This window comes from Cohnella boryungensis, from assembly GCF_042651945.1.
Taxonomy (GTDB): domain Bacteria; phylum Bacillota; class Bacilli; order Paenibacillales; family Paenibacillaceae; genus Cohnella; species Cohnella boryungensis.
Genome location: NZ_JBHSED010000001.1, coordinates 1 through 115,343 on the forward strand (window position 1 = coordinate 1; position 115,343 = coordinate 115,343).

Here is a 115,343-nt window from a genome sequence, read left to right on the forward strand (position 1 = left end):
AAACTTGCCGCAGCTATAGTTTCAGAAATCGGGGATGCCAAGCAGTTTGAGGATCCGAAGCAACTCGTAGCTTTTGCGGGGTTAGATCCTGGGGTCTTTAGTTCTGGACAATTTGTGGCCACTAGCAACCGAATAACCAAGCGAGGATCTAAACGATTGCGCAGAGCTTTGTATTTGGCTGTCCAATGTGGAATCAGGCGCAGCACGAACCAGAAACTTAGGGCATACTACGACAAGAAAAGAGAAGAGGGCAAACCCTACAAGGTGACGGTGATTGCTTGCGCCAACAAGCTATTGCATCACATTTACGCCATCTTGAAAAAGAGTCAGCCCTACCACGTATAAACCATATTTAACCAACACCCTCCACTGCTATGGAGGTTATTTGGTGTGCAATGAGAATTATATCAACATCATGTTATCAAGCCAAGACACCAATGCTTGACAAACATTAGCTGGTTTTTATGGGGAAACAAAAATGTCCCTGAAAATGATGTTGCTCGCAAAAGTCGTGAAAGTGCTATTCGACATGTCGTCTAACCGTTAGTCCGGCTAGGCGCGAATGGATATGATTATCATGAGAAAGCATTAATAGCGAGGAGGAGCTGTATGTTGAATCAGGAGTCGCAAGGGAAGAACCATCTGCTACTGGATAAAGGAAAACCGTTCATTATGCTTGCGGGCGAGGTCCATAATTCCAATTCGTCATCCGCAGAATATATGGAATCGATCTGGGAGAAGGCAGTCAAGCTTGGCATGAACAGCTTATTGCTACCGGTGACATGGGAGATGGTCGAACCCGAAGAAGACGTGTTCGACTTCCGATTGGTGGACGAACTGATTGGCCAGGCTAGAAGGCACGGGATGAAGATCGGCTTCTTGTGGTTCGGCGCCTGGAAAAACGCACAGTGCTATTATGCGCCATCGTGGGTCAAGACGGATTTGGAGCGCTTCAGAAGGGCGGAAGTCGAGAAGGGCAAAAATAAGATCAACATGAAGGATTTCTATGATTTGCCCTATACGACGTTATCCTATCTTTGCGAAGCAACCAATGCGGCCGATGCCAAAGCGTTTCGCGAATTGATGCGTCACATTAAAGAAGTGGATGAACAAGAGCGCACGGTATTGCTTGTCCAGGTAGAGAACGAGCCCGGTCTGCAAGGCGCGGCGAGAGAACATTCCGATATAGCGGACACTGTGTTCGAGGCGGATGTCCCGCAACCGTTCGTGGATTATATGAAATCGCAAACGGGAACTATGGCCGAGGATGTCCGCGATGCCGTCGAGAAAGGCGCGCAGAGCGGCAATTGGAAAGCGGTGTTCGGAGAAGCGTCGGAGGAAGTGTTCAGCGCGTATCACATTGCAAGTTATATCGATAAAGTTGCTGCCGCCGGCAAGGAGGTCTATTCTCTGCCGATGATGGCCAACTGCTGGCTGGATAAAGGCCAAAAGCCCGGGATCTTTCCGAGCGGCGGGCCTGTATCCCGGATGATGGAGGTGTGGAAGTACTGCGCGCCTCATGTAGACGTACTTGCGCCGGATATTTATGTTCCGAATTTTTGCGAAGTGTGCGACGAGTACGTCAAGATGGACAACCCTCTCTTTATTCCCGAGACGGCGACTCACGGCTATGCAGGTCCGAGGCTGGTCTACGTGGTGGGGCATCATCATGCGTTGGGATTTGCTCCGTTCGCTTTCGAAGACATGGGGAAACCTTTTACGGCCATCCAAAGCTATCTCTTCGGCATGGACATCGACGATCCCATGTTGAAGACGCCGCAGAACATCGATGAATATGCGTGGTATAATCGAACGCTTCACAGTATGATGCCGTTATTGACGGACAAATACGGCACATCGGATTTGCAGGCAACGATCGTCGAGCGTCCGGAGCAAGATACGATGGTGTTCGGGGAGTATGGCTTCAAGGCGTTGATGAATCTGCCCATATTGACACGGAAAGACGGAGTATGCCTTGTGTTGAAAAGGACGGCCGAGGAGTTCTACATCATTGTAAACGGCTGTGCCGTTATTCCGTTCTCCGCAAACCCGAACAAGCCCAACGTGGATATATTATCCTTGGAAGAAGGGTGCTTCGAGCAAGGGATGTGGAAGATGAGCCGGCGGCTGAATGGGGACGAGGCTGCGAGCATGCGGTTCGAAACCCCAACGTTGCTGAAAATCAAGTTATTCGGATACCGATAAAGAAAGTTCAAAAGTCGTGAAAGTGTTATTCGACATATCGTCTAACCGTTAGTCCGTCGAAGGGCAAAAAGCTATGATTAATTCCGTAAGATACACTTGAAGGGAAGTGAACACGGATATGAAATTCGATCAAAATTCCAAGCTGGGCGACTTGTTAGGGAACGCTGCGGCAAAAGCCGTACTGGACAAGCATCTTCCGGGATTCTCGAACAACCCGATGACCGGAATGGCTAGCGGGTTTACGCTGGGCCAATTGGCGGCGTTTCCGCAAGCTAACGTCTCTTCGGAAGTACTGGCATCCATCGTTTCCGATTTAGCTGCTATCGAATAGAAGAGCCGGTTATTCCAAACAATTGAAGCAAGGAGGTTGAGCAGATGAAGCTTCATGGTAAAGTAGCGGTTGTCACGGGAGCGGCATCGGGGATGGGCAAAGCGATCGCGGAGCTCTTCGCTCAAGAAGGCGCTAAAGTGGTCGTATCGGATCTTAATGTCGACAACGCGGGCAAAGTGGTTGAGGGAATCGAAGCTGCTGGCGGAACGGCGATCGCGGTGGCAACCAATGTCGCAGTCGAAGAAGACGTTCAGCGCTTGATCGATATCGCGGTTCAAACGTACGGCACCGTGGACATTCTCGTCAACAATGCCGGCATCATGGACAATTTCGTGCCTGCCGGTGACTTGACGGACGAGCTATGGGACAAGGTATTTGCCGTGAACACGACCGGACCGATGCGGACGACAAGGAAGGTTCTTCCTCTCTTCATCGGCCAGAAGAAAGGCGTAATCGTGAATATCGCTTCGGCTGGCGGCTTATTCGGTTCCCGGGCGGGAGCCGCTTATACCGCTTCGAAGCATGCTGTCGTCGGATTTACGAAGAACGTCGGCTTTCAATACGCGACACACGGCATTCGCTGCAACGCGATTGCGCCAGGCGCGGTCGCAACGAATATCGCCATGTCCATAACGGCACCGAATCCGTTTGGCGCGGAACGTGCGCAGATCGGCATGGGCATCAATCCCGGCCTAGGTCAACCCGAAGACATCGCGAAGGTCGCATTGTTCCTGGCGTCCGATGATTCCGGCTTTGTCAACGGCACGACGATTACCGCGGATGCAGGCTGGACGGCTTATTGATTAAGAATTCCCTTACGATAGGGGGCGGAAGCCGCTCCTGCATCGTAAGGTTTTTTTCTATCCTCCAGAAGTCGTCAAACCGTTAGTAGAGAAGTCGTGAGAGTGTTAGTGGCGAGGATTTATTCGTCTTATCATAGGAAGATGAGATATATCCTTAGGAGGAGAGAAGAACATGAGAAAACGCATTCAGTTGAATAATGCTTGGCGCTTTATTCGTCATAATGAAGAGTTGGCCGAAACCGTAACGTATCGAGACGACCGCTGGAGCGAAGTTAATCTTCCCCACACCTGGAATGCGGTAGACGGGGCGAACGGTTATGAATATTACCAAGGCGCATGCTGGTACAGAAAAGAGTTCACTCTAAGCGCTTCCGATCAGGGAAGGAAAGTGTACATCGAATTCAACGGCTCCAATAGTGTTACCGATGTATACGTCAACGCTCGGCATGTTGGTCAGCACAAAGGCGGTTACTCCACCTTCAGGTTTGACATTACGGCCGACGTAGCCTTCGGAACGACAAACGTGATCGCCGTCAAAGTCGATAATACCGTAGTAGACGATGTATATCCTCAGAAGGCGGACTTTACTTTCTACGGCGGCATTTACCGCGACGTATATCTGCTTGTTACGAATGAAGTTCATTTCGACGCGATGGATTACGGTTCTAACGGCGTATATATCGTTCAGGAAGAGGTTTCGAAAGAAAAGGCTCACCTAAAAATCGAATCCAGACTCGTAAATGACAGCGGCGAGGAGAAAAAAGTCAGACTGTGGGCGGATATTACCGATGCCGACAATCGTTCCGTCACTTACGCCGCGAAGGAGGTCGTTCTGGCCGCAGGCGAAGTTAGAACAGAAACGCTCGATTGCGTCATAGACGATCCGATTCTCTGGCAAGGCAGAAAAAATCCCTACATGTATCAAGCAACTGTCTCCATGACCAGCTTCAACGACACGATCGATCAGATTAAAGCTCTATTCGGAGTCAGGTACTTCCATGTCGACCCAGAGAAAGGCTTCTTCTTAAACGGCGAGCATTTGCCGTTGTTCGGCGTATCGAGACACCAGGACAGAAAAGATATGGGTTGGGCCGTTACGGAACATGAGCATATCGAAGACATGGAATTGATTAAAGAAATCGGCGCGACGTCCCTTCGCCTCGCCCACTACCAGCATAGCCAAACTTTTTACGATCTGTGCGACAAAGAAGGCATGGTGGTATGGGCGGAAATTCCTTTTATCTCGATCATGTCTCAGAACGAGCTGGAAGGAATTAACGCAAAGCAACAGATGCTTGAGCTAATCAAACAGAATTACAATCACCCCTCTATCGTATTCTGGGGCGTGCAAAATGAAATTCAAATCGGCGGGGAACGACCGGAAGTCCGAAAACTCGTTAGAGAATTAAGCGAGTTGACCAAAAAAGAAGATCCTACCCGACTCACGACGATGGCCAACGTTCTATTCGTCGACGAGAAGGACGAATATAATCGGATGACGGACGTGATCGGTTACAATAAGTATTACGGATGGTATCACGGTAAGACTGAAGATTTCGATCCCTGGTTGGACAAGTTTCATCGGATCAATCCCGATAGACCGCTTTGTATTTCCGAATACGGCGTTGAAGGGATCGTCCAATATCACAGCGCTGAGCCGAAGGTAAAAGACTATACCGAAGAATACCATGCGCTTTATCATGAGATCGCTTGGAAAATATTCGAGAAAAAGCCGTTCCTTTGGGCTACGTACGTATGGAATATGTTCGATTTCGGAGCCAATATCCGAGACGAGGGCGGAGTTAAAGGAAGGAACAATAAGGGGCTGGTCACCTACGATAGAAAGATTAAGAAGGACGCTTTCTATATGTATAAAGCCCATTGTTCCGACGAAAAGTTCGTCCATATTACAAGCAAGCGCTTCGTGGATCGGGCTGAGGACAGCATTCAAGTGAAAGTCTATTCGAATTGCGAAGAGGTCACGCTGTATTTAAACGGCGAACAAATTCAATCTAAATCCAGCAAAGAGAAAATCTTCGTCTTCGACAATGTCGTACTGGCGGAGGACATGAATGAAATCCGTGCGGTGGCCTGCGAAAGTAACGTGAACTATCAAGATATAGCCCGATTCAATAGAGTAGAAGCGCCGAATGCAAGCTATGAAGCGCCGCCGGTTGCGGATGAAGGAAAAGAAGTTAAAAACTGGTTCGAGCTGCCCGATACGAGCGCGGAAGAGTTAGCGGAGTTGCAAATTACGGACGACGCGTATTCCACCCGTTGCACATTTAAAGAGCTGTTCGAGAACAAAGATGCGGAGACTGTGCTGAATAAATATTTCGGAGAAAATTTCAGGGACAGGCCGCAATACCCTATGATGCAAGGATTTACAATCGACATGCTGGCAGGAATGTCGCCGGAAAATTTCCCTGAGAAACTGATTTTCGCAATCAATAAAGAACTTACTAAAATTAATAAAGTTTAGACATTTGGCTTGGACCCTCAATCTGGTTCAAGCCTAATTATTTGCCGGCATGCATAGATGAATCGCAATCCCACATAAACGCATACTTATGCACCGATCTAATCTTAGCTATACCCCGTTCGCGAACAAAACCTGTCAGTAACCTAGCAACCGCTGACAGGCTTTGTTCATTTAAGGCGCGGAGGCCCAGACCGTCTGAACGTCGGTTTGGCGGATTTCCCTGATACCCATATCCATAAACTCCGGCACCTGCCGATGATCGCTGACGCGGAGCAGCGTCTCGACGATGGTACGGCCCCATTCCTGCTCGTTCTGGGAGATCACGGCGGTTAGCTGGCCATTCTGCAAGGTCTCGATGCTGGAGGGGTTATTGCCCATGGACAGAGAAATTCGATCCAAGCCTTTGGCCTTCCAGATTAGGGTGGAGACGGCAGCCGACACGATATCGAGACTGACCATCGCGCTGAAGTGAGGGTGCTCGTCAATCATGCTCTCGATGTCGCTCATGGCGCGATCTTCGCTTCCTTGGTTATAGCGCACATCAAGCACCTCAATCGAGGACTCCTCGTTCAAATAATCCAGAAGCCCTTCGAGCCGTTGGTGGAGACCGATCATCTCCTGCATACCGGTCTCGACAATAATCATTCCCTTGTTATCCAGCAGGTCGCTGATGGTCATGGCGAACTGCCTCCCGGTCGCATAATTGTCGGCGCCGACGTAAGCGACGCGGTTGCTGTCGGGAGCGTCCCATTCAAAGGTAATAACGGGTATGCCGGCCGCCTGGGCCTTATCGATGACAGGAGTCAGAGCTTGCGTATCGACCGGAGAGATGGCGATTCCGTCTACCTTCTGCTTGATCATCATTTCCATAATGCGAATTTGCTGCTCCGTATTGGCTTCGTCGGGAGCGTTGACGAGCAGCGTGACATTTCGGCTCTCCGCCGTCGCTTTTGCGTCCTGCGTGATCGATTCGTAGGTGGCGTAAGTCATGGGATAAATAATGCCGAACTTTTTCGGAGGAGCTTGAGCGACGGAGCTGGAGGCGACATCCGCAGCCGTCTCGGCCAGCGACACTTTTCCGATCCCCATACAGCCGTTTAAAGCCAATAGGAAGAGTAGGCTTATCACCAAGACGCGGGACAAGGCGCGAGATGCCTGCCTAACTTCCATCATTCATCACCCTCGGACGGTCGGCTCTAAGCTCTGTCATGTCCTGATTTCGATATTCCTTGGGCGTCATGCCCGTAAGTCTCTTAAAGAGATTCGAGAAATAATGCGGATCGCTGTATCCGACCTCGTAGGCGATCTCGAAGGTTTTGTTGGGAGTCGACCTCAGCAATTCCATCGCCCGCCGGATTCGAACCTGCGTCAGGTGCTCGGTTAACGTGTGGCCCATCTCCTGGCTGCATATTTTGCTGAGATGACTGGGACTGATTCGGACGTGCGCGGCAATATCCTTCAGCGACAATTGGTCATTCGCATAGTGAGCCTGAATGTAAGACTTTACCTTATCGATAATTTCCCCGTACTTGTCGGACGATTCTACGCGCCATTGCCACAGCTGCTGCAGCAATGCGTTCAGGTAGAGGAGGCTGTCCTCCCAGGATGACACCTGTCGCAGCGTTTGTTGCAGACGTTCAAGGCTTGCTGTCGGCTCCTCCGGAGAACGGAACCATTGCTTGGCGACGCGGAAGGCTTCCAGCGTCAGGTCGTTCAAGAGATAAAATCCGTACAGGGAGGACTGCCAATCGATCTGCTTCAAGGCCTCCGCGAATTCCCGAACGAAAGCCTCCCGCTTGGCGGGGGTGCCCACCTTCAAAAAGTCGAGAAAGCCGGCCCGATCGAGCAGAATATCCAGCTTCTCCCGATAGGTGGTTTCACGAAGAGATATTTTGTTCTGACGAGTCAGACGGGTAATATACTGATCCTCCTGGGCCTCCAGATAGGAGACATGAATGCCTTGAATACGCTCCTGCAGGCTCCCGACGCCTACCGTAATCTCGCAGGGGTACTGCTCCTCAAGCTCCGAGCGAATTCGGTTCCCGACCTGCTCCAAGCGTTCCGAGAGGTTTTCCGAGAAGCTACTCTTGAAGATGCGAACCAGCTCTGTCCGTCCGCGAACGAACGTCAATCCGTCCGCATCCGGCGTTACCCACTGCTCGATGCTTCCCTGAATGCCATTCAGCAAGACGTCATTCTGCGAGCGTGCGAAATCAGGGATGCGAATGTCCAGCACGGCAACCCGATAGAAGCGGGAGGCGAGCGGCAGCGAGAGCTTCTTGGCGGATTCAATCGCCTCATGGGTGCCGATCAGGCCGCCGCAGAGGTCGGATAGCAGCTTTTCCTTCGTCATGCCCTGATTGCGCTTCAGCTGCTGTTCCTCATCGATCTTGCGGCTGACCTTGCGAAGCAATTGAATGAACTCCGAGGCGCTGATCGGCTTCAGGCAGTAATCCTCGACTCCGAGACGGATGGCCGCTTGGGCGTATCGAAATTCATCATGCCCGCTCATCACGATGATCTTGATGTCCGGCATTTCTTTATGAACGATAGAGGCAAGCTCCAATCCGTCCATGAACGGCATCTTGATATCCGTAATGAGGATGTCCGGCTTTTGCTCCTCGATGATCGGCAAGGCGAGCTCGCCGTCCGACGCATCCCCGCAGTAGAGGAAGCCCTCTTTCTCCCAATCTACGCATCGGCGTATCGTCTCCCGAATGAGAATCTCGTCATCCACGATCATGACCTTTTTCACGAACAAACCCCCTTTATCTTTTTGGAATCCGTATGGACACCTTGCTTCCTTCCTTATGGATGCTGTCCAGCTCAATTCCGTATTGAGCGCCAAAATAGAGCCGAATCCGATGGTGCACGTTGAGCAGACCGAAGCCCCCCTCATGGTCGTCATCCGAAGGAAGATGGGCATCGGCCGGTTGCTCTAATTGTTCCCGCAGAACGGCAAGCTTCTCGGGTACAATTCCGATTCCGTTGTCCTCGACGGTCAGCACCATAAAATGGCCGTCGATGTAGCCGCCTATTCGAATCATGCCTTGGCCTCGTTTATTTTTGATCCCATGGTAGATGGCATTCTCGACGAGAGGCTGCAGCGACATTTTCATGATGGGATAGATCTGGAGCGCCGGGTCGACGTTGATTTCGTATTGCAGAATATCCCGGTATCTCATTTGCTGAATGACCAGATAATTCTCGACATGCTCCAGCTCGGTCTTGATCGAGATCCAGTCGCGCCCTTTGTTCAGACTTAGCCGGAAAAACCTTGATAACGCTTTCACCATCTTGATGACGCTTTGTTTATTTTCGTCCTCGGCCATCCATAGAATCGAATCCAGGGTGTTGTACAGAAAATGAGGATTGATCTGCGCTTGAAGCGTACGCAAATCGGCCAGCTGCACCCGTTCTTGCTCGCGTCTGCTTTTTTCGATCAGGCTCTTGATTTTTTCCAGCATAATGTTGAAGCTTTTCCCCAGATCGGCAATCTCGTCATCCCCGTTGGGCTTCACCTTGGCGTCCAGATAGCCGCTTGCGGCTTTGCGCATCTTGTTCATCAGAATCTGAATCGGCTGCGTGATGCGCTTGGTGAGGAAGAAATACAGCGTCAAGGCAAATACCGCGCTAAGCAGGACGCTTAGGAATATGAGCTGGCGAATGCTGTAAGCCTCCGCGACAACCTCCTTGAGCGGAGCGACGCCGACGACGGTCCAACCTGTCTGTCTCGCGGTTCCGTACGCGACGAACTGCTTCGGACTCGGGTTCTGAAGCACATAGCTGTTACTGTTGGCGGTCATCGGCTGAACGGAGATCCGCTCGAGAATCTCCCGGTTGGTCTGGTTGGACGGAGGCGGGAATAGCGTCGAGCCGTATCCGTCAATGAGATAGAAGAAGCCCGTTCGACCGATCATGGCGCTGGACAAGTATTCCTTAATGATTGAATCGTCGAGATCAATGACGATAAAGCCGATGACTTCATGAGTAATGCGCTGCTTAACCGCCGCCATGATCGAGAACGCGTTCCTGGCGGGATAGGAGAAGCCGTCCAGACGATCGCTGTCCGTGGTCGCGGAATAGGGCAGCCGGAGAATCGCATCGGGATATTGCGTCAAGTATTGAAAGTGGGGGTTGCGAAGCGGGTTTCGTTCCAGTTGGAATACCCCTCTTCGCTCGCTGATGCCCTTGCCGTAGAAGTTGACCATCGAGATGTTAAGCATGTTGTCGAATTTGTACGTCTCCCGATACAACTGGAACGTCTGCAGAATCGTCTTGGCCTCCTCGTACGTCTCCGACTGGGAGTAGAGGAATTGGAGCACTTGCGGGTTGTTGCCCAATTCCAGAAGACGCTCCGTGTCCTCGAATAAAGTATCGATGTTGCGGGCCAACTGCTCTGCGGTCAACTGGGCCGAGGCTTTGCTGTGATTTGAGACCGTGGTGTAGGATTTCTGGTAGGATACGAGCCCCACAGCAAGAAGCGGGAAGGCGGTGAGGAAGATGAACATGCTGAGGAGCTTGGCTCTTAGACTCGAAGTAATCCACTTGAATAGATTCATAAGTCATTCCTCGTCCAAGGGAGTTTTCACGATTTGTTCCTAATTATAGCGCATCAGGCTCGGGGAATGAGAGAAACGCAAAATAATACACGTTTTACATAAAAAATCACATCTTTACAGCTTGCTGCATGGCGATATCCGCAAGAAATCCCAGCAAACCCGAAACGGACTCCATATAAGGGGCGCAGTCACCGGTTCTATAATGGGGACACACCGAGGCCGGTGAACTTTAAGGGAGGATATGCTAAATGAAGAGCAACAAAAAATGGGGTGCAGGTCTGTTGCTTGCCATGCTGATCGCCATCGTGACGGCTTGCGGCAGCAACGGCAACAACCAAGCGAGCAATACCGGAGGAGCGTCTTCGCCGGAACCGTCTCCATCCGCCACAACCAGCGCAAGCGCAAGCGAGAAGCCGTCCGGCAGCAAAATTACGCTCGGGTTCTCCCAAGTCGGCGCAGAGAGCGGCTGGAGAACGGCCAATACGAAATCGATCCAGGACTCGGCGAAGAGCGCAGGCTACGATCTGAAGTTCTCGGACGCTCAGCAGAAGCAGGAAAATCAAATCAAGGCCATTCGCTCCTTCATTCAACAGAAGGTCGATGTCATCGCGTTCTCTCCAGTCGTCGAATCCGGCTGGGACACGGTTCTGAAGGAGGCTAAGGATGCGGGGATTCCGGTTATTCTCACGGACCGCGCCGTCGATTCGGAGGATAAGACGCTGTACAGGACGTTCATCGGCTCCGACTTCGTGGAAGAGGGCCGGAAAGCCGGTCAGTGGGTGGTCGACAAGTTCAAGGATTCCCAGGAAGCCGTCAACATCGTTGAGCTGCAAGGCACGACGGGCTCCGCTCCGGCGAACGATCGCAAGTCCGGCTTCCAGGAAATGATTGCCTCCAATCCGAATCTGAAGGTCATTGCATCCCAGACGGGAGACTTCACGCGCGCCAAGGGGAAGGAAGTCATGCAAGCGTTCCTGAAAGCGCACAAGGACATCGACGTGCTGTATGCCCATAATGACGACATGGCGCTTGGCGCGATTCAAGCCATCGAAGCTGCCGGTCTGAAGCCGGGCGAGGACATCATCATCATCTCGGTCGACGCGGTTAAGGATGGAATGACGGCCGCGGCGGCAGGCAAGATCAACTTCATCGTAGAGTGCAACCCGCTGCTCGGACCGCAATTGATGGAGGCCGTTCAAGCTGTCGTTGACGGCAAGGAAATCGAGCCTCGAATCGTGACGAACGAGACGACCTTTACCTCCGAGCAAGCGAAGGAAGCTCTTCCGTCCCGCGAATATTAATAGCGACAAGCAGAGGATAATGCCGGGAAAGTCACTCCAATGGGCTAACAGCCGCCGAGTGGCTTTTCTCGCTTTACAAAAAGGAGAGGATGAAATGGCCGTCCCAACGCCGATTCTGAAGATGACGGGCATTACCAAGCAATTTCCGGGCGTCAAGGCTCTGTCCAACGTAAACTTCAGGCTGTTTCCCGGAGAGGTTCACGCGCTTATGGGCGAGAACGGCGCGGGCAAATCTACGCTGATCAAGGTGCTGACGGGCGTGTACTCCATCGACGAAGGCGCGGTGGAGATGGAGGACAAGAGAGTTTCGATCACGGGACCGCTGGAGGCGCGGAGGGTGGGCATCAGCACGGTCTATCAGGAGGTGAATCTATGCCCGAATTTGTCTGTCGCCGAGAACATCTCAATCGGCCGAGAGCCGCGCAAGCTCGGCAGAATTCAATGGAAGAAGCTGAATCGCGACGCTGACAAGCTGCTGAAGGAGCGGCTTAACCTCTCGATCGACGTCACGCTCCCGCTGCAGTCGTATTCGGTGGCTATTCAGCAACTGATAGCCATCGCGCGCGCGCTGAGCATCTCGGCCAAGGTGCTCATTCTGGATGAGCCGACATCAAGCCTCGATCAGAACGAAGTTCAGCAGCTGTTTGCAGTTATGCGGAAGCTTAAAAGCGAAGGCATGGCCATCTTGTTCGTGACGCACTTCCTGGATCAGGTCTACGAAATGTCGGATCGATTGACGATTCTGCGCAACGGAGAGCTGGAAGGCGAATACCTGGCGGCGGAGCTGCCCAAATTCGAGCTCGTCCTGAAGATGATCGGCAAGGAGCTTAAGCTGCTGGATGAGCTTCCAATGCTGTCCGAGGAACACAAGGAGAAGACGGGCGGCACCATGCTTACCGCTTCCGGATTAGGAAGAAAGGGGGCGATACGGCCATTCGATCTGGCGATTCGCAAGGGAGAGGTCGTCGGACTGGCCGGACTTCTCGGCTCCGGCCGGACGGAGATGGCCAGACTCCTCTTCGGAGCGGATCGCCCGGATGAGGGCAAGCTCGCCGTCGCGACCGCCGGCAGACCGGTCAAGTCGCCGAGAAGCGCGATTCGTCAAGGTCTTGCCTTCTGCTCGGAGAACCGCAAGACGGAAGGCATCATTGACGATCTGACCGTACGGGAAAACATTATTTTGGCTCTCCAGGCGACGCGAGGCTGGTTTAAGCCGATCTCGCGCAAGAAGCAGGAAGAGATCGCGGAAAGCTATATTCAAATGCTGAATATCAATCCGAAAAATGCGGAGCACTTAATCAAAAACCTCAGCGGGGGCAACCAACAGAAGGTGCTGCTGGCGCGTTGGCTTCTTACGCAGCCGGAGCTGCTCATCTTGGACGAACCGACTCGCGGGATCGATGTCGGCGCCAAAGCCGAGATTCAGAAGCTGGTTCTCTCCTTGGCTAAGCAAGGGATGGCTGTGCTGTTCATCTCCTCCGAGCTGGAAGAGGTCATTCGGGTCAGCGACCGGGTCGCTGTGCTCCGGGATCGCAGCATCGTGAAGGAACTCGCAGGAGAACAAATCAATCAGCAGCAAATCATGCAAGCGATGGCAGGAGGTTGACACAATGGCTGGCAGGCTCGTTCGGCACCCTATGTTTTGGCCATTATGCGTATTGGCCTCTCTCTTAATCTTTAACTTGCTTTATTCGCCCGATTTCTTCTCGCTTGTCGTTCGCAACGGGAACCTGTATGGCAGCCTGATCGACATTCTGAACTTCGGAGCTCCGCTCATGCTGGTATCCATCGGAATGACGCTCGTCATCGCGACCGGCGGGATCGACCTGTCCGTCGGTTCTATCGTCGCGATCTCGGGCGCGATCTCATGTCTTGCGATCAGCAAGGGCGCGGATCAGGGCTCGTTGCCTCTCGTTATAGGGGCCGTGTTGGCTTCTATGGCTCTATCCCTCGTGCTCGGACTATGGAATGGCGCCCTCGTCTCCGCCGCACGCATACAGCCGATTATCGCCACGCTGATTCTGATGGTAGCGGGCCGGGGAATCGCGCAGCTGATTACGGGCGGCCAGATCATCACCGTCTCAAGCTCGCCCTATGCCTATATCGGCGCGGGCTCGTTGGCGGCATTGCCCTTTTCGATCTTTATCGTAGCGGCCGTTCTGCTGGCGGCTTTCCTTCTGACTCGCAAGACGGCTCTGGGCTTATTCATCGAGTCGGTCGGCAGCAACGCCCGAGCGAGTCGGCTGGCGGGGCTGCGCGCGAACACGGTCATCTTGTCTGTTTACGTCTTCGGCGGATTGTGCGCCGGCATCGCGGGATTAATCCTCAGCTCCAACGTATCGAGCGCGGACGGCAACAATGCGGGCCTCTGGTATGAGCTTGACGCCATCCTTGCGGTGGTCATCGGAGGGACGTCGCTGAACGGCGGACGATTCTATCTGATGGGAACCGTCGTCGGCGCCCTGATCATTCAAACCCTTACGACCACGATCTATATGGTCGGCGTTCCGCCCGAGATTACGCTCGTCGTTAAGGCGGTAGTCGTCCTTGCCGTTTGTCTGATCCAATCCGAAGCCTTCCGCAAGACGCTCGCGATTCGTTGGAAGAAACGGAATTATCCCATCGAACAGGAGGCGACGCGCCATGTTACTTAATCGCAAATACGTTCCCGTCGCGGTGACCTTTGGATTGCTGGCCACGATGTTCGCTGCGGGAGCTTTCCGCTATACCGGATTTTTCTCTATGCAGGTTTTCTATAATCTCCTGATTGATAATTCGTTTCTGCTGATTACGGCCGTAGGGATGACCTTTGTCATTCTATCTGGAGGAATCGATCTGTCCGTCGGCTCCGTCATTGCTCTGACGACGATGGTCAGCGCAAGTCTGGTGGAGCAGCACGGATGGCCGCCGGCCGTCGTTATTCCGCTCGTGCTCGTCATGGGTTCCTTGTTCGGCGCGACGATGGGCGCGATTATTCATTACTTCCGAATCCAGCCTTTTATCGTCACGCTGGCCGGGATGTTCCTGGCTCGCGGATTATGCTATCTCATCAGCATTGATACGATCACGATTAAGAACGCCTCCTATACCTGGGTTGCGCAGACGAAGGTGTCTCTTCCGGGAGGTTACGTCTCCATCAACGTGATGATTGCGCTTGTCGTCGTGCTGCTTGCCTTATATCTGGCCCACTACACGCGCTTCGGAAGAAATGTGTACGCCATCGGAGGCAGCGAGCAATCCGCTCTCTTGATGGGACTTCCCGTGGCGCAATCCAAAGTGCTCGTGTACACGCTGAGCGGTTTCTGTTCCGCTCTAGCGGGCGTCGTGTTCACGTTCTACATGCTGTCCGGGTACGGGCTTCACGCCATGGGCCTTGAGCTGGATACGATAGCTGCGGTAGTGATCGGCGGAACGCTGTTGACCGGAGGCGTCGGCTATATCGTGGGAACCTTCCTCGGCGTATTGATCCAGGGGGTTATCCAAACTATAATCAGCTTTGAAGGAACGCTCAGCTCCTGGTGGACGAAGATTGTGATCGGATTGCTGTTGTTTGTGTTTATTTTGTTTCAGAAAGTGCTTAGCGAGCGAAGGATTACTGTCAAATCGTAAAAGGCCGATGCCGGAATACAGGGGGCGGAGTCGTGAAGCCGTACGTATATGGAGCCTTTCTTCTGATCGTGCTAATGGTGTTTCAAGGATGCGCGAACGGTACCTCCGCTCCGTCCATTGCTTCGATGCCTGCGAATAAATTTCCGTCCTTGAAGGAATGGATGAGCACTGCGAAGTCGGACGATATGCCGGAGCAGCCGATTGTGCTTGGCTTTTCCCAGCTCGGAACCGAAAGCGCCTGGCGGATGGCGAATACTTCGTCCGTGCGGGAGGCCGCGAAGGAATCCGGCATCTCGCTCGTGTTTAAGAATGCGGAGCAGTCGCAAGAAAAGCAATTCGAGGCCGTACGGGAATTCATCCGTATGAAGGTAGATGTGATCGCCATTGCGCCCGTGGTGGAATCCGGGTGGGAGGATACTCTTCGAGAGGCCAAGCTCGCCGGTATCCCGATTGTGATTCTGGATCGGTTCGTGAACGTAGAGGACACGTCGCTGTTCGTGACGACAATCGGTTCGGACTTCCATGAGGAAGGCGTCAAAGCCGGCAAATATTTGCTGGACAAGATGCGCAATCGGCCTGGCCCTATTCGGATCGCCGAGCTGCAGGGAACCGCCGGTTCAACCCCGTCTATTCGGCGCGGGGAAGGCTTCCGCAGCATGATCGGGGAGAACGGGGATATGATCATCACCCAGAGCGCTCCGGCGGATTTCACGGAAAGCAAAGGAAAGGAAGTCATGAAGGAGTTCCTGAAGGCTCCCGCTGAGAAGCGCCCGCATGTGCTGTTCGCGCACAACGACGAGATGGCGATCGGGGCCATTGAGGCGATAGAAGAGGCAGGGCTTACGCCGGGCAAGGATATTGCGATCTTGTCCGTGGACGGCTCCCGAAGGGCGCTGCAGCTGCTGGCCGAGGGAAAGCTTGACGCGGTGGTCGAATGCAATCCGCTGCAAGGACCGCTCCTCATGCAAGCCGCCAAAGAGATTATGGCCGGACGAACGCTTCCGAAGAGGATGGTGCCGCCGGAAGATATCTTCACGCAGGAAAGAGCGGCCAAAGAAGTGGGACGACGAAAGTTTTAGGGAAATATCTCGGGAATGACATTCCTTGACGTGCCTAGCATCAGGGGTACGGCGAAGTGAGCTGCGGCTTAGGAGGTCAAGCACCGCCTCTTTTTTATATTGACGCTCTCTCGTTCCTTCTGTCATGATCGGCTTATCGTTCATTTCACTGGACAAATCCGTTAACGGGATAGGAGAGATCGACTTGACTCAGCAAGGCAAGGTTTATTTGTTCCAAGGGGATTCGATTACGGACGGAAATCGCGGACGCTCTGAGGACCCGAACCATATTCTCGGCCATGGCTATCCGTATCTCATCGCCGCCGAGCTGGGGGCAAAGCTGGCGGAAAGCGCCCCGTTGTTCATCAATCGCGGGATTAGCGGCAATCGGGTATCGGATCTGTACGCCCGCTGGAATGAGGATGCCATCGTGCTCAAGCCGGACACGATCAGCATCCTGATCGGCGTCAACGACGCTTGGCGAATTATGAACGGGGAGCCGACCGGTGCGACGGATCGTTTCGAGAGAGCCTATCGGCATCTGCTGGAGGAAACGAGAGAAGTGCTGCCGGATACCGGGTTGGTTCTGTGCGAGCCGTTTATTCTGAATGTCGGAGCGACGGCAGCGGACTGGCCGCGCTGGCAGGCGCAGATTGCCAAATATCAAGAGGCGACAAGGCGACTGTCCGAGGACTTCGGCGCCGTGTTCGTTCCGCTGCAGCGGACGTTCGACGAAGCCTGCGAAAGAGCCGAAGCCGCTTATTGGATATGGGACGGCGTGCATCCGACGACGGCGGGTCACCGGTTGATCGCGGACGCTTGGCTGAACACCGTGCAAGGAAGCGCGCTGGCGATTAAGGAGTAGCCGAGGGCGGCGACTATAGCGAGAAGACGAGAATCGTCGGTCCTGGACAGCAGGCCCGGCGATTTTTCTATCGACAAAACTGCAACCGTTTACAATAATAGACGTATTGGATTTCACTCGTCTGGCTCGGGCCGAAGGAAGGGACGATACGACGATGCACCGGATTTACCGGAACTACGTGAGGAACAACTGGTTCGTCAAATTAATTCTCGTCTATGCGGGCATCGCGGTGCTGACCATCGCGACGTTGTCCTATTTTGCCTACGTCTCTCTGGCCAAATCCATCGTGGACAACAAGCTGGACGATCAAAAAAACGCGATGAAAAGCGTCGACCAGTTTATCGAGAGCAAGTACGATGCGGTTCAGCTCATGCTGCAAAGCATATACCGGGATCAGCAGCTGTCCGACAACGTCAGCTATTTGCTCAAAAACTCTTACGAGAACTATGTATCCTACCGTCTGGACAAATTCGTCAACAGCGCCAACGGAGTGTCGAAGGGGCTGGATTTCTTCAAGGACAGGCTGGAGGACGACCCGGATATCGAGAACATCATTTTGTACAGCGCCGAAAAGCAATTCCTGTTCGTGAACGACCAGCATAACCTGTCCAAGCTGGTCGAGACGAAGGCGGCGCGATCCTATGTGCCGGATGCGATGATTCTGCCGAATATGGACATCTCCACCCCCAACGAGTGGGTGCGCAAGGCGATTGGACAGTGGAAGCCGGAGCTGATTGCCGTTCAGAGCGTCATCAACGATATGGCGACGTACAAGATGGCCGGCCAATTAATCGTCTATTACAACTCCGAGGCCGTGACGCGGGCGCTGGCGAACTACGGGGAATCGCTGCCGGGCTATATCCTTGCACTGACGCCCGATGGCAAGGTGCTGTTCGATTCCTCGGGACAATATTACGGCGATCTCTACCCGTATGCGAGTCGAATCTATGGCGCGGACGGGTCCGCTGCGCTCGACCAAGACGCGTATGTCTCCATGCTGAACGCCAAGCATCCGGGCTATGTCGTCGTCGGTATTGTTCCGAAGGCCGAATTGGCGGCGTATACGCAGGATTTAATGCGGCTGATTATTCTGATCGCAATCGCGGGCATCTTCGTCGCGATTCTTATCCCGTCCATCTTCGTGCTGAATTTCGCGAAGCGTGTGAACCGGATTATCCGTTCCATGAGGAAGGTGGAGACCGGGGATATGACCGTTCGCATTCAGGACGCGCGCGAGGACGAGCTGGGGCAAATTTCTCGCGGCTTCAACGACATGCTCGATGAGCTGACCCGTTATATCGAGAGGGTCTACAAGGCGGAGATCAGCCAGAAGCAGACCGAATTGTCCGCGCTGCAAGCGCGGATTCATCCGCATTTTCTGTACAATACGCTGGAAGTGATTCGAATGCGCGCCGTTTCCCAGGGCGTTCACGATGTCGGCGATATGATCTACAGCCTGGCCGGACTGTTCAAGAGCTTCGTGCAAAGTCAGGCCGTCGTCACGCTGCAGGAGGAATTGGATAATTGCCGCAAGTATTTGGAGCTATTCCGCATTCGCTATAAGGACAAATTCCAATACGCCTTCCACGCGGATTCCGAATTGCATGGGCTAGAGGTCGCCAAGATGTCGCTCCAGCCGCTCATCGAGAACTATATCGTTCACGGGCTGCGGACCGATCGGGACGACAACCGGATCGAGATCAGCATTGTCCGGGAAGAGGACAGAGTTCGGATCGACGTGAGGGATAACGGGAACGGCATTGCCAAAAGCCGGCTGGAGGAAATCCGTCAGGTGCTGCGTTTCCCGGAGATTGTGAACGAGAAGGCTTCATTTGGCCTTCGCAGCGTGAACGAGAGGCTTCAGCTGATGCACGGCAAGCCATTTGGAGTGGAAATCGACAGCGAGCCGGGTCAAGGAACAAGCGTAACCGTCTGGTTCCCGGCGAAGGAATGGAGAGAGAATACGAATGTATCGCGTCTTTCTGGTTGACGACGAGCCGTTTATCGTCGAAGGGTTAAGCGACGGCGTGGACTGGTCCCATTACGGTCTGGAAATTTGCGGGACGGCCGGTGATGGGAGGCAGGCGCTGGAGAGGCTGCGCGAGGTGCCCGCAGACATTCTGGTCACGGATATCACGATGCCGTTCATGAACGGTCTTGATCTTATTCGGCAGGTTCGGGCTTTCCGTCCGGAGATCAAGGTCATTATCCTGAGCGGCTACAACGAGTTCGACTACCTGAAGGAAGGCATGAGACTGGGGATTGAGAATTATCTGCTTAAGCCGATTCATTTCGAGGAGCTGTACGCTACGCTGGGAAACACGGTCGAGAAGCTGAACGCCGATCTGCAGCCCGCCGGATACAATGAGGAAGTCATGGACATTTTGAAGGACAACGTCCTCTATCGTTGGATCACGGAGCGAATCGACGCAGAGCAGTTGAACGAACGCGCGCGTATGCTGGGCTTCGAGCTGGAAGGGCAGTTCGTGCAGGCGGGAATCGTGCGGCACAAGGAGGCGGACAAGGCTCTTGGCAGCATGCGCAGGCTGGCGAAAAGCCGGGCGACGATTCATTGCTTTCGGGACAACGAAGGCGACAGCGTCGCGGTATTTCTCGGCGAGAGTGCGGAGCAATGCCGGGAGAGCGGTCTTGCTTTCATGCAGGCCGTGCAGCAAACGTTCGTCTCATCCGGGGGATTTATTTCTCTGGGCTCCATAGAAAAGCGGGGAAGCGAGCGCCTGGCTTATCGGAACGCCCAGCAGGCGATGGAGTCTCTTCTCATGCTTGGCCGCTCTGAGATTGGGCGCTACGAGCTGCTGAGCTTCGCGCCGGAGAACGGGACGCAAGCTTTCGAGCTGGACTGGGAGAGCTACAGACCGCTGCTGCTGTCGAACGACAGCCAGCGGCTAGAGGCCCGCATCGACGCCGATTTCCGCGCCATGCAAGCCTCCGAAGGCATTACGCCGGATCACGTTCGAGGCGCGGTTATCGAAGCGGTCGTGCGCATGAAGATGGAATTGCGCAAGCTGAAGCAGAGCGAATCGTCGTTCGAGGAGCGGTACCGCACGCTATTCCGGCAAGCCTATCACGCCCCCGATTCGGAGCGGTTGCTTCAAGCGCTGCAAGAAGTGGCGCGATTGTCCTCCGAGGAGCTGGTCCGTGCGGATACGAGCCCGATTATCAAGCAGGTCCTGAAGCACGTACAGACCCATTACGCCGAGGATTTGTCGCTGAAGTCGCTCGGCTCCAGGTTCAATGCGCACCCGGTTTATCTTGGCCGACTGTTCCAGCGAGAGACCAACGAAGCCTTCACGGAATACTTGAACAAGATTCGCATCGAGAAAGCGAAGGAGCTGCTCGGCCGGACGACGCTTAAGGTTCACGAGGTATCCAAGGAGGTCGGCTACTGGGAGCCGAGCTATTTTCACAAGCAGTTCAAGAAGCACGTCGGCATCACCCCGACTGAATTCAAAGCGCTTCTGTAAGCCTCTCGCCCGAGAGGCTATCTTTATTTTGAACAGGATATGTTTAGTTTCTTTTCTATATGAAAGTGCTTTCATCGCGTACAGTTGAATTAAGCCTTAGACGCAGGAATAAGGTCAATCCATCTCGGAGGGGTAGAAAACATGAAACAGAAAAGGAATTTTCCAGCTCTCTCGCTCGCCGTTCTGCTTGGGTTCGCGCTTGCGCTCAGCGCTTGCGGAGGCAGCAATGACAAATCTAAGCCTTCGGCGCAGGCTTCGTCCTCCAGCTCGCCTTCGGCCGCGACGGAAGCGTCCGCAAGCAAGGAGGAGCCCGTCGAGCTGATCTGGTACACGATCGGAACGCCGCAGAAAGACGTAAGCCGGGTTATGGAAGAAGTGAGCAAATACACCTCCGAAAAGATCGGAGTCACCGTTAAGATGACCCAGCTCGACTGGGGCGATTACAGCGAAAAAATGAAAGTGCTTACAGCCTCGGGAACGCCGATGGACATTCTGTTTACTTCCTCTTGGGCGTTCGACTACGTGCAGAATGCGCGGAAGGGCGCATTCCTTGAAATCGACGAGCTGCTGAAAACGAACGGCCAAGGCATTCAACAGGCGTTGAATCCGGCATTCCTGGAGGGCTCCAAGGTGGACGGCCACAATTACGGCATTCCGGCCAACAAGGAATTGCCCGCTCTGGAGGTATGGAGGTTCAACAAGACGCTCGCGGACAAATACGGCATCGACATCACGGGCGCTTCGACGCTGGAAAGCCTGGAGCCGATGCTCCAGAAAATAAAAGAAAGCGAGCCGGGCGTCGTTCCGTTCGCAATGAACAAGGACTACGTGCCGGTCGTTCCGTACGATTACCTGATTTCCAATCTGCCGATGGCCGTGAGGCTGGGCTCGGAGGATTACAAGGTGGTCAACGTACTGGAGATGCCGGAGATGAAGCAAGCGCTCCAAACGATGCGCAAATATTATAAGGCCGGATATGTATCCCCTGAAGCGGCTACGGCGACATCGCTTGACGACGTGCAGAAGTCCGGCAAGTGGTTCCTCGACCGCGCGGCGACGACGCCGTTCGCCGACAATCTGTGGTCGTCGAGCTACGGCTACCCTGTCGTGTCCACGCCGGCCAGCGATTCGGTCGTCTTCAACTGGTCGGTCATGGGGTCCATGCAAGCGATCTCCGCCAACTCCAAGCATCCCGACAAGGCGATGGATTTCCTGAATCTGCTGAATACCGATCCTTATCTTCGCAATATGGTAGATTCCGGCATGGAGGGCGTGCACTACAAGAAAACGGGCGACAATCGCATGGAGAACCTGGACGATTCCAAGAACTACGATATGCCGACCTTCTCGCTGGGCAATATCATGCTTACGTATTTGAATCCGGGCGATCCGGACAACAAATGGGACGAATACAAAACCTTCAACAGCGCGGGCAAGCCGGCTCCGACGCTCGGTTTCAACTTCGACACGTCCAACGTCACCTCCGAGCTGGCGGCGGTTCAGAATGTCAAAGGCGAGTTCTGGTCCGCTCTGATGACCGGCACGGTCGATCCGGAGGATTACCTGCCGAAGGCGATCGAGAAGTTCAAGGCGGCGGGGCTGGATGTCATTATCGCCGAAGCGCAAAAACAACTGGACGAATGGAAGGCTGCGAAGTAGCAAGCTGAGGAGGGGCCGGATGCGAGCGTCCGGTCCCTTCCCATTCAAGCGAAAGGGGAATTCACATGCTGGCGCGATCCTTGAAGCGATTGAACCGAAATAAGATGCTGCTGCTCATGGTGCTTCCCGCCACGATCTGGTTCGTCGTCTTTTCCTACTTGCCCATGGCCGGCACGATTATTGCATTCAAGGAATACCGCTACGATTCGGGCGGATTTCTGGCAAGCATCGTCAACAGCCAATGGGTCGGCATGAAAAACTTCGACTTCCTGTTCCGAACGGACGACGCTTTCATCATTACGCGCAATACGGTGCTGTACAACGCGGCCTTTATCGTGCTCGGCCTGATCGTCGCGGTGGCGATGGCGATCGTTCTGGTGGAATTGAGCAGCAAGCGCTTGTCCAAGACGTACCAGACGGCGATGTTCATGCCGTACTTCCTGTCCTGGGTCATTGTCGGCTACTTTGTATTCAGCTTTCTGAGCTCCTCCAAGGGGCTGCTTAATCAGATTACCTCCTTGTTCGGAATGGAGCCGATCAACTGGTATGCCGATCCGAAATATTGGCCGTACATCCTCGTTCTGATCTATTTATGGAAATTCGTCGGCTATAACAGCGTCATGTACCTGGCGGCGATCATGGGAATCGATCGTTCCCTCTACGAGGCCGCGATGATTGATGGAGCGGGCAAGTGGAAGCAGATTCGCCATATTACGCTGCCGCAGCTCTCGGCTCTGATGACGATTCTGACGCTGCTGGCGGTCGGTAAAATATTCTACGCCGATTTCGGGCTGTTCTATCAGGTGCCCCGGGATTCGGGTCTGCTCTACGCCACGACGAACGTAATCGACACATATGTGTACAGAGGCTTAAAAACGACGGGGGAGATCGGCATGACGACAGCCGCAGGCTTGTATCAGTCATTCGTCGGCTTCGTTCTTGTCGTCTCCACGAATTTCATTGTAAGGAAAATAAACAAAGACAACGCGCTGTTTTGAAGTCGGAGGGATGAAAGTGGCATTCACGCGAACGCGCAAACGCAATTTCCATCAAGTATCGCCGGCGACGAACATCGCTTTGAACGTGCTCACCGGCTTATTCGCCATTGCCTGCGTCTTCCCGTTCCTGTTCGTGGTACTCATTTCCTTTACGGACGAGTATACGCTCGCACGGGATGGCTACCGAATCATACCGCAGGCTTGGAGCCTGGACGCTTATCGCTTCATCTTCAAGACCGGCGAAGCGCTGCTCCGCTCCTACGGCGTAACGATTACGATCACCATTCTGGGAACGCTGGTCAGCCTGGCGCTCATTACGCTATATGCTTACGCGATCTCCCGCAAGAGCTTCGAGTATAGACGCTTCTTCGGCTTCTTCGCGGTGTTTACTCTCTTGTTCAACGGAGGCATGGTGCCGACGTTTATCGTCGTCACGCAGCTGCTCCATCTGCAGAATACGCTCGGCGCGCTCATCTGGCCGATGGCGGTTAACGCGTTCTACATCATGATTATGAGAACGTATTTCAGCACTATGGTTCCCGATGCGATTATCGAGTCGGGCAAAATCGACGGGGCGGGGGAATTTCAGACGCTGTTCAGGCTCGTGCTGCCGTTATCACTGCCGGGACTGGCGACCGTCGGGCTGTTCAGCACCCTCGGCTATTGGAACGATTGGTTTAACGCGCTGCTGTACATCGACGTGCCGAATCGCGTTCCGCTCCAATCGATGCTGATGCGCCTGGAAACGAGCATGCAGTTTTTGATGCAAAATACGACGAACTCCTCGATCAGCACGACGATCTTGCAGGATATGCCGCAGGAAACCTCCCGAATGGCGATGGTTGTGCTCGCCACAGGGCCGATTGTGCTCGCCTATCCGTTTTTCCAACGCTATTTCGTGCAAGGGCTGACCGTTGGAGCCGTGAAAGAGTAGGGGAGAGTGCAACGATGAGATCAGCTATCGTATTCTATGACGAACGTTTGCCCTTTGCGGGAGCCAGGCCGGGCGATACCGCTCTGGCCTCCTTTCCTCCGGGCTTCAGGATTGCAGGCTTGGACGAATTGCCGTCTGCCTTGGAGAAGGCCGATTGCCTGATCAACCTGCACGGTCCGTACTTTCCTAAGGGGGCATGGGCGGCAATATTGCATTTCTTGGAGGAAGGGGGAGCCCTGCTTCATCTTGGCGGAAAGCCGTTCCGAATTCCGGTTCGGGAAGCGGAAGGAGCTGTTGTCGCGGAGCGGAAACAGACGGCCTATCATCAGCAATTGCGCATACACGAGATTCTTCGCGTGGACCCTGCCCCGATCGCGCGCTATGCGGCCAGCGAGGAGTATCCTCTGCTGCGGGGACGGGAGGAGCTGTTTTCCGTGCAGGAGACGGACGGCTTCGTGCTGCATGCGACACGGGCCGACGACCGCGTCGGCGAAGGCGGCACCAGCGGTCCGATGGATGCGCACATCCATGCCCTGCTTAAGGGGATATCGCCGGAAGGGCGAGAAGTCGCCGCGCCGATCGTCTTGATCGAGAACGTGAAGGGCGCCTTCGCCGGAGGCAGATGGGTATTCGCGAATTTGCTCCCGGAGGCGCGCTTCTGGGAGCAAGGCGGCGTTGAAGCTCTCGTCGAATGGGCCGCTTTCGCGCGCCAAGGCGTTACGGAGCTCTGGCTCAAGCCGGGAGCCGCCGTGTACGAGCCCGGTGAACAAGCCCGGCTGATGCTTCAGGGGCAACGGTTGGCCAGACGAGGGGAAACGGCCGGAAAGCCGGAGATTCGCTGGGAATTCCGGCTGCAGCTCTTCCGTCATAGCGGAACGACGCGTGAGCAGATCGGGGAGGAGCGGTTCGCTCTTCCGATAACCCGGGAGCTGTCAATCGTACGCATCCCCGCGCCTTCGGCCGTTGAAGCGGGGCAATATACCCTCGAATGCCGCGCCGAATCGGAGAAGGGTGAAACGAGACTTCTGCTTCAGGGCTACTGGGGGATGGATAAAGCGCTGCTGGAGCAAGGAGAGCCGTTGCGCTGCGGACGCGATTATTTTCGAAAGAACGGAAGGCCGATGCCGGTTGTCGGCATGACTTACATGGGCTCCGACGTGGGGCGCAAATTTCTGTTCCTGCCCAATGTGGCGCTCTGGGACAGAGACATGGCCCGAATGAAGGAGGCGGGCGTCAACCTTATCCGCACGGGCATCTGGACGGCCTGGCGGCAGGTCATGTTCGTGGACGGCCATCCTTACGAGGAGGTGCTGCGCGCGATCGACGCCTTTATTCTGACGGCCGTCAAGCACGGAATGGAGGTTACGTTTACGTTCTTCTCCTTCGTGCCGGAGGCGTGGGAGGGCGTCAATCCTTATCTCGATCCTCGCAGCGTCGAGGCGCAGAAGCGGTTTGTCGCCGCAATCGTGTCGCGGCATGCGACCACCGCGAACGTTCATTGGGATCTCATTAACGAGCCGTCCCTGTTCGATCCCGCCAGGATTTTCTCGGGGCCGGCTACGGCGGGGGACGAGTTCGAGAGGACACGGTTCGCCGAATGGCTGGAGAAGCGGCATGGCACGATAGCTGCGCTGCAGGAGCGCTGGGACATGACGCCTCGACAATTGCCCGATTTCCGGTCCGCCCGGCTGCCTGACATCACGGACGTGAATTTTCGTACGACCCCGATCCTTCCGAAAAAAAGCGGGCCATGGCTCGATTACGCCTTGTTTACGATGGACATGCACAATCGCTGGATTGAGGAGATGACCTCTGCGATTCGGGCATGCGGTGGCCGCCAGCCCGTTACGGTGGGGCAGGACGAGGCATTGTCCGCACAGCGTCCGTCCCCTCATTTCTATGCGGAAGCGGTCGATTACACGACGATGCATTCCTGGTGGCTGATGGATCACCTCGTCTGGGACGGCATCTTCGCGAAGACGCCGGATAAGCCCTGCCTCGTGCAAGAAACCGGCATCATGTACGTCGAGACGGGCAACGGCTTTGCCAAGAGAACGGAAAAGGAGCTGCGCAGCATTCTCGAACGCAAGTACGCGTACGCGTTCGCGACCGGCGGGGCGGGGGCCGTTCAATGGATCTGGAATACGAACAGCTACATGAACAATGTGAACGAGTCCAACATCGGCGCGCTGCGGGCGGACGGCTCGGAGAAGCCGGAAGCCGATGTTTCGTATCGATTCGGGCAATTCATGGCGAGCATCGGCGATTTGTTCGAGGATCGGGAGCCAGAGGAAATCTGTGTCGTCTATCCGTATGCAAACGACTTTTCCACCCGCAAGCTGGCCTTCGATGCGACGGCGAAGCTGACGAGAACGCTCGCGTACGAGATGAAGACGGCGTTCAGAGCCGCAGGAGAGTATCATCTTGAACAATTGGCGGGCGATCCGGCCAAGCTGATCATTGTGCCGGGGGCTCATCAGTTTTCGGACGGGGCGATGGACAAGCTCGTCCGATGGATGGAGCGGCAAGGAGGAACGCTGCTCGTTACGGGCGCGCTGGGACTGGACGAATACGGCGCGCCGACCAGCCGCCTGCAGGAGCTGACCGGGGCGCGCCGTATTCGCAACGCGCTGCGGGAAGAGGCGCTGTCGCTGAACGGCCGTCTCTACCCGGTCTCGTTCGGCGGAGAGCGGATCGCCCAATTAAGCCTGGAGACGCCTCCCACTGCGGGAGAAGGCGCGGCGGGCGTACATGTAATCCCAGTCGGCCGGGGGCGGCTAATCTGGTGTCCGCTTCCTGTGGAATTGAACGACAGGACCGAGCCGATCGCGGCCCTGTACCGATATGCTCTGGACGCGGCGGGGGTACGGCCGGAGCTGCTCTGGCTGCAGGGCGGCGACGAGCCGGGCGTATACGGAAGGAAGCTTGCCTTCCCCCGAGGAGTCTTGTTCGTCTTCGTCTCCGAAAGCTCCCGCCGCATTCCGGTCAAGGTCGAGGACCCTGCGAACGGCGCGGTCTATTCCTTCGAGCTGGACAGCGAGCGCGCGGTCTTGTTCGCCGTCGACGGGAACGGCGCGATTCGGAGCGTCTATCGGCCCGACGAGGTTGCCGTTCTCTCATCGACTTAGCTTTAATACTGACACTTCAAGTATAGTTTGTTCACTAGAGGGTCCGGTATCGGCGTGATATATTCGGTCTTGGAAAGGCAAATTCAATGTGAAGGGGATAAAATGATGAGGAAAAAGCCGCAAGGCCGCAAAAAACTTGTCTGGTTGCCCGCTTTATTGTTGAGTATTACGCTTCTTCTGCCCGGAACCGCAAGCGCAGGCGATACCTGGCCCTTTACGGGCAGCAGCGCTCACGGCGTCAACGAGCCCAGCGTACATGGCTATACGAGCGGCCAGATCGCGAGATGGAGCCCGGCGATCGATCCCGATGCGGCAAGCTTGAGATCGCGCGTGCCCTTGCAGCTGCGAATCGCTTCGTTCGCCGCGACGCAGGCCAACCCGAGCTTAAGCGCAAACGCGAAAATGATCACGGTCGCGGGCGATTATGGAAACGCCTTCATCGAGAATGCGCCGTATACGAACAAATTCGCGCAATATCATTTCAGCTTCTGGCAATACGCGGACTACTACTCCTATTGGCACGGCACGGCGACGGCCTATACGCCTCCAAGCTACTACGACGCGTTGGCCCAGCAGAACTGGCAGCAAAAATGGTTCGAGTTCGGCATGCTGAACATCCCGAATCCGGCCTATACGGATGCGGCTCACAAGAACGGCGTACTGTCGCTGGCCTGTATTTTTTTCTCCAACAACGACCGGGGCCAGCAGACGTATAAGCAGATGCTCGCGAAGGATGCGGCCGGCAATTTTCCGGTGGCGCTCAAGCTGATCGAGATGGCGCAGTATTTCGGCTACGACGGCTATTTCATCAATCAGGAGGAGCTGTCTCCCAACGTCGCCACCGCGGATATCGCCAATTACAAAGCTTTCGTGAAGGCGCTGAGAAATGCGGGTTTGTACGTGCAGTGGTACGACTCGCTGAATACGAGCAACGGCTCCAATTCGTTCGCCAGAACCTTCAACGCAACGAACGCTTCCATGCTGCATGACAGCGTCTCCGGACGGGTGTCCGATTCCTTCTTCTTCGATTACGGCATGAGCGGCACGCAGATCTCCAATGCCGTCAGCTACTTGAATACGATCAACAGCGCTTACGGCACGAGCTACAACATTTTCGACACGGGCTTCGCCGGCATCGAGGCGGGAGGCAACCGCTGGAGCGCGACGAACGGAACCCAACTGAGCAGCAAGCTGTCCGGCAGCTCGTTAAGGCTGAGCCTGGCCACGCTGGGCGCGGATTTCGTGCACGCCGGGCTCGACGAGGATATGGGGCTGGCTTATCCGAGCAATCGGCGCGCGGACAACGATTACCAGTGGATGACGCATCTGAGGGAGCAGCTCTGGTGGTCGGGACCTAACGTCAACCCGAAAAATACGGCGAAGCCGACGACGAACACGGTCAGCGACGTATACGCGGATAATCGCAACTGGCCCGGCATCGCGTCCGTCATCGCCGAGCGCTCGGTCATCGGCGGCGCCAACTTCTATACGAACTTCAATACGGGGCATGGCCTGAACTATTATGCGAACGGGGCCGTGTCCAACCCGGACGAATGGTCCAACATGAGCCTGCAGGACATTCCCGTCACTTGGCAATGGTGGCAGGATACGACGGGCAACCGGCTTACGGTCGATTTCGACTACGGCCCGGAATACAACCTCGCCTCCACGAGCAGGTTCAATTACGAGCAGCTTGGCGGATATCATGGAGGCAGCTCGCTTGTCGTGAACGGCAGCCTGAACGCCGAAAACTTTTTGCGTCTGTACAAGACGAATTTGAGCGTTAACGCGAATTCGAAGGTTTCGATCACGTACAGAAAGCCTTCGGCTTCCGATCTGTCGACGATGCACGTTGGCCTTGTCTTCGCGGACAATCCGGGGGCGACGGTCAAGGTGCAGGTGCCTAATTCCGGCGCCCAGACAAGCGGCTGGGTGACGCAGGAGCTGAGCCTGGGCGCGTATGCGGGCAAGACGATTGCCGCGTTCGGCCTTGCGTTTAATCCCGGCACGGGCACGGTTAACAACTACCAGATGAATATCGGTCAAATTCGCATCTTCGACGGCTCGGCGGCTTCGCCTGCAGCGCCTTCCGGTCTGGCCATCGCCCAAGCGTACAAGGATTCGAACGAAATGGTCGTTAAGTGGAACATGAATACGAATTATGCGCAAGTCAAGCAGTATAACGTTTATGTCAACGACGTGTTTGTCGGCGGGAAGTATGACGACACGTTCTATATCAAGAAGCTGCCGGCCTTGTCGGGAACGATTAATGTCGCTGCCGTCGGCGCGGACGGAACGGAAGGTACCGCCGCTATGCTGCCGTTTGATCTGACAACCGCCGTCTCCGGCCTCAATGTCGCTTCGAGCGCGAACGGCCAGGTCGTCGTCAGCTGGACGAATCCGCCGTCGGGAACGGGTACGACGACCGTAAGTCTGCAGTCGCTCAACTGGATTACGACGGCAACGCCGATCAGCGTGCAGACGCAAGTGTCGCCCGGAGCGAATTCGGCGACATTCACCGGAATGCCCGTCAACGGCGACGATTACCTCGTAACGGTGACGAAGGGAAGCGCCGCGCCCGTCTCGAAGAGCGGGAACTTCATCGACGCCGTCTCCGAGCCTTACGCGGAAGCCTGGTCGTGGAGCGGCAACACGCTGAACCTGCCGATGCCGAATGCGAGAGACTGGCGCTATATGTATATTTACGAGAACGGAGTCGCCAGATCGTTCCCGACGACCTACAGCACGGGCAATCAGGCGAAAATCATACGCGGCCGCACGACCAAAGCCGCCCTGAGCTTCACCTCGACCGCGACTACCGTAACGGTGGTCATGGAGGATTACGCCGGCAATCTATCGACCCCGGTCTATTTGCGAGGCCAGTAACGGAGAGGGAGGAGAGCCGGAGGCTCTCCTCCCTTGCGAATAAGCACTTCAACTGACGACAAGAGAGGTTTGGACCCCATGGAAAAATTCAAGCTGCCATCGATTCATGTGCCGCCCTTAACCCTGCCGGACTCCGTTCGCAGCGTCATGACCCGCGCGGAGGAGAAGCTTGCCCATAGGCCGAGGCTGCTCCGCCAATTTTTGAATTGCTACCCGAATACGCTGGAGACGGCGACAAAGCTGACGGACGACGGAACGACATTCGTCCTGACGGGCGACATTCCGGCAATGTGGCTGAGAGATTCGGTCGAGCAGATGATCCATTACGTACCGCTGGCTGCCGAAGACCCCGGCTTGCAGCGGATTCTAAGCGGGCTGATTCGCAGACATGTGCGCTGCATCTTGATCGACCCCTATGCGAATGCGTATAACGAGTCGCCCAACGATTGGCATTGGGACGCTTCGGATGTGACAGAGATGGGGCCCTGGGCCTGGGAAAGAAAATTCGAGCTGGATTCGATCTGCTTCTCGATGCGGCTGGCTTACAAGTACTGGAGAGCTACGAAGCGCTCCGATATTTTCGACGACAGCTTTAAGGAAGCGATTCGGACGATTCTGGCCCTGTGGAGGACGGAGCAGCGTCATATGGAGCGTTCGCCCTACCGGTTCGAGCGGGATTGCGGAATGCTGACGGAAACGCTGCTGAACGAAGGACGGGGCTTGCCGGTGAACTTCACGGGCATGATCTGGTCGGGATTCCGGCCCAGCGACGACGCCTGCGAATTTCACTACAACATTCCCGGGAACATGTTTGCGGCCGTCGTACTCGGCTACATGCGCGAGATGGCCATGGAGGCTTACCGCGACGAGAAGCTGGCATCGCAGCTTGCGCGGCTGGAGGAAGAAATCAAACACGGCATTCGTCTGTACGGCACGTATCTTCATCCCGAGTTCGGACGCATCTACGCTTACGAAACGGACGGCTTCGGCAATTATTGCCTGATGGACGATGCAGGCACGCCGGGGCTGATGTCCATTCCCTATCTCGGCTTTACGGCTTGCGACGATCCGATTTACTTGAATACGCGAAGGTTTGCGCTCAGCACGGGCAACCCTTACTACTTTGAAGGCGTTGCCGCCAAAGGCATCGGTAGTCCCCATACGCCGCTGCGATATGTGTGGCCGATGGCGCTCTCCATGCAGGGCCTTACCGCCGTCTCGGCGGACGAGAAACGACGAATGGTCGACATGCTGGAGGCAACCGACGCCGATACCGGTTTTATGCACGAAGGCTTTCACGCGGACGATCCCGCTCAATATACGAGAAGCTGGTTCTGCTGGTCAAACAGCCTGTTCGCCCAGCTTGTGTACGACGGGATGGAGAAGCAATGGCTGTGACTGGAGATAACGACCAACGGAAACGGAGAGACGGAATGAAAAGCATCGATACAGGCACAACAGGTACGGCGACGGAGGAACGCGTTCACGCCCTTATTCGGATCATGACTTTGGAGGAGAAGATCGGCCAACTTCTGCAGCCCTTCGGCTGGCAGGTCTACCGCAAGGAGAGCGGCGGCATCGTGTTGACGGAACAGTTCAAGCGGAAGGTCGGCGAGGAAGGCGGAATCGGGGCTTTGTACGGAGTTCTGCGCGCGGACCCGTGGTCCGGCGTAACACTGCTGGACGGGTTGTCGCCCGAAGCGGGGGCCGAGGCGCTTAACGAAATCCAGCGGTACGCCGTCGAGCATTCGCGGCTCGGAATACCGATTCTGTTCGGGGAAGAATGCTCGCACGGGCATATGGCCATAGGAGCAACGGTATTTCCGGTGCCGCTGCTGCTGGGCAGCACCTGGAATGCGGATTTGTACCGGGATATCTGCAGGGCGATCGCGCGCGAGACCCGCAGCCAAGGAGGGGCGGCCGCCTATTCACCCGTGCTGGACGTCGTGAGAGATCCCCGATGGGGGAGAACGGAGGAATGCTTCGGAGAGGACCCGTATTTGATCGGGGAGTTCGCCGTCGCCGCCGTTGAAGGGCTGCAGGGACCGGGACTCGATTCCAAGGACAGCCTGATCGCGACGCTGAAGCACTTTGCCGGCTATGGAAGCCCGGAAGGCGGACGGAACGCAGGCCCCGCGCATATGGGGCCGCGCGAGCTGCACGAGGTCGATCTTCATCCGTTCCGGAAGGCAGTCGCCGCAGGCGCGGGCTCCGTCATGGCGGCCTATAACGAGATCGACGGCATTCCTTGCACATCCAGCGCGGAGCTGCTCACAGAGACGCTTCGGCAGGAATGGGGCTTCGACGGCTTCGTGACGACGGATTGCGGAGCGATCGAAATGCTGATCTCGGGACACGACGTGGCACAGGACGGTCCTCATGCCGCAGCTATGGCGCTGAAAGCCGGCATTGATATGGAAATGTCGGGGGAGATGTTCGGCCGACATTTGCAGGAGGCGCTGCACCGGGGGCTGATCGACGAGGCGCATATCGACGAAGCGGTCGGACGCGTGCTGACGGCCAAATTCCGTCTCGGCTTGTTCGATTCGCCGTACATCGATCCCGCGCATGCGAAGAGGGTCAACGGCTGCTCGGAGCATCTGGCTCTAGCGCGGGAAGCGGCTCAACAAGGCATCATCTTGCTTAAGAACGAGGACGAGGCGCTTCCTTTGTCGCCGAGCATCGGCAAAGTCGCGGTGATCGGTCCCAATGCGAACCGGATTTATAACCAACTGGGCGATTATACGTCGCCGCAAGCGCGCGAAGGCGTCGTTACGCTGCTGGACGGCATCCTGGCCAAGCTGGGCAGGCAACAAGGAGAGCGCGTCCTCTATGCGCCGGGCTGCGGCATTCGGGACGAATCCCGCAGCGGGCTGGATTATGCCGTGGAGAAAGCCTCGCTTGCGGACGCGATCGTGCTGGCCCTCGGCGGATCGAGCGCCAGGGATTTCGGAGAAGGCTCGATCGATTTGCGAACGGGAGCCTCTGTGGTGAACGGTCAGGCGGAAAGCGAGATGGAGTGCGGCGAAGGCATCGACAGAACCGATCTTCGCCTTCTCGGCGCGCAGCTTGAGCTCGCGCAGCGGCTTCGCGCGCTGGGCAAGCCGCTGATCGTCGTCTACATGAACGGTCGGCCCGTCGTCGAGCCCTGGATCGACGAGCATGCGGATGCCTTGCTGGAGGCGTGGTATCCGGGGCAGCTGGGCGGCGCGGCGTTGGCCGATATTCTGTTCGGAGACGTCAATCCGTCCGGGAGGCTTACGATTTCCGTTCCGCGGCATGTGGGCCAATTGCCGATTTATTACAACGGGAAGAGAAGCCGGGGCAAGCGTTATCTGGAGATGGACCTGACACCCCTGTACCCGTTCGGCTACGGCTTAAGCTATACCGAATTCGAATACGGACAGGCGACGGTTCAGCCGCAGCGGATTACGAAGGAGGGAACCGCTACGGCCAGCGTGACGATTACGAATGTCGGAACGAGGGCCGGCATGGAGGTCGTCCAGCTGTACGTCACGGACGAGGTCGCTTCGGTCGCGCGTCCCGCAATCGAGCTGAAGGGCTTCAAGAAAGTGAGCCTTCAGCCCGGCGAATCCCGCGAGGTCAGCTTCCCGATCTCGCGGGAGCAGCTGCAGATGCTGAACGGGCGCATGGAATGGACAGTCGAGGCCGGAGAGTTCCAGATCAAGATCGGTCCGAATTGCGAGCGGTGGACGAGCGATAAGCTTATCGTCGTTCCGGATGAGGAGGGGTAGCGCATGGATCGCATCGAGCGTTGGATTCGCGTGCTGGCGGATCGACAATGGAGGGAAAGCCACCCGCTAAGGGACTGGCGGATGAGAAAGACGCGTTATGTCCGGCCGGGCCATTACGAGGAGTTGCCCGGCGGAGCCGGACGCTTCCAGGACGATCGGCTGGACGGCGTGCACGGCATCACTTATTTTCTGACGCGCAGCGTTGCCGTTCCCCGCGAATGGGAGCCGGCAACGGCCGGGCTGCTTGTCCAAGGGGGAGGCGAAGGGCTGCTGAGGATCAACGGCGCTTCGTATCACGGCATCGACCGCAATCACTCCTTCATCCCGCTGTACTTATCGGGAGCCGATCAGGGGCGGGAGCTGTCTCTGGAGATCGAGCTGTACGATCCGATCCCGGAGCCGGTTGACCCGCTTAATCGACAGGCGACGATTCATCCCCCGGTGGAGCGCTTTCGCATTCTCCTCGTTCGGGTGGATAGGGCGGCACAGCAATTGCTGTACACCGTGCAATCGATCTATGAAGCGATGGCTCTGCTGCCCGGGACCAGCGCGGTTCGCCGTACCCTGAACGAGGCTCTTCATCGGGCCATGCGGGAAGAGGAGCATCTTCGCACGCAACAAGGAGGCGATATGGAGGGGCTGACCGCCATTGAACGAACGCTTGCGGAGGAGACAGGAAGCCTGGCGGCCCGGTCCACGGCTGGAGGCAAGATGCATATGATCGGCCAATCGCATATCGATATTGCTTGGCTGTGGCCCGTAAGGGAAACCGTCCGCAAGGCGAGCCGCACGTTCTCTACGATGCTCGCGCTGATGGAGGAATATCCGGATTTCGTCTATACCCAGAGTCAGCCCCTTCTGTACGCTTTTGCCAAGGAGCATGATCCGCAATTGTACGCTGCGATCAAGCAACGCGTCGCCGAGGGACGATGGGAGCTCGTCGGAGGCATGTGGGTCGAGCCGGATTTGAATATTCCGAGCGGCGAATCCCTCGTCCGTCAGATGCTGCACGGGCAGCTCTTCTATCAGGAGGAGTTCGATCGCAAGTCGCACATCGAATGGCTGCCGGATACGTTCGGCTACTGCGCTTCGTTGCCGCAGCTGCTTAAGCTTGCGGGCGTCGAATATTTCATGACCACCAAGCTGAATTGGAACGACACGAACAAGTTCCCTTACGAGCTGTTTCATTGGGTCGGAATCGACGGAACCTCCATCCTATCGTATTTGAATCACGGCCTCAACGAGCATACGCGGCCGGCGGACGTAGAGGAGCATTGGCGGGAATATCGGCAGCAGGATAAGCTGGATGAGCTGATGCTTCTATACGGCCATGGCGACGGGGGAGGCGGCGTTACCCGCCAAATGCTGGAATTCGTTCGCCGGTCTCCCCTGCTGCCGGGCTTGCCGGAGGCGAGAATGGGCCGGGCGGCCGCCTTCTTCGAACGGGTCGAAGAGGTGTCGGACACGCTGCCTCGCTGGCATGGGGATCTCTACCTGGAGCTTCATCGTGGGACGTACACGACACATGCGCGCAATAAAAGAAGCAATCGGCTTGCAGAGGTTTTGTACCGCGACGCCGAAGTCTGGAGCGAGCTGTCGCGATCGCTGGGGAGAGGGGCTGCCGGGCCACCGGAAGCGCTGAAGGAAGGCTGGCGGCTGATGCTGCTCAATCAGTTCCACGATATTATTCCGGGAACCGCGATTACCGAAGCTTATGAAACGTCAAGGGAGCAATACGAACAAATTTTTGCCGCAGGGACACAGGAAAGAGATCGTGCTCTGCGCGATATCGCGCTGCGAGTAGCTGTCGATAGCGGACAGGGAACGCCATACGTGCTGTTCAACAGTCTCGGATGGGAACGGACGGACACCGTCATTCTCCGAGGCGGACCGGAGCTGCGGAACACGGCCGCTTACGGGGCAAAGGGAGAGCGGCTGGAGAGCGATTATGTGCCGGGAGGCGGCGTTGGCGGCGAGAGCGAGCTGCGCGTGACCGTTCCGGCGATCCCGGCGTTCGGCTATGCCGCGATATGGCTGCGGGAGCGGCCTCAGGAGGAAGAGACGCAGCAGCGGGCGGAAGCTCCTGACGCGCTGGGCTCTTCCTGGGAGACGGCCTCCTATCTTCTGGAGTTCAACGAGCGCGGAGAAATTACGCGCTGGCTGGACAAGGCGAACGAACGCGAGCTGCTGCGGCCCGGAGCCGTGGCGAACGAGCTGCAGCTATTCCACGACCGACCGCTGCTCTGGGACGCATGGGATATTGACCCGCGCTATGAAGAGCAGCGCGCGGAGCGAGTCGAATTGCTCGCCGCGAGAACGGTATTGGCCGGGGACACGGCGGATATTCTCCGGTTTGAATGGCGGCTTAACGAGTCCCGGATCGAGCAGGAGCTCATCCTGCATCATCGGGACAGACGAGTGGATTTCCGGACTCGCGTCGATTGGCGGGAGCGCCATAAGCTGCTTAAGGCGGCATTCCCCTTCGAGCTAGTCTCGCAGAAAGCGACGTATGAGATTCCGTTCGGCGCTCTGGAAAGGGCGACCCATCGCAACACGAGCTGGGAGCAAGCCCAATACGAGGTGTGCGGCCATCGCTGGGCGGATGTATCGGAGGGGGACTACGGCATCAGTCTGTTGAACGATTGCAAGTACGGGTACGATATCCGCGGCGGGACGATGAGGCTGTCTTTGCTGAGAGCGTCAACGTGGCCGGACGAATTCGCGGATATAGGAGAGCATGAGTTTACGTATTCGCTGTATCCGCACGACGGCGACTGGCGAGCCGCTCAGGTCGTCCGCAAGGCATGCGAGCTGAATCATCCGGTCGTCGCGCTTGCGGCAAGCGATTCCCCCGCGCATACGGTACATCCGAGATCGCTGCCGACGGAAGGCTCTCTGATGAGATACAGCAGCCAATCGGTTATTCTGGATACGATCAAGCCGGCGGAGCGCGGGAAAGGTACAGTCGTCAGGCTGTATGAATCGTGCGGCAGCCGCGACAAGGCCATTATTGCCCTGCCTCCTACCGCGAAGCGCGCGCTGCTCGTCAACCTGCTGGAGGAAGCGCTCGAAGAGCTGGATGTGTCGCCGGAAGGAACGCTTGAGCTGTCGTTCAAGCCTTACGAGATCAGAACCATTCGAATGGAAGGCTAGTTGGCGGACTCGAAGCCCGCTGCTTGCCGGAGAGATTGCATTCTCCATACCTCAATCGCGAGCCCCTTCGTCGGAGTCCACTGCCGATATGAAGGGGTTTGTCGTCGTTCCGCGAGGCCGTATGGATTTTCATAACGGTCGACTGTATATTTAGGCATAGGCCGTTTTTGCAGCTTGCGGGAAGGCCGGCCATTTATCAGATCGTCTAAGGAGACCGTCCGAATGACCAAATTGCAACCTTTCGGCGAATGGTTCCGGGATCGCAGAATCCGGACCAAAATTATGCTCGTCTATCTTCCGCTGTTGCTGATCCCTTTTCTCGTGCTCGGCTACGTAGGCAATGCGGTCTATTCGAACGTTGTGGTGGACAAAACCGCGAAGAGCTTCGCGGACAACTCCTCCCTGATCATTAACCGAATGAGCGGGATGATGGAGAACGTGGAGAGCAGCGCGAATATGCTTTCCTTGAATTTGAATCGGGCCATCGCCGCTACGCCGGACAAGGGGGATGACTTCGATCTGACCCGCTATACGGCGATTACGACCCAGATCAGTCTGGCGCTGCTCGTCTTCCCCGACGTGGAATCGGCGGTGTTCATCGACACGAAAGGCAGAGCCTACGGCTCCAATCGGTTCGTCGAGGAGCATCGTCCTCCGGAAATCCGGGAGGCGCTGTACGAGGCCGTGGACGCTACAAACGGAATTACGATCTGGATGCCGATGCAGCGGCGCTCCTACTGGGTTACCGATACGCAAGCCCCGGTGCTTACCGCAGGCAAGAAAATCGTCGAGATCAACTCCGGCTCTACGCTCGGCATTCTGCTGCTGAACTTAAGGGAAAGCCAGTTTTCCGCCGTGTTGAATACCATGAACGCAGAGCCTTCGGCCCAATATCGAATTGCGGACGCTTCAGGAAACGTCGTGTCGGCGAGCAGGCAGGAGGAGGTCCTGCGGCCAATCGGGGATACGGATCTGCTGACCTGGGTGACGGGGCACGCGAAAGAGACCGACATACGGACGATCGACGGCGAACAAACGCTGTTAACGCTGGAAAGCTTCCAGAAGCTGGGATGGAAGCTGGTCAGCGTTACGCCGCTCAAGGCGCTGACCACCGATCTGGCGCAGATCAAGATTACGCTGGCGATCGTCGCCGGATTGTGCTTGCTGTTCGCGGCTGCAGGCGTCGCTTATCTATCGAAGTGGATCGCCAATCCGATCGTCAGGCTGGCCAAGAGCATGAAGGGCTTCCAGGCCGGAGACCTGGACGTCAAGCTTGCCGTCGATTCGAAGGACGAGCTGGGGCTGTTCGCCTCCGGCTTTAACGAGATGACCAGAAGAATCAAGCTGCTGCTCGCCAACGTGAGGTTCGAGCAGAAGAAGAAGCAGGAGTATGAGCTGGCGCTGATTCAGGCGCAGATCAAGCCGCATTTCTTATACAATACGCTCGATGTGATCTACGCTCTGTCGGAGATGGGCAGAATCAAGGACGTGCAGCGGACGACCAAAGCGCTGGCGGACTTCTACCGCCATACGTTAAACCAAGGCCGGGAGCTCATAACGATCGAACAGGAGATTCGCATCGCGAGGGATTACCTGGCTATTCAGCATATCCGGTATTCGGACGTGTTCACGTATACGATCGAGATCGACCAGAACATTCTGGACCGGCCGATTCTCAAGCTCACGATTCAGCCTCTGATCGAGAACGCGATCTATCACGGGCTGAAGCTGCGCAAGGAGAAGGGCCATCTCCGCATCCGCGGAAGCCGCGAGCCGGGCGCAATCGTCCTGACGGTGGAGGATAACGGAGTCGGCATTCCGCCGGACAAGCTTCGCCGGCTTCTTCGCTATTCTTCGGAGGAGCCAGACGGGAATATGGTGCCGGAGGAGCGGCCGGCTTCGTTCGGCCTGCGCAACGTGAACGAAAGAATCCGGCTTTCGTTCGGAGAACCTTACGGACTGAAAATCGACAGCAACCCGGAGGAGGGCACGGTCGTCACCGTTACGCTCCCTCTCGAACGAAACGGAGGAACCGAGCTTGATTCAATTGATGATCGTGGACGATGAGTCCATCTTCAGGGATTACCTCAGAATGGTGCTGCCCTGGGAGGAATACGGGTTTGAGATTGCGGGAGAGGCGCGCAACGGGGAAGAAGCGCTGGAATTGGCCCGGCGCATTCGCCCGGATATTGCGTTGATCGATATCAATATGCCCTTCATGGACGGCCTGGAGCTGACCGGGAGGCTTAAGGAGATTTATCCGGAGACCGGCATTATTCTCATTACAGGCCATAATGAATTCGAGTACGCGAGGCGAGCGATTAAGCTTGGCGTCGAGGATTACGTCCTGAAGCCTTTCACGAAGGAGGAGCTGCTGCTTACGCTGCTCAAGCTCCAGTCCGAGATTCGCCGGACGCGGGACAAGCAGCTGACCCTCAAGGCCAATGAAGCGATGTTGAGAGAGAGCTTCCTTAACCTTCTAATCGAGAGCGAGCATCTGAGAGAGGAGGAGACGCGCGCGCGTCTGGAGGGCTTCGGATACCCGGCCGCGTCGAACCGCTTCCAGGTCGCTTGCATCGAGATCGATCATATGGACGACAAATGGCGCGAGGTAAGCGATCGGGAGCTATGGAAATTCGCCGTGGCGAATATATTGTCCGAGACGCTTCGGTTCGAAGGCAATCCGATGATTTTCAACGGCCCGGAAGGCCGCATTCTATGCGTCTGCGAGCCGGACGGCAGAAGCGTTCAATCGGGCGACTTCAACGATGCGTACGAGCAGCTTTGCTTCATGATCAAGAAGTATCTGAAATTCGCCGTAACGATCGGGCTCGGAACGTTCCACGAGGGCGTAGGCGGCATTCGCCGATCTTACCTGGAGGCAAGGCGCGCGCTCCAGTACAAATTCGTGATCGGAAGCGACCGCGTCATTGCCTATGACGACAAGATCGAAGGCGTTCGCGGGTTTGCCAGCGGCTTTATCTCCTCCCAGACGAACGAGGAGCTGCTGATCGCTCTGCGCCTGGGCGACGCGGACAGCGTCAACCGCAAGCTCAACGATATTTTTCAAGGGATTGTCGCGGACAGGCTCTCCCTCGATTACGTATATACGATCTGCATGGGGCTAGTGTCGATCTGCCTGTCCTGCGTGTCGGAGAGCGGGCATCCGATCGAGGATTGCTTCGGAGAGCAATTTTACCCCTACAGCGATATCATGCAGCGCCATTCCATCGAGGAGGTTCGGCATTGGATCGTCGGGATGTACGGTACAGCTATGGATTACATGAGGCTCCATCGCCAGACCAAGTCCGGGAAGGTGGCGGAGACGGCCAAGCAGCTGATCGACGAGCAGTACCGGGATTCGGAATTGAAGGTCGAGACGATCGCGCAGCAGGTCTATATCAATCCGAGCTATCTGCGGGGCGTATTCAAAAAAATGCACGGCCTTACCGTCGGCGATTACATTACGCAGAAGCGGATGGAGCAGGCGAGGGCGCTGCTCGCGGAAGGCGCCTTCAAGCTGGCGGATATCGCGGAACGGGTCGGCTACAACGATCCGGCTTACTTCAGCCGCGCCTTCAAGAAATATTACGGCTACTCGCCCAGAGACTACGAGAACATGCGCGGATAATCCTAATGAGGTGCGTTTAGTCCATATAGAATGATCTTCCCGCAGGCTATACTGAATTTGTCTTTAGAGCAATCGTGTGGTTGCAGGCGAGAAGGTTATTTTGTGACGGGGGGTACATCCAATGAAAAAAATGAAAAAGGGCTTATCGATCGGGCTTGTGCTATCGCTTGCCTTTGCGCTGGCTGCATGCGGCGGCAAATCGGACACTCAGTCCGGAAGCTCGGCAAGCTCGTCCCAGGAAGGCAAAACGAAGCTGAGAATCTATGCGCAATACTCTGACGAGGACACGAAAGGCTACTACGATTACGCCGTAGCCGAGCTCGCCAAGGAGATGCCTAACGTAGAGCTTGAGCTGGAAATCCAGGCGCAGGACGACGGCCAGAAGCTGAAAACCTACGCGGCGACAGGCAACCTGCCGGATATCATCAACGTCGGATTGGATCAGATCAACGTGTTCCGCAAGTCCAACAACATTCTGGAGCTGGACGAGTACGTCGACAAGCTCGGCTTCAAGGACAAGATGCATCAGAACGCGCTGAACACGCTGTACACGGACGACAACCACGTCTACGCGTTCCCGTATGCGGGGAACGAATTGATACTGCTGTATTACAATAAGGAGCTGTTCGAGCAGAACGGAGTCAAGGTTCCGACGACCTTCGAAGAGCTTCGGACGGCAATCGACGCCTTCGCTGCCAAGGGGATTACGCCTCTGTCGATCTTCGCCAAGGAGAAGTGGCCGGACGTCGCCTTCTTCGATATGTTCGCCACGCGGTATCGCCCGGGAGGCATCAGCGATCTCGACAAGGGCATCGCCCAGCCGTCGGACGAGGCTTACCTGAAAGCCGCGCAAGACATTGTCGATCTGGTGAAGGCGGGATTGCTGCCTAAGGGAGCGACCAACCTCAACTACGATCAGGCTGCGGCTCTGTTCCACGAAGGCAAGGCGGCCATGTTCGTCAACGGACAATGGGAGATCGAGGCCTCGACCAAGGCGCTGGGCGACATGGTCGGCTACATGTACTACCCGGCGCCGGATGCTGCCTCTTACGAGAGCGCCAAGTATGCCTTCAGCGGCGGCGGAACGCCGGGCGGATACGCGGTGTCGGCCAATACGAAGGACAAGGAGCTTGCGGCCAAGGTGGCCAGCTTCATCGCCCTGAAATACGCGGAATTCAAATATACGCAGAAGGGCAGTCCGATCGTATCGACGAAGGTCGACAAGCCGGTCGAGAAGCCGTTCGATCCGATGATGGAGCAATTGTCCAAGGATATTCCGAGCATTACGAGCACGACGGCGTTCGCTTGGGGATTGTCCAACACGAAGTTCAAGGCGGCCATCGAGGACGCGTCCCAGGCGCTGCTTAGCGGCTCCTACACCGCCGAACAGTTCATCTCCGATCTGGAGAGCGCACTGAAATAACCGATTACAGATAAATCCTAATAAGAGCCATGTTATGCCAAGGTATACATGGCTCTTTTTAGCGACCGGCAAGGAGGAGTAGAGATGAACAAGTACCTGGGCAACAGGGGGGCCATCCTTCTGTTTACGCTGCCGACCGTTCTGCTGTTTACGGTTATCGTATTTTGGCCTACGCTGCAGGTTTTCTACAGAAGTTTCTTCGATTGGGACGGGCTGAACGAGGGCACGTTTATTGGATTGGACAATTTCATCCGGTTGTTCGAGGACCGGCTGTTCTATACTTCGCTATACAACGGCCTTATTTTCGCCGCTGTGCTGGCGGTTCTTCAGATCGGGATCGGCACGATCCTTGCCCTGACGATCTCCGGCAAAGGGACGAAGGGGCGGAAATTTCTGCGGATCAGCTACTTTATTCCAGTCGTGCTTTCGGTGACGGTCGTGTGCCAATTGTGGCTGGCGATCTACAACGGAGAATACGGATTGATTAACAAGCTGTTCGAGATGGCGGGCATCGAATACCGTCAGGACTGGTTGTCCGACGGGAAGACGGCGATTTACGCCATTGCCCTCGTGAATGCCTGGCAGTACATGGGCTATCACTTCGCTCTGCTGCTCGCGGCGGCAAACTCCATTCCCGAGCAGTATTTGGAAGCCGCGCGCATCGACGGCGCCGAGAAGTGGAAGGCCCACTGGAAGGTGACCATTCCGCTGATGGCGGAAACGTACAAGTTCTGTTTCGTTCTAGCGATTACAGGGGGACTGAACGCCTTCGCCAACATGTATATTATGACGGGCGGAGGTCCGGGCACCGATACCTATACGCTTACGTACATGATGTACCGTTCCGCATTCCGGGTAGGCGAGTTCGGTTACGGCAGCGCTTCGGCGGCGTTCCTCGTCATCGAGTGTCTCATCGTCACGTTCGCGATCAACAAGCTGATTGCGCGCGACCGAATTGTCTACTAGGAAGGAGAGATGGCGAATGCTTGCAAGGCTAAGAAAAAAACAGCCGTTGTTCCAGTTGTTTCTGTGGCTGTATGCGATCATATCCGTATATCCGCTTGTATGGATGGTATTCTATTCTCTAAAGGACAACAACGAGATTTTCGTTACGAATCCGTTCGGGTTCCCGACCTCGCTTCGTTTCGAAAATTATACGGCTGCGCTCTCGCAGTTTAACGTGCCTCAATATTTCCTCAACAGCGTTCTCGTCACGTCGATTACGGTCGTCGGGACGATCGCGCTAGCGATCATGTTCGCGTATTCCGTGGCCCGGCTGCGCTGGCGGGGCAAAACGATTGCGCAGATGTACATCGTCATCGGGATGTTCGTGCCGGTTCAGGTCATTATGATTCCGCTGGCTATTCTGGTCCGCGACTTCCATCTGACCAATACGTACTCCTCGCTTATTTTGCCTTATATCGCGTTTAATGTATCCTTCTCCTCTATGGTGTTCTATGGCTTCTTCCGCACGATCCCCAACGATCTGGAGGAATCGGCTTGCATCGACGGGGCCAATATTTATCAAACCTTCTGGAAGATCATGCTTCCGCTGGTCAAGCCGTCGATTGCGACGATGGTCATCTTCGTCTTCCTGGCGGCCTGGAACGAATTCCCGATTGCATTGATGCTCATCTCCGACGAATCGCTCAAGACGCTGCCGCTCGGGCTGCAATTTTTTCAAGGGATGTTCACGACCGATTGGGGGGCTATGGGCGCAGCGATGACTATCGCTTCGCTGCCGACCGTGCTCGTCTATATCCTGTTCAGCGAACAGGTGGAGAAGGCCATGACGGTCGGCGCGGCAGTCAAGGGCTAGAAGCTTGCGCCACTGTTGGCGGCTGAGGCCGTCTATAGCGAAACGGCTGTCCCGCGGAGCTTACGGAGCTCCGGTGACAGCCGTTTCGTCAGGTTTGGGAAGCGTCAGGTTGAGGAAGGACACTCTGCCTTCGAAGCGCGGATCGAAGACGCGAATCTCGTCTCCGAGGTCCTGCGTGACCACGAACGGGGCGAACAGCAGCAGATCCCTTGCGGGTCGATGAGCCTTCAGCAGCTCGAGATCGATGGGATCGTTGCGATACGTTTTGACGATCTGCGGAGACTTCCCGATTTCATGCCGGCCTTCGATCGCTTGCTCTTCCTTGATCCCGTAGTAGGAAAGTCCGCCGGGCATGCGATCGGCTCGAATGGCGACCTGCTCATGCCCGTCCCGCTGTAATTCAACATAGACATAAGCGGTATGAGCAATCTGGAAGCAGGCGTAAAGCGCTCCGACGGCCCAGAACATGCGGAAGAGGCGCTGTCGGTGCTTCTGGCTGCGGTAGAGAAACAGGAAGGGCAGTATGGCGGCCGCCATGATCCAGAACACATAACCCTTGTTTGGAATAATGCCGATGGCGTACCTTCGGGAAGTGAACGGCTCTAGCAGTCCCGTGCCCCAGGCGTTCGTCCAATCGCTTACGATGTGAAGGAGCACGCCGCCTGCGGCTGTCGCGAAGAGGCGCCAGTCCCTGACGCGAAACACCGCCCATGACAGCAAATAAAACATAGCCGCCCATACGGGCACCATCGCGAAGGAATGAGTAATGCCTCTATGGGACATCAGATAGCTCGCGCCATCGCGAGCCCATTGCAGATCGATGTCGGGAATGACGCTCGATCCGACCGCCGTCCCCAGCAACGCCCATTTGGTCCGTGCGTTCATGTCAATTTTATTAAGCGCTCCATAGATGGCCACTCCGAACAGGGTATGGGTAATATAATCCATGCTCTAGCCCCTTCTTTCGCCGCGAATCTTCTTCCTCTATCATCGCCGACATCGGCTTAAGAAGCAACGTCCAACTGTCGAGCGCGGCAGCAGCCGGGGAAAACCGGGAGAAGTTCTAAAAACGTCCATTGACTCTCCCTAATGATATGTCTATAATTACTTATTGTCTTGAGAATGATTATCAATAACAAACGGTGAAAGCCGAAACGGCAAGGGGGCGTCAACGTGTCGGTCATAAGTCGACCGAAGCTGAGGGTTATAGGTGCGGCAGTGCCGCTGCTGCTTGCGTGTGCGCTGCTGTTGCCTGCGTTGGGCTTCGCCTCCTCGGTATATGCAGCGGTTGTCTCCGATGCGGATATCGGTTCGGCGGTCGCCCACGCCGACGAAATGATCGCCGAGCTGGAGTCGGGCAATAGGGATCAGGCTGCCGCATCGTTCGGGTTGATCAAGAAATGGTGGAACGCGAACAAGAAGACGGTCAAGGAGCAGTCGCTGGACATGTCGCTGGAGATCGACCGTCAGATGGCGAGTCTGTCCCTGGCGTTCCTGAATAAGGAAACGCGTCAAGCGGAGGAAGAAGCGGGCGCTCTGCGGATTTCCCTGCAGAATTATGCGGACGGCGCCTTCAAGGACAACGCCGGCAAGCAGCGGATGACGCTGGGCACGTATGTGATGAAGCTTCGTCGCGCCGCAGACCTGATGACTGCAGAGCGCTGGCAAGAAGCGCAAGTCGAAGTCAAGCTGCTTCAACGCCAATGGTTGTCGGTGGAGGGCGATGTCGTCAGTCAATCGCAGACGGTTTACAACAATGCCGAGCGCGATCTCGTGCTGATGGACGCCTATCTGTCCGGAGAGGAGAAGCGGGATCAGGCGCGCCCGATTGCCGAGCGTATGATCCAATCCCTGACCCCGCTGATCGATGCCCAATACTCCTGGTGGGACGCGGCGCTCATTCCGCTGCGGGAGGGCATTGAAGCGCTTCTGGTCGTCGGAACGCTTCTCATGTACGCCGGCAAATCGGCCTCGAAGGCGGCGAAGCGCTGGGTCGTCGGAGGCACTTCGGCCGGCGTGCTGCTGTGTATCGTCGTCGGCTTCATCGTGGCGTTTCTGCTCTCCTCCAGCGCCTTCGGGCAGAACAATTCGCTGATCAACGGCTGGACGGGGGTGCTGGCGAGCTTGCTTCTGCTGTACGTCAGCTACTGGCTCCACCGTAACGCCGATGTGCAGCGCTGGACGAAGTTTCTGCGCTCGAAGAGCAATCAGGCGCTGACCAGCGGGAAGATGGTGTCGCTCGCTCTGCTGGCCTTCTTCGCAATCGTTCGGGAAGGGCTGGAGACGGTGATCTTCTTGATCGGCATGGCCGGAAAAATGTCCGTCGGAGAGCTGACCGGAGGCATTGCCGCCGGATTCGGGATTCTGGGCATCTGCGCGGTCGTAATGATCAAGCTGGGGAACCGTCTTCCGATCCGCCCGGTCTTTCTTGTGTCCAGCGCAATCGTATTCTATCTGTGCTTCAAGTTTATGGGCTCGGGCATTCATAGCCTGCAGATGGCAGGCATCGTTCCGTCCGCTGTACACGAATATTTGCCGGAATACGGCGCTTTAAGCCTGTACCCGTCCTGGTACAGCACCTTGCCGCAATTGTTGTTCGTTCTGATTGCTGTCGGCGTTCTCGTCCGGCAGAGATTTACGGCCAAAACCTAAGCGAATTAATGGAGGAAATCGGAAATGAAGAAAACGATTCAATGGACCGGCATGATTCTTGCCGCAGCTCTGGTGCTCGCCGCCTGCGGACAAAATAACGAAGAAAAGACCTCCGCAACGCCTTCCCAGGCCGCAGCGTCGCCGTCCTCATCCCAGACTGCGTCCGCATCGCCTGAACTGAGCCCGATTCAGGAGGGGACGATAAAGCTGCAGGAGGAAACGAAGAAGCTTCAGGAGGCGATCGAGAAGCAGGATGCGGCCGAAGTGAAGCGGCTCGGCAAGGCGATCAACGACGCATGGCTCGCATACGAGAATTCCGTGCGCCAGACGTTCCCGCTGGAATATACCGAGGTCGAGAAATACGAAATGCCGATTTTCTCAGCTTCCGCTTACGATAAGGTGGATTTCGATTCGTTGAAGGTGACGGCGGAGAAGCTGCAAGGCGCGCTCGCGGCTCTGCTGAACGCCAAGGAAACGACGGGAACGACGTCCGAGCTGCTGGAGAAGGCGGTAGCGAATTATAAAACCTATGTCGAAGAGCAAGCCGAGCAATTGGTCAGCCAGACGAAAGTCTTCGTGGAGGCCGTCAAGGCCGGTGACGCGGAGAAGGCGAAGCTGGAATATCCGAAGGCGCGGGTGTTCTTCGAGAACATCGAGCCGATTGCCGAAAGCTTCGGGGATCTCGACCCGAGAATCGACGCCCGGCTGGCCGACGTCGAGGACGAAAACACGTGGAGCGGCTTCCATCGGATTGAAAAAGCGCTCTGGCTCGACAACTCGATGGAGGGCATGGACGCCTACGCCGATCTTCTCGTGAAGGATACCGAGGAATTGCTTGCGAAGGTCAAGACGCTTGAGCTGGAGCCTAAGGCGATGGTCGCCGGCGCAATGGAGCTGCTGAACGAAGCGGCAATCTCCAAAATCACGGGGGAAGAGGAAATCTACTCGCATACGGACCTGGTCGATTTCGCGGCGAACGTGGATGGCTCGAAGAGCGTCTATCTGGCCATTATTCCCGCGCTGAACGAGAAGAACACGGACCTGGCCGATCAGCTTGACAAGCAGTTCCAGCTGCTGGAGAAGACGCTGGGCGAGCATCAGACGGATGGCGTGTTCGTGTCCTACGACAAGCTGACAACGGAGCAGATTCGAGCAATCAGCGATCAGATCAGCCAGCTGTCGAATTTGATGTCGCAGACGGCCAGCATCCTCTAGCCAACGATAGAAGGAGAGAGGCGAATGGATCACGAAAACAAGCGTCAGGGAATGTCGCGCCGGGACTTTCTGAAAATATCGGCTTCCGTAGGCGTCGGGCTTGCTCTCGGCGCTTCCGGGATGGCGGCGGTCGAGAAGGTCGTGTCCCCTTCCAAGCCGGCGACCGGGGAAGCCCCATCAGGGAGCTCGGCGCCGGATGCGACGATTCCGCTGTATGGCGAGCATCAGGCGGGAATCATTACGCCCCAGCAATCGTACATGTATTTGGCAAGCTTTCGATTGACGGCTTCGGACCGAGCTTCCGTCGTTCGCCTGCTCCGCGACTGGACGAGGTTCGCCGATCTGAGCAGCGCGGGAGGGACAATGAGGACAGGGGACAATCCTTTGCTGCCGCCAAGCGACACCGGAGAAACGCTGGATCTGCCCGCAGCGAGGCTGACGGCGACGTTCGGCTTCGGACCGACCTTTTTCCGTCAGGATGGGAAGGACCGCTACGGAATCGCGGGGAAAATGCCGTTGTACCTTAAGGATATTCCCCGCATGCCCCGCGATAACCTGGATTCGCTGCTGTCCGGAGGGGACGTATGCGTGCAGGTGTGCGCGGAGGATCAGCAGGTGGCGTTCCACGCCGTGCGCAATTTCATTCGTCTCTCGACCGGTCTGGCGACGGTCAATTGGCTGCAAGAGGGCTTCATCAGCGGCGGACCGGCGGGACAAACCCCGCGCAATCTGTTCGGCTTCAAGGACGGCACGGCCAACGCCTTGCACCAGTCGGCGGAAGGGTATCGGGATGTCGTCTGGGCGGGAGCGAGCGAACCGGAATGGATGCGCGGCGGAACCTACATGGCCTATCGCAAAATCCGGATGCTTCTGGAGGTGTGGGATCGCTCCTCGCTGGCCGACCAGGAGGACACGTTCGGGAGATATAAGGAGTCGGGAGCCGCTTATGGCAAAAAAGGCGAGTTCGATACCGCCGATCCCGCCCAGATGCCGATCGACGCCCATGTGCGGCTGGCGAAGGAGTCGAAGCGGCTCATCCATCGCAGAGGCTATTCCTATACGGACGGCGTAGACCAGCGAACCGGCAACGTCAACGCAGGCTTGCTGTTCGTCAGCTTTCAGCGAAATCCGGAAGAGCAATTGATTCCGATGCTGAAGCTGATGCAGAGCCGAGACGCGCTGAACGAATACGCCGTTCACATTGCCAGCGGAATGTTTGCATGTCCCGGCGGCTTGCGGGAAGGCCAGTACATCGGACAGAGCTTGTTGGAAGCGTAAGATCAGAAGGCGATAGCGCGAGCTATTCGCCTTTTTGTCAATGCGAGAAAGGATAGGATACCGCTTCCTATCCTTTCTCGCATTGCTCGTTACATAACGTGTGCCGCCGTCCCCAAGGACGGGGGAGCCAATTTACTTGTCGTGTCGCAGAGTAAACAAGGAAAGCTCGGGCACGGAGCCCAGGCGCAGCGGGAGCCGGGTCGTGCCGATCCCTCTGTTGACGTAAAGCACGTAAGGCCGATTTTTCCTCGAACGTTCTCCGATTAGGTGCATTCCCTTGATGTATTTGCGGCCGAGAGGAGTTGTAACGAGAGGACCGATGAAGGGCAGGGACACTTGACCGCCGTGACTATGCCCCGACAATTGGAGATCGATCGGATAACGGATCAACCGGTCGGCAACGTCGGGCTCATGGGCCAGCAGGATATGAAATCGCTCACCCTGCAGCCCGGACAGCGTATTGGCGGCATCGGGCCTGCCGAGCACGTAATCGTCGAGCCCGGCGATGGCTATGGATTCTCCTCCGGGCAGAGAGACTAGGGCAACCGAGTTAAGAAGGACGCTGAACCCTCCTCTTGCGAGGAAGGAGCCGGAGGAGCGCAGATTTCTGGCGAAGCCGAAATCGTGGTTGCCGTAGACGGCATACTTGCCCAGTCTGGCTTCAATTTCGGCGAGAATGGGCGCAGGATCGTAACGCCCGAGCGTGTCGCGGCGGCCGGCATCGTGCAGATCTCCGGTGAATACGACGATGTCCGGCTCCAGAGCATTGATCTCGACTGTTAGCCGCTTGAGTCTGTCAAGCGAATAATAGGGTCCGATGTGGGTGTCGCTGAACTGCAGGATCGTTCTGCCGTCGAAGGCTTCAGGTATGCGGGGAGAACGAATTTCGTGCCGGGTAACACCGATTCTGCCTCGCTCGCCGAAGAGCCCGTATGCGCTCAATGAAGCGGCGGCCAGCAAGGCCAGCGCCATCCACGCGATTTCCACAGAAGCCATCCCCTTTCCTATTATAATGTACCATGGTGCGCAGAGAGGATAAAGCGGCCAAGAGCTGCCGACACAATGTGACAATGATCACAGCTACGATCCTCAGGGCATGCTTCAATGAAAATGACATTCAGAGGGTTACGGAGGGAAGAACCGCATGAGTACGCAATTCGGCATCGTGAAGAAAATGGTGGTCGGCATAACGGTTGCTTCTTCAGTAACCTACGGCACGAGCGCTTTTTTTCTGCTGGTATTAAAGGATATGTTCGATTTTATGCCGGGATGGCTGTTCGTCGTCCTGACTTTGGCGTTTGGCATATTTTGGACCGGGCTGTTCGGATATTTCGCCGCCAAGTGGCTGCTCAAGCCGCTGCTGTCGCTGACCCAAGCCGCGCAGGAAGCGGCGACCGGCAACCTTCGCGTCAAAGTCGCCGAGCATTCCTCCGGCGACGAGATGCAGGCGCTGGGCCAGGCATTCGAGCAAATGCTGGAGCAGATTAGAACGATTATCGACGGCATCAAGGATAATACGCGATTGACGGACGCCCATGTGAAGGAACTGCAAGGGGCGATCGGACAGGCTGCAGGTCAGATCGAACAAATGACGAACGAATCGGAAGCGATTACTTCCGGGACGCAAGCGCAGTCCGAATCGGCCGATCGCTTGCGGGAGGATGCAGAGGCGCTGTCGGCCGCGGCCGACCGGATGAGCGAGGAAGCCGCAGGGGCGCGTGCGCGGGCGGGAGAGATGAATCGCGCGGCGAAGCAGAGCGAGGAAGTATTCCGCTCTCTCATCGGCGGAATGCGCCAGCTGTCGGCGTTGAACAAGGAAGCGATGGACGTGGTGGCCAAGCTCAGCGGTCATGCGCATGAGATCGGCAAGATTTCGGACGTTGTCGGCGATATCGCAGATCAGACCCACTTGCTCGCCTTGAACGCTTCGATTGAAGCGGCAAGGGCGGGGGAAGAGGGCAGAGGCTTCGAGGTGGTTGCGCAAGCGGTTAAGGCGTTGGCGGACGAGAGCGCCGCATCGGTTCAGACGATTCGCGGGCTTATCAAGCAAATCCAGGAAGAGGTGGGCCGCGCTGTCGGCCATATCCGTTCACAGTACGAGGTATCCGAGCAGGAAGCGGAGAAGGGCGAACGGTTCGCCGTCGCTTTCAGCGTGGTGAACGAGGAAGCTCAGCTTGTCGTCGATATCGTGGAGACGATGGCCAACGATCTGTCCCGGCAGGCGATGCAAGCGACCGAGCAATTCAATGAAGCGCGGCAGGTTGCCGCGGTGGCTGATCGAATCCGCGTCGGCGCCCAGCAGGTATTTTCCGCTTCCCAGGAGCAAACCTCGGTCATGCAGGAAATCGCCGCATCCACGGATGCCCTTCGTTCGAAATCGCTTGAACTGAGAAGCAAGGCCGATTATTTTCGCTCTTGATGGGGAAGAGCCTTGACTTTTCCCTTCAATAAGTTCATATTGATAATATCAAATCGAAATTATGAGAGAGGCAGGCGAGCGACATGAACCAAGAGAGGGAGAACGCATCGAACTATTCATCCGGCCGATATCGGACGCCCGACGGCGCGCCTGCCGACATCGTTATTTTCACCATCGCTTCCGAAGAGCGCAAATCCGCCAAGAAATCTCTCCCGCATCGGGAATTGCAGGTGCTGTTGATTAGACGGAAAAACTGGCCGTTCGAAGGCATGTGGGCATTGCCGGGCGGCTTCTGCTCCGAGTCCGAGACGTTACGCGAATGCGCGCAAAGGGAGCTTCTGGAGGAGACGGGCGTGGAGGATATCCATCTGGAGTACTTCAACGCTTACAGCGAGCCGGGACGAGACCCGCGAGGGTGGATGATATCCCATGCCTTCTTCGCGCTCGTGAACGAGACGAGGCTGGCAAGACGAAGAGCGAACGACGACGCCGCTGACGTGAAGCTGTTTCCGGTGGCGCAGGCACTGGAGATGTCCCTCAGCTTCGACCACGGCGCCATTCTTCGCGACGCGCTGGCGCGAATTCAGGAGCAGATGCTGACGACGACGATCGCCAAGCAGTTTCTTCCGGAGGAGTTCACGATCAGCGAATTGTACCAGGTGATCGAGACGGTCGTGCCCGAATTCGAGGAGAAAAATTTTATCCGCAAAATTACGTCGACGCAAAGCCGCAAGGGTATACTGGAAGAAGCGAGGGATTCGGACGGAGACCTGAAGCTGTCCAATCGCTATTCCCAGCGGGCGGCGCAGCTGTACCGGTTTACGAATTATCGCCCGAAGCTGTCCATTTACAGCTAAGAGGTTTTTATGGCTTTTGATATTGTCTAATTAATATTATTAACATAAAGATATGAGGTGTTCACATGAAGGCATTAATTGTGATTGATTACACGGTCGATTTCGTCGTCGGCAAGCTGCCCGTCGGTCAGCCGGGCATCGACATCGAGCGGAGAGTGGTCGAACTGGCGCGCCGGTTCGGCGAACGGGGAGATTGGGTCGTGCTGGCCGTCGATCTGCACGAGGAGGGCGATCCGTATCACCCCGAGACGCGGCTGTTTCCGGCGCACAACGTTCGGGGAACCGAGGGTAGACGTCTGTATGGACAGCTTGACGCCTGGTACGCCGCAGAAGGACGACAGGCCTATTGGATGGACAAGACAAGATACAGCGCATTCTGCGGAACCGACCTGGAGCTTAAGCTGCGGGAGCGGGGCATCGAGGAGCTGCATCTGATCGGGGTATGCACCGACATTTGCGTGCTGCACACGGCGGTGGACGCCTACAACAAAGGCTTTCGCGTTATCGTGCACAGAGATGCCGTCGCCAGCTTCAACGCGGTCGGTCACGAGTGGGCATTGACACATTTCGAGGGCGTTCTGGGAGCCACGGTCGTCGCGGATTACGCAGAATAAGGCGAAAGGAGAACGACAGCATGAGCAGCGAGAGCCTGACGCTTCATACCGATAAATATCAGATCAATATGATGTACGCGCATTGGAAGAGAGGCACTCTGAACGAGAAAGCGGTGTTCGAGGCGTATTTCCGCAAGCTGCCTTTCGGCAACGGCTACGCGGTGTTCGCGGGGCTGGAGCGAATCGTGGAATACGTGCGAGGATTGGCCTTCGGCGAAGAGGAGATTCGTTACTTGCGCACTCAGGAGGAGAACTACGAGGAGCGGTTTCTGGAGGAGCTGCGCAGCTTCGCCTTTACGGGCAGCATTCATGCGGTGCCGGAAGGCACGCTGGTCTTTCCGAACGTGCCGCTGGTGCGGGTGGAAGCCCGCGTATTCGAAGCGCAGCTGATCGAGACGGCGCTGTTGAATTTCATGAACTACCAGACGCTGATCGCGACGAAGGCGTCGAGAATCAAGCAGGTCGCTCCGCAGGATAAGCTGCTGGAGTTCGGCACCAGACGCGCCCAGGAAGCGGATGCCGCAATCTGGGGGGCGAGGGCGACGTATATCGCCGGCTTCCACGCCACCTCGAATATGCGGGCGGGCATGCGCTTCGGCATCCCGACATCGGGAACGCACGCGCATGCGTGGGTGCAGGGTCACGACAGCGAGGAGGACGCTTTTCGGGAGTACGCGAGAGCGATGCCGGATCACGTAACCTTGCTGGTCGATACGTACGACACCTTAAAGAGCGGCGTTCCCAACGCGATACGGATTGCGCGCGAGCTTGCCGGACAGGGAAAGCGATTGCGCGGCATCCGGCTGGACAGCGGCGACTTGGCGTATCTGTCGAAGCGCGCCCGGGCGATGCTGGACGAGGCGGGCTTTCCCGAGGCGAGCATCGTGGCGTCGAACGATCTCGACGAGAATATCATTGCGGAATTGAAGGCGCAAGGAGCGAAGATCGATGCATGGGGCGTAGGCACCCAGCTCATTACCGCATTCGACCAGCCGTCGCTTGGCGGCGTCTACAAGCTGGTAGCCCGGGAGAAGAACGGCAAGCTCGAACCGGTGATCAAAATTTCGGGTAATCCGGAGAAAATCTCGAATCCGGGCATGAAAGAGGCATACCGGATCGTAAACCGCGAGACGGGCATGGCGGAAGCGGACTATATGACGTTGCCCGACGATGAGGACATCTGCGCAGGAAAGCCCGTCGAGCTGGTAGACCCGCTGCATCGCCATCGGTTCAAGCGCGTCGACAACTATGAGGCGCTGCCGCTGCTGACTCCGATTTTTCGGGAAGGAGAGCTGGTGTACGCCTTGCCGAAGCTTGAGGAGATCCGCAGCTATCACGAGCAGCAGCTGACCCAGTTCTGGCCCGAGCATCTGCGCAAGCTGAATCCGGAGCAATATCGCGTGAATTTCAGTCCGGCCTTCCTCGAACTGAAGGACAGGCTCATTCGCCAGCATATATAAAAATTCAGTCGCTGAGGGGAGCGAGGGCCGGGGGCCCCGCTTCTCTGAGCGGCGTTTGCGGTCGTGCTGCCGGGAATGGTAGACTACTAGAATAGCGAGTCTTACATCCTTAGAATCGGAAAGCAGGAAAACCCGTTGAGCAGGATCAAAGTGGTGACGGATTCGACCGTCGACTTGTCGGATGAGATATTACGAGAGTACGGCGTGGAGATCGTCCCGTTGTCTTTATGCATCGATAATCAGGTTTATCTAGACAGGGTGGACATTACGCCCACGGAATTTATCGATATGATGCAGGCGGCCAAGGAGCTTCCCAGAAGCTCGCAGCCGTCCGCAGGCGCTTTTCTGGAGGTGTATGACCGCCTTGGAAGCGACGGAAGCGAGGTTCTGTCCATCCATATGACCGGAGAGATGAGCGGCACGGTGAGGTCTGCGGAGATGGCCGCCGGGATGACGGATACGAAGGTTACCGTTGTCGATTCGAGGTACATCACGAAAGCTTTAGGCTTCCAGGTGCTGGAGGCGGCCGCGATGGCGAAGGCGGGCAAGAGCATGGCTGAAATCATCGCGAGATTGGAGCAAATCCGCAAGAACACGCAGCTGTTCGTCGTCGTGGAATCGCTGGACAACCTGGTCAAGGGCGGTCGGATCGGCAAGGGCAGAGCGTGGATCGGCTCATTGCTGAAAATCAAAATCATCGCTTCCCTCGACGGGGGAGAATACACGCCCGTTGCTAAGGTGCGCACCCGCGCGCAGATTGTCGACTATCTGGCCAAGGCATTCGCGGAGGACATCAAAGGCAAGGCGATCAAAGGCGTAGGGCTCGTCCACGCCGCCGGCTACGAGCTGGCGGACAAGCTGAAGGACGCGGTCCGGGCGCTCACCGGGTACGACGACTTCGACATCGAGCATACGACGCCGATCATCAGCACGCATACAGGCGTCGGCGCGATCGGATTTACGTATTACAGCGAGTGAGTCGCCGTCTACAGTCCGCTTCAGACAGGATCAGCCCCTGCGCCGAGCGGAGTGCGGTGACGGAAACTGTTGCAATACCCGGCCCCGAGGGCTATAATTCCAAGTGATTGGCAGCTTGCGGCAATTGAATAGACTTCTAATATCTTAAGGTGCCTTGACGCTTGCGGGCGTGAAGGTTAAAAGGGAAGCCGGTGCAAGTCCGGCACGGTCCCGCCACTGTGAAATAGGGATCGCCTCGCGCCCCGTCCGTCGGGACAGGGCGCGAGGCGCATCGTCAGCCTATCAGTCAGGATACCTGCCTTGGGATGCAGCAGACGAACTCCTTCGCGGATAAGGATACGGCTCAATCGGGAATGCTTCGGTTTCGATTCGAAGGCATGCTTTTTCCTGTCAGCCAACCCTCTCTCCGACGAACGCGGAGAGAGGGTTTCTCGTATCGGTCGTTCAATCGGTCAAGCTCCTCTCAAGAAGAAATCAGTAATGCAGAGGAGAGATGGATCGTTATGAAAAATACACGTCTATGGAGCAGAATAGGGGCTTGGGCGCTCGTTGCGCTGCTCGCGCTCGGCCTCGCGGCCTGCGGCGGCAACAACAATGCGGCTACGCCAAGCGCCAGCCCTTCCGCGCCGGCGGCGACTCAGGCTTCGCCGAGCGCCTCGCCGTCCGCGTCCGGCGCCGCGGAGGAATCGCCCGCGCCAGAGAAAACCGTCTATCCCCTGACGCTGAAGGACAGCACCGGCACCGACGTCGTGTTCGAGCAAGCGCCGGAGAGAATCGTGGCCATCGCTCCGAGCGAGACGGAAACGCTGTTCGCGATCGGCGCAGGAGCCAAGGTTGTCGGCGTCGACAATTACAGCGATTACCCCGAGGAAGCGAAGGCCATCGAGAAGGTTGGCGATCTGAAGACGAATACGGAGGCGCTGCTGGCTGCTAAGCCCGATGTGGTGTTCGCCAACGGCGGCATACAATCCCAGGTAGTCGAGGAGCTGCGCAAGCTGAACGTGAAGGTGTTCGCCAGCGATCCGAAGACGCTGGAGCAAGTGATGGAGAAGATCGAGACGGTCGGACAGATTCTGGACCTTCAGTCCGGCGCGGCCGAAGTCACCGCCACGATGCGCGAGGAGCTCAAGCAAGTAACTGACGCCCTTCAAGGCGTAACCCCGAAGAAGGTGTACATGGAGTTCTCCCCGGGCTGGACGGTCGGCAGCGGCGAATATATGGACGAGGTGCTTACGCTCGCGGGCGGAGACAACATCTCGAAGGAGAAGTCCGGCTGGTTCGAAGTCGATCCGGAGGCGGTCATTAAAGCCAACCCGGCAGTCATTATTTATGCGAGCAACGATGAGTTCGATCTTGGCATTCTGAAGGCGATTCAGGAGCGTCCGGGTTTCGACCGCATCGATGCGATGAAGAACAAGCAGCTGTTCCCGGTGGACGACAACTCGATCAGCCGGGTCGGTCCGCGTCTGACCAAAGTACTGCATGAAATGGCGAAAGCGATCCATCCCGATAAGGTGAAATAAGGATGCGCGGCAAATTAACGATGTATATGGGAGGAGCCTTAGCGCTCCTCCTTTGTTCGATTATCGTGAGTCTTTCCCTTGGCGGAGCGAACGTACCCATCGGCAAAGTATGGAACATCCTGCTTCATCAGGTGCCTTACGCCGATACGCTGTTCAATCTGCATCCGGCCACGGATGGCATAGACGACCCGGACGAGACGATTATTACGAAGGTGCGCTTGTCCCGGGTCGTGCTTGCCGTTCTGGTAGGCGCGGCGCTGGCGCTGGCGGGCGCCGGATTTCAAGCGGTGCTGCGCAATCCGCTTGCGGACCCGTATACGCTGGGGGTGGCGACAGGCTCCTCGGTCGGGGCGGCCTTCGTCATTCTGTTCGGTCTGCAGATGTGGATCGGACAATTGACCATACCGGCCGTGTCGTTCGCGACGGGGCTGATTACGCTGTTTCTCGTTCTGCGGCTGGCTTATCATAAGGGCAGGATGGAACTGGAGACGCTGATTCTTTCCGGGGTCGTGATTCAAGCCTTTTTCGGCTCGTTGGTTTCCTTCATGGTCTCCCTCTCCAATAACGTCGTCAACGAAATCGTCTACTGGCTCATGGGCAGCCTTTCCATGCGGGGCTGGAATTATTCGCTTATCGTACTTCCTTACATGCTGCTCGGCGCAGTCGTGCTGATTGCAATGAGCCGCGAATTGAATCTGTTCGCCTTGGGCGAGCGTCAAGCGATGCATCTGGGAGTCAACGTACAGAGGACGAAGCTGATCGTGCTTGTCGTCTCGACGCTGATGACCGCTGCGGCCGTCTCCGTCTCCGGCGTAATCGGGTTTGTCGGGCTGGTCGTTCCGCATCTCGTGCGGTTGGTGACGGGCCCGGACAACCGGATCGTCATCCCGGTATCCGCCGTAGTCGGGGGCATCTACGTGCTGGCTTCGGATACGATTGCCCGAATGGCGCTTAACCCGAAGGAAATTCCGCTGGGCGTCGTGACCGCGTTTATCGGCGCGCCCTTTTTCGCCTATTTGTTATGGAAAAGAAAAACGAGAGGCGGGGAGGCAAGGACATGATCGAAGCGCGGCGGTTAAGCTATCGAATCGGGGGAAGAGAGGTATTGCGCCAGATCGATCTTCGGGTGGAGGCCGGCGATTTCTTCGGCATCATCGGTCCGAACGGAAGCGGCAAGTCGACCCTGCTCAAGCTGCTGTCCGGAATCGAGTCTCCCGCATCCGGCGAGGTGCTGCTGGAAGGCAAAGCGATCCGCGAGTACAGCCGCAAGGAAACGGCGCGACGGATTGCGGTGCTGCAGCAGGAGGCGCTGCCGGCCGTGGGCTATACGGTTCGGGAAGTTGTCGAGATGGGGCGATTCCCCTACCAGCGCTGGCTTGGCGGAGAGGCAAGCGACCCTGAGCCCGTCATTCGCAGAGTGATGGAGCAGTTGGAGCTGCAAGGGCTGGCGTCTCGGCTGGTCGGCGAGCTGAGCGGAGGCGAACGCCAGCGGGTCGCGCTCGCCAAGACGATGGTGCAGGAGCCTCGCGTGCTGATGCTGGACGAGCCTACGACCTACCTGGATATCGGGTTCCAGGTACAGATGATGGATTACGTTCAAAGCTGGAGGCGCGAATACGGATTAACCGTCGTGGCGGTGCTGCATGATCTCAATCTGGCAGCCCAATATTGCGACCGGCTGCTCGTGCTTCACGAAGGCCAGGCGACCGCCTCGGGCGCGCCGGGAGAGGTGTTGACCTCCGGCCTCGTGCAGCAGGTGTACGGTACGGAGCCGATCGTGCTGGATCATCCGGACAGCGGAGTTCCGCAAATCTTGTTGAGAGGAAGGCGAACGAACGATGGCAATAGCTCCGAACGGGATTAAAGAAATAAGGGATCGGATTCAACCGTTGGACCTTCGGGCGATGGAGGAGGCGCAGGCGCGTCTGGACAGCTTGACCAAGCCTCCGGGGAGTCTGGGCAAGCTGGAGGCGGTGGCTAGGCAAGCGGCGGGCATTACCGGCGAGCCGCTTCCCGACCTGTCGCGGAAGGCCGTGATCGTCATGGCCGGAGACCATGGCGTATGCGAAGAGGGAATCAGCGCGTTTCCCGCCGAGGTTACGCCGCAGATGGTGCTTAATTTTCTGAACGGCGGCGCAGCGGTTAACGTGCTTGCCAGACATGCGGGCGCAGAGGTCGTCTGCGTAGATATCGGCGTAAACGCGGATCTAAGCCACCCGGGCCTCGTCTCCAAGAAGATTCGCCGGGGAACGGGAAATATCGCCCGGGGGCCGGCGATGAGCCGGGAGGAGGCCGAGGCGGCGATTGCCGTCGGCTACGAGGTTGTCGCCGAGCTTGCGGCCGGGGGAACCCGAGTGTTCGCTACCGGAGAAATGGGCATCGGCAACACGACGCCGAGCGCGGCGCTGCTTGTCGCGCTTGGCGGGCTGAAGACGGAGGAAGCGGTCGGGCGCGGCACCGGCATCGACGATGCGAGGCTGCTGCATAAGCGGAGCGTCGTCGAACGCGCTTTGGAAGCGAACCGGGCGGATCCGAACGACGCGCTCGACGTTCTGGCGAAGCTCGGCGGTCTGGAGATTGCCGGACTGGTCGGCGTCATTCTGGGCGCGGCAGCCCATCGCTCGTTAGTCGTGATCGACGGCTTCATTTCTTCGGCCGCCGCGTTGGTTGCCGGCCGCCTTGCGCCCGAGTGCCTGCCGTATATGATCGCTTCCCACAGGTCGCTGGAGCAAGGTCACGGCGGGATGCTGGAGACGATCGGCCTGGCGCCGATGATTCATATGGACATGCGCCTCGGAGAAGGAACAGGGGCGGTGCTGTGCTTTCATTTCCTGGATGCCGCAGGCAGAATCATGCGGGAGATGGCGACCTTCGAAAGCGCGGGGGTGTCGCAGGCATGACGGCCCTCCGTCAAGGAAGAGCAGGAGACACCGCACAAGGCGTGAGGCTTGCGCGAGCGCTCATGCTGCAAGGCACCGCGTCGGATGTCGGCAAGAGCGTGCTTACCGCCGCCCTCTGCCGCATTTTCGTTCAGGACGGCTGGGCAGTCGCTCCGTTCAAATCGCAGAATATGTCCCTCAACAGCTATGTCACGCCGGACGGCAAGGAAATCGGCCGCGCGCAGGGGATGCAGGCCGATGCCTGCGGCATTGCGGCGACGACGGACATGAATCCGATTCTGCTGAAGCCTTCCTCGGACAGAGCCTCGCAGGTAGTCGTGCACGGCAAGCCGTACAAAACGATGGATGCGTTTCGATACCGCAATGAATATTTGACGGAGGCGGGCGAAATCGTGCGCGAAGCCTTCCGGAGACTGCGCGGAGCATACGATATCGTCGTGCTGGAAGGGGCGGGAAGTCCCGCCGAGATCAACCTGAAGGATCGGGATATCGTGAACATGCGGATGGCCGCCTGGGCCGAATCTCCGGTCGTTCTGGTCGCGGATATCGATCGGGGAGGCGTATTCGCGTCCATCGTCGGCACGCTGGAGCTGCTGGAGCAGGAGGAGCGGGATCGCATCGGGGGATTCATCATTAATAAGTTCAGAGGCGACCTTGCGCTGCTTCAGCCCGGTCTGGACTGGCTGGAGAAGCGCACGGGCAAGCCGGTTATCGGCGTTGTTCCCCATATCGAAGGGCTGCAGCTGGAGTCGGAGGACTCGCTCTCGTTCCGCAGGGCGTCCCCGAACCGGGAGGAGGGGCAGCTCGATGTGGCGGTCGTACGTTTTCCCCGCTGGGCGAACTTCACCGACATCGACCCCTTGTTCGCCGAGAAGGACACGGCCGTGCGCTACGTGACCCGAGGCGAGGAGTTCGGAGCGCCGGATATCGTGTTGCTGCCGGGAAGCAAAAACACGGCGGAGGATCTGCTGTTCCTGCGGGAAACGGGACTCGATCGGCTGGTCTGCGCCCATCGGGAGCGCGGCGGCTGGCTGGTCGGCATATGCGGAGGCTACCAGATGCTCGGCGAGCGCTTGTCGGACCCGGAGGGCGTCGAATCGGAGCAGGGCAGTGTGCCGGGTCTGGGGATTTTTCCGATGGAGACGGTGTTCGCCCGGGACAAGCGGACGGAACGCGTCGCCGGACGGGCGACAGGCTGGGAAAGCCAAGCTGGCTCGCCCGAGCGGGAGTCTGCGCGAATCAGGATCGAAGGCTACGAGATTCATATGGGGAGAACGACCTTCTTGCGTCAGGTGGAGCATCCGATGGACATCGCGACGGTCAGGAACGATACCGGAGAGTCCGACGCCTTGCACGCGGAAGGGGCTCGTACGGAGGACGGCAGAGTCTGGGGCACTTATATTCACGGCATTTTACATAACGATGACTTCCGCCGCGACTGGCTGAATGCGGTTCGCAGGGCGAAGGGCTGGGAGCCGCTGGCGGGCGGGCTGGCGTTCAATCGCTTGCGGGAGGACGAATTCGATCGTCTGGCCGATCATGTCCGCCGTCATGTGGATGTGGACAGGCTGTATCGAATGATGAACCTGGAAGCGGAGGGACAAGGATGAACGGCAAGGAAGATGCGACGCTGATGGAGCCTTACGGTCACGGAGGCGATCTATGGACCGCTTCCGGACGATTCGATATTGCGCCGGGCGAGTGGTTGGATTACAGCGCCAACATCAATCCTCTCGGGCCGCCGCCTCAAGCGCTTGCGGCGCTGCGGGACGGTCTGGCCGCGATCGTGAATTATCCCGATCCGGGTCATCGCGAGCTTAAGCGGCTGCTGGCGGATACGCTGAAGGTTGCCGAGGAGGAGCTGCTGATCGGCAACGGAGCTGCGGAATGCATGGCTCTGGCGCTAGCCGGACTCGGCGTTCGGAAGGCTGGCGTCATCGCCCCCTGCTTCTCGGAATACGCCCAGCTGGCGGCGGATTACGGAGCGGAGGTGCGCACCGTCGTCGCGAAGGAAGAAAACGGCTTTCGGGCCAATGCCGACGAGCTGGAGGAACTGCTGGAAGAAGTCGATCTGCTGTTTGTCGGCCATCCGAACAATCCCACGGGTATGACCTATTCCTTGGAGCAGCTTCGCGAGATTGTCCGGCTGGCGGCACGCAGCTCCGCGTATGTCGCGGTGGACGAAGCGTTCATCGACTTCATCCCTGCCGAAGAGCGCGCAACGCTCCTGCCTGAGCTGCGCGACTATCCGCATGTTCTGCTCATCCGCTCCATGACGAAATTTTACGCGATTCCAGGCTTGAGGCTGGGTTATACGGTCGCCGCTCCGGCGCTGATCGCACGAATGGCGCGCAAGCAGGTCACCTGGAGCGTGAACGGGCTGGCGCTCTTGGCCGGACAGGCTTGCTTGCAGCCCGAGCTGGCCGACTATGAAGCCCGCACGCGCGAGCTGATTGCGACGGAGAGGGCGTTCCTGCGGAAGGAGATCGGCGATCGGCTCGGCTGGCGAACGTGGAGCGGGGAAGCGAACTTCCTGCTGGTTCGGACGTCGGAAGCTTGGACGGCAGCGGACTTGCAGGGCGCTCTGGGGCCGCGAGGCATTCTGGTTCGCAGCTGCGCAAGATACGAAGGGCTTACCGAGCGGGACATTCGCATCGCCGTGCGCGGCAGGGCGGATAATGAACGCCTGATGAGCGCGCTCGCGAATATCGATCGGCGCAGAAGGGAAGAAGGACGATGAATATCGTAATGGTCACCGGCGGAGTCCGTTCGGGCAAAAGCGCCTACGCCGAGCGGCTTGCCGGCGAGCGGTCCGCCGCAGGCTCCTCTAAGGCTAGAGTGCTTTACGTCGCAACGGGCTTGCGGTACGACGGAGAGATGGACGCGCGCATCGACGCGCACCGGACGCGCCGCCCCGCCGAGTGGGATACGCTCGAAGCGGCGCATGAGCTGTCTGCGGCCGCATATGCCGGATATGACGTCGTTCTGCTCGATACGCTGTCGGCGTGGATCGGCAATCGCCTCATGGCCGTGCCGGAAGACCGTTGCAGGGATGCGGAGACAACCAATACCGTCAGGGAGCAGGTTGCGGCCTACCTCGACCAGCTGCGTCGCCTGCCGGGGCTGCGCGCGGCGATCCTTGTCACCGACGAGGTCGGCTGGGGCGGCGTCGCCATGACTCCGCTTGGACGCTGGTTCCAGGATGTCGTCGGCGAAGCGAATCAGCAGGTCGCGGCGGCCGCGGATGAAGTCGTGGCTGTCGTGAGCGGCCTGCCCTGGAGGCTGAAGGGATGAGCGCGTTCTGGCAGGCCGTCGGGTTCCTGACGCGTTTTCCCGTGCCGAAGAAAGGGCAGACGCTGGAGGGGTGGGAGAGAAGCCCCCGTTATTATCCGCTGATCGGATTGCTGATCGGTCTGGCCGTATGGCTTGTTATGGAGCTGGCCAAGCTGGGCTTCGGAACAGGCTCGGGCGCAGCCGTCGCCGCGACGCTCACCGTGGCGTTCTGGATTTATGCGACCGGAGCGCTTCATCTCGACGGCTGGATGGATCTGGCCGACGGACTTGGCAGTCAGCGCGGCAGAGAGCGGGCGCTGGAGATTATGAAGGACAGCCGGGTAGGCGCAATGGGGGTCGTGGCTGCCATCGTGCTTCTTCTGCTCAAGACGGCGGCCGTCTATCACCTGGCGGTGTCCGGGGCAGTCGCTTGTCTGCCGCTTGTTCCCGCCATGGCCAGAGGCGCGTTGCTCCTGGCGATGCGCGTCTTTCCTTATATTAAGGAAAAGGGACTGGGCAGCGATCTGCGGCAAGGCGTAACGGGACCCGTTCTGGCGTTCAACGGCCTCCTCCTAGGCGCGGTCGCTTTCGCAATGGCAGGCTGGCAAGGCCTGCTCGTGCTAGCGCTTGTCCTGGCGGCGGCCTGGCTGTTCGGGCTGTCCATTATGCGCAAGCTTGGCGGCTTCACCGGCGACGTCTACGGAGCTTTAATCGAAGGCGCGGAGACGTTGGCCCTGCTGGCCCTCCTTCTATCCCATATTCATCTGTCGTGAGGCGGAATACAGCCTGCGAATCACTTCACGGGAGGCATGTTCATGACCCAGCCTTTTCGCGGCGGAGCGCCGCAATACCGTTCCCCTTTATGGCCGGAGCTGCTGATAGAATACAAGAAGGACCATATTCGAATCTCGGGGGACAGAAGCTACCATACGGTCAGCAACGCTCCTTATCGGGGAGGCGCGGGCAGCGGGAGTCATTTCGTCAATTGGAAGGTGCCGCTGGACTACGATTGCTCCGATCCGGCAGCGATGATGCTTGAGGCGCTCCGAGGCTGGGGGTACGAGCCTTCGACGGCAGTCGGCCTTCAGACGGCGGCGCATATCACGCATTCCTCCTTCAAGGAGGAAGCCGGGGACGCTTATAAGCTGCTGGTGTGCGCTTCGGCGGGTACGGGCAATGCCGCGCGGGCGGGCCTGGCGCGCGAGACCTTCCCGGCCTACGAGCCCGGCACGGTTAACCTGCTCATTCTGATCGACGGCGCAATGACGGAAAGCGCGATGGTGAATGCCGTCATTAGCGCGACGGAAGCGAAGAGCGCGGCGTTCGCGGATCTTCGCGTTCCCGATCGCAGCCACGAGGCTGTCGCGACGGGCACCACGACCGATGCCGTACTCATCGCCGTTAGCCAGTCGGATGTCTACGCAGCAGCTCCCCATCGCTATGCGGGAGCGGCGACGACCATCGGCAATGCAATCGGTAGACTCGTATATGAAGCCGTATATGAAGCCGTTTCGACCGCAAAGGAGCCGTAGCCCATGCTGGAAATCGCCATTGTACTATGTGCTTTTCTGATTGACCTGGCGGTCGGCGATCCCCGAATGCTGCCTCATCCCGTCGTTGGCATGGGATACGTCATCGGCAAGCTGGAGCCGCGATTGCGCGCTATCGCCGCCAGTCGGGTTGTGCTGCGAGTGGCCGGCTGGCGGTTGCCTCCCGGACAGTCGGCGCAGCAGAGAGCCTTGAAGCTGGCGGGGATCGGCTTCCCGCTGCTGCTGGTCGGCGGCGCGTTCGCGCTTACCTGGCTGCTGCTTCTGCTGCTCTATCGCCTGCATCCGTGGCTCGCCTACGGTGCGGAGGCCTGGCTCGTCTCGACGACGATTGCGGCCAGAGGGCTGGGCGACGCCGGAACGGACATCTGGAGACTCCTTCAGACGAACCGCCTGCCGGAAGCCCGGCAAGCCCTGTCGATGATCGTCGGCAGAGATACGGAGGAGCTTGACGAGGCCGAGATTACGCGCGGAGCGGTGGAGACGGTAGCGGAGAACATCGTCGACGCCATTCTCTCGCCGCTATTGTATGCGCTGATAGGGGGCGCACCGCTTGCGATGGCTTACCGGGCGGCGAATACGCTGGATTCGATGGTCGGCTACAGGGACGAGAAGTATGCGCAGCTTGGCTGGGCTTCCGCCCGTTTCGACGATGCTGCGAACTGGATTCCCGCCCGGCTGTCCGCCTTCGCGATCGCGGCGGCGGCCTGGCTGCTGCGGCTGCGTTCGCGAGAGGCGCTCCGCTCCGTCCGCCGTTACGCCCGTCTGCACCCGAGTCCCAACAGCGGCTTTCCCGAATCGGCCGTCGCCGGTGCCCTTGGCATTCAACTGGGCGGTCTGAACTACTACAAGGGAGTCGCCTCCGACCGGGCAAGAATGGGCGATCCGCTGTTTCCGCTGGAAGCCCGTCATATCCGCTTGACCGTCGCGATTATGTATGCCAGCTCCGGGTTGTTCCTGCTGGCCGGAATCGGGCTTGCCGGCTTGGCCGTCTGCTTGTTGTGAGGATAAGCCGATTCTTTATACATAATTTACCTCGCGTTCGCTCACACTGAGAAGGATAAATTCTCGGGAATGAGCTGATGAAAATATGTGTGATCGATATTCGTTGACAGCGGAACTGGCGGAGCTGACGGAGGGCTTTCGAATCGATGCCGTTCGCGTCCCGTACTTCATGCGCTACAATATTTCGCCGACCCAGCAGATTCCCATCATCGAGAGGGTCGGAGAGGAGCGTTGCCTGAATCTGCATCGCTGGGGTCTAATGCCCTACTGGGGCAAAAGCTCGATCAATGCGGATGTGGATACGCTGGGCGATCGGCGATACTTGCGGAATATGCTGGCCAAGAAGCGTTGCGTTGTACCCTGCAGCGGCTTCTATATCTGGAAGACGGAAGGCCGCACGAAGAGCGTCTGGCGTGTCGTCCACCGTACCCGGCCGCTGTTCGCGATGCCTGCGATCTATGACGTCTGGCGCGATTCGGAGCGAAACGAATCGCCCATGTGCACCGTGATTACAAGGGACTCCGGCTACGCCCTAGGCACGGACAGGCCGCTGCCGGTCGTGATGGACGAGTCGGCTATCGAGCTGTGGCTGAACCCGCAGGAGACGAGAGCCGAGGTTCTGCAATCAGCCCTCCGCTCGCTGGAGGACGAGGATTTCCGACTCTATCCCGTTACGCCTTCCGTCGAGAATAAAACCTGGGAAACGCCGGATTGCATCGAGGAGGTTCACCCGTCGATGGCGCTTATTAAAGTATAGGAGAACCGACGACCGGTTCAGCCGACTCCGAGCGGCTGAGCCGTTTTTGTTGTTGTTGCGCATTCGGCTTAAATCGTATACTGGAATGAAGAGCGCCCGGCACAACGCCATAGCGCGGAATTCCGAACAGACACGACAGAGGAGAGTTGCAGATGACGAAAGCTTATCGAATTGCGATCGCGGGCTGCGGAGGCATGGCGAATACGTGGGTGAAATATGCGCTTAGCCGCGAGGATGCGGAGATCGTAGCGCTGGTTGATCTATATCCCGAGCATGCGCAAGCGATGGCCGCGAGGCACGGCTTGAGCTGCGCAACCTATACGAGCGTTGAACAGGCGATCCAGGAGTCCGGGGCGAATCTGGTGTTCGACGTGACGATACCTGCAAGCCATCATGCCGTTGCGACTGCCGCAATGAGTCTCGGGTGCGACGTCATGGCGGAGAAGCCGCTGGCGGAGACGATTGCGGATTGCCGGGATATCATCCGGGTGTCCGACATGACCGGCCGCGCGCATTCCGTCATGCAGAATCGGCGCTTCGACGCGCGTATTCGCGCCTTGAGAGGGATGATCGAGAACGGAACCATCGGCAGACCGGGCTACGTCGGGGCCGACTTTTTCCTCGCCCCGCATTTCGGCGGCTTTCGCGAAACGATGGATAGCCCGCTGCTGCTCGATATGGCGATCCACACGTTCGACCAGGCGCGGCTTATCCTTGGCGCAGATCCCGTGTCCGTCTATTGTCAGGAGTTTAACCCGGCGGGCTCTTGGTACGGCGGACAGGCCGCAGCCGTTTGCATCTTCGAAATGACGGACGGATCGGTGTTCTGCTATCGGGGCTCCTGGTGCGCGGAAGGCGCGCCGACCTCCTGGGAGGCGCAATGGCGGGTGAACGGCGAGAAAGGCACGATTGTATGGGACGGCGTCGGAAGTCCTTATGCGGAGGTTGTCGTTCCGGACAGGAAAGAAGGGCAGTTCATGCGCGAACTGACGCGAGTCGAGGTCGAAGCTCCGCCGCAGGAGAAGCCGTTCCATGAAAGCTGCCTGGATGAGATGTTCGGCGCTTTGAAGGCGGGCCGCCGTTCGGAGACGGACTGCCGGGACAACCTGTACAGCATGGCGATGGTGCATGGAGCGATCGAGAGCTCCAGAACCGGACGGAAAATTTTCATTTCCGATCTGCTGGCCTAATTATCGCGCGGCACGGACAAGCTTCCCTATTGCGTCCGCACCAACTGTTGTATAATGATTGCTATCGATCAACTTCACGGCGGAGGTAGCGCATTGGCACAGTTGTATTTTAAATATGGAACGATGAACAGCGGGAAATCATTCGAGATTATTAAGGTCGCTCACAATTACGAGGAGCAGGGCAAGCCGGTGCTGATCTTCACCCCGGTCGTAGACACCCGCAACGGCTCGGACAAGGTCGGATCGAGAGCGGGCTTTACCCGCCCCGCCATCCCCGTGTACGAGGATATGGATCTCTATGAGGCGGTTCAGGCGCAGCTTGCCCAATCGGGACGATACTACTGCGTGCTGGTGGACGAGGCGCAGTGGCTGAAGAAGCATCATATCGTGGCGCTGACCCGGGTCGTCGACGAGCTGAATGTTCCGGTCATGGCGTTCGGGCTCAAAAACGATTTTCAGAACGAGCTGTTCGAGGGCAGCTACAATCTGCTCGTCTATGCGGACAAAATCGAAGAAATCAAAACGATCTGCTGGTATTGCGATCGCAAAGCGACGATGGTCATTCGCTTTAAGGATGGAGTGCCCGTGAACGAGGGCGAGCAGTTCCAGGTCGGAGGCAATGAGGATTACAAGCCTGTGTGCAGGCGCTGCTACAACGGAGCCTTCCAGAGCAAATAACCGATAGAGGGCAGGACGCGTTGAGTCCTCCCTCTTTTCTGTTTTAAATTACAAAAAAAGCGCTTGCAAAAATCGCGAAATATGATATAACGGAGATAGAATAGGTCTAAACGTTTAGATTGAACGGGGTGTAGGCTTGTCTGAAGTCGGAATCAAGGATATCGCCGCGAAAGCGAACGTATCTACCGCGACGGTGTCGTATGTGCTGAACGGAACGCGCAACGTCAAGCTGAAAACCCGGGAACGGGTGCTTCGCGTCATTAAGGAAATGAACTATAAGCCCAATAATGCAGCGCAGAGTCTCAAGCGCAAGCGCACGAACACGATTGGCGTAATTGCGGAAGACGTCACCGTGTTCAACGTGCCGGAGATTATCGACGGCATCAACGATTGCGCGGACCGGATGGACCTGCATATTCTGCTGACGAACCTTCGGCTGGACAAGCGGATCGGAAGGCAATTCGAGCATGTGGACAGCTATCGCCAATATGCCGACAATGCCGTATCCGAGCTGCTGAGCAAGCAGGTCGAGGGAATCGTCTATATTGGCGTTCATCCCCGCGACCTCACCGGTTTCATCGACACCTGCGGCAAACCGATCGTCTATACCTACTGCTATACCCAGAACGAGATATCGATTCAGTACGATGACGAGCAAGCCTCCTATGAAGCGATGGCTTATTTGGTGAGTCAAGGTCATCGTCGAATCGGCATCATCAGCGGCGCGATGGATTCCATTCCGTCCCGTCGAAGGCTTAACGGTTACTATAGAGTCGTGACCGAGCACGAATTGCCCTTTGATCCGCAGTTGATCAAGCTGGGCAACTGGGAGGCCGAATCCGGCTTTCGCCTTACCTTGGAGCTGCTGGATCTGGAGGAGAGGCCGACGGCTATCCTGGCCATGAACGATGTGATGGCGGTCGGGGTGATGCGAGCCGCCGCGGATCGCGGCTTGCGGATTCCGGACGACCTGTCGGTCATGGGCTTCGACAACCGGGAATTCAGCGATTATTTGATCCCCCGCATTACGACCATGGATTTGCCCCTACATGAAATCGGTTATCAGGCTATGGAGGCGCTGGCTCTTCTGATCAAGGGAGAGCAGGTCGAGACGAAGCCGATGCCGAGCTGCAGATTAATTGAAAGAGACTCCGTTGCAATTGCATCCGCGTTCACACGCTGACTCCATATATTTTGGTTTTGTTTTCTTTGCTTAAAATGTTAAACGGTTAAACGAATGAAGGACACAGCACCCTCGACTGTTTTGCGGCAGTTTTATTTTCTGTGCCCGCAAAGCAGCGGAGAAGTCATGCATGTCCTGTAACCTGAGGATTTCCAGGCTTGCGAGGATCGTTGCGCAAGTGCCAGAGTTCGCATCGGTTTTATTCCCCAAAATCTAAACGTTTAGATTTTACCGGGAATTTTCTGATTCCGCGCTCTGCGTAAGCCTGCTTCCGCATCGCTTCGCCGCTTGATCGTTGTTAGTCCATGAAGGGGGGTGAGCGCCCAGAAAGCGCAGTCGCGTAGAGAGAGGGGCACGGACATCCAGAAGGAGAAGACCCGCCTGTAAAAAAGAGAATTCAAGGAGGAGTAGTTTATGTTAACGCAAGCGGCGTTTCGTTCCAAGCGTATTCTAATCATGGCAGCGTCATTTTTTGCAACCGCTTTATTTCTGTTCGTGCTGCCGAAGCTTGCTGCCGCGTACACGATCTCCAACAGCAATTTCAACGTTCAGACGGGAACGCACGGCGAGATTACGTCGCTGCAGCTCGTAGGAGACGCCTTCCCGACGAACTATGTCATGAACGGCTCGAACGCTCCCAACCAGAATACGGCCGATCATCAATGGCTTGGCGAGCTGATGTTCAAGTACCGGCTTGGCACCGGGGCGTGGACGACCGGCTGGACGAGCAAGTCCGCGGACGCCAGAACCCAGAGCCAGAGCGGCAATACGGTTACAGTCACGTACCAGAATTCCTCCAACGCGGAAGGGATTCGCAACTTCAAGGTCGTGCAAACCTACTCGCTGGTGAACGATTACCTGCTGTGGTCGATTAATGTGACGAACACGAGCACGCAAACGCTGGAAATCGGCGACTTCGGCTTGCCGCTTCCTTTTAACGAGTTTTGGACCGGCGGCGGCAACGAGCAAATCTATGAAACGAGGGTGCTCAACCACTCTTTCGTAGGCAATAACAGCTCGTATATTACGGTCGGCAGACCGAGTGGAATCGGCTCCTCTTTGCTGATGGTGCCGGATGCGACGACGGGAGCGGGCTTCGAGTATCAGGACCGCTGGCGGATCGAAGAGCATCCGGGCAGCAAGTGGGCGATGGATCAAGGAGGCTGGATCGAGGGCCTTAATGTTTATTACATCCACTCCAACGTCATCAAGAGCACAAATCGCGGCTATCTGCCGAACACGAGCCTGACGCTGGCTCCTAACGCCAGCAAGACGTATGCCTTCAAGTTCTTCAAGGTCGCGAACGAAAACGCGGTGAAGGACAAGCTGTACAGCGAGGGCCTTGTCGACGTAACGGCGGTTCCCGGCATGATCTTCGCCACGAACATGAAGGCGAAGGTCGACCTGCGGACATCGAAGACGATCACTTCGGTCACCGCGCAGTACCCGGCCGACACCACGATTACTTTCCTCAATACGGTGGCAGGCGGCCACAACATTTACGAGCTGACGCTGAACCGGCTTGGACCGAACAATATTACGGTCAATTACGGCAGCGGCGAGAAAACCGTCCTGCAATTTTACGCGATCGAGCCGATTGACGCGGCCCTCCAGCGGCATTCGACCTTCATGGTCAACAGCACGCAATGGAACGCGCCCGGACAGATCAAGGACAAGGTATTCGACGACTGGATGATGGACACGAAGTCGAAGAGAAACGTCTTTAACGGCTACTGGGGCTGGGGAGACGACTGGGGCTATACGCACGGCCAGTTCCTGGCGGAGAAAAACGTCCAGACGCCGGTCGCGTCCGAGATTACGGCAGTCGACCAGTATCTGGAGACGGCGATCTGGAACACGCTCATGGCCACCAACCATACGAACTATCTCATTTACGACTTCCTGATGCCTGCACCGAACACGACGCCTACCTACAGGGGTTATGCGTATCCGCACATTTACAACACGTATTTCAGCATGTACAAAATCGCGAAGCTGTACCCGGACATCATTACGTACACGAATCCGAGAAACACCTATTTGCTCCGTGCCTATAACATTTTCAAAGCGTTATACGACGGACCGGTCGCTTACAACTGGAATACCGGCTTGATGGGCGAGCTGACGACGCCGGAGATTATCAAAGCCTTGCAGGACGAAGGCTATACGACTCAGGCGAACGACATGATCGCCAAGATGGCGACGAAGTACAACAACTTCAAGAATACGACTTATCCGTACGGCTCGGAATACAACTATGACAACACAGGGGAAGAAGCCGTCTACACCCTGGCGAAGATGAACAACAACACGACGATGAAGAGCAAGATCAACGCGAAGACTCGCGCGGCTCGCGGCCATATGCCGATCTGGTACTACTACGCCGATCCGGTAACGATTACGGGCGAGAACTGGTGGAACTTCCAGTACACCGTCTCCTTGGCAGGATACGCCATGGACGATTGGGTACGCAACCATTCGACAACTCCGGAAGTCGAGCAGCGGATGTCCTACGCGGCCAAGATCGCCAACGTAGGCTCGATCAACTCCGGTCAGATCAGCTCCGATCCCGCCAATATCGGCGCGGTCGCCTGGACGTATCAGGCGGAGAAGGGCAACTACGGAGCGTTGGGCGTAGGGGGCGGAGCGCTGCAGAATGGCTGGAGAGGCATGTCGGGCGAGGCCGACCTAGGCTTGTTCGGCGCTATCAAGATCCTCAGCTCCGACGTAGCCGTCGACCCGATCTTCGGATTGTACTGCTACGGATGTGATGTAACCTCGAGCGGAGGCAATTACACGGTAATTCCGAAGGATGGCGTATTCCAACGGCTGAACCTGATTACCGAGAAATTCGGAATGGTGCTGGATCGCGACAAGTATACGTCCGCTACCGTCGCCATCGCCAAGAACTACGTCAACTTTGCGTTGAAAAACTCTACTCCGGGCACCGCTCATACGACGAAGGTCACCTTCACGGGGCTCGCGGCGGGTTCTTACAACATTCTGCTCAACAATGCGGCAGCGGGTGTCGTGAACGTCACCGGCGGCAACGCCGCTACGATTACGCTTAACGTGGGTACGGCGGCATCCTACGATGTCAAGCTGCAGCAAGGAACGCCGGCTACCAATACCGCTCCTGTCGTAAACGCGGGAACGAATGCGACCTTTACGCTGCCGGCCAGCGTAGCGCTGTCGGGCACGGCAAGCGACGACGGCCTGCCGAGCGGTACGTTGACCACGACATGGAGCTTGCAAAGCGGTCCGGGAACGGCCGTGTTCGCCAACGCGAACTCGCTCAACACCTCGGCAACCGTATCGGCGGCGGGCACTTACGTGTTTGCGCTGACGGCAAGCGACGGAAGTCTGTCTACGACGTCTACGGTGACGCATACGGTGAATCCCGCGTTGCCGGTGCCGGAAGTGATCGCGAACTACCTGTTTAACGAGACAAGCGGCACGACCGCGAACGATTCGTCCGGGAACGGGAAGCATGCCTCGCTGAGCGGCGGAACCACTTGGGCGGCCGGTCACGCGGGCAATGCGCTGAACCTTAACGGCAGCAATGCCTATGCAAGTCTGCCGAGCGGCATCGTGAGCAATCTGAACAACTTCACGATTGCGACATGGGTCAAAGTCAATTCGCTGAGCGATTGGTCGCGAATCTTCGACTTTGGTACCGGAACGAGCAACTATATGTTCCTCGCGCCGCGTGCCGGAGGGTCGGGATTAAGGTTCGCCATCACGACAGGCGGCAACGGCTCGGAGCAGCAATTGAACGCGCCGGCGCTGCCGACGGGCGTCTGGAAGCACGTCGCCGTAACGCTTTCCGGCACGACCGCGACAATGTATGTGGATGGCGTTCAGGTAGCGACTAACGCGAGCATGACGCTCAAGCCGTCCAGTCTGGGCACGACCAACCTGAACTATATCGGGCGGTCGCAATTCAGCGATCCTTATCTGAACGGAGCGATAGACGACTTCGTCATCTACAGCCGGGCCTTGAGCGCTGCGGAGATCAGCAGCATGTTCAACGGCAGCCCAAGCTCCTCGAACATTGCGCCTCTGGGTACGGCATCGACCTCGTTTGTCTCCAGCTGGGAAAGCCTGGCGGGGCTGAACGACGGCTATACGCCGACGAGCTCGAATGATCGGGGCCATCCGGTATACGGCAATTGGGACAATCCGAACACCACCCAATGGGTGCAATATGATTTCGCCCAGAACTACACGATATCTGCGGTTGACGTCTACTGGTTCGACGACGACGCAGGCATCGATCTTCCGGCATCCTACACGATTCAGTACTGGAACGGCACGGCCTGGGTGAACGTGGCTAGTCCCGTCGGGCTCGGACTGCTGGCCAACCAGTACAACACGACAACGTTCACGCCGGTGTCGACGAACAAAATTCGTCTGAACGTTACGGCCAAAGCGACAACCTCGACCGGGATCGAGTCCTGGAAGGTGACGGGAGTCTGAACGAAGGCCTAAGCTCTCAAGGTTAAGTCGACGTAAACGCGAGGAAGCCGCCCTGACCGGTTGCGCAGGGCGGCTTCCTTTATTTTGTCGCAGAGTGCATTGTCGTTTGCAAGGGATGAGATTACAATAAACAAGAAGGCTATGACCCTATTTCACGATAATGCGAGGGATAAATGAAGATGGAGCACGGCAATCAAGCATGGATTAGACTGTGGCAGGACAATGCGCCCGGAGCGTTGGGCAACGAAGACGAGGACATTCCCGCGCTCAAGGCATTCCCGGTCGAGACGCAGGGAAGAGGCGCTGTCATCGTATGTCCGGGCGGAGGTTACAGCATGCGGGCCGATCATGAAGGCGAGCCTATCGCGCTCTGGCTGAACAGCATCGGCATTCCGGCATTCGTCTTGCGCTACCGGGTAGCGCCTTACAGATATCCGTGCGCGTTGAGCGATGTACAGAGAGCGGTCCGTTACGTACGTCACCACGCGGAGCAATGGGCGATTAACGGAAGCAAGATCGGCGTTCTGGGCTTCTCCGCGGGGGGCCATCTGACGGCGTCGAGCGGCACGCTTTACGATCTCGGCAACCCCGAAGCCGAGGATCCGATCGAGCGCCAGTCGTGCCGTCCGGATGCCATTATTCCGTGTTATCCGGTCATTACGATGAACTCCGCTTATACGCACGAAGGCTCCCGCTTGAGTCTGCTCGGGAACAATCCCGAGCCGGAGCTGCTGGAAGCGCTGAGCCTGGATAATCGGGTAACCCCCGACACCCCTCCGACCTTCCTGTGGCACACGGCCGACGATGGCGCGGTGCCGGTAGAAAATTCTTTGCGATTCGCCGCTGCGCTGAGCCGCAATAAAGTGCCTTTCGACCTGCATGTGTTCGAGCACGGCAGGCACGGGATGGGCTTGGCGACGGAGGACCCGCATGTCGCGTCCTGGGCCCCCGTTCTGGGCTTGTGGCTGGAACGTCAGCAATTCTAGGTAAGGAGCTGCTCCATGTTATTCGTCTGGATCGCGTTATGGATTGTCGCGCTAATCTTGCTGCTCGCCGACCCCCGTTCTCCTGTCAATCGCAGGCTCGGCGCGGTTTGTTTGAGCGGCGGAGCGGGCGCGCTCGCCTCTACGCTTGCGGACGTCTTTATCCCCTATCTTCACGCGAACCGCCCGCATGAACGTCTGGAGGAGCTCCTCTACGCCGTTCAAGCGGGCTCTTCCTTATTTTGCTATTATGGGCTGCCCTACTTCTACTTGCTGTTCGCGATGGCCTACAATCCGTCTGAACGCTTGCGAAGATGGCGGCGAAGGATCGAGCTCGCCTTGCTGCTGCCGATTCTTCTATGCCTCCTTTTTACTCCTCCGTACAACGAGTATCATCCGATTACCTATTCCATCGTAGTCTGGTGGGCCATCCCGTATTTTCTGGCGGCAACCTTCATCTTCGTGACTAAGAAGTTCCGTCATTATTCGCTTTCCCATACCCACTGGGTCATTTGTCTGGCCGTGCTGCCGCCGGTGCTGTTCACGATGACGGTGAGCTACGTTCTGCCCAGCTTCGGCATATTCAAGATGTGGAAATATAACACTTGGCTCGTCGGAATCGCCGTCTTCGTGTTTCTGATCGGACTTTTTTCTTACGGCTTCATGGGGCTGAGGGTGCTGATCGATCGGCGAAGACTGGATTCCACGCTGCGCGCCGTCACTTCGGGCACGGCGATTCTTCATCATGCGATCAAGAACGACGTGGGGAAAATGAGGCTGTTTACGGAGAAAATGAAGGCTTACGCGGACTCTACCGGCCAAGCGGAGCTGGCGGAGGATATACAGGTCGTGCAGCAGGCTTCCCGGCATATTCAGGAGATGATTGCCCGCGTGCACCGCCGTACGGAGGACCTGGAGATTCAACCGTCGGAGGTCCGGCTGGACGAGCTGCTTCAAGGGACATTGAAGCCCTATGAGCCGTTGCTGGGCTCCATCAAATTGCATCTAAACGTGGCCGAAGGCTGGAGGTGCACGATCGATTCGGCGCAGGTGGGAGAAGCGATAAACAACCTTGTCTCGAATGCGATCGAAGCGATGAATGGGGCGGGGCAACTGTTCGTGTCGCTGCGAGAAGGGAAGAAGGAGCTTACCGTCGAAGTAAGGGATACGGGAGACGGGATGGACAAGGCGCAGGCAGCGAAGGCGCTTGAGCCGTTCTATACGACCAAAAGCGGGAAAGAGGCGAATTTCGGTCTGGGCTTGCCTTACGCCTATCACGTCATGCGCAAGCACGGAGGATATTTGCAAATTCGCAGCAAGCAAGGGATCGGCACGCGGGTGTACCTGATATTTCCCAAATCGAACGTTAACGCCGTTCACGTCGCCGCACCCCCTAAAAAAAGACCCGCCGAAGGGAGCGAGGCCCATGGAACGCGTAGCGGTATGGATAATTGAGGACGACAAGGATTGGCTGCGCGGGCTCGCCGCGTACCTGAACGGGCAGGATGGCCTAACGGTGACTTATACGTCGGACGATCCGGCAGTCGTTCGGCAAACGCTGGCCGCTGGTGCAGACGCGCCGGATGTCGTGCTGATGGACATTATGCTGCACGGCGCTCCGGAGGGGATCGCCTTGGCCGAGGAAACGGCCGCGGCGACCGGAGCCCGGATCATTATGCTGACCTCGATGGAGGAGAAGGAGCTGATTCTGCGTTCCTTCCAGGCAGGAGCTATCGACTACCAGATCAAGTCCGCTTTCGAGTCGCTGCCCGATGCGATCAGGGCGGCGGCTAAGCGCGAGTCGCCGATCAGTGCGGCGGCGGCCGAACGGATGCGGGAGGAGTTCCGCCGCTTGAAGCGGCTGGAGCGGGAGTTCGAGGTCAAGAAAATGCAGGATCTCATAACGCCCTCCGAGCTCGAGCTGCTAAAGCTGATTGATCAGGGGCATACCCAGACCGAGATCGCCAGCCGTCTTGTCGTCTCGATCCGCACGGTCAAAAACCATGTCAATCACATACTGAAGAAGCTCGGCGCCAAAGGCTCCAAGGAAGCGGCGCAAGAGGCGAAGGAAAAAGGCTTGTTCTAGCCGAGACATGAACGGGCCGGACCGAGCTGAGCGGGGCAGCATCACTAGCAGATGAAAGCGGGACTGTCCGATATGGATCGGACAGGGCCCTTAATAAGATTGAAGTTGAGAAGGTACCATATAAAGTTGGTACTTTTTTTCGTATGCGGATTTTCTACAATAAGGATAAGCAAGGCAAACCCTACCACGGAAAGCGAGGACGAAGATGACATTCGAACCTTTCACGGCAGCCCACGGGCTAGGGGGCGCAATGGCGGCGGCGTTGATTATCCCGGTCGTCGCGTTCCGCAAGAGACTAAGATCGCCGCAAGCGAACCGGAATTTCAGATACGGAATGGCCGCTCTGCTCGTCGGTTGCGAGGTGTCGATGCAAGCGTGGTACGCGGCAACCGGCAACTGGGGCGTTTACTCTCTGCCCTTCCAGCTGTGCAGTCTCATGATCTGGCTCTCTGCGGCTTCGCTGCTCACCCGCAAGCGCGCCCTGTTCGAAATTGTATTTTTCCTCGGCATTCTCGGAGCGCTGCAGGCGCTGCTGACTCCGAATCTGGACGCCGGATACCCGGAATACCGCTACTTTGAGTTTTTCATCGCCCATGGCGCGATTATTGGAACAGGCGCTTTTCTGACGGCGGCGGAGGGCTATCGCCCGACTGCGCTGTCCGCGCTTCGAGCGTTCGGCTGGCTGCACGTTCTGGCTCTACCCGCGGCGATTACGAACATCTGGACAGGCAGCAACTTTATGTTTCTGGCACGCAAGCCAAGTACGGCCTCGCTGCTCGATCTGCTGGCCCCGTGGCCTTGGTATTTGCTTCAGCTGGAACTGGTCGCGCTCGCGCTTTGCTTCGGTCTGTTGGGCATTGTCAAGCTGGCGGCGGGCCGGTCGGTTGAATCGGACAACAGCATCCTATCTCGGGAGGAAATGAAATGGAAACGATAATTCGCAAGTATTGGACTTCGCTGTTAGGAGTCGTGTTCATTCTGGCGGCATTCGTTACGTTGTTCAAGTATACGATCGATCAGGGCTGGATTACGGACGGCATGAGAATCGCCTTCGGCCTACTCAGCGGAGCGGGGCTCTGCATCGCCGGCCAGGGACTGGCGGCGCGTCTCGCCAGCCGGACGATCGGCGTTCAACTGCTGATCGGTACGGGAGCCTGCATTCTATACGCTACGTTTTCTTTCGCCGGAGTGTACTACCGCTTATGGAGTCCAATGACCGTGCTGATCGGAATGACAGCCATTACAGCGGGGGCTTCGGCATACGCTTATCGCTTCGGTTCGCGGCTCTTGATGAACATTGCGCTTGTGGGAGGACTGATCTCCCCGCTGCTGATGCAACCGGCGACCGACCAAGTGTTTACTCTGTTCCTTTATTTGCTGGTGCTTAATTCGGCGTTTTTCTTCCTGAGCATCGCCAAGGGCTGGAGCGAGCTGCGCATCGGTTCATTTATCGGGACATGGATTGTGTACGCTGCCTATTTCGTCCACTTCAATCCGTCGACGGAAGGCATCTGGAGCATGCCGCTTCGCTACGCGCTGGCCGCGTTCGTATTTTATCTGATCGGCTTCCTGCTGTCCTCGTGGAAAAGCAACCGCTGCTTCGACGGCTGGAACCTGTACCTGAATCTGACGAACGGCGTCCTGTTCGGTAGCTGGTCCATCTACATTCTACATGGCGAGCTGCATTATGCGAACGTACTGGCGCTTCTCGGCGTGTGTTATCTCGTCTCCGGCGCGATTGTGTTCAGGCTTACGAAGCAGCTTCACACCGCTTCGGCGGCGCCTATGATTGGAGGAGCGCTGATGCTCCTGCTGGCTTCCTCGCATCTGGGCAACGGCCTGAGCGCAAAGCCGCTCATTAACGTGTTCGTATGGGGAGGATTTGCGGCGGCGCTTGCGGCCGTAGGTCATCTGAGAAGGTCGGCCGTGTCAAGCCTGGCTTCCGTATCCATATGGGCAATCGTCGGCTTTTACTGGTTCCTCGTCACCTGGGATGCGCCCAGAGGAGATTGGTTCGGCACGTTCATTCCGTTCCTTAACTGGGGAGCGCTATCGTGGGTGCTGCTGGCCGCGATCGGCTTTCATTTCTCCGCGAGAGGCATCGCCGTCGAAGGGATGACCAAGTCGGCCGCCGCATTCCTGTCCAATCTGTTCGCGGTGTTGTCGCATCTGATCGTCGGCGGCTTGCTGACCGTTCAGATCGACAACATTTACGAGGTATACGCCCCGGATGCCGCGGATCAATTGCTGCAGCTCTCCCTGAGCGTATCGTGGGGCATCTACGCGCTCCTTCTGACCTTGTGGGGGACGCGTGTCAAGCAGCCGCTGTTCCGGATCGTCGGCGCGGTCGTGCTTCTGCTAGTCGCGGGCAAGGCCTTGTTTATGGATCTGGAAGGGGAAGCGATGCTCTACAAATTTGTCGTCCTGCTGGCGCTCGGAGGTATTTCTTTCCTGATCACTTGGGTAAATAATAGAGGTCAGAATACGGGGAAGGGAGAGCGGGACGAGGCGGAAGCCGAAGTGTGATCTAAGTCACATTTTTTATACCTTCAATATGATACTGTCAAAGCATCAGTATGATCTTCCCAGATTCAAGCTGCAGGAGGGAAATTTCATGGAAACAGAAGCATTATTGAAGGTAGAACAGCTAGCGATGAAGAAATACAAGATATACAAGCAAAGTCTGATTCGCTACATCTCCCGATCGATGCTGGCCAGCATGTTCATCGGCTTCGGAGTCATCGTGGCGTTCAAGACGGGCAGCTACTTCTACAACGTGCACTCTCCGATGACGTATCCGATGGCGGCGCTGACCTTCGGGGCGGCGATTATCCTCATTTCGTACGGCGGGGGAGACCTGTTCACCGGGAACACCTTCTATTACAGCTACGCCGCCCTGCGCAAGAAAATGAGCTGGTTGACGACGGTGAAGCTATGGCTCGTCAGCTATTCGGGCAACATTCTGGGCGCGGCGGCGTTTGCTTTCCTGATCTATACGACAGGGCTGTTCGATGAATCGACCGTGAACGGGTTTCTGCTCAGCGTCGTCGAGAAGAAGATGCACACGCCGGCTACCGAACTGTTTTTCCGGGCGATTCTGTGTAACTGGCTCGTCTGCCTGGCCTTCTTCGTGCCGATGTTCATGAAGAGCGACGGGGCGAAGATGTTCGCGATGATGCTGTTCGTCTTCTGCTTCTTCATCTCGGGATACGAGCACAGCATCGCCAATATGTGCACCTTCGCCATCGCGCTCGTACTGAATCATCCGGGAACGATCTCCTATGCCGGAGTCGTGCACAACCTGATTCCGGTCACGCTGGGCAACATTATCGGGGGCGGGCTCTTGCTTGGGTACATGTATTACTTTGTCAACAAACCTTATTTCGAAGATTAAGAAACTCGGAGGTGCGTGATCCTATGGCTAAAAAATCGAGAGTCGTGATTATCGGAGCAGGAGCGGTCGGTTCGACGACGGCGTTCACGCTGCTGCTGAGAAATCGCATGGACGAGCTGGTGCTTATCGACGCCAACCACAAGAAAGCCGTCGGAGACGCGCTGGATATGAATCACGGCATGCCGTTCCTGGGCGGAGCCAAGCTGTGGGCGGGTACATACGAGGATTGCGCCGAGGCGGATATTATCGTCATTACGGCAGGGGCCGCGCAGCGAGAAGGGGAAACCCGGGTCGATCTGCTCAAGCGCAACGCCGCAATCTTCGACAGCATTATCACGGAAGTGACCAAGGTCAACTCGCACGGCATTTTGCTTATCGCCTCGAATCCGGTTGACATCATGAGCTATCTGTCGCTGAAGAAGTCGAACTGGCCGGTCAACCGGGTGATCGGATCGGGGACGCTGCTGGACAGCGCGCGTTTCCGCTATCTGATCGGCGAGAAGCTTGATCTCGATCCCCGCAGCGTGCACGGCCATATCGTAGGGGAGCACGGCGATTCGGAGCTGCCGCTGTGGAGTCTTGCCAACGTAGCGGGCGCCAAGCTGAGCCTGGACGAGGCCGACAAGCTTGAGATATTCGAGAATACGCGGGATGCCGCGTATCAAATTATTAGCGCCAAGGGAGCGACCTATTATGCTATCGCGCTGGCGCTGGACCGCATCATCACGGCAATTCTCCGGGATGAGGGAGCCGTGCTTAACGTCTCGACTCTGCTGCAGGATTATCACGGGATCTCCAACGTGTTCCTGGGCGTGCCTTGCATCGTGGACCGCACGGGCGTAAGAGAAGTGATGGACATTCAGATTACCGAGGAAGAGAAAGCGCTTCTGCACCGTTCCGCGGACAAGCTGAAAGGGCTGATCGAGTCGATCGGACTGGACGGCTAGTCCCGCCCCTTCTACCCTGAAATTCTATTCCGTTGTACAATGGGGAAGATACGTCAGGATGACCAAAGATTGTTGATTAGGGGAGATACGGGACTATGCGTTTGCAACGGGGTCAGAAGCTGCTATTCATCGGAGATTCCATTACGGATTGCGACCGGGTAAAGCCGGTCGGAGAAGGGCTGTTCGGAGCGCTGGGCAGAGGCTATGTCGGAATGGTGGACGCGCTGCTGCAAGCCGTCTATCCCGAGCTGGGCATCCGGGTGGTGAACACGGGAATCAGCGGAAATACGGTCGTCGATCTGGAGGCCAGATGGCAAGAGGACGTATTGGACCGCAAGCCGGATTGGCTGTCGATCATGATCGGCACGAACGATGTCTGGCGGCAGTACGATACGCCTTTCATTCAAGAATGGCATGTGTACCCGGAGCAATACGAAGCGACGCTGCGTAAGCTGGTCGAGCTGACGAAGCCTCAGGTAAGCCAATTGGTGCTCATGACGCCCTTCTTTCTGGAGAGCAGCGAGCAGGATGCCATGCGCCGGACGATGGATCAATACGGCTCGATCGTACGCAAGATCGCAGAGGAATCCGGAGCCTTGTTCGTGGATACGCAGGCGGCGTTTAACGTCGTGCTGAAGGAGCTGTATTCCGCGACGCTGGCCTGGGATCGCGTCCATCCGACGCAAGCCGGTCACGCCGTACTGGCGAGAGCGTTCCTGAACGCCGTCGGCTTCCAGTGGAATAGAGAATAAGAGAAGAAACCGCCAACGCGCCGCAGATTTCATGCGGGGGTTGGCGGTTTTAATCGTACATGCGGAACCGTTCGAGGTGATGGAGCAGATTTTCCCGAATCAGAATTTCCTTCTGCTTCGGTCCCATCAGGTCGAAATGGGGAAAAGGCGACCGGTCATGGATGTAGGCGGGGTTGAGCCCGCTCTCGACGCACCATTGTCTGAGCCGGTCGTAATCGGCGTTGCCGACCTTCGTCACCGTGCGGAACTGGGGAAATCGCGGGTCGTACCAGTAGTGGGTCAGGAAAGCGGTTCGCCCCTGGGAGACGGATGCTTTCCAGGCGTTTAATTCCGCTCTGTCGATACCGAAAGCCACTTCACTTCATCCTCTGCTCTATGTTAATCTAGTTTTATTTCGTTTCATACAGTATAACACGCCGCTTCAAGCCTAGCAGGTTGTCGGACGGAGAGGACGAACATCATGGATATCTTTATGCACATTTTATGGAACAACGTGCTGCCCCTGTCGGTGATTATCGGCTTGGGCATGCTGTTGCACCGTATCTTCTCGCTCGACATCAAAACGCTGTCCAAGCTGAATTTCTATTTGTTTTCCCCGGCGATCATGTTCGAGCTGTTGTACGGGACCGCAATCTCGGCCAAGCTGTTCGGTCAAGTGCTTCTGTTCTTCGTGCTGTTCATGCTGCTGCAATACGCCCTGCTGGAGGCGGTTGTCAGAGCTCGCCGATACGAGGGAGGCATGAGAGCGGCCATGAGAAACAGCGTGCTGTTCTACAACAGCGCGAACTACGGCATTCCGATCAATCAGCTGGCCTTCTCCGGCAATCCCTATACCCTATCGGTGCAAATCATCATCATGATGATGCAATCGCTGATTCCGAACACTTACGGCATCTACAGCGTGAATGCCCACAAGGCCGATTGGAGGAAGATTCGCAGGGTCATTGCATCCATGCCCGTCATCTATGTCATTCCGCTCGCGCTGCTGATGCGCGGCCTGCATGTTCCGTTGCCCGAATTCGCGGCGATCTCGGTAGGCTACCTGTCGGACGCCTTCATCGGAATGGCGCTGTTCACGCTGGGGGTTCAGCTTGGCGATATGAAAGGCTTCCTGACCCGCAAGCTTGCGCTTGATGTCGGAATCGCAACGGCGCTCCGTCTGATCGCCGGACCGCTGCTGGCATGGGGAGTCGTGCTAATGCTCGGCCTCGACAGCTTGATGGCAGCGGCGCTGATCGTGTCCTCGGCCGTGCCGACCTCCTTGTCGAGCGTTCTGCTGGCGGTCGAATTCGACAATGAAAAGGACTTTGCTTCGCAAAGCGTGCTTGTCTCGACCGCCCTCAGCATCGTGACGGTTACCGTCGTCATTTACTTGCTCAGGGGATAGCTTGCCTGCATCTGGAGTAGACGCACAGTTAAATGACACGAGTTTTTCATGCCTGGGAGTGAAGTTCATATTCCGTTCGCGTGCTACAATGGAACGAGAGCGAACTTCGAAGAAGAGAGGCGAAGCCTTGTGGATAAAGTCAGGATCGGCATTGTCGGGTTGGGCAATATGGGCACGGGACACGCGCAATATTTGATTGAAGGTCAAGTGGAAGGCGCGATCCTGACGGCTGTCAGCGATATCGGCGAGGAGCGCCTGGCGCTCGCCAGGCAGCGGTGGGGCGACGGGGTGCGCGTTTATGCAAGCGCTTTAGAAATGTACCGTTCCGGCGAGATTGACGGGGTGCTGCTCTGCACGCCGCATTACGACCATCCCCGGCAAGCGATCGAAGCGTTCGAATGCGGGCTTCATGTGCTGGTCGAGAAACCGGCCGGCGTCTATACGATGCAGGTTCGAGAGATGAACGAAGCGGCGGCCAGAAGCGGGAAGGTGTACGGCATTATGTACAACCAGCGCGCGAATCCGCTGTACGCCAAGCTGAAGGAGCTTGTTTCCTCGGGAGAATTGGGAGAAATCCGCCGGACGAACTGGATCATCACCGATTGGTACAGACCGCAGGCGTATTACAATTCCGGAGGCTGGCGGGCGACTTGGGCGGGAGAGGGCGGCGGCGTGCTCATCAATCAGGACCCGCACCAGCTTGATCTGTGGCAATGGACGACAGGACTTATGCCGGTGCGCATGCGGGCCTTCTGCTCCTTCGGGAAGCATCGAGATATCGAGGTGGAGAACGATGTGACGACTTACGTCGAATACGAGAACGGCGCAACCGGAGTGTTCGTAACCTCCACGTATGAATGTCCGGGCACGAACCGTTACGAAATCTCCGCCGATCGGGGCAAAATCGTCATCGAGGACGACAAGATGACATTCTGGCGTCTTCGGCAGGCGGAATCGGAGTTCAACCGGACCAATACGCAGGCCTTCGCCCAGCCGGAATGCTGGAAATTCGAGATTCCGATCAGTGCGGGAGGAACAAGGCACAAGGACATTACGCAGAATTGGACCAATGCGATCCGCCTTGGAACGCCGCTCCTGGCACCGGGGGAAGAGGGCATCCGCGGACTGATGCTATCGAATGCGATGCTCCTGTCGACCTGGATGGACGATTGGGTGAAGCTGCCGATCGACGAGCCGTTATTTTACGAGAAGCTGCAGGAGCGAATTGCCGCCTCAAGCCTGTCTGCGAAAGGAGCGGTCTAACCTATGTCGCAAGCAAACGGAATGAATTATGCTCCGCAAGGAAAGCCGAGACCCGTCGTAGGAACGGGAGAATACGCTGTCGCAGCGATGTCGCTGGAGCATGGGCATATCTATGGCATGTGCAACGGCCTGATCGAGGCCGGCGCGACGCTGAAGTGGGTGTACGATCCCGACCCGGACAAAGTCCGGAAGTTCGTTGCAGCCTATCCTCAAGTTCGGGCTGCAGACTCGGAGCAGCAAATTTTGCAGGATCCGGAAGTCTCGCTCGTAGCCGCTGCGGCGATTCCTTGCGACAGGGGACCGCTGGGCGTGAAGGTGATGGAACACGGCAAAGATTATTTTACGGATAAAACGCCGTTCACGACGCTGGAGCAGCTAGAGGAAGCGAAGCGGACGGTTGAGGCGACGGGCAGGAAGTACGCGGTCTATTACAGCGAGCGGCTGCACGTCGAAAGCGCGGTATTCGCCGGACAGTTGATCCGGGACGGCGCGATCGGACGTGTCGTTCAGGTGCTGGGCCTGGGACCGCATCGGCTGAATGCGCCGCAGCGGCCGGATTGGTTCTACGAGAAGGCGAAATACGGAGGCATTCTGTGCGACATCGGAAGCCACCAGATTGAGCAGTTTCTGTTCTATGCTGGCTGCGCGGATGCCCAGGTGCTGCAAAGCAAAGTGGCGAACTACGGGAGCAAGGCCTATGCGGAGCTGGAGGACTACGGAGATGCGACGCTGGTTGGAGACAACGGGGCGACGAACTATTTTCGCGTCGACTGGCTGACGCCGGGCGGCTTGTCGAGCTGGGGAGACGGACGAACGATCATACTCGGCACGAACGGATATATCGAGCTGCGCAAATATGTGGATCTTGCCCGGAATGCGGGCGGGGATCATCTGTATATGGCTAATGGGGAGGGCGAATATCATCTGGAGCTTGCGGGGAAGGTTGGATACCCGTACTTCGGAGAGCTGATTCTGGACTCCATCCATCGGACCGAGATTGCGATGTCGCAGGCGCATACGTTCAAGGCGGCAGAGCTATGCTTGAAAGCCCAAGCGAGTGCCGTGCGCATCGAATAGAAGGAGGCAGGCATCGAATGATGAAGCTGTCGGTATTTACCGTTGCTACGCCGGAGCTGGAACCCGAGGAGCTTGCCAAGGCTGCCGGGGAGGCAGGGCTTCATGCGATCGAATGGCGGTACGCGGACATTCCGCCGGACAAGGCAAGCGAAGCGCCGTCGTTCTGGGGAAACAACCGCTGCACGATTTCTCCCTCCGGAGGCCGCGAGGTGCTGGATCGCTATGCGAGGGCAGCTCAAGCTCATAACCTGAGCATTGCAAGCTTGACCCCTTATCTGAGAGCGGGAGATTTCGAGGCGACGGAGAGGGTGTTGGATGCGGCCCGGTATGCGAGAGCATCCATGATTCGCTTGGGCGTCCCAGCCTATGATCGAAGCCGGACCTTCGGGGAATTGTTCGAGCTTGGACGCGATTATTTGCTGGAAGCGCAGAGCTTGTGCCGCCAATACGGAGTGAAAGGGCTGATCGAGCTTCATCACGGGACCATCGCGGCGTCCGCTTCCGGCGGGAGGCGGTTGGTCGAGGGGCTGGACCCGGAGTGGGTGGGCGTGCTTTACGATCCAGGCAATCTCATTCATGAGGGCTTCGAAAACTATCGCATGGGTCTGGAGCTGCTGGGCCCTTATTTGGCTCATGTTCACGTGAAGAACGCCGGATGGGAGAAGACGGGAGCTTCGGAGGACGGCAGCGCGATCTGGCGCTGCGAGTGGGCCGGACTTCGCGAAGGGGCAGTGCCGTGGCGGCAGGTTATCGCGGATCTTCTGGCGGTCGGGTACGACGGTTACTTGGGGATCGAGGATTTCAGCCGGCAGTTCGCCGATTCTCGTGCGATGCTCGCTTATTTCTCCGAGACGATCGGCGGTTTGGTGCGGGAGCTTTCGACCGATGTTTGAGTTCGACTACCGCAGGACGCTTCCGTTCGAGCCTGTCTTCCATTCTCACCCCTTCTATGAAGTCTTTTATTTTCACGAGGGCAAGTGCAATTACTTGATCGGCGACCGGATCTATAACCTCGCGCCCGGCGATCTGATCTTGATGTACGGCATGACGCTGCATTGTCCGAAGGTCGATCCGGCCTTTCCGTACGTGCGATCGATCATGCACTTCGAGCCGGCGATATTGCGGCCTTATTTGGAGCTTCCTCATGCGGTTCCGATTCTGCAGCCGTTCGCGCAGTTCAAGAACCATCGGCTCGCCCTGCGGGGGGAGGACAAGGCCGAGGTAGAGCGAATATTGGTGCATATGGACGGCTTTCAGCGCAGAGGGGACGCCGTGTCCGCGAGCCGAATGCTGCTGGCGTTCGTGGATCTGCTTCATTTTATCTATGATCGCTGCTTGCAGTCGTTGAACGGGGCTCGGGAGTTCACGTCGGATAAGGAAAAAACGGTTCAGGACGTCATCGCCTTGCTGGAGAAGCGTTACGCGGACGACGAGCTGAACATGGACAAGCTGCAAGAGGAGCTCCATCTGAGCAAGTCTTATCTGGCGAAAATATTCAAGGAAGTGACCGGCGTTACGATCTTCGACTACGTCTATCGCAAACGGATCAACGAAGCGAAGATATTGTTTCTGCTTCAGCCGGGGCTGGCCGTCACGGATGCGGCGTTTCGGCTGGGCTTTAAGCATCTGGCTCATTTCAGCAGACTGTTCAAGGAACAGGTGGGAGTGACGCCGGAGCGATACAAGAGGCAATTGAAGGAGCATAGCGCCGGAATAGCAAGAGCGGGGGAATGATGGATGGACAGATTCGATCTGCGGGGCAAAACGGCGGTCGTGATCGGAGGCTCTTCGACGCTCGGCGGGGCGATGGCCGAGGCGCTAGCCGAGCACGGAGCGAGGGTGGCGCTGACGGGACGCAAGGCGGAGAACGCCGAGCCGGTTCGCGCACGCATTGAGAGCGCGGGAGGGGAAGCGAGATGCTTCGCTGTGGAGGCGACTTCTAAAGCCGACCTGGAGCGGCTGCTGGAGGAGGTGCTCCAGTGGTCCGGGGACGCCGGGGGCGTAGATATATTGCTTAATTGTCCCGGTGTAAACAGCGCGACGCCTTTCTTCGATATTACTGAAGAGGAATGGGACCGGATTATGTCGGTCAATGCGAAAAGCGTCATGCTGGCTTGTCAGATTTTTGGCCGGCACATGGTGGATAGGGGCCAAGGGGGCAGCATCATTCATCTGTCCTCGGCTTCTTCCGCTCCGCCGTTGTCCAAGGTGTTCGCTTATTCGGCATCGAAGGCGGCGGTGAACAATATGACGCAATTCCTGGCGCGGGAATTCGCTCCCGCCCGGGTAAGGGTAAACGCGATCGTCCCCGGATTTTTTCCCGCGGAGCAGAACCGGGCGATCCTGTCCGAAGAGCGGGTGGCCGCGATTATGGGACATACGCCGATGGGAAGGTTCGGAGATCCGAAGGAGCTCCAGGGGGCTGCGGTGTTTTTGGCTTCGGACAAAGCCTCGGGCTTCGTGACTGGAACGCTGCTACGCGTGGACGGCGGCTTTGGAGCAATGACCATATAACGCGATACGTGCTAGGGCGCTGGAAAGGGAGGTAAGTGTTTTATGCAAATGACGTTTAGATGGTATGGAGACAGCGACCCCGTGAAGCTGTGGCAAATCCGGCAGATTCCCGGGGTAACGGGCATCGTAAGCGCCATATACGACGTGCCGGTAGGCGAGGAGTGGCCGCTTGAACGCATCATGCATTTGAAGAAAACGGTCGAAGAGGCGGGGCTTGCGCTCAGCGTCATCGAAAGCGTTCCCGTTCACGAGCATATCAAGCTGGGCTTGCCGGATCGGGATCGCTTGATCGACAACTACGGGCGAACGCTGCGGAATTTGGGACAAGCGGGCATCGGCATCGTTTGCTATAATTTTATGCCGGTGTTCGACTGGACGCGCTCGCAGCTGGATTACGAGCTGGAGGACGGCTCGAATGCGCTTATTTATGAGGAAGAGGTCGTTCAACGGATGAATCCGCTGAGCGGGGAGCTGCAATTGCCCGGATGGGACAGCAGCTATCGCAAGGAAGACCTGCAGCTCCTGTTCGAGCAATACGCTTCCGTAGGCGAGCAGAAGCTGTGGGACAACCTGTCCTATTTCGTCAAGGCGATCATGCCGATTGCGGAGGAAGCCGGAGTGCGAATGGCGATCCATCCGGACGATCCGCCGTGGCCGATCTTCGGCCTGCCGCGCATCATTACGGACGGCGCCGCGCTGGAGCGGTTCATTCGGCTTTACGACAAGCCCGTTAACGGGTTATGCCTGTGCAGCGGATCGCTGGGCGCGAATCCCGACAATGACATTCCAGCTCTCATTCGCCGATTCGGTGCGGAAAGCCGGGTGAACTTCGTACATGCGCGCAACATCAAGCATACGGGCGAGCGTTCGTTTCAGGAATCGGCTCATTTGTCGTCGGCCGGTTCGCTGGATATGGCGGAGATCGTGCGGGCTTTGCGCGATATCGGCTATACGGGGCCCATTCGTCCCGACCATGGCCGGATGATCTGGGGCGAGACGGGCAAGCCGGGATACGGTCTCTATGATCGAGCCTTAGGGGCGGTCTACTTGAATGGCATGTGGGAAGCGATCGGCAAGGAAAGATCGGCTTCGGCAAAATAGAGGCAGGAGAATTGGCCGAAGGGGCGGTTTCTTCGTTGCGGCGGCGATGGTACAATGAAAGATGTTCGTCATCGGAGCGCGAGAGGATGCCGTACCTTTCGGCTGTCTTGCGCTCATCGCCCAAAAGGAGCTGTTTACATGCGTTCAGAACTGCTGGGACAACTGTCCCGAGAGAAAATCGTCGCGATCGCTCGCGGCTTTACCTTAGAGGAAACGCTGGCCGCGGCCCAGTCGCTGGCCGACGGGGGCATCGTTTTCCTGGAAGCTACGTTGAACACGGAGGGCGCGCTGCGGATCATTTCCCGCTTGCGGGAGGTTTACGGAGACCGCATGCGCATTGGAGCGGGCACCGTGCTCGACATCGGGCAGGCCAAGGAAGCGATTGCCGCAGGCGCGCAGTACCTGATCTCGCCTAACGTAGACGAGGAAGTGATCTATCACGGCGTGGAGCAGGGTCTTGAGGTGTGGCCGGGAGCGATGACCCCGACTGAAATCGTTCAGGCGTACAAGGCAGGAGCGTCCGCAGTAAAGCTCTTCCCGATGGGGACGCTAGGGATCGGCTACCTGAAGGAGGTTCGCGCGCCGCTGAACCATATCCCGTTGATTGCGACCGGCGGCGTCAATCTGCACAATATTTGCGAGGTGTTCGATGCAGGGGCTGTGGCCGTCGGCATGGGCGGTAAGCTGATCGATCCCGAGCTGGTCAGATCGGGCAGCTTCGACGAGCTGCGCGAGCGCGCCCGCGCGTTCGTGAACAAGGCGCAAGGAGCGACCGACGCTTAAGTCGGTCGTTCGCTCGCGAAGCAATAAGCGGAGCCTGAGGCGGGACCTCGGGCTCCGCTTGTTTGCTCCGAGCAGGCAGATAGTTGTGCAAACCTAAACTAATGTGCCCCGAACAGACGCCGAGCAGGCAGATAGTTGTGCAAACCGAAACTAATGCGCTCCGAAGCAGCCCCGAGCAGGCAGATAGTTGTGCAAACCGAAACTATGCGCTCCGAAGCAGCCCAGAGTAGGCAGATAGTTGTGCAAACCGAAACTAATGCGCTCCGAAGCAGCCCCGAGCAGGCAGATAGTTGTGCAAACCGAAACTAATGCGCTCCGAAGCAGCCCCGAGCAGACGGATAGTTTAGCAAACCGAAACTAATGAGCTCCGAAGTAGCCCCGAGCAGGCAGATAGTTGCGCAAACCGAAACTAATGCGCTCCGAAGCAGCCCTGAGTAGGCAGATAGTTGTGCAAACCGAAACTAATGCGCTCCGAAGCAGCCCCGAGCAGGCAGATAGTTGTGCAAACCGAAACTAATGAGCTCCGAAGCAGCCCCGAGCAGACGGATAGTTTAGCAAACCGAAACTAATGAGCTCCGAAGCAGCCCCGAGTAGGCAGATAGTTGTGCAAACCGAAACTATGCGCTCCGAAGCAGCCTCGAGCAGACAGATAGTTGTGCAAACCGAAACTAATGCGCTCCGAAGCAGCCCTGAGTAGGCAGATAGTTGTGCAAACCAAAACTAATGCGCTCCGAAGCAGCCTCGAGCAGGCAGATAGTTGTGCAAACCAAAACTAATGCGCTCCGAAGCAGCCCAGAGTAGGCAGATAGTTGCGCAAACCGAAACTAATACGCTCCGAAGCAGCCCTGAGCAGGCAGATAGTTGTGCAAACCGAAACTAATGCGCTCCGAAGCAGCCCCGAGCAGGCAGATAGTTGTGCAAACCGAAACTAATGCGCTCCGAAGCAGCACTAATGCGCTCCGAAGCAGCCCAGAGTAGGCAGATAGTTGCGCAAACCTAAACTAATTTGCCCCGAACAGACGCCGAGTAGGCAGCTAGTTTAGCAAACCGAAACTAATGCGCTCCGAAGCAGCCCCGAGTAGGCAGATAGTTGTGCAAACCGAAACTAATGAGCTCCGAAGCAGCCCCGAGTAGGCAGATAGTTGTGCAAACCTAAACTAATGTGCCCCGAACAGACGCCGAGCAGGCAGATAGTTGTGCAAACCAAAACTAATGCGCTCCGAAGCAGCCCAGAGTAGGCAGATAGTTGTGCAAACCGAAACTAATGCGCTCCGAAGCAGCCCCGAGTAGGCAGATAGTTGTGCAAACCGAAACTATGCGCTCCGAAGCAGCCCCGAGCAGGCAGATAGTTTAGCAAACCGAAACTAATGAGCTCCGAAGCAGCCCCGAGCAGGCAGATAGTTTAGCAAACCGAAACTAATGCGCTCCGAAGCAGCCCAGAGTAGGCAGATAGTTGCGCAAACCGAAACTAATACGCTCCGAAGCAGCCCTGAGCAGGCAGATAGTTGTGCAAACCGAAACTAATGCGCTCCGAAGCAGCCCCGAGCAGGCAGATAGTTTAGCAAACCAAACTAATGAACTTCGAAGCAACTCCAAGCAGCCCCCCAGCATACCTAGTTAGCGAGAGCGAGTCAGTTCAACGGAGGCTGAGGAGAGCCGTAGACGCCAAGCCGGTGTAGAACACTCTCGAAATCACGCTTGAGAGCTTGCTTTTCGTTAGGCTCCAGGAACGAAGCCTCAACCCCGTTCAAAATCATTCTTGAGATTTCCCCCAGCGTAAATCCGAATTTCTGTGCGATGACCTGATATTCCTTCGTGATGTTCGTCCCGGATACGCCGGGATTGTCCGTATTGACGGTGAACTTGACGCCTTGATCGTAATATTGGCGAATCGGGTATGCCTCCCATCCGTCCACGGCTTTCGTCTGAATGTTGCTGGTCGGACACAGCTCCAGCGGAATTTGCCGCTCGCGGACGAGATGAAGAATGCTGTCATCCTCTCTCAGCCTTACCCCGTGACCGATGCGCTCCGCACCTAAGCGAAGCACCGCTTCTTCGATATTTTCCGCGCCTGAGGCTTCTCCCGCATGAATCGTAATCGAAATGCCGCAGCTTCGGGCAGATTCGAATACCTCCCGGAAAAGGGCGGCGGGATAGGCCGATTCATCGCCCGCCAGATCTACGGCAACGAGGCCATGTCCGATATAACGCGCCGCCGCTTCTACGACCTCCAGATTGGCGGAGACGGTGTGATGACGCATGCAGATGGCGATTGCTCGGGCTTTTACTCCGAAATCCGCTTCTCCGCGCCTAAGTCCCTGGACGACGTGATAGATGGTCTGAGAAGCGGTTAAGCCGGCGGATCGGTGAAGCTGGGGGGCGAATCGAACTTCGATGTAGCGAATTCGCTGTTCAGCGGCTTGCTCGACGACTTCATAGGCGACTTGCTCTAACGCTTCGGAGGTTTGCAGATAGGGCAGCACGAAATCGAATTTCGTCAAGTACTCCGTCAAGCTCGCGCAATCCTCCCGCACCTGTACATATTGAAGAAGCTCCTCTTCGCTTGCGGCGGGAATAGGCATGCCTTGCCGTGAAGCCAGCCTAAGAAGCGTGGCCGGCTTGATGCAACCGTCCAAATGAACGTGTAGATCGACTTTCGGTAATTCCGGGATGAGGCGCAAAGGGTCCATGTCCGTTCACTCCTTACTCCATTTTATGTTACATAATATAACATGTGATTGTGGGATGTTGAATGGCTATGTCATGTATTAAAGAAAATTAACAAATAGACCGCGGATTCGCAGGCGGGATTGACTCCTCTGCCGCGATCAACGATAGTGAAAGAAGCAGCCAAGTACGGAATATGGGAGGACGACATGCATGGGCACGGGTAGCCTTTTTGATGCTGATTTGCTGATTAACCCCTATATTCCGAAGGTATACGCCTACTACTTTAAGCAGTGGGAAGATTTTCGCATGGCGTACCATAGACATGATTCAACCGAGATTATGTATGTGATCCAGGGCCAATGCGTTGTGGAGTGGAATGAAGGAAGCGCGGGCGAAGCCTCGGTCCGTCTGGAAAAAGGGCAATTGATCCTGCTGGACGCCAATGTACCTCATCGACTTGTGGTCGAGCAGACGTGCCGTATGCTTAATGTCGAGTTCGGCTTTACGCCCCATTCGGACATGTTCCCTTCGGTAAAGCAATTTGCGGAAGAGGAGGAGGCGCTGCACGGAATGCTGTCGGCACGCACCTCCTATCTGGTGCTGCAGGCTCCCGAAGAAGTCTATCACGCGCTGAAAAGCCTGGTGCTTGAGCTAGATTTTCAAGGCGGAGATGGAGGGGTTCTCGATCGGATGCTGCTGATGCAGCTGCTCATCCGTCTCGGGAGGCTGCGAAGCGAGCAAGGGAGAAGCCGAGTTCCATCCGCGGGGGCTTACGTAAAATCGAGCATCTCCTACCTGCTGCAAAATTACGATCGACCGCTGACGGTGAAAAAGATCGCTTCAAGCGTCAGTCTGCATCCCGGCTATCTGCAACGAATATTCAAGCTTCAGACCGGACGCACCTTAATGGAATACTTGACGGAGGTTCGGATGGACAAGGCCAAAATGCTGCTGGTGCATACGGATATCCCAGTCGCGGACATTTCGGATTATGTGGGAGCGGGAAGCCGGCAATATTTTCACGCCCTGTTTAAGAAGCATGTCCGCATGACCCCGGTCGAGTATCGGAATACTCAAGCCAAAGAACGCCGCGAAGAAATTAAAAGGTGATGATTTCTGACACTTCTCCGTGGAAATGGTGATGATCTCGATAACGCTTCCCGATGCGATCCTGCTACGATGAAGACGAGCAAATCAGAGGTCTCATTCAAAGTGCGGGAGGGATAGGACGATGGCATTCAAAATTGCGTTCATCGGCGCGGGCAGCATCGGATTTACGCGGGGACTGCTGCGCGACCTGCTGAGCGTTCCGGAGTTCAAGAGCATTGAGGTTGCTTTTACTGACATTAACGAGCACAACTTGAATATGGTGAAGGAGCTTTGCCAAAGAGATATCGCGGAGAACGGACTGGACATTCGCATTCAGGCGTCTACCGATCGACGGGAAGCGCTGGCGGGAGCGAAATACGTGTTCTGTACGATTCGATTGGGCGGATTGGAGGCTTTCGCTACCGATGTAGACATTCCGTTGAAGTACGGCGTCGATCAATGCGTCGGAGATACTTTGTCTGCGGGCGGAATCATGTACGGACAGCGGGGGATCGCCGAAATGCTAAGCATCTGCAAGGACATTCGCGAGGTGGCCGCCAAGGACGTGCTGCTGCTGAATTACGCCAATCCGATGGCGATGCTGACCTGGGCATGCAACCAGTATGGGGGCGTAAGGACGATCGGGCTCTGTCACGGCGTGCAAGGCGGACATTGGCAGATCGCGGAGGCGTTCGGTCTGGATAAGAAAGAAGTCGATATCATCTGCGCGGGGATCAATCACCAGACCTGGTATGTTCAAATCCGGCACAAGGGAGAGGACCTCACCGGCAAGCTGCTGGAGGCGTTCGAGAAGCATCCCGACTTCAGCCGTACGGAGAAGGTTCGCATCGATATGCTGCGTCGGTTCGGATACTACAGCACCGAGTCGAACGGACATCTGAGCGAATATGTGCCTTGGTACCGCAAGCGCCCCGACGAGATCGAAAAGTGGATCGACCTTGACAATTGGATTAACGGCGAGACGGGCGGTTATTTGCGGGTGTGCACCGAGGGGCGCAACTGGTTCGAGACCGACTTCCCGAACTGGATGAAGGAGCCGCCAATGAAGTACGCTCCGGAACAACGCGGAGAGGAGCATGGCTCTTACATTATTGAAGGCTTGGAAACTGGACGAGTCTATCGCGGTCACTTCAACGTTCGGAATAACGGCGTGATCGAGAACCTGCCGGCGGACGCAATTATCGAGGCTCCGGGTTATGCCGATCGCAACGGCATTTCGATGCCGCTCGTCGGCAAGCTTCCGCTCGGACCGGCGGCCGTATGCAATGTCAGCATATCGGTGCAGCGTCTGGCGGTCGAAGCGGCTGTCCATGGCGACGATCAGCTGCTGCGGCAAGCGTTCATGATGGACCCGCTCGTCGGCGCCGTATGCGATCCGAACGAGATTTGGCAGATGGTCGACGAAATGCTTGTCGCGCAGGAGCAATGGCTGCCCCAGTACGGAGCGGCCATCGCGGAGGCCAAGAAGCGCCAGGCGCAGGGCAATCTGATTCCGACGAAAGAAGGCTACCGCGGAGCGGCTCGGCTGCGCGTCAAGACGGTTGAGGAGATGCAGCAGGATCGGGACGCCGCCAACAAGAACGCCGGCGAATCGGACAAGGGCAAGGATCGGGCGAAGGCGTAGCATTAGGCTTTTGCTGCGGCAATTCTTATATAGCGGATATAAGTAAGGGGCTGTCCCATAAGGCAGCCCCTTAACTTTCGATTATTATTGCAATACGCTTAAAATCCGCTTCTCCGTGAATTTTCCCTATACTCGGCAGGCGAGCAGTTATACTTGCGCTTAAAAACCTGATAGAAAAAGTTGATGTTCTCATACCCCACCTCATTGGCAATCTTCTGAACGCTGACATCTGAATTTCTGAGGAGGATACAGGCTTGACTGAGTCGAATCTGATGAACCAGATCGATAAAATTGTTCCCGGTGATCTTCTTTAAGACCTTGCCCAGATAGTTCGAGTTAAAATTGAAATGTCGGGCTGTCGATTCCAAGGTCACGGTCTTGTATTGATCTTGGATATAATGAATGATGTCCGTTATTTGCGTATTTTTCAAAGCCGAATAGTTCCGTTCATTGACATCTCCCTTGTACACACGGAGCATTTCCGCAAAAAGAATAACCATATAAGAGCTGATAATTTCGTCGGTACACGGCTGCTTATCAAAGTACTCGCAAAGGATTGCATTCATGATTCGGCTTATTTTATCGTTATCGCCGGAACGAATTAAGATATACTCGTTGGAATGCTTGTTTTCATATATGGCATGGGTCAGAAAGCCTGAAAAGATGTCATTTCCGGAAAGCCTGCTTAGGAAAGCCCAATCGAAATAACTTTTCCTCATGAGGCAGTTTATAATGATGTCGTCTTTACCCGTATCCTCGATGGAATGAAAGGTGTTCGTGTCGAGAATGCATAGCTCGCCCTTTTTCATTGAAACGCTTTTGTTATTTATCGTTTGACGGCATTCGCCCGAATAGATATAGATCAATTCAATGAAGGAATGACGGTGACTTGCAACAGGCTTGAAGCGGGTGTGCACCGAGAAGGTGATATCTTGTCCCGGAGGAATAAACATAGCATCATCGAACGTATCGGAGAAATGAATGTGATATTCCTGTTTGAGAGCTTCCTTGTTTTCCGGAGTGTCGCAAGCCGCTAATAATGCCTCTATATCCGTATATTTTCTCAGATATAAATCAAGCTCCGCATCGGTCATAGGCCGCCTCTTCCCCCTTTGTCTTTTCAATCGATAGGTCAATTATAGGCGTTATCCTACTCAATGTATAGGATTGCGTTAGTCATAAATGGTCATGATACTCCTCTCTAATCGTCATTTATATATTCCTCGAAAAGCGGTAAAGTGGCTTATATATTACGAATTCAAGGCTGGGAAGAGGGATGATATGTTACGTATTGAGCAAATGACTGCAGACTATTTGGTCAATCCTGTCGGAATTGCGAAACTGCCGCAGTTGGGTTGGATTATGGGGAGCGATCGATCCAACGTGCTTCAACAATCGTATCGCTTGCAAGTCGCATCCGATCCGCGCTTTCAAAATCTTCTGATGGACAGCGGCACGGTAGAAAGCGATCAATCTGCCCATGTGGAGATCGAAGGGTTACAACTGTCTTCATCTTCACTTTATTATTGGAGAGTAAAGCTGACTGACGGAGCTGAGGAGAGCGATTGGAGTCAGACCGCTTTTTTCGCTACGGCTTTGCTTACCCATGAGGAGTGGAAGGGGCAATTCGTTTCGGCAGAAACAAAAGCAGACGCTTTGAATTCCAAGGGAACGTATGTCCGCCGCAAGTTCAGCGCGAAGCCCGGAATTGAGAGAGCCGTCGTCTATTCTACAGCCTTGGGTCTCTACAATCTTTACATCAATGGTGAAAGAGTCGGCGAGGATGAGCTTGCTCCCGGGTGGACTTCTTACAGAAAGCATTTGCTCTATCAGACGCATGACGTCACTCGGCTGGTGCAAAGCGGAGACAATGCGATCGGAGCGATGCTCGGCGCGGGCTGGTACAAGGGATTAATGGGATTCGCGGAGGAAAGAAATCATTACGGGGATCAAACGGCTTTGTTATGCCAGTTGGAGATTGTCTATTCGGACGGCTCCAAGGAAATTGTCGTAACCGATGGCAAGTGGAAAGGCGCGGATTCTCCGGTATTATTCTCTGAAATATATGATGGCGAAATCTATGACGCTAGGCTTGAGGAGAATGGCTGGAGCGGCCCGGAATATGACGACGAAGCCTGGAGATCGTCGGAAATCGTTGAATACGATACATCGGTGTTAGTGGCGCAAGCTGGAGGCAAGGTCAAAGAAATCGAACGAATTCCGGCTAAAGAGCTGATCATCACGCCTCAGGGAGATACGGTAATCGACTTCGGACAAAATCTGACGGGCTGGGTTCATTTTAAAGTGGACGGACAACCTGGCGAACGCGTTGTACTCAAGCATTTTGAAGTCTTGGACGCGGAAGGCAATGTCTATCTCGATAACATAAGAAAGGCAAAGCAAACGGTCAACTACACGCTGAAAGGCGGGAAGGAGGAGACTTATCACCCTCATTTCACCTTCCAAGGCTTTCGGTATATCCATGTCGTCGACTATCCCGGGGAACTGAAGCCTGAAGATTTTGAAGCGGTTGCCGTTCATTCGGACATGAGACCGGCAGGAACGTTCGAATGCTCCAATAAAGACGTCAATCAGCTGCAGCATAATATTAAGTGGGGAATGAAAGGCAATTTTGTAGACGTTCCAACAGACTGTCCTCAGCGGGACGAACGAATGGGTTGGACCGGAGACGCTCAAATATTCTGCAGAACGGCAAGCTACCTGATGGACACCTATACTTTTTTCAGCAAGTGGCTCAGGGATGTGAAAGCGGACCAGACGCCTGAGGGAGGCGTGCCGCACGTCGTTCCGGATATCGTATCGGGGAAAGCCGAGGATAACTGGCTATTGAAGCAGGGCACTCATTCGGCTGCGGCTTGGGCAGATGTTGCAGTCATTATGCCATGGACGTTATATCTCATGTACGGCGATACTCGAATATTGGAAGAGCAATATGACAGTATGAAAGCATGGATCGATTTCATGGAGAAGCATTCCGAGAACGGGATTTGGAATTACAAGCTTCAATTTGGCGACTGGGTTGCTCTTGACGCCAAGGAAGGCAGTTATTTCGGAGCCACTCCGAATGATTTGGTAGCTACCGCCTATTATGCTTATTCTACCGGGTTATTTTCGAAAATAGCAAAGAGATTAGGCAGAGAGCGGGATTATGACAAGTATTCGAAGTTATACCGCGAAGTCGTAGATACGTTCCAAAAAGAATATTATACCCCCAGAGGGAGAATGGCGGCCAGAACGCAAACTGCGCACATTGTCGCTTTGTATTTTGATCTTGTCCCGGATGAATTCAAGCAAAGAACCATCGAAACGCTGATCGAGTTGTTAAAGGAGAACGACGGACATCTTGTCACAGGATTTGTCGGCACACCGTATTTTTGCTTTGCCCTTAGTCAAAACGGCCGCTTGAAGGAAGCGTACGAGCTTCTGTTGAAGGACGATTTCCCATCATGGCTGTATCAAGTGAAGGCCGGAGCGACGACCATATGGGAGCATTGGGATGGCATCAAGCCGGATGGAACCATGTGGAGTCCGGATATGAATTCCTTTAACCATTATGCGTACGGCGCGGTAGGGGAATGGCTGTTCCGAGTGGCGGCAGGAATCGAAGCGGATGAAAATGAAGCGGGCTTTAAGCATATCCTTATCCATCCGCATATCGGCGGAGGCTTGGATTATGTAAATGCTAGTTATTCCACAGTATACGGCGACATAGTCGTTTCGTGGAATGCAGAAGGCAATAAAGTTCGTCTTAAGGTTACGATTCCGCACAACACAACCGCTTCCATTATTTTAAGCCAGGCAAAATCAGTTGCCGCTGAGTCGGAGAATCAATTTGTAAGGAATGAACAAGGGCTTACTGCTCATGTGGGATCGGGCGAGTACAGCTTCACATACGATATTTGAATAGATATCGATGCGTATTTTCTTGGGTTGAAACTAATGTGTACCGGAGAACGGGAGATATAGCATAAAAGCGTACTCAAAACCCCTCAATGGACAGCGATGTTCATTGAGGGGTTTGCTATGATCCCGTCTTGCCAAGCGCGAGAGCAAGAGCTTGGCGAGACGACAGGAAAAAGGGAATCCGATGGCGAATGAATGTGAATGGTTGTAAAGCGCTGTCAAAAAAGAGGGAGGATCGACATGGCGGAATCGCTGATTTTGCCGGTAAGCCAGCCATTCATTACTTCATGGTCCAATCATTCGCATATCCTATCCGTCATCGCCAGAAATTCAGACAGCCGGGATTGGATACTGTCGAACTATATTCAGCTGGAGCTGATCAAGGAGTTGAACGGGAATCGCCTGCTTCTGAATTATTCCTTCGTGAAGGCGCCAGAGGATGACTGTCCGTGGCTGAATGTGGCCAGAACGTCGAGGAAGGCCGTCGAAGACGGCGGGGGAGTCGTTGCTTTCCTGAAGCAGAGAATTCAGGACGGGCAATATATCTATCTGTTTCTCGACACTTTTTATTTGTCAGCGTATCCTTTCTACGCCATCGAGAGCAGCCCTCACGACCCTATGATTATCGGATTTAACGACAGCAGTAGGGTTTTTTATCTGGCGGATTTTCATCTCGTAGCCGGGGGGATCAACAAATACGGCACCTTCGAAATCCCTTACGAGCAGTTGGAGCAGTCCTTCTACAATCTGCATCCCGATCAGGATTATCTCCGGGGCATCGAGCTTTTCAGCTATCGCACGAATGCCCTGTACGGATTGAATATGAGCCTGATTCAACTGAGCCTATCCGACTATTTAAACGCGGAGTTTACGCAAGCGAAGGAGCTCAATTGGCTCTCCACGCCTGTTAAGGCCTACGGTGTCGCCGTGTATGACCACCTATTGGCCGAGCTCGAACGAATGAAGGAAGCGAATGCGGAGCCGGACTTTCGGCTGATTCATGTTTTCAACGATCACAAGATCCTGATGCAGCACCGTTTGCATCATCTGAAGGAAAAGGGAATCATAAGCGCTGAGTTGGCTTGCTCCTATGATCAAATTGCGAAAGATTCCAATGCGTTAAGGCAGAAAGCGCTTAAATTCGGCGTTACGAGGGCCAGAGAGAGGATCGCTGAGGCGGCAGACCTGGTCAAGCTCATCCGGAGCTCCGAAAACCGCGTTCTTCAATCTGTCATCGACGAGCTGAGATTAACGGAATTGCAGCCGCACACATAACCTTTTCCTCTATCCGCTTAACAGATGATAGGACACATCATGAGATGAGAGGGAGTCAAAGCATCTTGAAGAATCTGCTGTTCAAATCAGTTATGAAGAGCATGCTGGGCCTTATTTTTGAACCGGGAAAACGCAACGGGCGAGGAGAATTGATACTGAGACGGACAGCAGGGACATGGATTTTTCCGTTGTTCGGCTTCCTGCTCGCGGCTGTTGTGTTCTTCCTGGTGAACGATCCAAGCATAATGACCGCAGAGGAGACGCGTCAAGCGAAGCAAATTATGACAGGCATTATGTGCTTCATGGGGGCAATGTCGGTCATCATGGGTGTATCTACCACGATAGCGGCGCATGATAAGGTGACGACCTACCGGCTGTTTATTCGCAGATCTATTCGGTTTGAGGAAATTGAGGAAGTGTCTTATATCAAGCCCTTCGCGGGCTGTGTCGTACTGCGGGGAGCAAGGACAAGCGTGCGCATCCCTATGGATACGCGCGGCTTTCTGGAGTTCTACAAGCAGCTGAAGGAGCATGGGCTGCAGGCCGAGGCCGTGGAGCGCGAGCTGAAAAATCGGGCGAACACGCTGGAGAGCGTCGGGCATCGGGTCGTATGGTAAATTGCACGATCTAATTCGGAACATTGTGACCAATATAGGAAAGTGAGTAATATATATTGTATCATAAATGAGATTGTGGTATACCATAAATAGCAACAAAATCGTTAGACGACTAGGGAGGATCTACATACAATGAAATTTTATTTGGACACCGGCAATGTGGAAGAAATCAAAAGAATCGTAAAGCTCGGTCTGGTCGACGGAGTGACGACGAACCCGAGTCTGATCGCTAAAGAAGGCCGCGTATTTAAAGACGTTATCAAGGAAATTTGCGCCATTGTGGAGGGTCCCGTAAGCGCTGAGGTTATCGCACTCGACGTGGAAGGCATGCTGAAGGAAGCGCACGAAATCGCGCAATGGGCGCCGAACGTGGTCATCAAGCTTCCAATGACGGAAGCGGGTCTTGAAGCGACTCACCAGCTTTCCAAGGAAGGCATCAAGACGAACGTGACTCTGATCTTCAGCGTAGCGCAAGGCTTGCTCGCGGCAAAAGCAGGAGCTACTTATATCAGTCCTTTCGTCGGACGTCTTGACGATATCAGCGTAGACGGGATGGCGTTGGTTAGAAATCTCCGTCAAGTGCTGGACCAGTACGGATTGGCCTCCGAGATTATCGCCGCAAGCATCCGCCATGTGGGCCACTTCGAACAGGCGGCGCTCGCAGGCGCGCATATCGCTACGATTCCAGGCTCGCTTCTTCCCGTATTGTGGAAGCATCCTCTCACGGACAACGGCATTGAGCGCTTCCTGAAGGATTGGGAGAAAGTGGCTAACCTGCAAGGCTAATGAGTTGCGATAAGTCGCAGAGGGAGTGAGCTGGCTATCGAACTTACGGTGAGACAAATCGCGATCATCGATCTCGTCAAGAAGCAAGCCCCTATCACAGGCGAGCAGATCGCGGAATATTTGGGAATCAGCCGTCCGACCATCCGGTCGGACTTGTCTGTGTTAGTGATGCTCGGCTATATCGACGCCAAGCCGAAGGTCGGGTACTTTCTGGGCAAGACGATGACGACGGAGGGGCGGCACAGCGAGAAGGTCTTGAATCTCAAGGTGAAGGACGTCATGAATCGCCCGGTAGTGATCGTAGAGACCGCGACGGTGAACGACGCGGTCATTGCTTTGTTCGTGGAAAATACCGGCTTCCTGACCGTTACCGATGAGAACGGCGTGCTTACGGGAATGGTTTCCCTCAAGGATCTGTTGAAGGTGACATTGGGCAATCCCAATGCCGCAGCGATACCGATCAGCATGGTTATGACTCGGGTTACGCGCCTGATCTATGCGACTCCGGAGGATTCCTTGCTTGAAGCGGCCAGAAAAATGCTGGACCATCAAGTCGGAGGGCTGCCGGTCGTGAACGACGGCGGAGATCGTTCCCGGCTTGACGTTGTCGGGAGAATTACGAAAACCAACATGACGCAGGCGTTGGTAGACTTGACCTCTGGTTTTATCGTGGAGTAGGGGGAAGAAAGATGTCGGAACATCGGCAGAAAGTCATATTCGTTTGTTCGGATGCCGTAGGGGAAACCGCCGAAGCGGTGGCGAAGGCTACGGCCCGACAGTTCGCGACCGAGCAGGTCAAGATCAAGCGGTACGGCAACATCAGGCACGAGGATGAGATCAAGTCCATCATTATGGAAGCCAGCTTGAGCGACGGCTTTATCGCATACACGCTCGTACAGCCGGAACTTCGCGATACGATGCGCGAGGAGTCGATTCGGTTGGGCGTACGGGCTGTGGATGTCATGGGCCCGATGATGCAGGCTTTTATCGATACATTTAACGATTCGCCGAAATATAAGCCGGGTTTGCTTCACGAGATGGACGAGAATTATTACCGTAAGATCGAAGCCATCGAATTTGCGGTCAAATACGATGACGGCAAGGATGCTCGCGGGCTACTGCAGGCTCAGGTCGTGCTGGTCGGCGTATCCCGTTCCTCCAAAACGCCGCTTAGCATTTACCTCGCTCACAAAGGCATCAAGACGGCCAACTATCCGCTCACGATCGAGGTCAAGCCGCCTCAGGAGCTGTTCACCGCCTCCAACCGGCTGGTGGTCGGATTAACGATGCAGCCGGAAAGACTGCTCAAGATTCGCAGCGAAAGGCTGAAGGCGCTAGGGCTGCCCAGTCAAGCCAACTATGCCTCCATGGAACGCATAGAGAAAGAGTTGAAGTTCGCCTCCGAAATTATGGAGCGGCTTAAGTGTCCGGTTATCGACGTTTCCGAGAAAGCGATCGAGGAGACGGCGGGACTCATTATTGAGCTGTTGACTCACTAAGTGTCTGGAGACGCCGGCAATCGCATCCATACAGCTCGGCAGATTAAGCAAGTCCGGAATGCGGCCGTGCAGGTCGCGCAAGACCCCATTCCGGACTTCAATGGCGCCTTTCCATTCGGTATGTCCGATCCCCGCAATTCCTCAGGCTCTCCTTTTCCAAGCATTGCATTTGCAATTCTCCCATGTAAATCTCCCTGTCAAACGTCTGAGAAAATGTCACATTAACTCGTCCGAAATGTCATGTTCAAGTGGTGCCGAGGCGACTCATCAGAGCGCATCGACATAGCGATTATGTTGAGAATACAGGACGCCATGGGAATTGCCCTTGCTTGTGGTATGCTGGATGCCTGCTCCGTGCTGGTCGTTAGTTCGACTTTGCAGCGCTACTCTTCTCCTCACCTGCTCCGTGCTGGCCGTTAGTTCGACTATGCAGCACTATTCTGCTCCTCACCTGCTCCGTACTGGCCGTTAGTTCGACTTTGCAACACTATTCTGCTCATCACCTGCTCCGTGCTGGCCGTTAGTTCGACTTTGCAGCGCTACTCTTCTCCTCACCTGCTCCGTACTGGCCGTTAGTTCCACTTTGCAGCACTACTCTGCTCCTCACCTGCTCCGTGCAAACTCTGACTCAATGACTCCTGACTCATGGTGACCTGATTTCAGAACAGCCATAGGGTGACATGATCACAGCATAACGACACCCATGTAAATCGTTCTTGACAGCTTCCAATGTAAGCGATAACATATGGGTGAAAGGATTTGAAAAGGTTTTCAAGAAGAAGGGCGATGCGCATGAGAAAGCCTACGATCAAAGACGTAGCCAAGCTGGCCAAAGTGTCGATCAGCACCGTATCTCGGGTCATGAATTCGCCGGGCTCCGTCATCGAAAACAAAAGAAATGCGGTGTTGGCGGCCATTGAGCAGCTGGAATATAAACCGAACGCGCTCGCCAGAGGGCTGATCTACAAAAAGACGAATACGCTGGGCGTCGTGATTCCCGATATCCGCAATCCTTATTATGCCGATATTCTTCGCGGCATGGAGGACGCCTCCAAGAGATTGGGCTACAACTTGATCATCTGCAACACCGATCGCGACAAGAAGCGCTTATTTTCTTATTTGAACAGCTTCTACGAACGCCAGGTCGACGGGATTCTCTATACCAGCGACCCGGTCTACCCGGATTACTACAATGAGCTCATGCGACTGAAAATACCGGTTATGCTGGTATCTACGCATTCGATGGAATACGAGCTGCCTTCTGTGAAAATCGACGACGAGCAAGCCGCGTACGATGCGGTCGCCTATCTGATCGCCTCCGGGCACCGGAAGATCGGGATGATCGGCTTTGACCTTACGGACAGCATAGCCGGACTGACGCGTTACCACGGCTTCATTCGCGCGCTTCGGGAGCACGACCTGGACGAATGCAAGAGCAATATCGTCTATGTAAACGACTGGTCCTATGATACGCCGGATGCGGCCGCCCAGCTCATGGCGAAGTGTCCGGACGTAACGGCTATCTTCACGGCATCCGACGAGCTGGCGATGGGGCTGCTTTGTTATCTGAACGAGCGGGGAATTTCCGTACCCGAGCAAATTTCCGTCATCGGCTTCGATAACATTCGTTTATCCCACATTATGATACCGAAGCTGACTACCGTCGCGCAGCCGAGTTACCGAATCGGCAGCCGGGCGGTGGAGAAGCTGAATACGATTATCGAGCAGGGGGAGGATACGGTGCTGCGCGAGTATTTACCCCACGAGATCATTGTCAGAGCTTCGACGCGCTCCTGGAGAGGATAGCTTTTCGCATCATTTTGAAAAGCTTTTCAGAAAGATGAGAACGCTTTCGTTACAGGCTAGCCGCATCAAAACCGGATCCCCGCAGTATGTATAATCTCAATGCGGAATTCATCAAGCGCAAAGGGACACACGCAGATCGCCTAATGATGCCGGATTGGCCGCGTCGGATTGATATTCTGTCAAGGAGGTGTAATAGAAGATAGAGAGAAGTCAAGCTTTCTTAGCATCACTTCATTCACATCCTAGATCTGAACTTTCGAATGACAAATTCCAAAGGGGCTGATTGGATTGAAAAGATGGAACAAAACGGGAATGCTTCTTACTGCGCTTATTCTAATGTTAACGGTAGTGCTTGCGGCCTGCGGGAAAAATAACGAAAATACGCCGGCGTCCTCAAGCCCGCCTGCCAGCTCTCCGTCCGCCAGCACGGAGCCGAGCGCTTCCGCGGAGCCGAGCGCGTCAGGCGGCACATCCGCACTGGATGAAGCTTTGGCCGGTAAATATAAAGGCACGAAGGTGACGATGTTCGGTCCGTTCACGGATGCGGACGAAGTGAAATTCCTGGAAGCGATCAAGGACTTCGAGGACAAGACGGGCATCGATATCCAATACGAGGGCTCCAAGGAATTCGAAGCGACGATTTCCATCCGCGTTGACGGAGGAAGCGCGCCGGACATTGCGGACTTCCCGCAGCCGGGCTTGCTGCAAACCTTCGTTAAATCGGGCAAGGTCATCGATGTGGCTTCCTTCATGGATATGGAGCGTCTGAAGGGCAACTACAATCAGAGCTGGCTGGACATGGCTACGATGGCGGGACCGAGCGGCGACGTGATGGCCGGCATTTGGGCTCGCAGCAGCGTCAAAAGCTTGGTCTGGTATCCGAAGAAGGCTTTCGAGGAAGCGGGCTACACGGTTCCGAAAACCTGGGAAGAATTAATGGCGCTTACCGAGCAGATCGCCAAGGACGGCGATCCTGCGTGGGCCATCGGCATCGAGAGCGGCGCGGCCACGGGCTGGCCGGCGACGGACTGGATCGAGGACATCATGCTCCGTACGACAAGTCCGGAAAATTACGATAAGTGGGTAAAGGGAGAGCTGCCGTTCACGGATCCGGTCGTCAAGAACGCGTTCCAGAAGCTGTCCGACATTTGGCTGAACAAGGACTACGTATACGGCGGCGCAAAATCGATCGTGACCACCAGCTTCGGCGATTCGCCCAAGGTGCTGTTCGACAATCCGCCTAAGGCGTGGCTCCACCGTCAAGCCAGCTTTATTACGAGCTTTTTCCCGCAGGATCTGAAAACGGGAGAGGATTACGACTGGTTCTATCTGCCTCCGATCGATTCCCAATACGGCAGTCCGGTGCTCGTAGCGGGCGATATCTACGCCATGTTCAACGACCGTCCGGAAGTGCGCGCCGTCATGGAGTTCTTCACCACTGGAGAATCCCTGAAGACTTGGATCCAATCCGGAGGGATGGTCGCGCCGATGAACGACGCCAAGCTGGAATGGTACCCTACCGATGTGGAGCGTCGCATGGCCGAGCTGGCCCAGCAGGCGACAACGCTCAGATTTGACGGCTCCGACCTGATGGCGGGCTCCGTCGGAGCGGGGACGTTCTGGAAAGGCGTGACCGACTATGTGAGCGGTACCGTCGACCTGGATCGCGCGTTGGAGGAAATTCAGGCCGGCTGGAAGCAATAAGCCCAAAAGCAGACTGAGGAATCGATTGAAAGCGATAATGCGGAGGGTCCTGCAGGGCTGAGCTTGCGCGGCCCTCCGTTATTCATCGAAGGGAGCAGACCTTATGACAACCTCCGCGGCAAGGCCTGCCGAGAAAGCCAAATCGCAGGTTGCGTTAAACGCGATGGCCACCTTCCTCGTCCTTGCTTTGAACATCGCGCTGCACGCCGGAATATTCGTGTTCCTGAGAGACAGCTCGATGAACCCCGTGCTCTACGCCATTCTGGCGATTGCTTGGGGCGTGGGCGGCGTATACCTGATCTACTGGTCATTGAACTGGACGGTGGAACGGTATTCGGACGTGTGGAGGAGAAGAATCCAGCCTTATTTGTTCGTCGGTCCGGCCTTTCTGCTGCTGAGCTGGCTATTGCTTATTCCAACGGTCCGCACCTTGTACATGAGCTTCATGGACGCAGGATCAGAGAAATTCGTCGGCTTCGCCAATTACGCCGCGATCTTCACGAATCGCCTGCTATTGACGGCGCTGAGAAACAATCTGATATGGGTAGCCTTCGGGGCAACCGCCTGTATCGTGCTTGGTCTGCTGATCGCGGTGCTGGCCGATCGGAGCAGCTTCGAGAAGTTGGCGAAAGCGATCATCTTCCTGCCGATGGCGATCTCGTTTGTTGCGGCCGGCGTCATCTGGAAATTTATTTATTATTATCAGCCGGGCGACGAGCAAGTAGGTCTGTTGAACGCCATCGTGACGGCGTTCGGCGGAGAGCCGCAAGCATGGACGAGCATGCTGCAGCCGTGGAACAATCTGTTTCTGGTCGCCATTCTTGTCTGGATGCAGACAGGCTTTGCGATGGTGATTTTCTCCGCGGCGCTGAAAGGCGTTCCCGAAGACATGCTGGAAGCCGCGAGAATGGACGGAGCGGGGGAAGTCCGGATTTTCTTCAAAATCATCGTTCCGTACATTAGCACAACGATCCTGTCGGTTACGACGACGATTATCGTATTTACGCTCAAAATCTTCGACGTCGTCATGGTCATGACGGGCGGCCAGTACGATACCGAGGTCGTGGCGACGCAGTTTTACCGGCAATTTTTCATGTATCGCAACTTCGGCTACGGCTCGACGCTGGCTATTGTGCTGCTGATCGCCGTCATTCCCGTCATCGTATTCAACTTGCGGCAAATGCGCAGACAGGGGGGATTTTGATGGCGCGCAGATCGAGAAGAACCCGCTCCAAAACCGTCGTCAACGTCGTTCTGGCGTTCATCTGCCTGATCTGGCTCGTTCCGACCGTAGGTCTGTTCATCTCTTCGTTCCGTCCCGCGACGGAAATTCTGAAGAGCGGGTGGTGGACGGTATTTCCGCATAAGGAGAACGTAGCGAAGGACACGATTACTCTTCCGAAGGACACGGATCTGAGGCAGCCGATCGAAGTGAACGGGACTTCGTATTCGGACGAGGAGCTGAAGGGCGGAGTCAAGGCGCCGGACGGATCCCTGCTCGTGTGGGAGAACCGCAGGGCAAGAACGATTCAGGTGCAAGAATCGGGCTGGACGATGAACACTAGCTTTACAACGGAAAACTATGAAGGCGTGCTGACGGGCAAGCAGTACCGGATTACGGATACGGACGGCACCGTAAAGACGAAGAAGGGGAACGGGCTTTCGCGGGCGTTCCTGAATACGCTGACCGTCTCGATTCCCGCTACCCTCATTCCGATTCTGATCGCGACCTTCGCCGCCTATGCGTTCGCATGGCTGAAATTCCCGATGAGAAAAACGATGTTCGTCGTCGTGATCATGCTGCTCGTCGTACCGCTTCAGGTGGCAATGATTCCGGTACTGCGGGATTATACTTCGCTGGGATTGAACGGAACCTTCCTGGGCGTATGGATTGCTCATGCCGGGTTCGGCCTGCCGCTCGCAACCTATTTTATGTATTCTTACATTAGCCAGTTGCCCAAGGATCTGTTCGAATCGGCATTCATGGACGGCGCTTCGAATTTTACGATCTTCACCAGGCTTATCCTGCCGTTATCCGTGCCTTCCATCGCCTCGATCAGCATCTTCCAGTTCTTATGGGTATGGAACGACTATCTCGTCTCGCTTGTATTCATCGGGAATCAGCCGGATGTTCAGGTGTTATCGATGAAAATCGCCGACATGGTCGGAACGAGGGGCAACGATTGGCATTTGCTTACTGCCGCCGCATTCGTGTCCATGCTCATGCCGCTGGCCGTATTCTTCGGCTTGCAGAAATATTTCGTGCGCGGGCTGATGGGCGGTTCGGTCAAGGGCTAATACGACACGAAAAAGCCTGAGTCTCTCGGGGGAGGCAATCTCTCCCTCGGTACACTCAGGCTTTCGTTATGTCGTTCGACCCTGAGCCGGGGCCTAACGATCGAGCAGTTGACGAATCATCTGTTGCTTGCGTTGGGAGCATGGCAGACGTTTGGAGGTGTCGTCGAATAAGAGGTGTTGCTCGCCCATGACCGAGATATTCCGGACGTTGACGTAACAATCGGATGAAACACGGAAGAAGGTTGCGGAGTCATCGATCAAGCGATTTCTTTCGTCGGCGGACATTCTCTTTTTAATATTATAATTCCGTCCGTGAAAGCTGATTAAGCCATGCGTGCCGACCTTGAAGAACAAAATGTCTTGACGCGGCTCGAAATCCTCGTACACATTTTTCTCTTGAAGCGCTGCATTCATCGTTCCAGTCCCCCTTAGAATGATGTAGCTTTGATAGCGCTTTCAGTATAACATAATTTTTAAGGATTTGGGAGACTTCCCGAAAAAAATTATAAAATTTCACAAACGAGAGCAAGAGCCTCGCGAATCGCGGCCCCGGTTAAGGGGCCGTTCCATGTCGCAAGGCTCTTTCAATTAGTTCACGCGCACGCGAATCACGTTCCAGGAGGCGCGGTTCAATTGGGCGCGAACGGTAAAGCCGTCCGCAGCGGCGTTGCCGCCTTCATGCGGCTTCACGCGGTCGGGCCGGGCCGCCGTGTTCGCGGCTTTCAGATCGCCGCTTTCCAGCACGAGATGGCTGATCACTTCGCAAGAGCGGAAGCTTCTCAGATCGACGTCCAGCGGCAGGGCATTGTCCAGATCCCGGTTGACGGCGAAGATCGTCACCTCGCCGGCCTCTTCGTTGTAGACGGCGATCGTCTCCAGGTAGGGAATGTCCGTAATTTCCTTCGTGTCGTATTTCGGAGATTGCACGAGCGGCACGAGAGCCTGTCCCCGCCCGAATACGGAGGCGTGCATATACGGATAGTAGATCGTTTGGGCCCAGGCCGCGCCGCCGTTCTCGGTCATGATCGGAGCAATGACATTGACGAGCTGGGCGAGACATGCGACCTTGACGCGGTCGGCATTCTTGAGCAAGGCGATCAGCATGCATCCGACGACAAGCGCGTCTTCCATCGTGTAGACGTCTTCCAGCTGCGGCGGGGCGATTTGCCAAGGATCGATTTTTTTGTCGGCATCGTTGGAGTGGAACCAGACGTTCCATTCGTCGAAGGAGAGCTGCATCTTCTTTTTGCTTCTTTTCTTCGCTTTCATGTAGTCGCAGGTGGCGACAATGCTGCGAATAAAGTCCTCCATCTCCAGCGAGCGCCCGAGGAACGTAGCCGTATCATTGTCGGCGTTGCCGTAATAGGTATGCAAGGACAGGTAATCGACATGGTCGTAGGTGTGGTCGAGCACGGTGGCCTCCCACTCCGGATAGGTCGCCATGAATTTGCCGGAGCTTCCGCAGGCAACCAGCTCGATGGAAGGATCGACCCATTTCATCACCTTCGCCGATTCGGCGGCAAGACGTCCGTACTCGGTAGCCGTCTTGGCTCCGATCTGCCATGGGCCATCCATTTCGTTGCCGAGGCACCAGGTCTTGATTCCGTGAGGCTCCTTAAAGCCATGTCCGATCCGCATATCGCTCCAATAAGAGCCGGACGGATGATTGGCGTATTCGACGATGTTGCGCGCTTCGTCGACGCCGTGCGTTCCCAGATTGATCGCCCACATGACGCTGGAGCCTGCGACGCGAGCCCAATCGACGAACTCGTTCAGGCCGAACTGATTCGGTTCAACCGTGCGCCAGGCGAGCTCCAGCCGGCTTGGACGCTGATCCTTCGGACCGATGCCGTCCTTCCAATCGTAGCCGGAGACGAAGTTGCCGCCCGGATACCGGATGATCGGCACCCGAAGCTGGCGAATCAAATCCAGAACGTCCTTGCGATAGCCTTGTTCGTCCGCTTGGGGATGACCGGGCTCGTAGATTCCCCCGTATACCGCGCGGCCCAAATGTTCGATGAACGAACCGTAAAGACGGTCGTCGATCTGGGAAATGACAAAGTCCTTGTCGACAATAAGGGAGGCTTTGTGTGAAGACATGCGGCGATCTCTCCTTGAAGTTAAATTAATAATAATGTTAATCGATTAACACATAAATCTTTTCAAACCCTATTTAACATGAAACTTATCTGAAAAGCAAGACATAATTCCCGATCTTTGATTGCGCTTTTTTGAATTTACATCTATATTAATTTAATGAAGATGCTAGTCGGGGAGGGATGGGTCATGATCAAAGCGAATACCGACCGCAAATGGCTGCCTCTCTATGAGGCGCTTGCCAGCGAGGTTCGGCTCAAGATCCTTGACCTGCTGGCGGATAAGCCGATGAATCTGAAGGAAATCGCGGAGAGCCTGTCGCTGAGCAGCGCAATCGTGACGATGCATGTGCGCAAGCTGGAGCTTGCCGGATTGATTGCGACGAAGATGGTTCGCCGTCAGGGCGGCACGCACAAAATCTGTTCCCTGTCGGAGACTGCGGTCGAGATCGCGCTGCCCAATGCGGAGACGCAGGAGAGGACCTATTCGGAGCACTTCATTCCGGTCGGGCATTATACGTCCTTCGAGGTGTATCCGACTTGCGGTCTCGCGACCCGCGAGAAGCTGGTCGGGGAATTAGACGATCCCCGCTACTTCCTCGATCCCGAGCGGGTGAACGCGGCGATCCTCTGGTTCGGCGAAGGCTATGTGGAATACAAGACGCCGAACTATCTGCTGCCCAGCCAGCGGCCGGACGAGCTCGAGATCACCTTCGAGATCGCTTCCGAGGCTCCGGGAGCGAACGAGCAGTGGCCCTCGGACATTCGCTTTTACCTGAACGAGATTCTGCTTGGGGAATGGACAAGTCCGGGCGACTTCGGCACGCATGCGCGCGGCCGGTTTACGCCCGACTGGTGGAACCCGCATATGAACCAGTACGGACTGAGGAAGGTGCTTCGCGTCAACGGCGAGGGAACCTACATGGACGGCAATCGCATTTCGGATGTCCGTCTGAACGAGCTGCAATTGGAGAAGCGCTTCTGGACGCTGCGCTTCGCGGTGGAGAAGGACGCGGCCCATGTCGGAGGCTTGACTTTGTACGGAGCGGGCTTCGGCAATTATAATCAGGACATCCAATTCAGGGTGTATTACAGCCAGAGGAGATAATGAATGCCATGATCAATCGCAAAATTACCCCATCCGAGAGCGGCAAGAGGCTGCATCGGTTTCTGCGGAACCTGATGCCTAACCTTCCGCTGGGACAAATCTATAAAATGATCGACAGCGGGAAGGTTAAAATCAACGGGAAACGCAAAAATCAAAATTACGAGCTCGCCGCCGGGGACGAGCTGACGATCTATGTGGAGGAGTCGGCGTACAAGGAAGCCAGCATCGGCCAGAAGAAAGCGAAGTATGTCGGCGTGAACGCCAACATCGACGTTCTGTACGAGGATGGGGAGCTCCTGGTCGTGAACAAGCCGGTCGGCATGCTTACGCACCCGGATCAGGCGGATCAGAAGGACACGCTGGTCAATCGCGTTCATGCCTACCTGTACCGCAAGGGCGAGCTGGACAGCCCTCTCTTCATGCCTGCTACGGCGAACCGGCTTGACCGGAATACGAGCGGCATCGTGCTGATCGGCAAAACCGCCGGCATGCTGCATCAGTTAAACCAGTGGATACAGAAGCATGAGCTGCAGAAATTTTACGTGACTCTCGTCGAAGGACGCTTGACGGGAGAGGGGCAATTGAAGGATAGTCTCGTACGGGACGAGAAGGGCAACCGCACCCGAGTGGTCGGCGAGGGAACAAAGCTTGCGCTAGACGGGGGCGAGGCGAAGGCGATGACGGCGGAGACGCGCTATCGCGTTCTGGATACGGGGGAGGCATACTCTCTTGTCGAGATCGAGTTGATCAGCGGACGTACGCATCAGATCAGAACCCATTTTCAACATATCGGACATTCGCTGCTCGGGGACATCAAATACGGAGGCCGGAGATTCGGGGACGTCAACCACCAGCTGCTGCATGCCTGGCGCATCGTCTTGCCGGACGGCAGGGAATTCAAGGCTCCTCCGCCGGCGCAGATGCGTACAGTCGCGGAGCGGACAGGGCTGCGATTCGAGGCGTAACGACAAGCCGAAGTCGAATATTGGCGACAGGCAGAAAAAAATGGCTTGACAACCCTGAAAGCGCATTACATAATTGCATTATAAATATAGAACGACGTTCTATAATACAGAACGAGAAAGGGGAAGGGGGATCTCGGCGTGGAAGAATCTAAAGTAAAGTCGTTATCCAAAGCTTTGGACGTTCTGGAGTGTTTCTCTATCGAGCAGCCGGAGCTCGGGATTACGGAAATCTGCAACAAGCTCGGACTCTATAAAAGCAATGTGCACAATATCGTCGCAACGTTCGAGAAGCATGGCTATCTGACCAAAAATCCGCTCAACAACAAGTATAAGCTGGGTTTGAATATTTTGAAGCTCAGCAACATCATCAGTAGCAATCTTCACGAGAGAGATTTTATATTACCGCATATCAAGAAGATTGCCAACGAGACGGATGAAATTGTCTATTACGCGATTCTGCACAACAAGCAAGTGCTCTACCTGGACTATGCCTGCACCTCGGGTACGATTATCGAAACCTCTAAAATGGGAGTCATGGCGCCGGTCTACTGCACCGCTACCGGAAAAGCGATCATGTCCTGCTTGCCGAAGCACGATCTCGACAGCTTGATGCAGGATGAGTTCAACCAGTATACCGAGAGAACGATCACGGACAAAGAGCAGATGAGGATCGAGCTGGATAAGTCCCGCAAAAGAGGCTATTCCGTCGATAACATGGAGCATGAATACGGAATAAAGGGCGTCGGCGTGCCGATTCTGGACAGGAAGGGCTATCCGTTCGCGGCGATCAGCGTATCCGGACCGTCCTTGCGGTTTGACGAAGGTAAAGTCGAGTTTTTCGCAAGTTTGTTAAAGCAGCATAAAGAAGCCATAGAGCGGCAATTACCCTGAATTTCTACGGAAGATTAGAGCATTGCCGCTTTTTTTTGATCATTATAAAGAACGTCGTTCTATAATATGGAACAACTAGAAGCATTTGCGTATTGATTTTGCGCGCAGGAGGCAAATCGATGGAGATGGCAAAAAGAAAAATCGGCGACAAATGGATTGCATACGCTTTCATGGCTCCGGCTTTGATCCTTGTAGTCCTCGTATCCTTCTATCCGATAGGCGTCGCAATGAGATGGAGCTTGTACGAAACCGAGTATGTGCGCACGGGAGCCTATGTGGGCGCAGACAATTTCATCTCGATTTTCAAAAATGAAAGCGGTCTCACCAATATTAAAAATTCGTTCGTTTATGTGTTCGGATCGATTCTGATCGTGATTCCCTTAAGCACGCTGCTGGCCGTACTGCTCAATATGAAGGTCAAATTCAGGGTCTGGTTCAGAACGGCGATCATCTTGCCCTGGGTCATCTCCCAGACGGTCACCGCATTGCTCTGGAAATGGCTCATCAATGCCAACTACGGTCCCGTCAACTACATCGTCGAACAACTGGGCGGAACCAAAATCGATCCGCTCAGTACGAGCACGGGGG

General features: G+C 56.1%; 91 protein-coding genes and 1 riboswitch (1 of these 92 running past the window's edge). Of the genes, 81 read left to right on the top strand and 10 right to left on the bottom strand.

Translation table 11 applies throughout. The features are described from left to right. The 5 genes from ACFO1S_RS00005 to ACFO1S_RS00025 all read left to right on the top strand — a co-directional run. A partial coding sequence (locus ACFO1S_RS00005; RefSeq protein ID WP_378126004.1) for a transposase occupies positions 1–345 on the top strand: 345 nt, incomplete at its 5' end. 264 nt (positions 346–609) lie between these two features. Continuing rightward, positions 610–2,205 (top strand): GH35 family beta-galactosidase, encoded by a 1,596-nt coding sequence (locus ACFO1S_RS00010; protein ID WP_204604708.1) that lies wholly within the window; start codon positions 610–612, stop codon positions 2,203–2,205. A 118-nt stretch (positions 2,206–2,323) separates the two neighbouring features. Next, positions 2,324–2,536, top strand: a complete 213-nt coding sequence (locus ACFO1S_RS00015) for a hypothetical protein (RefSeq protein ID WP_204604707.1) — start codon at positions 2,324–2,326, stop codon at positions 2,534–2,536. 44 nt (positions 2,537–2,580) lie between these two features. Continuing rightward, positions 2,581–3,339: an SDR family oxidoreductase gene (locus tag ACFO1S_RS00020; protein ID WP_204604706.1), complete on the top strand. Its 759-nt coding sequence runs from the start codon at positions 2,581–2,583 to the stop codon at positions 3,337–3,339. 172 nt (positions 3,340–3,511) lie between these two features. After that, complete coding sequence (locus tag ACFO1S_RS00025; protein WP_204604705.1) at positions 3,512–5,821, top strand: glycoside hydrolase family 2 protein; 2,310 nt, start codon at positions 3,512–3,514, stop codon at positions 5,819–5,821. 171 nt (positions 5,822–5,992) lie between these two features. On the opposite strand, the gene ACFO1S_RS00030 is transcribed toward ACFO1S_RS00025, so the two are convergent. The 3 genes from ACFO1S_RS00030 to ACFO1S_RS00040 are packed head-to-tail and all read right to left on the bottom strand — an operon-like array spanning position 5,993 to position 10,383. After that, positions 5,993–6,994, bottom strand: coding sequence for a sugar ABC transporter substrate-binding protein (locus tag ACFO1S_RS00030; RefSeq protein ID WP_378126007.1), 1,002 nt, complete (start codon positions 6,992–6,994; stop codon positions 5,993–5,995). Continuing rightward, the gene (locus ACFO1S_RS00035; protein WP_204604704.1) at positions 6,981–8,576 is read right to left on the bottom strand and encodes a response regulator; all 1,596 of its coding nucleotides are present in this window, start codon (positions 8,574–8,576) and stop codon (positions 6,981–6,983) included. Before ACFO1S_RS00035 ends, ACFO1S_RS00030 begins: the two co-directional genes overlap by 14 nt. Before the next feature lie 13 nt (positions 8,577–8,589). Continuing rightward, complete coding sequence (locus ACFO1S_RS00040; protein ID WP_204604703.1) at positions 8,590–10,383, bottom strand: sensor histidine kinase; 1,794 nt, start codon at positions 10,381–10,383, stop codon at positions 8,590–8,592. A 248-nt stretch (positions 10,384–10,631) separates the two neighbouring features. On the opposite strand from ACFO1S_RS00040, the gene ACFO1S_RS00045 reads away from it, so the two are divergent. The 21 genes from ACFO1S_RS00045 to ACFO1S_RS00145 all read left to right on the top strand — a co-directional run bounded on the left by ACFO1S_RS00045 (position 10,632) and on the right by ACFO1S_RS00145 (position 44,087). Beyond that, positions 10,632–11,684, top strand: a complete 1,053-nt coding sequence (locus ACFO1S_RS00045) for an ABC transporter substrate-binding protein (RefSeq protein ID WP_204604702.1) — start codon at positions 10,632–10,634, stop codon at positions 11,682–11,684. A 94-nt stretch (positions 11,685–11,778) separates the two neighbouring features. Then, on the top strand, positions 11,779–13,290 hold the full coding sequence (locus ACFO1S_RS00050) for a sugar ABC transporter ATP-binding protein (protein WP_204604701.1): 1,512 nt from the start codon (positions 11,779–11,781) through the stop codon (positions 13,288–13,290). 4 nt (positions 13,291–13,294) lie between these two features. Then, positions 13,295–14,338 carry an ABC transporter permease gene (locus ACFO1S_RS00055; protein WP_204604700.1) on the top strand — a complete coding sequence of 348 codons (1,044 nt, stop codon included), beginning with the start codon at positions 13,295–13,297 and terminating at the stop codon, positions 14,336–14,338. After that, entirely contained in the window at positions 14,328–15,293 is a 966-nt protein-coding gene (yjfF, locus tag ACFO1S_RS00060) for a galactofuranose ABC transporter, permease protein YjfF (RefSeq protein ID WP_204604699.1), read from the top strand. Before ACFO1S_RS00055 ends, yjfF begins: the two co-directional genes overlap by 11 nt. A 32-nt stretch (positions 15,294–15,325) precedes the next feature. Further along, positions 15,326–16,372: an ABC transporter substrate-binding protein gene (locus tag ACFO1S_RS00065; protein WP_378126008.1), complete on the top strand. Its 1,047-nt coding sequence runs from the start codon at positions 15,326–15,328 to the stop codon at positions 16,370–16,372. A gap of 184 nt (positions 16,373–16,556) precedes the next feature. Next, entirely contained in the window at positions 16,557–17,216 is a 660-nt protein-coding gene (locus ACFO1S_RS00070) for an SGNH/GDSL hydrolase family protein (RefSeq protein ID WP_378126010.1), read from the top strand. A 154-nt stretch (positions 17,217–17,370) separates the two neighbouring features. Beyond that, complete coding sequence (locus ACFO1S_RS00075; protein WP_204604717.1) at positions 17,371–19,206, top strand: sensor histidine kinase; 1,836 nt, start codon at positions 17,371–17,373, stop codon at positions 19,204–19,206. Continuing rightward, positions 19,184–20,701, top strand: coding sequence for a response regulator transcription factor (locus tag ACFO1S_RS00080; RefSeq protein ID WP_204604697.1), 1,518 nt, complete (start codon positions 19,184–19,186; stop codon positions 20,699–20,701). The genes ACFO1S_RS00075 and ACFO1S_RS00080 overlap by 23 nt, the downstream gene beginning before the upstream one ends. A gap of 141 nt (positions 20,702–20,842) precedes the next feature. Continuing rightward, a complete protein-coding gene (locus ACFO1S_RS00085) occupies positions 20,843–22,360 on the top strand; it encodes an ABC transporter substrate-binding protein (protein WP_204604696.1) in 1,518 nt (505 codons plus the stop codon). Between the two features lie 65 nt (positions 22,361–22,425). Continuing rightward, entirely contained in the window at positions 22,426–23,358 is a 933-nt protein-coding gene (locus tag ACFO1S_RS00090; RefSeq protein ID WP_204604695.1) for an ABC transporter permease, read from the top strand. Between the two features lie 16 nt (positions 23,359–23,374). Then, positions 23,375–24,292: a carbohydrate ABC transporter permease gene (locus ACFO1S_RS00095; protein ID WP_378126012.1), complete on the top strand. Its 918-nt coding sequence runs from the start codon at positions 23,375–23,377 to the stop codon at positions 24,290–24,292. 14 nt (positions 24,293–24,306) lie between these two features. Further along, the gene (locus ACFO1S_RS00100; RefSeq protein ID WP_204604693.1) at positions 24,307–27,420 is read left to right on the top strand and encodes a beta-galactosidase; all 3,114 of its coding nucleotides are present in this window, start codon (positions 24,307–24,309) and stop codon (positions 27,418–27,420) included. A gap of 102 nt (positions 27,421–27,522) precedes the next feature. Then, on the top strand, positions 27,523–30,306 hold the full coding sequence (locus ACFO1S_RS00105) for an endo-beta-N-acetylglucosaminidase (protein WP_204604692.1): 2,784 nt from the start codon (positions 27,523–27,525) through the stop codon (positions 30,304–30,306). A gap of 78 nt (positions 30,307–30,384) precedes the next feature. Next, on the top strand, positions 30,385–31,704 hold the full coding sequence (locus ACFO1S_RS00110) for a glycoside hydrolase family 125 protein (protein WP_204604691.1): 1,320 nt from the start codon (positions 30,385–30,387) through the stop codon (positions 31,702–31,704). A 35-nt stretch (positions 31,705–31,739) separates the two neighbouring features. Next, the gene (locus tag ACFO1S_RS00115; protein ID WP_204604690.1) at positions 31,740–34,061 is read left to right on the top strand and encodes a glycoside hydrolase family 3 N-terminal domain-containing protein; all 2,322 of its coding nucleotides are present in this window, start codon (positions 31,740–31,742) and stop codon (positions 34,059–34,061) included. A 3-nt stretch (positions 34,062–34,064) separates the two neighbouring features. After that, positions 34,065–37,214, top strand: a complete 3,150-nt coding sequence (locus tag ACFO1S_RS00120; protein WP_204604689.1) for an alpha-mannosidase — start codon at positions 34,065–34,067, stop codon at positions 37,212–37,214. A 222-nt stretch (positions 37,215–37,436) separates the two neighbouring features. After that, positions 37,437–39,281 (top strand): cache domain-containing sensor histidine kinase, encoded by a 1,845-nt coding sequence (locus ACFO1S_RS00125; protein ID WP_204604688.1) that lies wholly within the window; start codon positions 37,437–37,439, stop codon positions 39,279–39,281. Beyond that, positions 39,253–40,845 (top strand): response regulator transcription factor, encoded by a 1,593-nt coding sequence (locus ACFO1S_RS00130; protein ID WP_204604687.1) that lies wholly within the window; start codon positions 39,253–39,255, stop codon positions 40,843–40,845. Before ACFO1S_RS00125 ends, ACFO1S_RS00130 begins: the two co-directional genes overlap by 29 nt. Positions 40,846–40,966: 121 nt before the next feature. Then, positions 40,967–42,268 carry an ABC transporter substrate-binding protein gene (locus ACFO1S_RS00135; protein WP_204604686.1) on the top strand — a complete coding sequence of 434 codons (1,302 nt, stop codon included), beginning with the start codon at positions 40,967–40,969 and terminating at the stop codon, positions 42,266–42,268. 84 nt (positions 42,269–42,352) lie between these two features. Next, positions 42,353–43,234, top strand: coding sequence for a carbohydrate ABC transporter permease (locus ACFO1S_RS00140; protein ID WP_204604685.1), 882 nt, complete (start codon positions 42,353–42,355; stop codon positions 43,232–43,234). 16 nt (positions 43,235–43,250) lie between these two features. Beyond that, positions 43,251–44,087 carry a carbohydrate ABC transporter permease gene (locus tag ACFO1S_RS00145; RefSeq protein WP_204604684.1) on the top strand — a complete coding sequence of 279 codons (837 nt, stop codon included), beginning with the start codon at positions 43,251–43,253 and terminating at the stop codon, positions 44,085–44,087. A gap of 60 nt (positions 44,088–44,147) precedes the next feature. Here the strand turns inward: ACFO1S_RS00145 and ACFO1S_RS00150 are convergent, their stop codons facing one another. Next, positions 44,148–45,035 carry a metal-dependent hydrolase gene (locus ACFO1S_RS00150; protein WP_204604683.1) on the bottom strand — a complete coding sequence of 296 codons (888 nt, stop codon included), beginning with the start codon at positions 45,033–45,035 and terminating at the stop codon, positions 44,148–44,150. A 225-nt stretch (positions 45,036–45,260) separates the two neighbouring features. Here ACFO1S_RS00150 and ACFO1S_RS00155 point away from each other — a divergent pair, with 225 nt between their 5' ends. The 3 genes from ACFO1S_RS00155 to efeB are packed head-to-tail and all read left to right on the top strand — an operon-like array spanning position 45,261 to position 49,232. After that, positions 45,261–46,739, top strand: coding sequence for an FTR1 family iron permease (locus ACFO1S_RS00155; protein ID WP_204604682.1), 1,479 nt, complete (start codon positions 45,261–45,263; stop codon positions 46,737–46,739). 24 nt (positions 46,740–46,763) lie between these two features. Next, positions 46,764–47,954 (top strand): iron uptake system protein EfeO, encoded by a 1,191-nt coding sequence (gene efeO, locus ACFO1S_RS00160; protein ID WP_204604681.1) that lies wholly within the window; start codon positions 46,764–46,766, stop codon positions 47,952–47,954. Between the two features lie 24 nt (positions 47,955–47,978). After that, positions 47,979–49,232, top strand: a complete 1,254-nt coding sequence (gene efeB, locus ACFO1S_RS00165) for an iron uptake transporter deferrochelatase/peroxidase subunit (protein WP_204604680.1) — start codon at positions 47,979–47,981, stop codon at positions 49,230–49,232. Positions 49,233–49,364: 132 nt separating this feature from the next. Here efeB and ACFO1S_RS00170 read toward each other — a convergent pair whose 3' ends face one another. Then, positions 49,365–50,219: a metallophosphoesterase gene (locus ACFO1S_RS00170; RefSeq protein ID WP_378126014.1), complete on the bottom strand. Its 855-nt coding sequence runs from the start codon at positions 50,217–50,219 to the stop codon at positions 49,365–49,367. A gap of 157 nt (positions 50,220–50,376) precedes the next feature. Here ACFO1S_RS00170 and ACFO1S_RS00175 point away from each other — a divergent pair, with 157 nt between their 5' ends. The 28 genes from ACFO1S_RS00175 to ACFO1S_RS00310 all read left to right on the top strand — a co-directional run bounded on the left by ACFO1S_RS00175 (position 50,377) and on the right by ACFO1S_RS00310 (position 82,257). Continuing rightward, positions 50,377–51,651 carry a methyl-accepting chemotaxis protein gene (locus ACFO1S_RS00175; RefSeq protein ID WP_204604679.1) on the top strand — a complete coding sequence of 425 codons (1,275 nt, stop codon included), beginning with the start codon at positions 50,377–50,379 and terminating at the stop codon, positions 51,649–51,651. An 83-nt stretch (positions 51,652–51,734) separates the two neighbouring features. After that, a complete protein-coding gene (locus tag ACFO1S_RS00180; protein WP_204604678.1) occupies positions 51,735–52,508 on the top strand; it encodes an NUDIX domain-containing protein in 774 nt (257 codons plus the stop codon). A 65-nt stretch (positions 52,509–52,573) separates the two neighbouring features. Next, on the top strand, positions 52,574–53,122 hold the full coding sequence (locus tag ACFO1S_RS00185) for a cysteine hydrolase family protein (RefSeq protein WP_204604677.1): 549 nt from the start codon (positions 52,574–52,576) through the stop codon (positions 53,120–53,122). Positions 53,123–53,142: 20 nt separating this feature from the next. Next, a complete protein-coding gene (locus tag ACFO1S_RS00190) occupies positions 53,143–54,582 on the top strand; it encodes a nicotinate phosphoribosyltransferase (RefSeq protein ID WP_204604676.1) in 1,440 nt (479 codons plus the stop codon). A gap of 135 nt (positions 54,583–54,717) precedes the next feature. After that, positions 54,718–55,560: a DegV family protein gene (locus ACFO1S_RS00195; protein ID WP_204604675.1), complete on the top strand. Its 843-nt coding sequence runs from the start codon at positions 54,718–54,720 to the stop codon at positions 55,558–55,560. A 130-nt stretch (positions 55,561–55,690) separates the two neighbouring features. Continuing rightward, a riboswitch (cobalamin riboswitch) is annotated at positions 55,691–55,877 on the top strand. Between the two features lie 186 nt (positions 55,878–56,063). Beyond that, positions 56,064–57,083, top strand: a complete 1,020-nt coding sequence (locus tag ACFO1S_RS00200) for an ABC transporter substrate-binding protein (protein ID WP_204604674.1) — start codon at positions 56,064–56,066, stop codon at positions 57,081–57,083. A gap of 2 nt (positions 57,084–57,085) precedes the next feature. After that, complete coding sequence (locus ACFO1S_RS00205) at positions 57,086–58,144, top strand: FecCD family ABC transporter permease (protein WP_204604673.1); 1,059 nt, start codon at positions 57,086–57,088, stop codon at positions 58,142–58,144. After that, positions 58,141–58,947: a heme ABC transporter ATP-binding protein gene (locus ACFO1S_RS00210; RefSeq protein ID WP_204604672.1), complete on the top strand. Its 807-nt coding sequence runs from the start codon at positions 58,141–58,143 to the stop codon at positions 58,945–58,947. Before ACFO1S_RS00205 ends, ACFO1S_RS00210 begins: the two co-directional genes overlap by 4 nt. Then, entirely contained in the window at positions 58,922–59,983 is a 1,062-nt protein-coding gene (gene cobT / locus ACFO1S_RS00215) for a nicotinate-nucleotide--dimethylbenzimidazole phosphoribosyltransferase (protein WP_204604671.1), read from the top strand. The genes ACFO1S_RS00210 and cobT overlap by 26 nt, the downstream gene beginning before the upstream one ends. Continuing rightward, positions 59,980–61,593: a cobyric acid synthase gene (locus ACFO1S_RS00220; protein ID WP_204604670.1), complete on the top strand. Its 1,614-nt coding sequence runs from the start codon at positions 59,980–59,982 to the stop codon at positions 61,591–61,593. Before cobT ends, ACFO1S_RS00220 begins: the two co-directional genes overlap by 4 nt. Continuing rightward, on the top strand, positions 61,590–62,723 hold the full coding sequence (gene cobD, locus ACFO1S_RS00225; protein ID WP_204604669.1) for a threonine-phosphate decarboxylase CobD: 1,134 nt from the start codon (positions 61,590–61,592) through the stop codon (positions 62,721–62,723). Before ACFO1S_RS00220 ends, cobD begins: the two co-directional genes overlap by 4 nt. Then, positions 62,720–63,277, top strand: a complete 558-nt coding sequence (locus ACFO1S_RS00230; RefSeq protein ID WP_204604668.1) for a bifunctional adenosylcobinamide kinase/adenosylcobinamide-phosphate guanylyltransferase — start codon at positions 62,720–62,722, stop codon at positions 63,275–63,277. The genes cobD and ACFO1S_RS00230 overlap by 4 nt, the downstream gene beginning before the upstream one ends. Next, positions 63,274–64,029 carry an adenosylcobinamide-GDP ribazoletransferase gene (gene cobS / locus ACFO1S_RS00235; RefSeq protein WP_204604667.1) on the top strand — a complete coding sequence of 252 codons (756 nt, stop codon included), beginning with the start codon at positions 63,274–63,276 and terminating at the stop codon, positions 64,027–64,029. The genes ACFO1S_RS00230 and cobS overlap by 4 nt, the downstream gene beginning before the upstream one ends. Positions 64,030–64,071: 42 nt before the next feature. Beyond that, entirely contained in the window at positions 64,072–64,788 is a 717-nt protein-coding gene (locus ACFO1S_RS00240) for an adenosylcobinamide amidohydrolase (protein ID WP_204604666.1), read from the top strand. 3 nt (positions 64,789–64,791) lie between these two features. Further along, positions 64,792–65,808 (top strand): adenosylcobinamide-phosphate synthase CbiB, encoded by a 1,017-nt coding sequence (cbiB, locus tag ACFO1S_RS00245; RefSeq protein WP_204604665.1) that lies wholly within the window; start codon positions 64,792–64,794, stop codon positions 65,806–65,808. 85 nt (positions 65,809–65,893) lie between these two features. Beyond that, complete coding sequence (locus ACFO1S_RS00250; protein ID WP_378126018.1) at positions 65,894–66,565, top strand: SOS response-associated peptidase; 672 nt, start codon at positions 65,894–65,896, stop codon at positions 66,563–66,565. 152 nt (positions 66,566–66,717) lie between these two features. Continuing rightward, the gene (locus tag ACFO1S_RS00255; protein ID WP_204604663.1) at positions 66,718–67,755 is read left to right on the top strand and encodes a Gfo/Idh/MocA family protein; all 1,038 of its coding nucleotides are present in this window, start codon (positions 66,718–66,720) and stop codon (positions 67,753–67,755) included. Positions 67,756–67,848: 93 nt separating this feature from the next. Beyond that, on the top strand, positions 67,849–68,433 hold the full coding sequence (locus ACFO1S_RS00260) for a thymidine kinase (RefSeq protein ID WP_204604662.1): 585 nt from the start codon (positions 67,849–67,851) through the stop codon (positions 68,431–68,433). 136 nt (positions 68,434–68,569) lie between these two features. Beyond that, entirely contained in the window at positions 68,570–69,616 is a 1,047-nt protein-coding gene (locus ACFO1S_RS00265; protein WP_204604661.1) for a LacI family DNA-binding transcriptional regulator, read from the top strand. A 414-nt stretch (positions 69,617–70,030) separates the two neighbouring features. Beyond that, entirely contained in the window at positions 70,031–74,095 is a 4,065-nt protein-coding gene (locus ACFO1S_RS00270) for a DUF5695 domain-containing protein (protein ID WP_204604660.1), read from the top strand. Positions 74,096–74,274: 179 nt separating this feature from the next. Continuing rightward, positions 74,275–75,081, top strand: a complete 807-nt coding sequence (locus ACFO1S_RS00275; protein WP_204604715.1) for an alpha/beta hydrolase — start codon at positions 74,275–74,277, stop codon at positions 75,079–75,081. A 15-nt stretch (positions 75,082–75,096) separates the two neighbouring features. Further along, on the top strand, positions 75,097–76,533 hold the full coding sequence (locus ACFO1S_RS00280; protein WP_204604659.1) for a sensor histidine kinase: 1,437 nt from the start codon (positions 75,097–75,099) through the stop codon (positions 76,531–76,533). Then, the gene (locus tag ACFO1S_RS00285; protein ID WP_204604658.1) at positions 76,505–77,164 is read left to right on the top strand and encodes a response regulator; all 660 of its coding nucleotides are present in this window, start codon (positions 76,505–76,507) and stop codon (positions 77,162–77,164) included. Before ACFO1S_RS00280 ends, ACFO1S_RS00285 begins: the two co-directional genes overlap by 29 nt. Before the next feature lie 205 nt (positions 77,165–77,369). Continuing rightward, complete coding sequence (locus tag ACFO1S_RS00290) at positions 77,370–78,101, top strand: YwaF family protein (protein WP_204604657.1); 732 nt, start codon at positions 77,370–77,372, stop codon at positions 78,099–78,101. Continuing rightward, complete coding sequence (locus tag ACFO1S_RS00295; RefSeq protein WP_204604656.1) at positions 78,089–79,690, top strand: DUF2339 domain-containing protein; 1,602 nt, start codon at positions 78,089–78,091, stop codon at positions 79,688–79,690. The genes ACFO1S_RS00290 and ACFO1S_RS00295 overlap by 13 nt, the downstream gene beginning before the upstream one ends. An 88-nt stretch (positions 79,691–79,778) precedes the next feature. Next, positions 79,779–80,558 carry a formate/nitrite transporter family protein gene (locus tag ACFO1S_RS00300; RefSeq protein WP_204604655.1) on the top strand — a complete coding sequence of 260 codons (780 nt, stop codon included), beginning with the start codon at positions 79,779–79,781 and terminating at the stop codon, positions 80,556–80,558. A gap of 23 nt (positions 80,559–80,581) precedes the next feature. Continuing rightward, entirely contained in the window at positions 80,582–81,505 is a 924-nt protein-coding gene (locus tag ACFO1S_RS00305; RefSeq protein ID WP_204604654.1) for an L-lactate dehydrogenase, read from the top strand. A gap of 95 nt (positions 81,506–81,600) precedes the next feature. Further along, on the top strand, positions 81,601–82,257 hold the full coding sequence (locus ACFO1S_RS00310) for an SGNH/GDSL hydrolase family protein (RefSeq protein ID WP_204604653.1): 657 nt from the start codon (positions 81,601–81,603) through the stop codon (positions 82,255–82,257). 49 nt (positions 82,258–82,306) lie between these two features. Here the strand turns inward: ACFO1S_RS00310 and ACFO1S_RS00315 are convergent, their stop codons facing one another. Continuing rightward, a complete protein-coding gene (locus ACFO1S_RS00315; protein ID WP_204604652.1) occupies positions 82,307–82,612 on the bottom strand; it encodes a hypothetical protein in 306 nt (101 codons plus the stop codon). Positions 82,613–82,717: 105 nt separating this feature from the next. On the opposite strand from ACFO1S_RS00315, the gene ACFO1S_RS00320 reads away from it, so the two are divergent. The 8 genes from ACFO1S_RS00320 to ACFO1S_RS00355 all read left to right on the top strand — a co-directional run bounded on the left by ACFO1S_RS00320 (position 82,718) and on the right by ACFO1S_RS00355 (position 90,382). After that, the gene (locus ACFO1S_RS00320) at positions 82,718–83,644 is read left to right on the top strand and encodes an AEC family transporter (protein WP_204604651.1); all 927 of its coding nucleotides are present in this window, start codon (positions 82,718–82,720) and stop codon (positions 83,642–83,644) included. Positions 83,645–83,773: 129 nt separating this feature from the next. Beyond that, entirely contained in the window at positions 83,774–84,907 is a 1,134-nt protein-coding gene (locus ACFO1S_RS00325) for a Gfo/Idh/MocA family protein (protein ID WP_204604650.1), read from the top strand. Between the two features lie 3 nt (positions 84,908–84,910). Continuing rightward, the gene (locus ACFO1S_RS00330) at positions 84,911–85,984 is read left to right on the top strand and encodes a Gfo/Idh/MocA family protein (protein ID WP_204604649.1); all 1,074 of its coding nucleotides are present in this window, start codon (positions 84,911–84,913) and stop codon (positions 85,982–85,984) included. A gap of 20 nt (positions 85,985–86,004) precedes the next feature. Then, positions 86,005–86,877, top strand: coding sequence for a sugar phosphate isomerase/epimerase family protein (locus ACFO1S_RS00335; RefSeq protein WP_204604714.1), 873 nt, complete (start codon positions 86,005–86,007; stop codon positions 86,875–86,877). Then, the gene (locus ACFO1S_RS00340; protein WP_204604648.1) at positions 86,870–87,718 is read left to right on the top strand and encodes a helix-turn-helix transcriptional regulator; all 849 of its coding nucleotides are present in this window, start codon (positions 86,870–86,872) and stop codon (positions 87,716–87,718) included. Before ACFO1S_RS00335 ends, ACFO1S_RS00340 begins: the two co-directional genes overlap by 8 nt. Before the next feature lie 3 nt (positions 87,719–87,721). After that, a complete protein-coding gene (locus tag ACFO1S_RS00345) occupies positions 87,722–88,498 on the top strand; it encodes an SDR family oxidoreductase (protein WP_204604647.1) in 777 nt (258 codons plus the stop codon). Positions 88,499–88,540: 42 nt separating this feature from the next. Beyond that, a complete protein-coding gene (gene uxuA / locus ACFO1S_RS00350; RefSeq protein ID WP_204604646.1) occupies positions 88,541–89,599 on the top strand; it encodes a mannonate dehydratase in 1,059 nt (352 codons plus the stop codon). A gap of 138 nt (positions 89,600–89,737) precedes the next feature. Continuing rightward, positions 89,738–90,382 carry a bifunctional 4-hydroxy-2-oxoglutarate aldolase/2-dehydro-3-deoxy-phosphogluconate aldolase gene (locus tag ACFO1S_RS00355; RefSeq protein WP_204604645.1) on the top strand — a complete coding sequence of 215 codons (645 nt, stop codon included), beginning with the start codon at positions 89,738–89,740 and terminating at the stop codon, positions 90,380–90,382. A 1,631-nt stretch (positions 90,383–92,013) separates the two neighbouring features. Here ACFO1S_RS00355 and add read toward each other — a convergent pair. Beyond that, positions 92,014–93,072: an adenosine deaminase gene (gene add / locus ACFO1S_RS00360; protein ID WP_204604644.1), complete on the bottom strand. Its 1,059-nt coding sequence runs from the start codon at positions 93,070–93,072 to the stop codon at positions 92,014–92,016. A 190-nt stretch (positions 93,073–93,262) separates the two neighbouring features. On the opposite strand from add, the gene ACFO1S_RS00365 reads away from it, so the two are divergent. Together ACFO1S_RS00365 and melA are read left to right on the top strand one after the other, a co-directional pair. Then, positions 93,263–94,162 (top strand): AraC family transcriptional regulator, encoded by a 900-nt coding sequence (locus tag ACFO1S_RS00365; protein WP_204604643.1) that lies wholly within the window; start codon positions 93,263–93,265, stop codon positions 94,160–94,162. A 121-nt stretch (positions 94,163–94,283) separates the two neighbouring features. After that, positions 94,284–95,786 (top strand): alpha-glucosidase/alpha-galactosidase, encoded by a 1,503-nt coding sequence (gene melA, locus ACFO1S_RS00370; protein WP_204604642.1) that lies wholly within the window; start codon positions 94,284–94,286, stop codon positions 95,784–95,786. A gap of 98 nt (positions 95,787–95,884) precedes the next feature. Here melA and ACFO1S_RS00375 read toward each other — a convergent pair whose 3' ends face one another. Beyond that, a complete protein-coding gene (locus ACFO1S_RS00375) occupies positions 95,885–96,880 on the bottom strand; it encodes an AraC family transcriptional regulator (protein ID WP_204604641.1) in 996 nt (331 codons plus the stop codon). A gap of 187 nt (positions 96,881–97,067) precedes the next feature. Here ACFO1S_RS00375 and ACFO1S_RS00380 point away from each other — a divergent pair, with 187 nt between their 5' ends. The 10 genes from ACFO1S_RS00380 (at position 97,068) to ACFO1S_RS00425 (ending at position 109,695) form a co-directional block, all read left to right on the top strand. Further along, positions 97,068–99,710: a family 78 glycoside hydrolase catalytic domain gene (locus ACFO1S_RS00380; protein WP_204604640.1), complete on the top strand. Its 2,643-nt coding sequence runs from the start codon at positions 97,068–97,070 to the stop codon at positions 99,708–99,710. A 240-nt stretch (positions 99,711–99,950) separates the two neighbouring features. Further along, positions 99,951–100,985, top strand: a complete 1,035-nt coding sequence (locus ACFO1S_RS00385) for a hypothetical protein (protein ID WP_204604639.1) — start codon at positions 99,951–99,953, stop codon at positions 100,983–100,985. A gap of 65 nt (positions 100,986–101,050) precedes the next feature. After that, positions 101,051–101,602 (top strand): hypothetical protein, encoded by a 552-nt coding sequence (locus ACFO1S_RS00390; protein WP_204604638.1) that lies wholly within the window; start codon positions 101,051–101,053, stop codon positions 101,600–101,602. Positions 101,603–101,734: 132 nt separating this feature from the next. Beyond that, entirely contained in the window at positions 101,735–102,388 is a 654-nt protein-coding gene (gene fsa / locus ACFO1S_RS00395; protein ID WP_204604637.1) for a fructose-6-phosphate aldolase, read from the top strand. A 57-nt stretch (positions 102,389–102,445) separates the two neighbouring features. Continuing rightward, positions 102,446–103,066: a helix-turn-helix transcriptional regulator gene (locus ACFO1S_RS00400; RefSeq protein WP_204604713.1), complete on the top strand. Its 621-nt coding sequence runs from the start codon at positions 102,446–102,448 to the stop codon at positions 103,064–103,066. Positions 103,067–103,077: 11 nt separating this feature from the next. Beyond that, positions 103,078–103,887 (top strand): pyruvate, water dikinase regulatory protein, encoded by an 810-nt coding sequence (locus ACFO1S_RS00405; RefSeq protein ID WP_204604636.1) that lies wholly within the window; start codon positions 103,078–103,080, stop codon positions 103,885–103,887. Between the two features lie 792 nt (positions 103,888–104,679). Next, positions 104,680–105,693, top strand: coding sequence for a LacI family DNA-binding transcriptional regulator (locus ACFO1S_RS00410; RefSeq protein WP_204604635.1), 1,014 nt, complete (start codon positions 104,680–104,682; stop codon positions 105,691–105,693). A 288-nt stretch (positions 105,694–105,981) separates the two neighbouring features. Continuing rightward, on the top strand, positions 105,982–107,397 hold the full coding sequence (locus ACFO1S_RS00415) for an ABC transporter substrate-binding protein (RefSeq protein ID WP_378126026.1): 1,416 nt from the start codon (positions 105,982–105,984) through the stop codon (positions 107,395–107,397). 163 nt (positions 107,398–107,560) lie between these two features. Further along, the gene (locus ACFO1S_RS00420) at positions 107,561–108,601 is read left to right on the top strand and encodes a carbohydrate ABC transporter permease (protein ID WP_378126032.1); all 1,041 of its coding nucleotides are present in this window, start codon (positions 107,561–107,563) and stop codon (positions 108,599–108,601) included. Further along, positions 108,601–109,695 carry a carbohydrate ABC transporter permease gene (locus ACFO1S_RS00425; RefSeq protein WP_204604633.1) on the top strand — a complete coding sequence of 365 codons (1,095 nt, stop codon included), beginning with the start codon at positions 108,601–108,603 and terminating at the stop codon, positions 109,693–109,695. The genes ACFO1S_RS00420 and ACFO1S_RS00425 overlap by 1 nt, the downstream gene beginning before the upstream one ends. A 93-nt stretch (positions 109,696–109,788) precedes the next feature. Here the strand turns inward: ACFO1S_RS00425 and ACFO1S_RS00430 are convergent, their stop codons facing one another. Both ACFO1S_RS00430 and arfA read right to left on the bottom strand, forming a co-directional pair. After that, on the bottom strand, positions 109,789–110,109 hold the full coding sequence (locus ACFO1S_RS00430; RefSeq protein ID WP_204604632.1) for a LytTR family transcriptional regulator DNA-binding domain-containing protein: 321 nt from the start codon (positions 110,107–110,109) through the stop codon (positions 109,789–109,791). A gap of 174 nt (positions 110,110–110,283) precedes the next feature. Beyond that, entirely contained in the window at positions 110,284–111,795 is a 1,512-nt protein-coding gene (arfA, locus tag ACFO1S_RS00435; RefSeq protein WP_204604631.1) for an arabinosylfuranosidase ArfA, read from the bottom strand. Between the two features lie 186 nt (positions 111,796–111,981). Here arfA and ACFO1S_RS00440 point away from each other — a divergent pair, with 186 nt between their 5' ends. From ACFO1S_RS00440 to ACFO1S_RS00455, 4 genes are all read left to right on the top strand, one after another. Then, complete coding sequence (locus tag ACFO1S_RS00440; protein ID WP_204604630.1) at positions 111,982–112,899, top strand: ArsR/SmtB family transcription factor; 918 nt, start codon at positions 111,982–111,984, stop codon at positions 112,897–112,899. An 8-nt stretch (positions 112,900–112,907) separates the two neighbouring features. Then, positions 112,908–113,864 carry an RluA family pseudouridine synthase gene (locus ACFO1S_RS00445; protein WP_204604629.1) on the top strand — a complete coding sequence of 319 codons (957 nt, stop codon included), beginning with the start codon at positions 112,908–112,910 and terminating at the stop codon, positions 113,862–113,864. Between the two features lie 138 nt (positions 113,865–114,002). After that, entirely contained in the window at positions 114,003–114,755 is a 753-nt protein-coding gene (locus ACFO1S_RS00450) for an IclR family transcriptional regulator (protein WP_204604628.1), read from the top strand. 119 nt (positions 114,756–114,874) lie between these two features. Further along, positions 114,875–115,343, top strand: the 5' portion of a protein-coding gene (locus ACFO1S_RS00455; RefSeq protein ID WP_204604627.1) for a carbohydrate ABC transporter permease. It continues 407 nt past the right edge of the window; only the first 469 of its 876 coding nucleotides appear in the window; its start codon is at positions 114,875–114,877; its stop codon lies off the right edge, out of view.

What these genes read in the sequence shown, in the direction of transcription:
- ACFO1S_RS00010 (WP_204604708.1), top strand. Translation starts at nt 610, where the DNA reads ATGTTGAATCAGGAGTCGCAAGGGAAGAACCATCTGCTACTGGATAAA.
- ACFO1S_RS00015 (WP_204604707.1), top strand. Translation starts at nt 2,324, where the DNA reads ATGAAATTCGATCAAAATTCCAAGCTGGGCGACTTGTTAGGGAACGCT.
- ACFO1S_RS00020 (WP_204604706.1), top strand. Translation starts at nt 2,581, where the DNA reads ATGAAGCTTCATGGTAAAGTAGCGGTTGTCACGGGAGCGGCATCGGGG.
- ACFO1S_RS00025 (WP_204604705.1), top strand. Translation starts at nt 3,512, where the DNA reads ATGAGAAAACGCATTCAGTTGAATAATGCTTGGCGCTTTATTCGTCAT.
- ACFO1S_RS00030 (WP_378126007.1), bottom strand. Translation starts at nt 6,994, where the DNA reads ATGATGGAAGTTAGGCAGGCATCTCGCGCCTTGTCCCGCGTCTTGGTG.
- ACFO1S_RS00040 (WP_204604703.1), bottom strand. Translation starts at nt 10,383, where the DNA reads ATGAATCTATTCAAGTGGATTACTTCGAGTCTAAGAGCCAAGCTCCTC.
- ACFO1S_RS00045 (WP_204604702.1), top strand. Translation starts at nt 10,632, where the DNA reads ATGAAGAGCAACAAAAAATGGGGTGCAGGTCTGTTGCTTGCCATGCTG.
- ACFO1S_RS00050 (WP_204604701.1), top strand. Translation starts at nt 11,779, where the DNA reads ATGGCCGTCCCAACGCCGATTCTGAAGATGACGGGCATTACCAAGCAA.
- ACFO1S_RS00055 (WP_204604700.1), top strand. Translation starts at nt 13,295, where the DNA reads ATGGCTGGCAGGCTCGTTCGGCACCCTATGTTTTGGCCATTATGCGTA.
- yjfF (WP_204604699.1), top strand. Translation starts at nt 14,328, where the DNA reads ATGTTACTTAATCGCAAATACGTTCCCGTCGCGGTGACCTTTGGATTG.
- ACFO1S_RS00075 (WP_204604717.1), top strand. Translation starts at nt 17,371, where the DNA reads ATGCACCGGATTTACCGGAACTACGTGAGGAACAACTGGTTCGTCAAA.
- ACFO1S_RS00080 (WP_204604697.1), top strand. Translation starts at nt 19,184, where the DNA reads ATGTATCGCGTCTTTCTGGTTGACGACGAGCCGTTTATCGTCGAAGGG.
- ACFO1S_RS00085 (WP_204604696.1), top strand. Translation starts at nt 20,843, where the DNA reads ATGAAACAGAAAAGGAATTTTCCAGCTCTCTCGCTCGCCGTTCTGCTT.
- ACFO1S_RS00090 (WP_204604695.1), top strand. Translation starts at nt 22,426, where the DNA reads ATGCTGGCGCGATCCTTGAAGCGATTGAACCGAAATAAGATGCTGCTG.
- ACFO1S_RS00100 (WP_204604693.1), top strand. Translation starts at nt 24,307, where the DNA reads ATGAGATCAGCTATCGTATTCTATGACGAACGTTTGCCCTTTGCGGGA.
- ACFO1S_RS00105 (WP_204604692.1), top strand. Translation starts at nt 27,523, where the DNA reads ATGATGAGGAAAAAGCCGCAAGGCCGCAAAAAACTTGTCTGGTTGCCC.
- ACFO1S_RS00110 (WP_204604691.1), top strand. Translation starts at nt 30,385, where the DNA reads ATGGAAAAATTCAAGCTGCCATCGATTCATGTGCCGCCCTTAACCCTG.
- ACFO1S_RS00115 (WP_204604690.1), top strand. Translation starts at nt 31,740, where the DNA reads ATGAAAAGCATCGATACAGGCACAACAGGTACGGCGACGGAGGAACGC.
- ACFO1S_RS00120 (WP_204604689.1), top strand. Translation starts at nt 34,065, where the DNA reads ATGGATCGCATCGAGCGTTGGATTCGCGTGCTGGCGGATCGACAATGG.
- ACFO1S_RS00125 (WP_204604688.1), top strand. Translation starts at nt 37,437, where the DNA reads ATGACCAAATTGCAACCTTTCGGCGAATGGTTCCGGGATCGCAGAATC.
- ACFO1S_RS00135 (WP_204604686.1), top strand. Translation starts at nt 40,967, where the DNA reads ATGAAAAAAATGAAAAAGGGCTTATCGATCGGGCTTGTGCTATCGCTT.
- ACFO1S_RS00140 (WP_204604685.1), top strand. Translation starts at nt 42,353, where the DNA reads ATGAACAAGTACCTGGGCAACAGGGGGGCCATCCTTCTGTTTACGCTG.
- ACFO1S_RS00145 (WP_204604684.1), top strand. Translation starts at nt 43,251, where the DNA reads ATGCTTGCAAGGCTAAGAAAAAAACAGCCGTTGTTCCAGTTGTTTCTG.
- ACFO1S_RS00150 (WP_204604683.1), bottom strand. Translation starts at nt 45,035, where the DNA reads ATGGATTATATTACCCATACCCTGTTCGGAGTGGCCATCTATGGAGCG.
- efeO (WP_204604681.1), top strand. Translation starts at nt 46,764, where the DNA reads ATGAAGAAAACGATTCAATGGACCGGCATGATTCTTGCCGCAGCTCTG.
- efeB (WP_204604680.1), top strand. Translation starts at nt 47,979, where the DNA reads ATGGATCACGAAAACAAGCGTCAGGGAATGTCGCGCCGGGACTTTCTG.
- ACFO1S_RS00175 (WP_204604679.1), top strand. Translation starts at nt 50,377, where the DNA reads ATGAGTACGCAATTCGGCATCGTGAAGAAAATGGTGGTCGGCATAACG.
- ACFO1S_RS00180 (WP_204604678.1), top strand. Translation starts at nt 51,735, where the DNA reads ATGAACCAAGAGAGGGAGAACGCATCGAACTATTCATCCGGCCGATAT.
- ACFO1S_RS00185 (WP_204604677.1), top strand. Translation starts at nt 52,574, where the DNA reads ATGAAGGCATTAATTGTGATTGATTACACGGTCGATTTCGTCGTCGGC.
- ACFO1S_RS00190 (WP_204604676.1), top strand. Translation starts at nt 53,143, where the DNA reads ATGAGCAGCGAGAGCCTGACGCTTCATACCGATAAATATCAGATCAAT.
- ACFO1S_RS00200 (WP_204604674.1), top strand. Translation starts at nt 56,064, where the DNA reads ATGAAAAATACACGTCTATGGAGCAGAATAGGGGCTTGGGCGCTCGTT.
- ACFO1S_RS00205 (WP_204604673.1), top strand. Translation starts at nt 57,086, where the DNA reads ATGCGCGGCAAATTAACGATGTATATGGGAGGAGCCTTAGCGCTCCTC.
- ACFO1S_RS00210 (WP_204604672.1), top strand. Translation starts at nt 58,141, where the DNA reads ATGATCGAAGCGCGGCGGTTAAGCTATCGAATCGGGGGAAGAGAGGTA.
- cobT (WP_204604671.1), top strand. Translation starts at nt 58,922, where the DNA reads ATGGCAATAGCTCCGAACGGGATTAAAGAAATAAGGGATCGGATTCAA.
- ACFO1S_RS00220 (WP_204604670.1), top strand. Translation starts at nt 59,980, where the DNA reads ATGACGGCCCTCCGTCAAGGAAGAGCAGGAGACACCGCACAAGGCGTG.
- cobD (WP_204604669.1), top strand. Translation starts at nt 61,590, where the DNA reads ATGAACGGCAAGGAAGATGCGACGCTGATGGAGCCTTACGGTCACGGA.
- ACFO1S_RS00230 (WP_204604668.1), top strand. Translation starts at nt 62,720, where the DNA reads ATGAATATCGTAATGGTCACCGGCGGAGTCCGTTCGGGCAAAAGCGCC.
- cobS (WP_204604667.1), top strand. Translation starts at nt 63,274, where the DNA reads ATGAGCGCGTTCTGGCAGGCCGTCGGGTTCCTGACGCGTTTTCCCGTG.
- ACFO1S_RS00240 (WP_204604666.1), top strand. Translation starts at nt 64,072, where the DNA reads ATGACCCAGCCTTTTCGCGGCGGAGCGCCGCAATACCGTTCCCCTTTA.
- cbiB (WP_204604665.1), top strand. Translation starts at nt 64,792, where the DNA reads ATGCTGGAAATCGCCATTGTACTATGTGCTTTTCTGATTGACCTGGCG.
- ACFO1S_RS00250 (WP_378126018.1), top strand. Translation starts at nt 65,894, where the DNA reads ATGTGTGATCGATATTCGTTGACAGCGGAACTGGCGGAGCTGACGGAG.
- ACFO1S_RS00255 (WP_204604663.1), top strand. Translation starts at nt 66,718, where the DNA reads ATGACGAAAGCTTATCGAATTGCGATCGCGGGCTGCGGAGGCATGGCG.
- ACFO1S_RS00270 (WP_204604660.1), top strand. Translation starts at nt 70,031, where the DNA reads ATGTTAACGCAAGCGGCGTTTCGTTCCAAGCGTATTCTAATCATGGCA.
- ACFO1S_RS00275 (WP_204604715.1), top strand. Translation starts at nt 74,275, where the DNA reads ATGGAGCACGGCAATCAAGCATGGATTAGACTGTGGCAGGACAATGCG.
- ACFO1S_RS00280 (WP_204604659.1), top strand. Translation starts at nt 75,097, where the DNA reads ATGTTATTCGTCTGGATCGCGTTATGGATTGTCGCGCTAATCTTGCTG.
- ACFO1S_RS00285 (WP_204604658.1), top strand. Translation starts at nt 76,505, where the DNA reads ATGGAACGCGTAGCGGTATGGATAATTGAGGACGACAAGGATTGGCTG.
- ACFO1S_RS00290 (WP_204604657.1), top strand. Translation starts at nt 77,370, where the DNA reads ATGACATTCGAACCTTTCACGGCAGCCCACGGGCTAGGGGGCGCAATG.
- ACFO1S_RS00295 (WP_204604656.1), top strand. Translation starts at nt 78,089, where the DNA reads ATGGAAACGATAATTCGCAAGTATTGGACTTCGCTGTTAGGAGTCGTG.
- ACFO1S_RS00300 (WP_204604655.1), top strand. Translation starts at nt 79,779, where the DNA reads ATGGAAACAGAAGCATTATTGAAGGTAGAACAGCTAGCGATGAAGAAA.
- ACFO1S_RS00305 (WP_204604654.1), top strand. Translation starts at nt 80,582, where the DNA reads ATGGCTAAAAAATCGAGAGTCGTGATTATCGGAGCAGGAGCGGTCGGT.
- ACFO1S_RS00310 (WP_204604653.1), top strand. Translation starts at nt 81,601, where the DNA reads ATGCGTTTGCAACGGGGTCAGAAGCTGCTATTCATCGGAGATTCCATT.
- ACFO1S_RS00320 (WP_204604651.1), top strand. Translation starts at nt 82,718, where the DNA reads ATGGATATCTTTATGCACATTTTATGGAACAACGTGCTGCCCCTGTCG.
- ACFO1S_RS00330 (WP_204604649.1), top strand. Translation starts at nt 84,911, where the DNA reads ATGTCGCAAGCAAACGGAATGAATTATGCTCCGCAAGGAAAGCCGAGA.
- ACFO1S_RS00335 (WP_204604714.1), top strand. Translation starts at nt 86,005, where the DNA reads ATGAAGCTGTCGGTATTTACCGTTGCTACGCCGGAGCTGGAACCCGAG.
- ACFO1S_RS00340 (WP_204604648.1), top strand. Translation starts at nt 86,870, where the DNA reads ATGTTTGAGTTCGACTACCGCAGGACGCTTCCGTTCGAGCCTGTCTTC.
- ACFO1S_RS00345 (WP_204604647.1), top strand. Translation starts at nt 87,722, where the DNA reads ATGGACAGATTCGATCTGCGGGGCAAAACGGCGGTCGTGATCGGAGGC.
- uxuA (WP_204604646.1), top strand. Translation starts at nt 88,541, where the DNA reads ATGCAAATGACGTTTAGATGGTATGGAGACAGCGACCCCGTGAAGCTG.
- ACFO1S_RS00355 (WP_204604645.1), top strand. Translation starts at nt 89,738, where the DNA reads ATGCGTTCAGAACTGCTGGGACAACTGTCCCGAGAGAAAATCGTCGCG.
- add (WP_204604644.1), bottom strand. Translation starts at nt 93,072, where the DNA reads ATGGACCCTTTGCGCCTCATCCCGGAATTACCGAAAGTCGATCTACAC.
- ACFO1S_RS00365 (WP_204604643.1), top strand. Translation starts at nt 93,263, where the DNA reads ATGGGCACGGGTAGCCTTTTTGATGCTGATTTGCTGATTAACCCCTAT.
- melA (WP_204604642.1), top strand. Translation starts at nt 94,284, where the DNA reads ATGGCATTCAAAATTGCGTTCATCGGCGCGGGCAGCATCGGATTTACG.
- ACFO1S_RS00375 (WP_204604641.1), bottom strand. Translation starts at nt 96,880, where the DNA reads ATGACCGATGCGGAGCTTGATTTATATCTGAGAAAATATACGGATATA.
- ACFO1S_RS00380 (WP_204604640.1), top strand. Translation starts at nt 97,068, where the DNA reads ATGTTACGTATTGAGCAAATGACTGCAGACTATTTGGTCAATCCTGTC.
- ACFO1S_RS00385 (WP_204604639.1), top strand. Translation starts at nt 99,951, where the DNA reads ATGGCGGAATCGCTGATTTTGCCGGTAAGCCAGCCATTCATTACTTCA.
- fsa (WP_204604637.1), top strand. Translation starts at nt 101,735, where the DNA reads ATGAAATTTTATTTGGACACCGGCAATGTGGAAGAAATCAAAAGAATC.
- ACFO1S_RS00405 (WP_204604636.1), top strand. Translation starts at nt 103,078, where the DNA reads ATGTCGGAACATCGGCAGAAAGTCATATTCGTTTGTTCGGATGCCGTA.
- ACFO1S_RS00410 (WP_204604635.1), top strand. Translation starts at nt 104,680, where the DNA reads ATGAGAAAGCCTACGATCAAAGACGTAGCCAAGCTGGCCAAAGTGTCG.
- ACFO1S_RS00420 (WP_378126032.1), top strand. Translation starts at nt 107,561, where the DNA reads ATGGCCACCTTCCTCGTCCTTGCTTTGAACATCGCGCTGCACGCCGGA.
- ACFO1S_RS00425 (WP_204604633.1), top strand. Translation starts at nt 108,601, where the DNA reads ATGGCGCGCAGATCGAGAAGAACCCGCTCCAAAACCGTCGTCAACGTC.
- ACFO1S_RS00430 (WP_204604632.1), bottom strand. Translation starts at nt 110,109, where the DNA reads ATGAATGCAGCGCTTCAAGAGAAAAATGTGTACGAGGATTTCGAGCCG.
- arfA (WP_204604631.1), bottom strand. Translation starts at nt 111,795, where the DNA reads ATGTCTTCACACAAAGCCTCCCTTATTGTCGACAAGGACTTTGTCATT.
- ACFO1S_RS00440 (WP_204604630.1), top strand. Translation starts at nt 111,982, where the DNA reads ATGATCAAAGCGAATACCGACCGCAAATGGCTGCCTCTCTATGAGGCG.
- ACFO1S_RS00445 (WP_204604629.1), top strand. Translation starts at nt 112,908, where the DNA reads ATGATCAATCGCAAAATTACCCCATCCGAGAGCGGCAAGAGGCTGCAT.